Raw genomic sequence first — 114725 nt, 5'->3', positions numbered from 1 at the left:
CCCAGCTGAGGTGGTCCTTCTCCCGCTTACGGGCCAGATCGTCCTGCCGGGCCTGCTCTTGGGCCTCCAGCTCACGAATCGTCGCCTCGGCCTCCGCCTGGACGCGCCGCGCCTCGGCCTCGGCCTGCGCGCGGCGGACCTGAAGGTCGGCTTCAGACTGCTGAACCGCCACTGAAGCCGCCGCCTCGGCCTCCGCCCTGGCCTTGGCCAGATCGCCCTGGGCGCGGACCTTGGCGGCTTCCGCCTGAAGCTCGGCCGCCTTGATCTGAGCCTCCGCTTCAATCCTCTGAAGCTCTGCCCGGGCCTGCTGAAGGCTGCGCTTCTGCTCCCGAAGGTTCTGCGCGGCCTCCTGACGGTCGGGCTCTTCGAGGGCCTGCTCGACCGTCATGCCGTAGGCGGCGAGCCGCAGCGGCTGAAGCCGTTCCTCACTCGACCTGAAGCGCCACCGCCGGCCGTACTCGTTGCGGAGTCCGGAGCGGTAGACCATGAGCTGCCGGTCGCGCTCCAGCGCTTCCTCGTAGGAGGTGATCTCCCACGACTTCATCAGCCGGTTGACCCGGGCTGAACTGACCGGCTGGTAGAACCAGCGGGAGAAGCGGATCCGTTCCATCTGGCGCCGGTTGCGCAGCCGGCCGATGTGCGCGGCGTACAGGTGGGCGGCGATCTCGGAGAGCACCACCCACAGCGCGGCGAGCGCGGCGTGCCCGAGCTTGCCCTCCGTCGTCGCACCGGTGTTCCAGTTCAGGACGATGGTGACGACGGTAAGGGCACGCGGCACCCACTTGACCCAGGCCAGCGGCTTCTCCGCCTTGACCAGGAGCAGGTTGACGATGGAGAACGTCAGGATGCCCAGGTCGATGCCGACCGGAAGCATCCAGGCGTACTCGCCCCAGCCCCAGCCGCCCTCGGCGGCCGTCCTGGCGGCCTTCTCCTCCAGGGCCTTGTAGGAGGAGGCCAGGCCGAGGGTTCCGACGCCGACGCCGGAGGCGATGCCCGAGCGCAGCAGCCACTTCTCGCCCCGGGACCACGACAGGGAGGGTCCCGCCGGGGCCGTCTCGTCGGTCGTGTCGGGGGAGTGGGGGCGGTGACCGCCGGGGATCTCGGTGACCGGTTCGGGAGCGGGGCGGGGGAGGGGGTAGTGGTCCGGTGCCGCCTCGGCGGAGCGGACCGGGTCCGTGTGAGTCGTCATCAGGTGTGCTCCGTAAGCAGTCGTGCCGACGATCCGGCAAGAGGGGAGTGGTCAGAGCGGCGTGGTCCCGAGGTCGCCGGCGAGCACGTGGGCCAACCGGTGCCTGGTGCTCCCGGAGAGGGGGCAGGGAGGGTAGTCAGCTCGTATGGAGCTGGGCGCCGTGGCGGCGGAGGTCGTCAGTGGTGATGCCGTAGATCCGGCACTTGTCGATCAGCGGCTTGAGCGCGGTGCCGGCAGTGCGCGCCTCGGGCGATCCCTCGCCGAACAGCTTCTGCGAGTTCAGCAGGTCGTTGATCGCGGTCGCGGTGCGGACGGCGTGCCGCTCGACACGGCCCTCGCCCTCCCACTCCTCCGCGATGATGTGGAGGGTGGTGCGCCAGCTGCCGTCGTAGTCGTCGGGGCCGATCGGCGGAATGTCGCTGCCGAAGATCGCGAAGACGCACGCCTGGGCGGTGGTCTCCGTGCCGGGCTGGAGCGGGGGCATCGTCGTGGCCATGAAGGCCTCCCTTTGACTGTTCGGTCCGGGCTGTCCGGCTCCCCTTCGCTGCCCGTCCCGGCCACCGTGTTCCAGCGGCCGGGACGAGCAGATCAGGCAGCCGCCAGAACGGTTCAGGCGGCGCTCGTGTGGGCGGTGCGGCGCTTGAGGGACCGGCGCTCCCTCTCCGACATGCCGCCCCACACCCCGGCGGTCTCGCCCCGGTCCAGCGCGCCCTGAAGGCAGGGGGCCTGGAGCGGGCAGCGACGGCAGACCGCCTTGGCCTCTTGCTCCTGGAGCAGGGTCGGTCCGTTGTCGCCGGTCGGGAAGAACAGCTCCGGGTCGACGTCGGCGCAGGCCGCTCGGGGGCGCTCGGGCGTGGTCGCGGTGGAGACCGCGCCGTAGTAGACGGTGCGTACGATGGACGTGCGATTCATCAGGGCCTCCCAAAAGGTCCGGTGCAGAAGACAGCCCCGGGGCGGCCACCCCGGGGCTGCTGCATTTCGCTGCGTGCGGTCGAACGGTCAGAGCGAGCGGGGGACGTCGTTCAGTCGGCGTGCTGCGCCTGGGGGGCGTTGGGCCCGTAGGTGCGGGCGAAGCGGGCGCCGGCGGTCAGCAGGGCGCTGACGTCCTGGTGGGTGCGGTGCTGGCGCTCCGTCCAGGGCGTGGCCGCGGCCTGGTCGTGCCGGGTGAGGGCGCGGATCAGCAGGGTCAGGACCTCGGAGGCGACGTAGCGGGTGTCGCTGTCGCCGTCTTCGCCGTGCGCAACGTGCTCCAGCGCCATGGGCAGGGTGCGCGGGGCGCCGGCGGTGGTGATCTCGTCGCGGACCACGATGAGCATCTCGCTGAGCATGTCCTTGATGCTCATCGTCTGGATCGCGGGCAGCGCCGTGCTCACGGGCGTGGGGGAGGGGTAGGTCCGGGCCCAGCCGGTGGTCGCCAGCAGGATGTTGGCCGCGTCGAGGTGGCGGGCGATCGACTCGCCGGTCGTCTCCTCACCCGAGCCGCCGGTCCACACCGGGCGGTAGGAGTCGCGCGCCAGGTCGGCGGCCCGGGCGAGGATCTCGTTGGTGAACACGGCGGCGGTGCTGGTGGTGGTCATGGGGTTCCTCTCTGGGGAACGGAGCCGCCCCCGCCGGGCGGCGGGGGCGGAGCGGGCTCACTTCTGGTTGAGCTGGTTGAGGTACCTGGTCTGAAGAGTCGAGAACGACTCATACAGACGCGCCCCGTCGCGGCAGGCCGCGCCGGGGGCGGTGGCCGTGCAGGCCGCGCAGTTGGAGGCGTGCTGGCGGTAGGCGGTGTCCGCGGCCATGTACCGGCGGTACAGGTCGCTCGTCTGGCGTCCGGTCACCGGCAGACCGGGCACTGCGGGCTCTCGAACCAGCCGCTGCACGTGCTGCACTGCCACAGGTGCCGCAGAGGCGCGGCCAAGACGGCCAGGAGCGTCTTCATGCCTCCGCCTCCCTTCGGGCACGTGCCTGGTTGCGTGCGGCGCGTCGTCCGCGACAGATCCAGTCCACGACAGTCACTTCCCCTGCCGGACGCGGCGCAGGGCCTCGTCCATGTCGGCGTCGGAGTCGGTCGGGCGCTGTGCGAAGCTGTTCTTCATAGGTCCTCCGCGTAGGTCCTGGACAGCCTCGGGGGCGCAATCCCCGGGGCTGTCGCTCGTTTTGGCGGGTCGTACGACCAGCCACGACCAGCGGCCACCCTCGGTGCAGAAGGGGGTGGCCGCTGATCGTGGGCGTCGTCCGGGGCCGTCTGGTCAGGCGGCGGCGTACTCGGGGCGGCATTCGGAGCGGATCGACCGGCGCAGGCGGTCGGCATAGGGGAGCAGGACGTCGACCAGGCGCTCGCGGACGCGGGCGGTGATGGTCGGGTCGGCGGCGAGGATGTCGCGGCCGGCGTCGACGCGGGCGGTGATCTCCACGCCGTGCGCGAGGGCGAGCTCGTGGCGGCGGTCGGGCGGGACGGTCAGGACCGCGGCCGCGTACCGGCGCATCTCCCGGGCGGTGCCCGCGGGCTCGTACATCGTCAGCGGCGTACCCCAGACGGCGTCGCGGTCGACCTCGGCGTCGGTGAGGTCGACGGGGAGCGGGACGTCGAGCTCGTCCAGGAGCGCGAGCGTCTCGGCGTCGAACACCTCGCCGCCGCTGGGCCGGTGGGACGTCAGGGTCAGGGTGGCGGGCATCAGGACCTCGGGGGTGCGGTGAGCGGGCGGGGACGGGAGCAGACGGCCCCGGCCTCGGCCCCCGCGCGGTGCGGGAGCCGAGGCCGGGGCCTGGGCGGTTGGTGGGTCAGGCCGCGAGAGCGGGCTTGCGGCGGCGGGCGCCGAAGGCGGGCTTGCGGCAGCGGTCGGTGTACGCCGCGGCGGTCTCGCCCGGGGCCGGCGAGGGCAGCTCGGCCCGGACCGCAGCCACCAGCTTCGTGTGCTCGGGCTGGTCGGCCAGGGTCAGGGGGCGGCGCCAGAGCGTGGCCAGGTGCGTGTAGGCGACGCGGGCGAGGTGCTCCTCGAGGGCGTCGCTCGCGGAACGGTCCGGGGCGGCGTCGGCCAGGACGCGGAAGGTGCCGGCGGCCAGGGCGCGGACGGAGCGGTCGTCCCCGGCGTCCTGCCCGATCATGGCCGGCAGGGCGCCGGCGGGTCCGTCGACGGCCCGGCCGCGCGTGGTGGGGATCGCGTCGGTGGGAACCGTACGGGCGGCGTCGGCTTGGCGAGCGGCGGGAACCGCACGCTCCCACTGGGCTCGCCGGTCGGCGGGGCGCTCCTGCGGCCGGGCGACCTTGAGGGTCTGGACGGTGGCGCGCCGGTGGCGGGTGACGTCGACGGCGAGGCGCTCCTCGCGCGCCCACTCGTCGTACTGGTGGTTCCAGGCGTCCGGGGTGATGTCGACCTCGACGAGCCGGTTGCTGGAGTTGCAGCGGATCGCGTCGGCGGCGCCGGCCTTGCCGGTGTGGTGCGGGACGAGCTTGAGCAGGTAGGTGCCGCGGTGGGGGGTGACGGCCACCCAGGTCTTGCAGGCCGGGCAGACCAGCGAGATGCGGCGCTTCTCGGTGGACTCGACCCGCCGCATGTCGATGTGACCAGGGGACAGGGTCGAGAGGACGATCGCGTCGAGGGGACTGACTCGGGAGGTACGGGTGCGGCCCCGGCGCTTGGCGGCCTTGGGCATGGCGAGCTCGGGCATGGCGACTCCTCGGCAGGAAGAGGGAGGGGGTTCGCAGGGGCGGATGCTCTCTCCACCCACCAGGTCCACGAGCCAACGGCCCGAATCCCGGCGGACAGACAGCGCATCAGCGCTGAGGTCGTTTCCAGTCCTGCCAGCCGGGGGGTTTGATCGTGCTACCGCCTCCGACCACCTGCCCGCCTCCAAAGAGACAAGCTGCAGAAACTGTGGTGGTGCTGACTCGGTGCTCCCGAAGGACCACGAGCTTTACGTACAAGGTGCACTATGTGTATAAGGTTGTCAAGGAGGTGTTCCCATGACGACCCAGACCCTGCACCGACTGCCCACCGAGCTCATGTGCTGCACTATGAGCAGCTCAAGCAAGCGGCTATATGAGGAAGGAGCAGTGGTGGGGAACGGTCAGCCGGAGTATCAGCGCGTCATGGAGGACCTCCGCCAACGGATCGCCGACGGCCGTCTTGCAGTCGGAGACACGATCCCTTCGACCGCCAAGCTGGGGTCGCAGTACGACGTCTCCAGCACCGTGGTACGGCGCGCCGTCACGGAACTGACCGCCGAGGGCCTTCTCTACGGACAGGCAGGGAAGGGCGTATTCGTTCGCGCCCGACCGACGCCTGTCGCAACGCAGCCTTCCACGGCTGAGCTTGCTGCCACCGTCCAGAGGCTTGAGGCCAGGCTTGACGCGATGGCTACCCGACTCGAAGAACTTGAGCGAGAGCGGAAGACCTGATCGCGCCACGCCAAACGAAGCAAGTCGACTGTGCACCGGACACCTCCTCATCCACCATCCGGCTGCGCTGCTGGAGCAATCACACCGCGAGTGCTTCGGCAAAGACATCACAGCGCGCTGTCGAAGCACGTACATGAGCTCGTTCACGGGTTTTCAACATCCGTGTACACATGGGATTTCAGGCCCGAGCTCTAGGCTCGCAGGCATGACGATGACGGAGGGGCAGAGGGTGGGGAAGCAGCGAGCGGGGTGGCGGCCGGACCGGCTGCGTGAGCAGCGTGAGGCTCACGGCCTGACCCTGGAGAAGGCGGGCGAGCGGCTGCGGGAGGTCGCTGAGCAGGCCAAGCTGAAGGGGATCCCGGCCGCGAATCCACAGACGTTGTGGCAGCACGAGCAGGGCGAGGTCTACCCAGGTCCGCACTATCGGCGCGCTTACTGCCTCCTGTACCGCGCGACCGAGCCCGACCTGGGGTTTCGTGCCGCACTGCCGGGGGAGGAGACGTCGTCCTTCAGGCTCACGCCGGCGGATGACCGCATCAACGGGTCCCACGTTCTGGCGGTCGAGCGTGCGATCCACCGGATCACGCCCGGTTCGAAAGAGGCTGACCACCTCGGTCTGCAGCAGCGGATCATCGACGCGTGGAAGCGCCGTCACACCGGCGGCGATCCGCACCGTCCCTCACTCATCTTGGTCGGCGGATTCGCCGGGTCCGGGAAGACGGAGTTGGCGCGCTTCTTCGTCCAGCTCACGGGCTGGCCACTGCTCGACAAGGATCCCCTGACCCGTCCGTTGGTGGAGCGCCTGCTCGTCGCGCTCGGCGGTGACCCACACGACCGGCACAGTGAGCTCTACCGAGAGCAGGTGCGGCCGGTGGAGTACGACTGCCTGATGCAGTCAGCGCTCGCGAACATGCGGTGCGGGATCTCCAGCGTGCTCTCGGCGCCGTTCATCGCGGAGATGACGGACGCGAACTGGATGCAGCGCCTGGTCAACCGTGCGGGCTCGCTAGGTGTCGATGTGTTCCCGGTATGGGTGCGCTGCGACGAGGAGTCGATGCGGGAGTACATCACGTTCCGCTCGGCGGCCCGCGACGCGTGGAAACTTCAGCGGTGGGACGAGTACATGGCCACGGTCGATCTGGACCTGCGCCCGGCAGTGCCTCACCTTGTGGTCGACAACCGGTTGGGCACGGCAATCTCGCTCGCGGATCAGGCCCGTCAGGCAATCGGGGCGATGTACTCGTGACCGGGCTTCAGGGGGTAGTCCTGTACGGCCCGCCGGCGGCAGGTAAGGACACCATCACGACCGCGCTCGCCGAGCTGCACCCGCAGTACGTGCAGTTCACACGGCTCAAGGTCGGGACCGGCAAGTCCGCCAGCTACCGGATGGGCACGGCGGAGCAGCTGCGCGAGCTGGAGGCCGCAGGCGACGTCGTGTACGCGAACTCGCGGTATGGCAACACGTATGCGGTCGACCGGCCGGGAGTTGATGCCGCGTTCGCGGCCGGTGTGCCAGTGGTGCACCTCGGGCAGGTCGATGGCATCCAGTCCCTGGTCAGCGGTTACCCGGCCCAGTGGTTGGTGGTGCTGCTGTGGTGCCCGCGTGAGGTGACCGCTCGGCGGTCCGCCGAACGCGGCGACGGCGACACCGTTGCGCGGCTGGCGGCGTGGGACGCGACCCGCGAGGATCTGAACGCGCACCCGAACCTGGCTTGGGACCTGACCGTGGACACCACTACCGCCTCGCCGCAGGACGCGGCGCAGCTCATCGACCAGCTGCTGGTGCAGCGGGCGGGAGCGGCGACGGCATGAGCGCGGGCTACGGCTGGGCGAGTCGGTTCAGGGCGTCGGTGAGCGTGAGCTCGCCGTCGTCCTTGACGTCGTTCCACCGTGCCAGCGTGGTCGCGGCCGCGCGCAGCATCTCCGGTGGGAGGCCGACGGCCTCGAGGGCGTCGGCGGCTTCCTCCAGTTCCGGGCCCCAGCGCCAGGCGCGCGCGGCGGTCTTGGCGACGTACTGTGGCTCGGAGAGGTACGAGTCGGTGCGTCGGGAGGCGATCTCGATGAGCTCCTGGTCGACGCCGTGCTCGTGCGCCATGCCGACCGCGAGCGCCACCAGCACCCGGCTGGTCTTCTGGAACGAGGCGTACGCCAGCTTCAGCGCGGACGCCTTCCCGACCTCCGTGCCCAGCACCGCCGTCTGGACGGCGGTGCCCATGAACAGCGCCTCGATGCGCTCGGTCGCCAAGGCCGGGCCGGACAGGTACAGAGTCGGCGTCTTACCCCCGATCGGCGGAGAGCCGACGACACCGCCGTCCACGACGGTCGCGTCCGGTGTGAGCAGCGCAGCGATCCGCTGGGTCCGCTCGGGGTTGACGGCGTTCGCCTCCACGTACACCCCGGTGAAGCGATGCGCGGCGACGTCGCGTGCCAGGTCCTCGGCTACGGCCGGCGGGCAGAGACTGATGACGATGTCGCTGCGGTCCAGCAGGTCAGACAGCGTGGCCACGGGCGTCAGGCCGAACTGGGCGGCGCGCTCTTGGGACGCGGTGCTGCGCCCAGTCTCGCACCACAGGACCGCGGCCGCGTTGGTCGCGGCGCAGGCGGCAATGGCGGCGCCCATGCTGCCGGGGTGGAGAATGCCGACGGTCGGCTGGTCCACGGTGTCACTCCGTCTCGGTGAGCAGGATGGTGATGGCGTCGGTGACGTCGTCGACGACGTGCTGTGCGGCGGGGAGACCGTCGGGCCAGGGGCGACCGCGCAGCCAGATGGTGCGCAGGCCAGCCTGGTGGCCGCCGCCGATGTCCCCGGCCGCGTTGTCGCCGACCATCCAACCGCCATCCGCGAGGCTCACTCCGCAGCGGGAGGCCGCGAGTTCGAAGAGGCGCAGGTCTGGCTTGCGGATCTCCAGGTCGCCCGAGACGGCGACGCTGTCGACCAGGTCGGCGAGGCCGGTCGCGGCCAGTTTGGCGCGCTGAATGTCGCCAGCCCCGTTGGTAACGATGCCGATCGTCCATCTGGCCGTGCGCAGGCGGGCCAGGCCCTCGAGGACGTCAGGGCGGCAGGTGACAGTGGTCGCCATGAGGTCGACGTACTCCTGCCACAGGTCCGCCGCCGACGCCTCCAGTCCGAAGGTGTCCCGCAGCCGTACGAAGTCGTTGACGGTCGCGCGGTCGGCCAGCTCGTTGCGCAGCCACTGATCGGCGTCTGGGGAGAGCCCGCGGGAGCAGCACAGGGCGGTCAGGGCGTCGCCAAGTGCCGACCGTCGGTCGACCAACGTGTTGTCCAGGTCGAAAAACGCGAGGCGGGTCACGGGCACGGACCCTACCCGGCTTGTGGCAGAGCTGGGTTCGCGCTGCGGACGCCTCCCGAAACGAGATCACCTGGTGTATGTTTTCGGAGAACATCAAGTGAGATGGAGGGTGCTATGTCGGATCCGCTGCGTCGAGACGATGCCCTAGTGGATGCTGACACGCTGCCCCCGCCGCACATTCGTCGGCAGCTACGCATCGCCGCGAACCTCACCCAGGCGGAAGTCGCCGAGGTCATCGGCGTCAAGCGCCTCGCCATCGTCGGATGGGAAGCTGGGCACACCCAGCCCCACCGCAGCAATCGCCTGAAGTATGCGGAGTTCCTCCGCGGCTTGGCCAAGGAGCACCCGACCGTCGCCCAGGGAGGGCCGCGTGAGGACTGATCTTGCTCCCGGTTTCGGGTACGCCGACTCCGCCTTCGGTATCGAGGGGGTCGGGGTGACGTAGCCGCCACCGGCCGCGCGCGCCAAGTGAGTGGACTGAAATCCACTCCGGCCTCGCGCGGCCCTTCGCGCCGACCATCAGGTCGGCCGCCCAGTCCCCGGTTGGCCCCGGTTCTGGGCTCCAGCTCATTGAGCTGGATCTTTCACTCATTGCATTACCCCGCTTTGGCAAGCGGGTTGCTCCACCCGGTCGTCCCTTGGCAAGGCGACCACCCCGGCTTTCCAGGAGCCCCTTTGGCAGGGGGCCTCTGTTGAGCCACCAACGTCACCCCGGGTTCGGCGGTCTTGGCAGGCCGTCGGGCTCGGAGCTTCAGCTGTCCGGTTGTCCGGTGGTTGGGGTGTCCCTCACACAAACCGCTCGGCCGTGGTCGGGTCCCTTGGCAGGGGCCCGGTCGCGGTCAGGGCGATGCATATGAAGGTTGGTGTCTTCGCCATAGTGCCCGATCTGGTGTCCCCTGAAAAGTCGAGCACTGCCCGTTTCGGTGCGGTTCGCACCTTTAGCGATTTTCATGTGACGGAACAGGCGTCCCCGATCCGACACTTCGCGGCTTTTGGACAGGAAGCGGCTCTTCCTGTAGGAAGCCACAACTCGGCCAGGTCTGTCCGGTCGGTGTCCGCCCGCGTCCGCAACGACTCCGTCGGCGGCATCGAGAGGCTCGTCCCGTGTGGCGGGACTCGTCCCAATGTTTCTGCCCGCAGTGCGGCAGCGCTGAGGGCAATCGGAGCTTCGTGGCCTCTGTCCACAGGCCCGGTCACCGAGCCTGTCCGAATGATCTTCACGACCTACTGCGGTGGACCGGGCCGGCGAGCGCTCTCGATGTCAGTGGGCAGCGGCAAGTTCCGGCGGCGCGTCCATCTTCTTTTCGACAAAGGACCACTGGCCGTTCGGCGCGGAGAGGGGGGTTCCGGGCGGGACTGTCAGCCAGAGGGAGCCGTCGTCGGCGATGAGCAGCAGGCCCTGCGCGTGGAGGGAGTGCAGAGTGTCGCGGATCTCGGTCCGTGCGGTGCCCATGGACTCGGCCAGGACAGTGGTCAGGGTGGTGTCCTCGAGGATCAGGTCGAGATGCCCTGCGGCGCCCAGCGGGATGTACGGCCCGTAGATGCTGCGGTAGTCCAGAAGGAGCTGCATGGTGCGGGCTTCGCCCGACTTGGGCCCGAATGCTGCGGCGATTGCGCTCATCACGTCGTTGTCGGAGCCGACGGGGCGCTCCCAGTCCTCGTAGAAGACGCCGGGCGGCTTCATGTCGTACAGGCTCTTGGGCTGTCGGGGGCGGGGAGCCCGAGCCGGGCGGGGGCCGATCCGCTGTGCGGCCGCCGTCCTCCGGGCGGACTCTCGGGCACGGCGGGCTGCGGGTCCTTCTTCTTGGCTGCCATGTCCCGCACAACGATTTGTTCGGCAGCAGGTTCCCCTGCGCGCCGGTGTGCTGCGTAGACGGGGGTGTGTCCCTGTGATGTCGAGGGCGACGCTCGTCGCGCTGCGGCCGGCCCCGGCAGACGACTCCGTAGACAGCCCTATGGTCATCCCGCGGCAGCGGGCCGCGCTGCGGTCGGTGTCGGCCTCTGGACAGCCGGGTGACGGAGGCCTGGAGGACCCGTTGCGCCTCGGTCGTGCAATGCGGCTGCGGCTGCGCGCTGCGGTGATGGCGCTGCTGACGGACCCGTCGATTGCCAGGTTGAAGGACGCGCCAAAGTTGGCGGCGGTGGTGCTGTACGCGAAGTCGCGGGCTCCGAAGGGCGCGAAGAGCGACAACCAGACGTCGATCTGGGTCGCGGAGCTGGGCCGCTGGCTGGGGGTGGGCGAGTCGACGGTCCACCGCAATGTGCTGGGTCCGATGCGTGCGACGGACGGGCTGCACACCAAGGTGGTGACGGACGCGCAGGGTCACCCGACCGGCCTGGACTGCCTGGTCATGCCCCTGTGGCGTGCCCGTAACGAGGGCGGGGTCGCGCATCCTCTGGCGCTGTCGAAGGCGGAGCTGGCGACGCTGCTGCGCCTCATCGAGGCGTTGTTCGGGCCGGGCTGGTCGCCGGAGGGTAAGGAGCCGACGCCGCCGGGGCTGCTGGCTGGCCGCCGGGGCAAGGGGGCTGCGACGGACCGGCTCGGGCTGCTGCTGATGGTGCTGAACACCCGGGCGTCGGGCTGGCTGCAGCTGTGCGGCGGGTCGGTGAAGGTGCGGGAGGGGCGTGTGGCGGCGACGCTGGCCCGGCTGCTGGGCTGCTCGCCGGCCGGGGCTCGGAAGGTACTGGCGCGGCTAGCTGAGGCCGGGGTCGTGGCGCGGGAGCACAGGGACACGGCGACGCGTATGCGCGGCAAGGGCAGGGTCATGCTCCTGCCGGTCGCCCACGCCTATGGCCGCCGCTCACGCTTCCTGGAGGCTGTTCAGGAGCCCAAGCCCTCATTTTCGGTGCGTCCCGTTAGTGCAGTCGGAGATCATGGTCAGGCCGATGATGCTGCTGCCCTTGGTACGTCTGGGATCGGGGGTGCTGAGGGGGCCGGGGATGCGGCGGTTCAGGAGCGTCCCGATAGTGCAGAGCTCCACGCAGACCACGCTTCTGGGGTTACTCCTGTAGTTCCTCCGCGGCTCTCTGGTGGCTTTTCCGGCGAAGGCCGTGGGGGTGAAGGCCGTCGGCCGGAGCGCGCGTGCGCAGTGGAGGACCAGACCGTCGACGGCGAGACCGCCATGGCCGGGTCCGGGAGCCCGACGGCCGACGCTGACCCGCTTCGCGGTGAGAAGCCGAAGAAGTCACCGGTCGACGAGCAGGAGCAGGCAGGCGCCGTTGCCGCTGGTGCTGGTGCCCGGCTGACGGTCGTGGGTGGTCGAAAGACGCAGCAGAGGCGGTCGGAGCTTCCTGCCGATCTTGACCTGCGAGTGGCTCTGACGCCGGTGGCCTGGCTGTGGCAGGGGCTGAACCGCTGGCAGCAGCATCGCGTCGTGGAGGCGGCGAAACTGGAGCTGGCGCAGCTGCGGAACGTGTTGGAGTGGCCGGCGCAGGCCCCCTCACTGCTTGCCGCCCGGCTGAAGTCCCGGCTGGAGGAGACTGGCGGCGAGGCCCTGGTCACCCGCGCGTTCGGCTGGATCACCCACCGGGGGCTGGTGCGCCGGCCGTCGTGCTCGGACGTGCGGTGCGACGACGGTGCCCGGCTCGACACCGGCGCCGACTGCGACAACTGTGCCAACATCCTGCACTCGCGCCGGGCGTGGCGGGTGCGGATCGCGGCCGAGGTCGACCAGGAGTCGCCCGGCCTGGAGGCGGACGCTCGGTACCAGGAGATCGAGGCCCGGATGCGCCGTCACGCCGAGGCTGAGGCAGCCGACTTCGTGGCCCGTCAGGCCGAGGCCCGGCAGCGGGCGGAGCGGCGTGCGGCGGCTCGTGCCGAGGCCGAGGCGCAGGCCGCAGTCGAGCGGGAGCGGGCGGCGGCCGAGGCGGCGGTCCGGCAGGCCGTGGCGTGCGAGGACTGCGGCCGGCAGCAGTCGGCCGGGCTGTGCGAGGCGTGCGACCACCGGCGGAAGGCCGAGGTCCTGATCGGCGAGGCCGGTCTCCTCGCAGCCACCTGGTCGGCCGACCCGAGCGACCCGGTCGCCGTCGCGGCCGTCGCCGCCGAGGTCCGGACGGCCATCGAGGCCGCCATCGCCGCCTCGTGGGTGGAGTTCCAGCAGATCACCGACCCGGCCGCCCTGGAGGCAGCTGGCCCGGGCGCCGTCGAGGACGCCGCGGCGCACACCGCCATGCTGACCGCCGAGAGCGCGGCCGCGGAGTACCGGCACGAGGCCCTGGTGATGCTCGGCCGCAGCGAGGACGCCCAGGCGGAGGCCCGCAAGGCGTACGCGACCGAGCTCGCCAAGCCCTGGCACCAGGCCCTGCCCGACAGCGACGACGCCCTGCGCGCCGCGACCGAGGCCGCCGCGCGGGCGCAGACCCGCACCGCCGAGCACCTGCTCGCCGTGCGGCTGGAGCAGCTGCACACCCAGGCCCGCCCCACCCCGGTCCGGCCCGCTCCGTGGTCGCAGCGCCTGCCCGAGCTCGCCGTCCGACCGCTGCATGGAGAGGCCTTGGAGATGATCGCGTGAACGCCGTACCGGAGCTCTCCGGCGTGGACCTCGCCCGCCAGGCCCTGCTCGCCGCCCGCGAGGCGGCGAAGGCGCAAAAGGGCAAGGTTCGGCAGAAGCCGCAGCGGCCGGACCGCTACCGTCGTCCGCGACGGCCGCGCCCCGCTCTCCTTCGGCACGGCCATCGGCATGATGATGACCGAGCGCGGCCTGGTCTCCCCGGCCGCCGGCGGCGGCGTTCTGGCCCAGTGGGACACCATCCTCACCGCGGCCGCGCCCGAACTCGCCGGGCACGTCCGGGCCGTCGCGGTCGACGAGAAGTCCGGCCGCCTGGACGTCGTCCCAGACGCCCCCGCGTACGGCACGAAGACCCGCTGGATCGCGCCGAAGCTCATCGAGGCCGCCAACAGCACGGTGCCCGAAGCGGGCATTCGGACGATCACCGTCCTGCCCCCCGCCGTCCGCACCGCCACCACGGGGACGTCCTCGGCCGCCGCCGGTTCGGCCCCGGGTCCGGTCGTTCCGGCCGGTCCGGTGAAGACGCGGGAGACTGCGTCGGCCGGCTACCGCCGGGCCCTCGAAGCCCACCGTGCGGTCGCCCCGCCGCGCCAGGAGGACTCGGCCCTGGCCGCCGCCGTCGAACGCCAAGAGCACGTCCGGCGGGAGCTCGCCGCCACCGTCTTCCCTGACGCCGAGCAGGATCTGGAGGGCGAGGTGCCGCCATCTCTCGAAGATGTCCGCGCCCAGCAACGCCAGAGCGCCGAAGCCGTACGCACCGCCGCGATCCAGCGGGCTCGCACCGAGCGCGCCGGACGTACGGTGCCGCCCGCCGTGCCCGTGCTGCGGCAGGCCGGGTGAGCGGTTTCCGCTGCCCGAATCCGGCGGGCTGCACGCCTGTTGTCCGGGACCGTTTGACGAGGCGGCCGTTGTATCGACCCGGTTCGATCAAAGGGGCTAGCTTCCTTAGATGGGTCGCGTAGCTGGCGGACGCGGTCTCGGTGCTGGCGAGACTGCACGTCCTCCGACCTGTCGAGCGTCCCTGATTCGGGGACCTCTAACACGATTCTGACTGCCGCGCTACGCGGACTGGACGTGCCCCGAGTGGAGGTTCTCTTAGCTCTCAGGCACTGGGCGTTCAGTCCCTGAAGCTTCAGTCCCTTTGAGAAACCGCAGGTCAGAAGCTTCTTTGCAGGCTTGCAGGGACTGAAGGGACTCAAAATCGATGTTTCTAGTCTTTACGTGTGTGCGTGTATGTGCGGGCGTATAAAAGGACTTGAAGCGTGAGCGGCTCATAACTAGAGATTTGAGTCCCTTCAGTCCCTGGTTTCCTCGCGTCGGCGCCCTGACCTGCGGGTTAATGCAGTGACCGAAGCGATAGGGACCGAAGTGGGCAGTACTGCATCAGCCCCTCAGGAGGGGCAGGCGCCCCCGGGGGAGGGGCTTCCATTTCCCGGACGTCCACGCCGGACGCCCTCTGCAGGCCAGTGGAGCCGGGGAGCGGACAGAGATCAAAGGGACCGAAGGGACCCAGTTTTGAAAGAACAGTGGCGTCATGTGCGAGCTGCCTGTGACGCTGCGCTAGCATCCCGGATAGGGAATCTTCAGTCCCTTCAGTCCCTTTGAACACCCCCTGTGCCCTCGAGGAAGAGCCTGTGCCCGTCCGTCCCCAAGATGTCGCGGCCTGGATGGCCCGGCGCGGGTTCGCCGTGCACCCTTTGGCTCCTGGCGTTAAGACACCAGCCCCCAACTGCGGAGCGTGCAGGCCCGGAACACACCAGGCACAGCACTGTCCCTGCCATGCCCGGCGCGGCTGGTGCCACGGGTTCCACGCCGCCACCACCGACCTGGCCATCGTCCAGCAGTGGTGGACCGCTCAGCCCAACTTCGGCATCGGTGTCGCCTGCGGACCCTCACGTCTGGTCGTCATCGACGTAGACGCCCACTCCACTCTTGTGCCCGAGCGGTCGCGTCTTCTGCCCGGAATCCCTGTCCACGACGCTGTCGACCTGACCGGGCTCAGCAGCGGGTTCGACACCCTCGCCTTGCTGGCTGCTTACCAACGCAGGCCCAACCCCTGCACGGACACCACAACCCTGCGCGTACAGACACCTTCCGGCGGCATGCACATCTGGTACCGCGTCCCCCGAAACGGGCCCACGTTCAAATCCTCCAGCGGATCCGGAAGCCGGACCGCCCTCGCGTGGCAGGTCGACATCCGCGCCACCAATGGATACATCGTCGCGCCCGGTACCCGCACGACAGCAGGCATCTACCAAGCCCTGCCCGGACCCAGGACGCCCGCCCCGCTGCCCCTGTGGCTCGTGGCCGAGCTCACCCGCACCGGACACCACGAAGGACCACCACCAGCTACGAGACCCACCCCGTCACCTCCTCGATTCCGAGGCGGTCCGCATGTTCTCGCGAACCTCCTCAAGGAGGTACAAGCCTGCGGCGCCATCCCAGAAGGGGCGGCCTTCAGCGAGAAACTCAACCGAGCAGCCTTCACCGCCGGCGGACTCGTCCAGGGCGGATATCTCGCCGACGCCGAGACCCGGCAACTACTCCTCGAAACTGCTACACGAGCCCGACCCCATCAGCCCCGCAGGAACGCCCACATCATCGAGACTGGCATGCGGGCCGGCACCGCCCGCCCCATCCGACCCGAGGAACGCACATGAGCAGCGCCGGAAGCACCGGGTTCAACGCCCAAGCGGCTGCCGAACAGCTCGCGGCGTTCGGCAACGAGCCCGCAGCTGAACACCCCAGGCGACTTCCTGCCCAGCAGAAGACCAGCGCGGCGACCCCCCTGGACCCCTCAGATTTCGTTCAGTCCGGGCTACTCGCCAACCTCAGCGACCGCGGCAACGCCAAGCTCTTCGCCCACCTCTACCACGACCGCTTCCGGCACGTAGAAGGGCTGGGCTGGTACGTCTGGGACGAGTACCGATGGAAGCGCACCGGCGGAGAAAAGGCCGCCATCTGGGCCGCAGGAGACATGGCCGAGGAACTCCCCACCCACGACCCCCGCGGCATCTTCACCGACCGGGAACTCGCCCAGCACCGCAAGCGGGCCATGTCCACCTCAGGTGTGAAGGCCATGCTGACGCAGGCCAAAGCCTCGCCCGAACTCGCCCTCGACCCGGACAGCCTCGACGGCGACAAGTACGCCCTGTGCACCCCCGCCGGTGTCGTGGACCTGCGCACCGGCGAACTCCACAAACCCGACCCCACCCGGGACCTGCACTCACGAGCCACCTACCTCGCACCCGAAGCCATCCCCACGCCCCGGTTCCACAGCTTCCTCGACCAGACCTTCGGCGAGGACGACCGCGGCAAGGAAATGATCAACTTCCTGCATCTCCTGCTCGGCTACTCCATCACCGGCGACGTCGGCGGCCAGGTCCTGCCCTTCCTCTACGGAGTCGGCGCTAACGGCAAGTCAGCGCTCCTCGACGTCGTCATCAAGATCCTCGGCAACTACGCCGACGTCGCACCCCCCGGCTTCCTCATGGAACGCGGAAAATTCAACGAGCACTCCACAGAGCTCACCGAGCTCCACGGCCGCCGGCTGTTCGTCTGCAGCGAGCTGAAGCCCCACGACAAGTTCGACGAGGCCCGCGTCAAACTCCTCACCGGCGGCGACCGCCTCAAAGCCCGCCGCATGCGCCAGGACTTCTTCAGCTTCGAACCCACACACAAACTGTGGCTGCTCGGCAACCACCGCCCCGAGGTCGGCACCGGCGGACACGCCTTCTGGCGACGAATCCGCCTCATCCCCTTCGACCGAGTCGTCCCCGACCACCGCAAGATCGACAACCTCGCCGAAATCCTCGTACGCGACGAAGGCCCCGGCATCCTCCACTGGATGATCCAAGGAGCCAAGGCCTACCTGGCCACCAAGCCCGCCCTGACCGGCCCCAACGTGGTCCGCACCGCCACCCAGGCCTACGCCACCACCGAAGACCACATCGGACGCTTCCTCTCCGAATGCTGCACCACCGGCAGCGACCTGGAAGAACCCCGAGACCTGAAAGTCGAACAAGGCGCCCTCTACCGCGCCTACAGCACCTGGTGCCAGGACGGCGAAGGACTACGCCCTGCCACCACCCGCGCCTTCGCCACACGCATCCGAGCCGAGGTAGGCGTCGCCTCACCCAGCGAGATGCTCCGCTCCAACGGACAGAAGTTCTACCCCGGCCTCGCCCTCCTGGCCGACGACGAACCGGCCCGGCGCGCAGCAGACGGGTAAGCCTCAAGGCGAAGCCAGAACGCGTGCTCCCCGAAGACGACCGAGACACATACCATGGACGAGGAATGATCCGATCCATCCAAGCGCCCGGCTCTGTGACGGCTGGCCGTATAACGACACCAGCGCCGAGCTCGGCGTGGAGGAAATCGGGCTCCTCGCGAGCCGATATGACCGAGAAGGGATCCAGGCCATGAGTTCGCTACTGACAGCAGGCGACCTCACCCACGAGGACAAAGTGGTGTGGCTGGAAGATCCCGAAGAGCTTGACTACGTACGCCAGGCCCTGGACAAGACCCCCCGCCGCCGAGGAAAGCCCAGGTACCACCGCGACGGCCGCATGATCGGCTTCGCCGAACTCGGCGACAGCGCCGAGGCCGACCCAGACAGCGGGCTGCAGAAACGGCGGGTCTTCTACCTACTGCCCCACGACCGGGACGCCGAGCCCGACGGGCTGTACCGCGCAGGGGCCCCCGGCGAGGCGGTGGACCCGCGCACCATCCGGCCAGGCCAGGTCGGCAGCAAGACGGCCCGTTCACAGATGGGAGCCGAGGCAACGGTCGCGTGAATCGGCTTCTTCAGTCCCTTCGGTCCCTGCCGATCGTCAGGCTGGAAGCAACAAGAGGCAACCGTTCCGCTATCCCGCGTTGAAGGCAGCTATCGACTGCAGTCAAACGTCTATCGTGACTGTCGCCTTGGGCGACCATGCACCCCCGAACTAGAGGCCTGTTGCGAAAGTGCAGGCAGTGGCGGTTGTGGTGCTGAGAGTGCTGTGGACAGCGGTCCTAAGGGGCCGGTCAGTTCCCAAGTTGGTGAGGGATCGGGTTTCCTGGTTGGTGAGGGACCCTCGCGAATGAGGAATCACCTAGGACTGACTCACAGGAGGACGGGCGAGCGCTCTTCTCATCCGCCGACGGCGAAGAAGAACGGCGCCGCCCAGCAGGACAAGCTCAGGCGCCGCACCCGGATCGTGCCGCGCGACGGCAGAGGCGCTCGGCCTGGGCGCGGCGATCAGCATGATGATGACCGAGCGCGGCCTGGTGCCGCCGGCGGCAACGGGCCGCTTCGGCCGGAGTCAGCGCGCCGGATCCCAGATCTCGCTCCCGGCCCAGTGGGAGACCATGCAGCCGCAGCCGCAGCCGCAGCCGGGCTCGTCAGTCACGTCCGAGCCATCGCGTACGACGAGGAGTCCGGTCGTCTGGACGTCGTCCCCGACGCCCCCGCGTGCGCCACCAAGGCCGTCTAGGCGGCCCGAAGTTGAGCGCGGCTCCCAACCGCACTGCGCCCGGAGCGAACGTGCGGACGGTGAACGTCCTGGCGCCCGTCGCCCGTACGGCGGATACGGCGACGTCCTCGACAGCTGCCGACGAACCAGCCCCGCAGCCGGTCGGTCCGGACAGGCCGGTGAAGGCAAGGGAGAGCGCGTCAGCCGGCTACCACCGCGCTCTCCCCGCCCGCCGCGCGGTCGCCACCGAGCGCGGCTCCGAAGCGGATCACCACACGTCACGGGCCCTGTCAGTGGGGCCTGCACCGTCCTGCCGAGCTGATGGGCAGCCAGGCCGACGTGCGAGGATGTGCGTTCATGGAGCTAGAGGTGCTCAGCTGCTCGCCCTGGACCCGAACCCAGCGCAGACCGAGGCCTTCGCCCGGCGCACCGGAGCGGCAAGGTGGGCGTTCAACTACACGCTCTCCGTGAAAGTGTCCGCGCACCGGCTATGGCGGATGGAGGTCGCCAGGCTGGTCGCTCAAGGGGTGGAGCAAGCGGAAGCGCGGCGGCGAGTGAAGGTGCCCGTGCCGTCGAAGCCACAAATCCAGAACTGCGGTCTCGGGCAGCGCGGACTCCGAGGAGCCGTTGATGCTCCCGCTGGAAGCTATCGAGCTGGACGTTTTCGCCAGCAGCACGACCTCTGGATCGCATGAACTCAACGCCGAGGAGCTCGTGCTCCCTGCCCGCCGTCAGTTCGTTCGGACCCTCGAGTCCCTCAAATGCCCTCACCACTTCTCTGTGAGGACGTCGCTTCGGTCACTCCAGTCTCTCTAGGTCTTCAGTCGCTGGGCTCTCAGTTTGCCCCTGAGAGCCCAGCGACTGAACGGAAGACCCCTCGCTTGGTCAGTCGCTGAGGAGAAACTGCAGGTCAAAGCCCATAACTCCATCAGGAGCAGCGACTGAAGCGACTCGAGCTCCACATATCAGCCGTACAGATCGCGTGTATGCGCCTGATATATGGGTTCCTACAGTCGCTTCAGTCGCTGCATTGATGACTGGGCACTCCTTGACCTGCGGTTTCCTCAGCGACTCACTGTAGCTACCAAGAGCGACTCAGTAGCTTCACCGACCGCCCAGTCGCTGGCTCACCCGGCATGGGCAACGCGCCCTTCTCCAAGTGGCATGGCTGAGCGTGTGTCTTCGCTAAGGGCTGTCCCGCAATGCTCGGTGGGGTGCCACAAGGCGGACAACCTGCTGTCGGCGGAGGCTGGGGCGAGGATGAGCGGACCCGCCTATGCTTCCGCCATGCAGCAGCCTGGATCCATAGCGATGACCGACGACCTGGTTGCGGCGTTCCCACACCAGCTTGCCAGTGACGTTCGGGCGGTATCGGCGGTCATGCCGGCGGCCCGGATCGCACCCGTGTCACCGTTCTCGGTGTACGTGGGCGATGAAGCCGTCGCCATTCCGTATCGGATCTATCAGGATGAGCTGCCCGACGACGTGGTGCGCGACCTGACGGGGGTGCAGCAGGCGATTCACCACTGCCTGTACTCGCGGCACAGCGACGGGCTGGTCCGCCAGCGTCACCTGGAACAAATCGCTAGTTTTGACGAGCCGTGGGCGGTGCCGTTCGTGGTGCAGTTGGCCGGCGAGTACGTCTTGGAGATCCTGGAGTCCATCCAACACGGCCTTTCCGACCTGCCCTTTAAGGGGTCTGCCCAGCGGCTGGCATACGGAGACTTCATCGCGCGCAATCCGGCGTTCTTCGCGCGGACCGAGCGCCGGGTGGTGAGCTACTGGTCCTGCTACTCCGGTGGAAGTTCCCCGTGTTCGGCACATACCCGGGCTGCCATCTGCTGGAGCTGCTGAGGGCCGCCGCAATCGACCGCGCGGGCAGGGCATGGCCCCGTCACACCCCGCTGGCCTAACGGCCAGACGGACCCGTGAGATCAACACCGTCGCCGTCACCCGGTGAGTGCGAGGTTGTGCAGGTGGTCGATGCCGAGCACCGCGCGGTGGACGCCGTCGCCTTTCAGTCGGCAGTCGCGAAGGATCTTCCACCCTTTCATGCGGGCGAAGACCTGCTCGGCACGGGCCCGGACCTGCTTGCGGGACTTGTTGTGCGCCTGCTTCCAGGCGGGTAGTTCCTCGTTGTTCGCGTGGCGGCGATGCGGGATGACCAGCCCTGTTCCCCGGTAGCCGCCATCGGGCAGCTCCTTCGCGTTGCCAGGCATCTGTGGCGAGCACCCGCTGCGCGGGCCCGTCGAGACCCTGCACAACCCGGTGAGCGACGCCGCACTCCAACTCATACGTTACGGCCAGCTTGCTCGTCCGCCGAGGTTGTCGGGCAGAACCCGCAGGACGAACGTACCGAAGCCCAGGCCGACAGCTCCGCAGAATATGTCCGTTCCGCCTACGCAGGCGGCCACGATTCCCCTGCATGACGGCACCGCGCTGATGGACCTGGCGTTCGACACCCTGGCACCTGAACAGCGCGGTGCGTTCATCCAGCAGTACTTCAAGCGCAGCACGGGAGTGGGTGCTGTCATGACAGATCTGAGGTCCGGCCTCGGACGACCTGCGCGTGCCTCACTCGCGGCTATCCTCCAAGAGGCCGCCACCGGGCTCATCCGAGACGCCTAACCCCGAAATACGAGGTCCTCGCCCTGCCCTCACTCACGTTCGAGAGCCAGGGCCTGCCGGGGTGGGGTTCCGACCGCCACGTAAGTCTCGGGCCCGAGCACGTTCGGGACGTCCGCCCCCCTGGGCGGGGAGAGGGAGAGGTCAGATGAGCGGCTCAGCCGGGGAGGGGACCGTCGCTCGGAGCGCGGGCAGGTCGGTCGGCCGCCCGTTGAGCGACGTGCGGGTGTGGGCCCTGCGGGTACCGGACGGCTCCTCGGCATCGCTCGACCTGTCAGTGCTCGACCGGGAGGAGCGCCGTCGGATGGACATCTTCGTCCGGGACGCCGACCGGTTGCGGTACGGGTTCGCCCACGCCTCGCTTCGTACGATCCTGTCCGGTCTCACCGGAACGGCGCCCGACGCGCTCCGCTTCGCCCGCTCCTCGTGCCCCGGCTGCGGCGGCCCGCACGGGCGTCCCGTGCTCAGCACGCAGGCAACCGAGTTCTCACTGTCCTACAGCCGCGACATGGTGCTCGTCGCCGTGGCGTCCGAGCCGATCGGCGTCGACGTGGAACCCACGCCGGAGCCCGAGGTGGCGGAGGAACTCGCGAGAATTCTGCACCCGGCGGAACGAGCGGAGATCGAGGCCGCTCCGCCCCACGGCCGGCCGGTCGCCTTCGCCCGGCTGTGGGCGCGCAAGGAGGCCTATCTCAAGGGCCTGGGCACCGGGCTCGGCCGGGAGGTCGCCGCGGACGACGTCCGCGGCGACCTCCCGGGCTGGCGCCTGACCGATCTCCCTGTGGGCACCGGTTACGCCGCCGCCCTCGCGGTCGCCTGCCCGGTCCCTCGCCTCATCCGCGTACACCGGTCTGTCCCGGTGTGATCGACCGTGCGTGCCGCATAGCCGTACGCGAAGTCCGCACGTATGGAGTGGCCTGAGGGGAACCCGGGTCCATAGCGTGGCCGAAGCTTCACTCAGGACCGATCGACCGAGACCCGGACAAGGAGTCCACCCATGGACCTTGCGCAGATGGCGCACGAAGGACATGGAGCGCACGGTGGCCACGACATGGGAGGGGCGGTCTCGTCCCTCGACTCCGTGGGTGCCGTCCTCTTCATCGGATGGGCCGTGGCCATGTGGGCGGCCGTCATCGTCCTCGCCTACGCGAACCGGGGCGCGGTGCGCCCCTGGCTGTACAAGACCGCGGTCGCTGTCATCGGTCTCGGAGTGATCGGACAGATCGGCCACTTCCAGGAGCACGTGACGCAGGCCGGGTACTGGGTGGCGCACCCCTACTCCCCGGCCTGGATGACCCCCTGGGCGACCAGCCTCGCCCGGGGCATGGGTCAGGTCGACCCGACCAAGCCCGCTCTGGGCATGGAGATCCTGCACCTGACCGGCAATTTCATCTTCCTCGCGGGTCTCGTAGGCATCGTGCAGATCACCCGGCGAGCGACGGGGCAGCTCAAGTCCCGGAAGTGGGCCAAGATGGGCGTCTGGATGCAGGGCATCCACGGTGTCGAGCACATCGTCCTGACCCTGTCCGTGGCGCTGGGCGCGAGCCGCGCGATCGGCCTGTCCACCTGGTTCGGCTTGATCGAGCCGGGGCCGGCGCTGGTGACCTACCGGGTGTGGTGGCACTTCGTCGCCAACCTGATCGGCACCGCCATCCTCGCCGTGTCGCTCTACCACCTGCGGAAGGAGAAGCGCGCGGTCAAGGCCGGCTACCAGGAGACCGAGTCGGAGAAGCCCACCCAGCCCGAGACGTGCTCGCTGTTCCCCGTATCCGAGGACGGCGTCGTACGCGAGCCGGCCGGAGTGAGCCGCTCTTAGCCGGACGTCGACCGAGAGGTGGGCTGCCTGCCTCCGTGCGGCCCGTGTTCCTCTCAAGCCTCGGCACCGTTTCTCCCCGTCGTGACGAGCGTCGGGGACGAGGCGGTGCCGCTTCCGTTCCGAGCGAGGCCACGCAGAGCGGACAGGAGCACGTCGCCCAGTGCGGCGCCCACGACCGTGCTCTCGGCACGGTCCCCGTCGCAGGTCCGCAGGATCTCCTCGTCGATCGCCGCCGCGCACTGCGCCACCTCAGCGTAGTCGTCGAGGCGGTCCGTGAAACGGTCCTGGCCGAGTTCCCTGAGGGTGTCCAGCACCTCGACGATCGTGGCGAACTGCGGGCCACCGGCGGGAGCAGTCCAGCCCCGCCGTTCCGCGAGGGTTCGGACCATCGCGACGGTCCGGGGATCCGCCAGCGTGGTGGCGAGCGGGCCCGCGTGCGGTCCCCTCGCCACCATCGCCCCCAGGTCGATCGATCCGGCAGGGCTGTCCAGCGCCGACACGACGTCCCTGGCCCTGGAGATCGTCAGGCCGCCGAGCTCGAGTAGCGCCCGGAGCAGGCGGAGGCGGTGCACATGATCCTCGGTGTAGTGGGCCTGGTTACTGCGGGTGAGCCTGCCGGACGGGAGCAGTCCCTCCCGGATGTAGTACTTGATCGTGGCGGTGGAAACACCGCCGACGCGGCTGAGTTCCGCGATGCGCATGCGAGCTCCTGGTCGGTGGGGGTCACGACGTGCGGGCCGGGCCGCGCTCGTCCTTCGGCAGGCCGTCTCCTGTGGACTCGAGGCGGCAGCGCCAGCACAGGCCGCGGGGGGCAGGGCGACCGCAGGCTCCTTCGCGGCCCCGGCAGCCGATCCCGGTCGCCGCGTCAGGGACGGGAACCGCAGCGAGGTCGGTGCGACACCGACACTCGGCGCACAGACCGGAGTTGCCGGGAAGGTGGGGTCGCTCGCAGTCCGGGCAGGACTCCACGACCCGTAGAGGGGTGGCTGCTGGTCGAAGCTCCGAGGGGTCGTGCCGGCTGCCTTCCGTGCACGGTGTGGCCGAGGATTTCGAGACGTCCTCCCGGCGGCTGGCCGCTCGTTCGGCGATCGCCTCCCGGCAGGCACGGCATTCCGCGCCGGTCGACCAGAGAGTGCCCGTCTCGCAGTCCGGGTCGGAGCAGCCCCAGCGGGGGAGTGCCACGCCTAGCAGCCAGCGCCCGGGGTCCCTGATGTCGGCGAGCAGGGTCCGCGCCAGGCGCTGGGTCAGCCGGGCGCGCAGGCGGTGGACCCCGGTGCCGTCGTCGAGTTGCCGGGCGATCTCCTGGCCGATGCGGCGTTGCACGTACGCGTTGATGCCGGTGAGGAGGAAGCGGACCGGCTCCAGGACTTCGTGGAGTCTGGAGCTGAACGTCAGCTGGGGTCCCTGGTAGGTGCTCTTGCCGCTGCCGCGTGTGGTGGGGGAGGGGCTGGGGTTCTCGCCGCCCGCGCGGAGCGCGCGATCACCTTCAGTCCCGACGGGGAGTGTGGTTCCGGGACGATTGTCCACAGGCTTGACCACCTGTACCTCGCCTACGGCGGATGAGGCAGACGGTGCTTCGTTCTCGGGTCGGTCAATCCTCAGGTCTTCCTTGTACGCGAGCGATCGGGCGCCAGGGTCCTGACCTGATTGGTCATCAAGAGCGGGAGCGGCCTTCTCCTGTGGGCCGTGGACGAGGAAGGTGTGGCGCCCCTGGACTCCGGCCCGTCGCTGGACGGTGATCCAGCCCGACGCCGCCAGCTCGTCGACGATGCGGCCGGCCGCCTCGGTGGTGATCGCGCATCCGACACGTGGGCCGGAGTGGTGGCGCAGGAAGCCGGCGAGGGTTCCCTCGGTCAGGGGGATGTTCCGCATGACGGCGTACGCGATGACGGCGTAGGCGCGCAGCAGACGGGGCCGCAGATGTTCGCTCGCGGCGACGGGCAGCCAGATGAACCGCTCGGTGGACCGCAGGGGACGGACCCGACGGCGCGCGGTCGTTCCGCGCCCGCCGGGCAGGGACCGTCGGCGGCTGTCAGGCAGCTCGATGACACCGTCGGGTGCGGGGGTGCGCAGCTGCGCGAGGCCTCGCTGCACGGTGGAGGCGGAAAGGCCGAGGTACGACGCGAGAGTGGCGATGCCCGCGGTACAGCCCTCCGGACGCAGGCCGAGCGCCTTGACCTTGATGTAGACGCTCACGGCGGCATCGGTGTAATGGGGGGACTCCACGAGCCGCATCGGCACCTTCACCCGGCTGCGGGGAAGAGTGCTGGGAGCCACAGGAGCGTTTTCAGCACCATTCTGGCTGGAATCTATGGGTGAAAAATGGCCATTAAAGACACTATCGGTCGTGAAAAGGTGCGCAGAGGGCTGGAGAATCGCGGAACTTTGGTTCATCATGAGGGAGTCTCCGTACAGGGAGGCATGGCAAAGCCGCTGTGCGGCGGCTGAGTGGTTCTGGCAGAACCTGTCTGCGCGCGTCTCTGGGGTGGCACCCAGAACGGGCCTTCGCCCGTCGAGTTGGCAGCTCGGCGGGCGGTGTGAAACGACCTCGGACCTCAGTGGTGGCTCACTGGGGGGTAGGTCTGGTTCTCGCAGTCCCTAACATCACCTCCTCTCCGTGCTCCTTCCGCCTATCGAGGCGGCCGACCGCAGATCGGTCTCGACGATCCGGCATCGCAACCACTCACAGAGCGGCGATGTCCATGACCTCGACCGTTCCGTTGAACGCGAACGCGCCTCCCTGGAGCGCGTTGACGCGGAGGGTCCGCCGCTCGGCGGAGGGTCCGGCGGTGTCCACCGGCTCCGCTTCGATCCAGCACGGCTCGTCGAACTCGACGTACCGGTTGAACGATATGTCCATGGACGTCGGCATCGCGGGTCTTCCCAACGGTTGCGTGGCGTTTGACGCCTGCCGGACGGCCTCGAGGAGTACCATGCCCGGCACGTGGTCCACGGCGTGATCGAAGAGGACCGGGTGGCTGGTGTCGACACGGAGCTGCCAACGGCGGTGTTCCTCGGTGGGCGACAGGACGATGTCCTGCTTCCGCAGCCGGCCGACGCTGCTGCGTGAGACGGGCTCCGGCGGCTGTGGGGCGCCGGCGAAGATCTCGGCGACGTCGCTGCGACCGGCGCGCATCCGCTGGTAGACGGCGGGGGAGTGACAGCCGAAACGGGTGGTCACCATGGCGACCAGGGAGTCGTTCCGCACCACTTCGAGGTGCATGGTCATCATGGCCGGCAGCTGCTTGTGGTAGCGGATGTCCGAGAACACCGCGTGTATCTGCAGATCTGCCGGGGTGCGCTCCATCCGCAGCGCCTGCGGGTTGACCGCGAACTGGAAGCGGGACCAGCTGAGCTGGTGGCCGAAGGGGACGCTGTACGCGACGTGCGTCAGCAACGGGAACGTCTGCCGCACCGTCTCGCACAGCAGGAGCGGGTCGTACATGTCGTACTCGGAAACGTAGAAACTGTGGCTGCGGGGCCACTGAGCGCTGACGGTGAAGGTGTCAGGTCCGACCTTGTTCCACCCCGTCAGAAAGACCTCCGACAGGGCTGCTCGGTGCACGTACTCCTTGGCGACCGTGGTGGTCAGCGTCGGGTGTGCCACGGCAGGACGTTCCGATGTGATGAGCATGCCTCTCCCCTGGGGCGTGCGTATGTGGAGGCCTTGTGCCGGGCTACCGATCGCCAAGGCCAGTCTGTAAAATAAGGGCGTTCGTTTTTTTTGTCGAGAGAGGCAGGTCTGGTCCTATGGACGAGCCGAAGCAGGAACGGGCGGTGAAGACACGGGAGGCGATCCTGTACGCGGCAGCGGAGGTCTTCGACTCTTACGGGTACAGCGGCGCCAGCATCAGCAAGATCATGGACCGCGCCCAGGTCACTCAGGGAGGCATGTACTTCCACTTCAAGTCCAAGCTGGGACTCGCAAAGGCGGTGCTGGCACACCAGCAGGAGTTCGTACACTTCCCGCCACAGGGCCATGACGGGCTGCAACTGCTCATCGACCTGCACTTCTTCCTCGCTCGCGAGCTGCAGACCAACGTGCTGTTCCGGGCCAGCGTCCGGCTCGCCGTGGAGCAGGGCGACTTCGGGATGCGGGACGACACGGCGTACCAGGAGTGGGTCGAGCAGTTCCACGGGCTGCTCTGCGCAGCGCGTGACAGGGGCGAACTGCTGCCGAGCGTCGACGTGCGGGAGTTCGCGAACGTTCTGGTGGGGGCCTACAGCGGCATCCAGGTGTTCTCCAACGTCGCCTCCGGGCGGGCCGACCTCCAGTCGCGGATCGCTTCCATGTGGCGCTACTTCCTGCCGGCGATCGCCACTCCTCAGGCCATCGCCGATCTGCGTTTCCCGCAGGACGCCGAGGAGTTCGCGGCGTGAGACCCACGCGTCTGGTGGTGACGGGGGCCACCGGGTTCATCGGATCGGCTGTCCTGCGGGAGCTGGGACGGCTGCGGGACGAGGAGGCGCACGACCTCGTCGTGCGCGCGGTGGGGCGCCGGCTACCTGACGGCCTGTCGGAAGCAGACGAGTGGACCGAAGCCGATCTGGCGGATCCCCGCAGTCTCGCGGGGGTCTGCGAGGGAGCTGACGCGTTGCTGCACCTGGCCGCACTCGTCGATGCCGCCGAGTCGCCGTGCGTCACCGTCAACGAACGAGGCACCGCCGCCCTGATGGGCGAAGCCATGCGCTCCAAGGTGAGCCGGGTGGTGCACCTCTCCACGGCGGCGGTCTACGGTGTCGGGCCACACCGAGGGATCGCCGTGGACGAGGTAGCGCCGGTGCCTGTGTCGGCCGCGAGCCGGACCCGCCTCGCCGGCGAGGCCCATGCCCTGGCAGCTGGAGCGACCGTCCTTCGACCCGGCCTCGTGATCGGGGCGGGTGACCGATGGGCCGTGCCCGCGCTCATCGAACTCATCGACGCGGTCCCGGCCCTGTGGGACGGGGGACAGGCCACGCTGTCCCTCGTGGCCGTCGAGGACCTCGCCCGGCTGATAGCCCGTCTCGGGTCGGCCGATGCTCTGCCCGGCGGGCGGATCTGGCATGCCGGGCACCCCGAGCCCGTGCGCCTGGCCGAGTTCGTCGGCTCTCTGGCCCGCCACGGAATCATGCCGTCCCCGACGCGGGAACTGCCGCTGGACGCCTGTCTGGATCAGCTGCGGGCGGCGGACACCCACCTGAGCGAGCGACAGTTCTTGCTCTTCGCGCAGGACTTCTGGTTCGACAGTCGTGATCTCTGGCGCGTCGCCGACTGTCCCGCAGGTCCTGGGCCGCTGGACCGGCTGGCCTCGGCGACGGCGTGGTACCGGTCCCTGCCGATGGACCGGACGGCCTGACCGGCGCCGTCTGGTCCATCGGACTTCAGCCCGTCTGCGCGGGGCTCTCCGGTGAGCCCGTCTGCCGAGGCAACGTCGACGTCTCGGCGGAGACGCCGACGAGCGCCAGATGCCACACGCGCTTCAGCTGCGCGACAGCGCTCTCGAATGCCGGGTCAGAACCCATTCTCCTCCGCAGGTAGTCCTCGGCTCCGCTCGTCAGATGTTCCACGAGCGTCGTCACGTCCGCGGGCAGTGCGTCCGTGCGCAGTTGACCGCTTTCGTACGCCCGGTCGAGCAGCCCCCGTACGGTCGGCAACCAGGCGTCGGACCAGGCCTCGGTGCCGGGGCGTTCCCGACCCAGGCGGATCGTGGCGCGCACCGACGGCTCCTGTTCCATCAGCCGGGTCAGTTCGAGGGTCAGATCGATCACCATGCGCAGCGGTGTCATCGTCTCGGCCGACAGGCGCTCCAGGGCGGCCAGTGTGACCGCACGTCCCTCCTCCTGGACCGCGTCCGCCAAGTGCACCTTGGTCGGGAAGTGGAAGGTGACGGCTCCTATGGACATACCCGCCACCGAACTGATCCGGGACAGCGACGTCCCGTCGTACCCGTAGAGGTCGAACTCCTCGGATGCTGCCTTGATCAGGGCCTGGCGCGTACGCAGAGCCCTCTCCTGTTTCACCACACCGTCTCCCGAGGAGGGTTCGTCGCCGCCGGACTTGTAAGGACGCTGACTCTGGCCCGGCGGCGCACCGTCGGGGTGTCCCGTGAGGAACAGACCTTCACCCTCCGGTCCAACGCTGTCCGTCCTTCCTCTTGGTGGCAAGGGCGAGTTGCCCAAGATGTCGTCGATTGCTGCAGGTCACAGCGATGGGCCGGGCTTCGACGCGTAACGCGGCGGAGGCCGACTTGGCGAAGTGCATACGGCAACTCTCCTGAGTCGCAAAAAAAAGAGGGTGTTCGCTATTATTTTAGCTCGGACGGCCGCCAGGGCCGAGAGCAGGGGGAGGGAACAAGCCATGGTCGCGTACGCTCTGACGGCCACTCGCACCTCGGTGCCGGTGTTCGCCGAAGGGATCTTCGAGGACCTTTCACGCGCCGACCAGCGTCGTTGGGCCCAGGCCTACATGCAGGGCCTGCTGACGACCCCAGGGAAGAAGTCGGTGCGCCGGCTCGCGGCCGCCATCTCGCCCGAGCCGGCGGTCTCGCAGTCGCTGCACCAGTTCGTCAACGCCAGCCCGTGGGACTGGATGCCGGTGCGGGCGGAACTCACCCGGTGGGTCGAGCGCGAGCTGACGCCGCGTGCCTGGGTGATCGGCCAGGCCGTCCTCCGGAAGCGGGGTGAGCACTCCTGCGGGGTGCACCGCCGCTTCCTGGCCTCCACCGGCCGCTCGGTGACCTGCCAGGTCGGTACGGGCCTGTTCCTCTCGTCGTACGACCAGGCCGTACCCGTCGACTGGCGCCTGATGCTGCCCGGCTCCTGGGCGAAGGACCCTGAGCGCCGCGCCCGCACCCGCATCCCGGCCGACGTCGGCCCCCGCTCCGTCGAGCAGCACGTCCTCGACCTCGTCGACACGGTGGCCGGAGCCAGCCGGACCGCGGCTCTGCCGGTCGTCGCCGACCTGGAGGCGCTCGGCGGTACCAGCGCGACGGCCCTGGTGAACGGACTGGCCCTGCGCGGGCGCGACTTCGTGGCCGCGGTCCCGGACAGCCTCCAGGTGGCCGTCGGACGTCACCTGCGACTGCAGCGCCCCCAGGGAGGCGAGGGTCAGAACCTGGTGCTGGCGGCGCGCAGCCTCTTCGAGTTCGATGCCGGCACGCTGACCCGCGTGGAGAGCGTCGGCCCCTGGGACGGCCGCGGTCGGCCCAGCACCGTCATGTCCAGCTTCGTGCGCCTGCCCCATGCCGGACGGGGAGGCGAGCGGATCCACCGCACCTACCGGCTCTTCGCGGTCCGCCCCGACAACGGGCGGCGGCCCGTCCAGCTGTGGCTGACCAGCCTCACCCACGCCCGCATGGAGTCCGTGCTCGCCCTGACCCGGACGCTCGAGCACGCGGGGGAGTCGGTGCGGGAGCTGTCCGACGACTTCGGCCTGCAGGACTTCGAAGGGCGCTCCTACCCGGGCTGGCACCACCACATGACCCTGGTGTCCGCCGCGTACGCCTACAGCCGTTTCAACCGGCGCCCCGCCCCCACCGGTGGCGGAGAGCGGCTGCTGGTCGCCGCCTGAACACACCAGGCCGATCCCGGAACGACTTCGCCAACTCGGGTTCCTTCACGCAACCCGCTCCGTCCTAGAGTGAACGCATGCTGAAGCACACGTACGAGGGACAGGACTGCAACCTCGCCCGGTCCCTGGAGGTGATCGGCGAGCGCTGGACCCTGCTGATCGTTCGTTCGGCGCTGCTCGGCAGCACCCGTTTCGACGGTTTCCTGTCCCACCTGGACATCGCACGCAACGTGCTCTCCACCCGCCTGACCCGGCTGGTCGAGCACGGGATCATGGAGCGCGTGGCCTACCAGGACAAGCCCGTCCGGTACGAGTACCGGCTCACCCCCGTGGGCCGGGACCTGACGCGGGCCGTCGTCGCCCTGATGCAGTGGGGGGACCGCAACCTTCCTCAGGAGCTGGGGCCGCCGCGCCGCGCCGACCACATCGGCTGCGACGGGGCGGTCCACGTCGAGCTGCGGTGCACGCACTGCGGGCGTGCCGTCCACGACGAGGAAGTGGACGTCCGCCGCATCCGCTGAACACCGCACGGGAGCGCAACGGGGAAGATGCCCCGCCGCGCCGGGCTTGCCCACCATGGCAGCCCCCGCCGCCCATGACCATGGCGGCCGTACGAGGAGGCGACCGTGCCCGCACTGGGAACGCTGCGCAGGCTGATCATGGCCCCGTCCCTGGACGAGGTGAGTTTCGCCGGCCGAGGGTTCCGGGTGGAACCGACGGAGCGCACCCGGCAGCTGGAGGCCGTGCCGCAGGCCGTCGTGACCGGCTTCGAGTGGGGCATCGAGGACAAGGACCTGGCCACCACCGAGCGCCGACTCGCGCTCGTCGACCCGCTCAACCGGGGCTTCGCCTACGAGGGCGCGACCATGGCCTGCGCGATCCGCGACACGATGGGCCCGAAGGGCCACCGCACCAGTGACCTGCTGCGTGGCGGCGGTAGGCCGCACATCTTCCTCAACTACATCGGCATCGGTTTCGCCATGGCCAAGCTGCCCAGGCCGCTGTGGAAGAAGCTCGTCCCCGACCTGGCCGAGCCGGAGCTCTACCCGGCGATGAGCTGGCTGTGCGTGGATGGCTACGGCTTCGACCGCGCCTACTTCGACACCGACACCTGGGTCGGTGGACAGCGACTGGACACCCCGTACGACTGGGACGGAGACGCGTCCTACTGGCAGCGGGCCTTCGACCAGGGTGTCGGCCGCGCGCTGTGGTTCATCCACGGCGGTCACGTCGGCAACGTCTCCGCGGCCGTCCGGGCCTTCGCCGGCGACCGCGGGGCGGACCTGTGGAGCGGCGTCGGTCTGGCCGCCACCTTCGCCGGCGGCACCACCGCCACAGACCTGGCCGCGCTGCGGGAGGAGGCGGGGGAGCTCGCACCCCACCTGGCACAGGGAGCGGTCTTCGCCGCCAAGGCCCGGCACCACGCCGGCTTCGTCCCGGAGCACAGCAGCGCCGCCGTGCACGCGTTCACCGGGCGCACCGTCGAAGCCGTGGCCCGCCTCGCCGACGACTGCGCGGCGTCCGCTCCCGAAGCCGGTGTCGGACCCGCCTACGAGGTCTGGCGTGCCAAAGTGCGCACGCAGTTGAGCACCGTCGTCGTTTGAGCACATCTGGAGTAGACGCCCCTCCCGGGCCCCTGGCTAGATTCGCTGGAGGATTTCAGGGATTCGAGAGGGGCGGTTTACCGCTGTGTCCAGTGCTTTCGGTGCACTCCGCCGCAAAATTCTTACGCCTCCGGTTTCCGAGACGACCATGGAAGTACGTGGATTCCATGTGAAGAACGCGGAAGCCAAGGCGCGGCTTGAATACATCGGGGAGGTGTTCCTCCAGGGGTACGCGTACGCCGTGGAGGCGGGATCGCCCGCCGAGGCGGAGGACCTGCTGGAGACCGTCCCGAGAGACATGCGAGGCTTCGCCTACGAGGGCGCCGGCATGGGCGCGGCGGTGTACGACTCGCTGCCCGGTCACAGTGGCCGTCTGGAGGGGCTGCTCGCCGGCAAGGGCCGCGACCACGACTACATGATCTACGTCGGCGTGGGCTGGGCGATGGCCCGCCTGCCCAAGCTCCTGTGGCCGGACATCCGCGCCACGGACCCGATGCTGCGCTGGCTCGCGCTGGACGGCTACGGCTTCCACCAGGCGTACTTCAAGACCGGCGCGTACGTGCGCACCCCGGAGATCCAGCACCCCTTCCGCTGGAACGGTGGGCACAACCCCTACACGCTCAACGCGGTGGACCAGGGGATCGGCCGCGCGCTCTGGTTCGTCGGCGGCACCGACCCCGACGTCGTCACCCGTCTGATCCGTGCCTACCCCGAGCGCCGGCACAGCGACCTGTACGCGGGCGCCGGGCTCGCCTGCGCCTACGCGGGCGGCGTGACCGAGGACGAGCTCGCGCGCTTCGTCGAAGGCGCCGGCGAACACCGCTGGGCGCTCGCCCAGGGATCCGCCTTCGCCACCGAGGCCCGCGTCAAGGCGGGCACGGTCATCGACCACACCCACCTCGCGGCCCGTGTCGTGTGCGGCACGACGGCCGAGCGGGCCTCTCAGGTGTGCCGGGACACCCGGCCCCAGGCGTCCACCGAGGGCGCGTCCCCGGCCTACGAGACATGGCGGCACGACATCGCCGCAGAACTCGCTTCTCTCTCGCTCATCTCGAAAGGTGCCGACCAGTGACGGTCACAAAGAACTGGCTCCGCAGGAATTCACCGGGAATCGTCGCGCTCGCCCTGATGGTGAGCACGTTCTACGCCGTCCGGCTTCCCGAGTCCTCGGCCGCCGAGATCGACAAGCTGGCGAAGAATTTCGCATTCGAGCCGATGTCCATCGCCATGCCCGCCGGATTCGAGAAGCAGGAGGTCCGGAAGGTCAACAAGGCGTACCAGCACATCGAGGCCTGGATCTCCTCGGTCGGCGCCGGTATCGCCGTCAATGACCTCGACGGCGACGGGCTGGACAACGACCTCTGTGTGAACGACGTCCGGATCGACCAGGCCGTCGTCACCCCGGCACCGACACGTCAGGACAAGTACGCCCCGTTCGCGCTGAACCCGGCGCCGCTCGGCACCAGCAAGACGATGGCACCGATGGGCTGCATGCCCGGCGACTACAACGAGGACGGCCGCATGGACCTCCTCGTCTACTACTGGGGCCGCACGCCCGTCATCTTCGTGAACAAGGGCGAGAAGGGGAAGCCGCTGACCGCCGCCTCCTTCACGCCCACCGAGCTGCTGCCCGGCAAGCCCGGCAAGACCTACACCGGTCCGCTGTGGAACTCCAACGCGGCAGCCGTCGCCGACTTCGACGGCGACGGCCACGACGACATCTACATCGGCAACTACTTCCCGGACAGCCCGGTCCTCGACCCGTCCAAGGACGGCGACGTCACCATGAACGCGTCGCTGTCGCACGCCCAGAACGGCGGCGGCGGCCACATCTTCCGGTGGACGAAGGACGGCTACGAGAAGACCGAGTCCGCCCTCCCGCAGAACCTGAACAAGGGCTGGTCGCTGGGCGTCTCGGCGGCCGACCTCGACGGAGACCGGCTGCCCGAGCTGTTCCTCGCGCACGACTTCGGCACCTCGGCGCTGCTGCACAACACCTCGACACCCGGCAAGATCCGGTTCTCCGAGGTCAAGGCCTTGCACAGCGGCACCGTGCCGAAGTCCAAGGAGCTGGGCCGCAGCTCCTTCAAGGGCATGGGTGTGGACTTCGGCGACCTGAACCACGACGGCATCTACGACATGTTCGTCAGCAACATCACCACGTCGTTCGGCATCCAGGAGTCGAACTTCGCCTTCATGAGCGAGGCCGACAGCAAGGAGGAACTCGCCGGCAGGTTCAAGAAGGGCGAGGCTCCGTACAAGGACGAGTCCGCCGACCTCGGTCTGGCCTGGTCCGGCTGGGGCTGGGACGTGAAGATGGGCGACTTCGACAACAACGGCGACCTCGAGATCACCCAGGCCCTCGGATTCGTCAAGGGCAAGAACAACCGCTGGCCGCAGCTCCAGGAGCTCGCCACGGCCAACGACTCCCTCGTCCCCAACCCGCTGTGGTGGCCGAACGTCAAGCACGGTGACGACCTCGCCGGCAGCCAGCGCATGCGCTTCTTTGCCAAGGACTCCGACACCGGCAGGTACCACAACCTCTCCGTCGCCCTCGGCATCGGTGAGCCCACCCCGACCCGCGGGCTCGCGACCGGTGACGCCGACGGCGACGGCCGTCTCGACCTGGCGGTCGCCCGCCAGTGGGGCGAGCCGATCTTCCTGCACAACGTCAGCAAGAACCCCGGCTCCTACCTCGGCCTGAAGCTCACCCACCCGGACGGTTCCCCGGTGGTCGGCGCCGAAGTCTGCGTCGAACTGCCCGACGGCACCAAGCGCGTCGCCCGCCTCGACGGCGGCGGCGGCCACTCGGGCAAGCGCAGCACCGATGTGCACATCGGTCTGGGCAAGGGCGTGAGCGGACCGCTCGACGCCATGGTCACCTGGCGTGACCGCGCCGGTGAGGTCCACGAGCAGAAGCTGAAGCTCACGACGGGCTGGCACAGCCTCGAGCTGGGCACCCAGGCTAAGGAGAAGTGACGATGTCCGCAACGAAGACCGCCGCCCCACGGCACAACCCGAAGGTCACGACGGCCCTGCGCCGCTTCGCGATCTCCATCTCCGTACTCAACGTCTTCGGCTACAGCGTCCTCGGCTTCGAGCAGCCCTGGACCTGGCCGCTCATCGCCCTGGCGACCGCCTACACCCTTGAGATCGTCCTGGAGGTCCTCGGCGCCCGCTCAGAGGGCCGCGCGCCGCGCTTCCTGGGCGGCGGGCCCAAGGGCGTGATGGAGTTCCTCTTCCCGGCCCACATCACCGCGCTCGCCGTGAACATGCTGTCGTACGTCAACGACAAGGTGTGGGTGATGGTGTTCGGCGTCATCGTCGCCGTCGGCACCAAGTGGGTCCTGCGCGCGCCGGTCAAGGGCCGCATGCGGCACTTCATGAACCCGTCGAACTTCGGCATCGCCGTCATCCTGGTCCTCTTCCCGTGGGCCTCGATCGCGCCGCCGTACCAGTTCACCGAATACCTCGACGGCGGCTTCGACTGGCTGGTGCCGGCGATCATCATCAGCCTCGGCACGATGCTCAACGCCAAGCTCACCGAGCGCATGTGGCTGATCCTCGCCTGGGTCGGCGGATTCGCCCTCCAGGCCGTCGTGCGCGGCCTGCTGTTCGACACGTCCATCCCCGCGGGCCTCGCGATGATGACCGGCGTGGCGTTCGTGCTCTTCACGAACTACATGATCACGGACCCCGGCACGACCCCGTCCTCGAAGTGGGGCCAGATCGCCTTCGGCGGCGGTGTCGCCGCCATGTACGGCGTGCTGACCGCGATGAGCATCGCCTACGGCCTGTTCTTCGCCACCGCGCTGGTCTGCGCCATCCGCGGAGCGTTCCTGTGGACCGCCGACATCGTGTCCAAGAAGCGTGCCGAGGAGGCCCTCGCGCTCGCCGCCGTCACCCGGTCCGTCGTACAGGCCGACGCCGCCCTGGCCGACGCAGCCGCGTGCGCCTGCCCCGAGGGCGCCTGCGCCTGCTCCGCCCCGGCCACCGCCGAGGCCCAGACCCCGGCCTGCGCCTGCCCCGAGGGCGCCTGCGCCTGCCCCGCCCCGGCGACCGCCGAGGCCCAGACCCAGAAGATTCCGGTGGCCGCATGACCAGGATCGCCATCGTCGGCATGGCCTGCCGCTATCCCGATGCCACGAACCCGAGCGAGCTGTGGGACAACGCCGTCGCCGGACGGCGCGCGTTCCGCCGCCTGCCCGACGTCCGGATGAACCTGGACGACTACTGGGACGCCGACCCGGCCACCCCCGACACCTTCTACGCCCGCAACGCCGCCGTCATCGAGGGCTACGAGTTCGACCGTATCGCCCACAAGATCGCGGGCAGCACGTTCCGCTCGACCGACCTCACGCACTGGCTCGCCCTGGACACCGCGGGCCGCGCGCTCGCCGACGCCGGATTCCCCGGCGGCGAGGGCCTGCCCCGCGAGCGCACCGGCGTCGTCGTCGGCAACACCCTCACCGGCGAGTTCGCCCGCGCCAACGTGATGCGCCTGCGCTGGCCCTACGTACGACGCGTGATGGCCTCCGCCCTCAAGACCGAGGACGGCTGGGACGAAGACCGGATCGCCGAGTTCCTGGCCGACGTCGAGACCTCCTACAAGGAGCCGTTCCCGGCGATCGACGAGGACACCCTCGCCGGCGGCCTCGCCAACACCATCGCCGGCCGGATCTGCAACCACTTCGACCTCAACGGCGGCGGCTACACCGTCGACGGCGCCTGCTCCTCCTCGCTGCTGTCGGTCACCACCGCCGGCACCGCCCTGATCAACGGCGACATCGACGTCGCCGTCGCGGGCGGGGTCGACCTGTCGATCGATCCGTTCGAGATCATCGGCTTCGCCAAGACCGGCGCCCTCGCCAAGGGGGAGATGAAGCTCTACGACCGCGGCTCCAACGGCTTCTGGCCGGGCGAGGGCTGCGGCATGATCGTCATGATGCGCGAGGAGGACGCCCTCGCGGCGGGCCACCGCATCTACGCGACCGTCGCCGGCTGGGGCGTGTCCTCCGACGGCCAGGGCGGCATCACCCGCCCTGAGGTGAGCGGCTACCAGCTCGCCCTCAGGCGGGCGTACGAGCGGGCCGGCTTCGGCATCGAGACCGTCGGGCTCTTCGAGGGCCACGGCACCGGCACCGCCGTCGGCGACGCCACCGAGCTCAGCGCCCTCATGGGCGCCCGCAAGGAGGCCGACCCCGACGCCCCCGTCGCCGCCATCACGTCCATCAAGGGCATGATCGGGCACACCAAGGCCGCCGCCGGCGTCGCCGGTCTGATCAAGGCGGCCCTGGCCGTCGACAACCAGACCCTTCCGCCGGCCATCGGCACCACCGACCCGCACGAGCTGCTCGCCGACGAGCACGCCAACCTCAAGGCCCTGCGCAAGGCCGAGGCCTGGCCCGAGGGAACACCCCGCCGGGCCGGCGTCACCGCCATGGGCTTCGGCGGCATCAACACCCACGTCGTCCTCGACGAGCCGGCCTCCCGGCGGCGCGCGGCCCCCAGCCGCCGCTCCGCCACCCTGGCCCACTCGCTCCAGGACGCCGAACTGCTCGTCGTCGACGCCGACTCCCCGAAGGCGCTGCGCGCCCGACTCGCGGAGGTCGCCGCGTTCGTCGCGACCGTCTCCTACGGGCAGGTCGCCGACCTCGCCGCCACCCTCCAGCGCGAACTGCGCGGACTGGCGCACCGCGCGGCCGTCGTCGTCACCTCCCCGGAGGACGCGGAGCGCCGCCTGACGCACCTCGCCGACCTCCTGGAGGCCGGCGAGGGCACCTACACCGCCGCTGACGGCCGCAGCTTCCTCGGCCGCGCCGCCGGCCGCGCCCGCGTCGGCTTCCTCTTCCCCGGCCAGGGCTCCGGCCAGGGCACCGGGGGAGGGGCGCTGCGCCGCCGCTTCCCCGAGGTCGCCGAACTCTTCGACCGGGCCGCGCTGCCCGCCACCGGCGACATGGTCGCCACCGACGTGGCACAGCCGCGCATCGCCACCGGCTCCGCCGCCGGTCTGCGAGTCCTCGACTCGCTGCGCCTGGAGGCGTCCGTCGCCGTCGGACACAGCCTCGGCGAACTGTCCGCCCTGCACTGGGCGGGCGCCCTCGACGAGGAGACCCTCCTGGAGGCCGCGCGCGTGCGGGGCCGTGCCATGGCCGAGCACAGCTCCTCCGGCACCATGGCCTCGCTCGGCGTCAAGGCCGAGCGGGCCGAGGAACTCGTCTCGGGCCTCGGCGTCGTCATCGCCGGATACAACGGCCCCGAGCAGACCGTCGTCGCCGGACCCGTCGAGGACATCGAGGAGGTGCGGCGCCGGGCCGAGAGGTCCGAGGTCGCCTGCATCCCGCTGAAGGTGTCGCACGCCTTCCACTCGCCGCTGGTCGCCGCCTCCGCCGCCTCCTTCGGCGCCTGGCTCGGCAGTGCCCGCCTCGGCTCCGCCGCCGGCCGGGTCTTCTCCACCGTCACCGGTGAGGAACTCACCCCCGGCGCGGACCTGGCGGCCCTGCTGCGCGACCAGATCACCGGCCCCGTCCGCTTCACCCAGGCGGTGAGCGAGGCGGCCCGCCACGTCGACCTGTTCGTCGAGGTCGGTCCCGGCCGGGTGCTCAGCGGCCTCGCGCGGGCCAGCACCAGCGTCCCCGTCGTCGCGCTCAACACCGACGACGAGTCGCTGCGCAGTCTCCTGCAGGTCGCCGGGGCCGCGTTCGTCGCGGGAGCCCCGGTCGCCCTCGAACGGCTCTTCCAGGACCGGCTCATCCGGCCCCTGGAGGTCGGCCAGGAGTTCTCCTTCTTCGCCAGCCCCTGCGAGCAGGCGCCGCGCGACGTGGCCCCGGCCGACAAGCGGCCCCGGCCCGTCCGCGCCGCCGCCCCCGCACCGGCGGCCGCCGCTCCCGTCTCCGCCGCTCCGCGCGCGGAGCGGACGCGGCAGCCCGAGGAGGCCCCGGCCGCCCCGGGCTCCGGCGACGACGCCCCCGCCGCGCTCGACGTGCTGCGCACCCTCGTCGCCGAGCGCGCCGAGCTGCCCGCCGAGCTCGTCGACCCGGACAGCCGGCTCCTCGACGACCTGCACATGAGCTCGATCACCGTCGGACAGATCGTCAACCAGGCTGCCTCCCGCCTCGGGATCGCCGCGGCACAGGTGCCGACCAACTTCGCCACCGCCAACCTCGCCGAACTGGCCGAGGCTCTGGACACCCTCGTCAGCACCGGAGGCGTCGAGGAGGCCGCCGCCCCCGTCGTCGCGGGCGCGGCCCCCTGGGCCCGGCCGTTCGCCGTGGACCTCGACGAGGTCGCCCGGCCGTACGCGGTGCCCGACGGCGCCGACGGGGCCTGGGAGCTGTTCGGCTCCGATAACCACCCGTACGCCGAGGCCCTCCGCGGGGAGCTGGCGACAGCCGGTCTCGGCGGGGGCGTCCTGGCCGTCCTGGCCAAGGGCTGCCCGCGGCAGGAGGTGGAGCTGGTGCTGGCCGCCGCCAAGAACGCCCTCGCCGGCGACCGTACGCGGCGCTTCGTTCTCGTCCAGGACGGCCGCGGCGCGGCAGGTCTGGCCAAGACCCTCCATCTGGAGGCCCCGCACCTGCGCACCACCGTCGTCCACACCCCGTCGTCCGAGGACGTGGTGGAGCGTGTCGTGGCCGAGGTCGCAGCGACCACCCGCTTCGCCGAGGTCCACTACGACGAGGCAGGGGTGCGCCGTGTACCGACGCTGCGGGCCCTGCCCGTGGCGCCCGAGCGGACCGACGTCCCCCTGGACTCCTCCGACGTCCTCTTGGTCACGGGCGGCGGCAAGGGAATCTCCGCGGAGTGCGCCCTGGCCGTCGCCCAAAAGACCGGGGCGAAGCTGGCCGTGCTCGGCCGCTCGGACCCGGCCCGGGACCGCGAACTCACCGACAACCTCGATCGCATGCGCGACAGCGGCGTACGCGTGCACTACGCGCGCGCCGACGTCACCGTCCCCGAGCAGGTCGCGGAGGCCGTCACGGAACTGCGCGAGGCACTCGGCCCGATCACCGGCCTCCTGCACGGCGCCGGACGCAACGAGCCCGGCCCGCTGACGGCGCTGACTCCCGAGGACTTCGAGCGGACCTTCGACCCCAAGGTCGAGGGGCTGCGCACGGTCCTCGACGCCGTGGGCGCCGGCGACCTCAAGCTGCTCGTCACCTTCGGCAGCATCATCGGCCGCGCGGGACTGCGAGGCGAGGCCCACTACGCCACCGCCAACGAGTGGCTGGCGGACCTCACCGAGGACGTCGCCCGCACCCATCCGGCCGTGCGCGCCCGCTGCATGGAGTGGTCGGTGTGGTCCGGGGTCGGCATGGGCGAGAAGCTCTCGGTCGTCGAGTCGCTCTCCCGCGAGGGAATCACCCCGGTCTCCCCGGACCAGGGCGTGGAGATCCTGCTGCGCCTCATCGAGGACCCGGACGCCCCTGTGGTCACGGTCATCAGTGGCCGCACCGAGGGCATCGACACCGTCCGCCGCGACCTGCCCGCGCTGCCGCTGCTCCGCTTCACCGGCAACCCGCTGGTGCGCTACCACGATGTCGAACTCGTCACCGAGGTCGAGCTGAACGCCGGCACCGACCCGTACCTGGCCGACCACCTGCTCGACGGCAACCTGCTGCTCCCCGCCGTCATCGGCATGGAGGCGATGACCCAGGTCGCCGCCGCGGTCACCGGCCGTACCGGGACCGCCCCGGTCATCGAGGGCGCGAAGTTCCTGCGGCCCATCGTCGTGCCGCCGAACGGCAGCACGACGATCCGAATCGCGGCGACCGTCACCGCCACCGACACCGTCGACGTGGCCATCCACGCCGAGGACACCGGATTCGTCGCCGAGCACTTCCGGGCGCGGCTCTTCTTCTCCGACGTTCCGGCACCGGCCGGCCCGCCCCTCCAGGTACCGGACGACACCCCTGTCGTCCCGCTGGACCCGGCCACCGACTTGTACGGCAGCGTCCTGTTCCAGGGTGCCCGCTTCCAGCGGCTGCGCCGCTTCCACCGGGCCGCGGCCCGGCACGTGGACGCCGAGGTCGCCGTCCAGCGACAGCCGGAGGGCTGGTTCGCCGGCTTCCTGCCCTGTGAACTGCTGCTCGCCGACCCGGGCATGCGCGACGCGCTCATGCACGGCAACCAGGTGTGCGTTCCGGACGCCACGCTCCTGCCCTCGGGCGTGGAGCGGATACACACCCTCGGATCCGGCGACGACGTCCCCGAGCGGCTGCGGTACACCGCGGTCGAGCGCAGCCGCGACGGCGACACGTACGTGTACGACATCGCGGTCCGCGACGAGCACGGCACCGTCGTCGAGCGTTGGGACGGTCTGACACTGCACGCCGTGCGGAAGACCGACGGGTCCGGCCCCTGGGTCGCCCCGCTGCTCGGTCCGTACCTGGAGCGCTCGCTGGAGGAGGTCGTCCGCAGCCGCATCGCGGTCGCCGTCGAACCGCACGGCGACGCACCGGCGGGCTCGGTCGCCCAGCGGCGCGGCTTCACGGCCGACGCGGCCGCCCGGGCTCTCGGCAGTCCGGTCGCGGTCCGGCACCGCCCGGACGGACGACCCGAGTTGGAACCCGGCCGGCACATGTCGATGTCGGCGGCGCACGGCCTGGGGGTCACCCTCAGCGCCGTCTCCGACACCGAGGTGGCCTGCGACATCGAGGCGGTCAGCATGCGCTCGGCCCATGAGTGGCGCGGGCTGCTGGGGGACCACGCGCCCGTCGCGGAACTGGTCGCCACGGAGACGGGGGAGGCGCCGGACACCGCCGCCACCCGGGTGTGGGGTGCCGTGGAGTGCCTCCGGAAGGCCGGCATCATGGCCGGCGCACCGCTGACGGTGCTGCCGCGCCGCAAGGACGCGTGGGTGGTGTTCGCCGCCGGCGACCTGCGGATCGCGACCTTCGTCACCGCACTGCGCGACGCCCTGGAGCCCGCCGTCTTCGCTTTCCTCACCCATGAAACGCCTCTCGTCGAAGGGCAGTCCTAGGCCATGGCGGACGACTATTTCGAGTACCGGCACACGGTCGGCTTCGAGGAGACCAACCTCGTCGGCAACGTCTACTACGTGAACTATCTGCGCTGGCAGGGCCGGTGCCGGGAGCTGTTCCTCCAGCAGAAGGCGCCGGACGTGCTGGCGGAGGTGCAGGCCGACCTCAAGCTGTTCACACTGAAGGTGGACTGCGAGTTCTTCTCGGAGATCACCGCGTTCGACGAGCTGTCCATCCGGATGCGCCTGTCCGAGCTGGGGCAGACGCAGCTGGAGTTCACCTTCGACTACGTGAAGGTGACGGGCGGGGTCGAGGTGTTGATCGCCCGGGGCCGCCAGCGGATCGCGTGCATGCGCGGCCCGAACACCAACACCGTTCCCTCCCGCATCCCCGAGGGCCTGGCACGCGCTCTTGAGCCGTACGCCACCCACGGGCCGGCGCTGGCCGGGCGGACGGCATGAGCACCCTGGCCGCCGCGCCGCCGCGGGAAGCCGTCACCGGCGACCCCGCGGCGTTGCGGCGGGCCTTCGGGTCCTTCACCACCGGCGTGACGGTCGTGACCGTCGGCGGACCATCGCCGCGGGGCATGACCGCCAACTCCTTCACCTCGGTCTCCCTGGACCCGGCTCTCGTACTCCTGTGCGTCGGCAAGGACGCGGTCATGAACCGCGTCCTCTCCGAGGCCGGCACCTTCGCGGTGTCGGTTCTCGGCGCCGGCCAGGAGGACGTGGCCCGGCACTTCGCCGACCGCTCGCGGCCGCCGGGCGCCGCCCAGTTCGACGCCGTCGACTGGCTGCCCGGCGCCGCCGCCGCGGCGCCCCTGATCGCAGGGGCGGTGGCCCACTTCGAGTGCGCCCGGTGGCATGCCTACGACGTCGGCGACCACACGATCCACGTCGGTCGTGTGCTCGCCCTGGAGGCCCTGCCGGACCGCGAGCCGCTGGTGTTCCACGGTGGCCGCTTCCGCTGGCTGGCTCCTGAGCCGAGAGGAGACCGACCATGAGCGTCCACCCGCCCGGTCCACCCGTCTGGGCCCTGCCCGGTCTACTACGCAAGCTGGCGGTCGACCGGCTCGGCATGATGCGGGACGCCGCCGACCTCTCCGACGCCGTACGCGTCTCCATGGGCCCGAAGAAGCTGTACATCTTCAACCGGCCCGACTACGCCAAGCACGTGCTGGCCGACAACGCCGCCAACTACCACAAGGGCATCGGCCTGGTGGAGTCCCGCAAGGTCCTCGGCGACGGACTGCTGACCAGCGAGGGCGACCTGTGGCGAGACCAGCGCCGCAACGTGCAGCCGGCGTTCAAGCCGGGCCGGATCGCCGCCCAGGCGGGGGCCGTCGCGGAGGAGTCCGGCCGGCTGGTGGACCTGCTGCGCCGGCGCGTCGGGGACACGCCCGTCGACGTCCTGCAGCAGGTCACCGGACTCACCCTCGGTGTACTGGGCCGAACCCTCATGGACACGTCCCTGGAGGGACACGGCGGCATCGAGCACGCCTTCGAGGCCGTCCAGGACCAGGCCATGTTCGACATGGTCTCGCAGGGCCTGGTGCCGACCTGGGTGCCCTTCGGCACCCAGCGGCGGTTCCGTGCGGCACGCCGGGAGCTGACCCGGATCGTCGACGCGCTGGTGGCTGACCGCAGCGAGCGCATGCGCGACGGGGACGGAGCCGACGACGCGTTCGCCCGGATGATCCTCGCCTCCCGCGAGCGCGAGGATCCGGCACTCGGGCGCCGCCTTCTCCAGGAGGAGCTCGTCACGCTGCTGCTGGCCGGGCACGAGACCACGGCGAGTACGCTCGGCTGGACCCTGCTGCTGCTCGCCCGGCACCCGCACGTCCGTGACCTGGTCCGCGAGGAGAGCCGCGTCGTGCTGGCCGGGGGCCGCCTCCCGGAGGCCGACGACCTGCACAAGCTCACGTACACGACCCAGGTCGTCCAGGAGGCCATGCGCCTGTATCCACCCGTGTGGATCCTGCCCCGGATCGCCCAGGGACCGGACGAGGTCGGTGGGTTCACCGTGCCGGCCAAGGCCGACGTGCTGGTGTGCCCGTACACCCTGCACCGCCATCCCCAGCTCTGGGACGACCCGGAGCGGTTCGACCCGGGTCGCTTCGAACCGTCGCGGGTCGCGAACCGGCCCCGGTACGCGTACATCCCCTTCGGCGCTGGACCGCGGTTCTGCGTCGGCAGCAACCTCGGGATGATGGAGGCGGTCTTCGTCACCGCGCTCGTCACCCGCGATCTCGACCTGACCCTGGTGCCAGGGCACCAGGCGATCGCCGAGCCGATGATGTCGCTGCGGATGCGGGGAGGACTGCCGATGACGATCAGGTCCGTGGACTGAGCGGACAGGGACACGAAGAGGGCCGGCCACGGCGGATGTCGTGGCCGGCCCTCTTCGTGAGGCGGCGGATCAGCCGGCGAGGCGGTCCAGGGCATCGGCCCGCAGATCGAGCAGGGCCATCAGGATCGGCGGGTCCAGGGCGTTCAGCGGACGCAGCGTGATCTCGGCCGGCATCAGCAGCGTGTCCTCGTGCGCGGTCACCGGTCCGTAGGAGCCGACCGACACGATGTCCTCGGCGCCTGTGCCGGAGGGCACGTGTTCGTGTCCGTAGGGGACGGAGTGCACGAGCACATGCCAGGTGCCGGCCGGGACGTCACGGAACTCGAAGGAGCCCGGGCCGTCCAGGACGGCGCAGCGCACCGGCTGCCCCTGCGGGACGGGCGTGGGGAAGAGGCCCACGAAGCAGTGGCCGGGCATGCGGTTCTCGGGCAGGTGCACCCGGCCGCGCAGGATTCCACGCGTATTCTCGACAGGAACGCCCGGGCTCTGGGCCGGGCTGATGTGCGGGGTGAATCCGTCCAGCTCGCGGAACATGCTGGGTGAGACGCCGACGCACGATTTGAAGCGGGAACTGAAGGTTCCGACGCTGCTGTATCCAACCTGGCTGCTGATGTCCGCCACGCTGAAATCGGTTTCGATCAGAAGACGCTTGGCCTCCTGAAGGCGAAGTGCGGAGAGAAAGCGTCCGGGTGAGGTCCCCATCACGTCCCGGAACACCCGGGTGAAGTGGAACTTGCTGAACATGGCGGTGCGCGCCATGTCGTCGATGGTCAGTTCCTGGCCGAGATTCGCATGCATTTCGTCGATCACTCGAAGGACGGCGGCTTCGATGGGGGTGGTGGTCACCGTTTCTCCCTGTCGTTGGATCATGCTGCCGGCCGAGATGCGGAGGCCGTCTGCGGGAACGGAGCGTTGGTCGTGTCGGTCAGCCGTCGCCGGCCGAGGTCCTCGGCGAACCTCTTCCAGGCCTGGGAGCACTGGAGGGCCAGTTCGGCGACGGTGTCCGTGCAGTGCGCGGGCACCGCGTCGGCCTGCCGGCGCCAGGCCTCGTCGACCACGTAGTGGGTGTGGAGCCAGCGCAGGAACTGGCGGCCCGAGTCCGAGTGCCTCAGCGACGGGTCCCCGGCGAGTCGGCGCAGGGTCTCCAGCGAGCCGCGCGAGCGGTTCGAGCCGGAGGGTGCGGCCGGGGCGCGAAGGGCCGGCAGCGGGATGGCCACGTCAGGGGCGGCCTCCGGGGCCGGAGGGCGCAGTCCGGTGGAGGGCCGGCGGCCCTGGGGCACCGGCGCCTCACCACGACGGAGTCGCTGACGCACGTCGTGGGCGGTCCCGAGGGACAGACCGGTCTCCTGCACGATCGCGCGCAGAGGCAGGTCGGGGCGCTTGGTCATGAGTTCCGCGGCGCGGAGCCGCTCAGCCGTGCGGTCGAGCGGGTGCACCCGGCCGTCGGCTCCCATCCGGATGTTCGCGTGCGGAGAATCCGCGGTCGAACGCGGACGGATCGAGGCGACCGTCTTCGCGTCGAGGCCGGTGTAGGTGGCGACCGACCGGTCCGAGAGTTCGGGACGGGAACGCAGGACGCGTTCGGCGGCCGCCTTGCGGTCCGTGACCGACAACGGAAGACCGTGGGCGATGTTGGCCGTCACTGACCGGAGAAACGCTTCTTCGTCCGCGCCGTCGAAGTACTGGACCTCCACGGAGGGCAGGCCCATCGAGACGGCGGCCGCGACGCGGTGCATTCCGTCGATCACGCGCATGGTCGTGCGGTGGACGAGGACCGGGGGCAGAGAGCCGTAGATGTCGGCGAGACGCCGCACGTGCTCCTCGTCCACGCCGTTCAGGCGAGGTGAGTCGGCGGGCAGAAGTGCCTCGATCCGTACCTGGTGGGTGAAGTTGGCCGGCAGCGTCAGAGATCTGTCGTTGCTTTCCACCTCTCCCCTTCCCCCTGGCGAGATCGAGGCCTTTCCTGCTTGCCCCCTGAGAATCCCGTGGAAAGAGGCCGCCCCACCACGGACTTCGTTCATCCGGGACGAGCATAGTGAACGACCTGTTTTTTTCTGAGGCCCTCGCGGGGAGATGAGGCGACTCCGGTTAGTTGCATGAAGGGACTCGCGTTCGGGTGAACGGTCCCGGGGTTGGTTGTTTGAAAAGACTCAACACTTCTAGCTTTCTTCTCACGCCAACAGAAACCCCCACCCGACCGGGAGGACGAGTTGCAGACAGTACGGAGAATCCCCGAGCGGAGGGTCGACATCGGGGAAGAGGCGACCATCACCCTCGAGGCCTACGCGGACACCATCGTCCCGGGCGAGAAGCGCTGGCCCGGAGACCGGGCGATCGCCGGCGTCAGCACCGGCGGCGGCTCGGTCACCGCCGGCGCCCTGGACCTCCTGCGCTGGGACGCCACCGGCATCCACGACGGCCTGGAGGACCTGGCGAAGCTGGTCAACGGCCACGCCACGGCCTACGCCGCGAAGACCGGCCTCGCGCTCGACACCGACGTGCCGCCCTTCGTCGCCCTCGACTACGACGACCGCGTCGCCCTCATCGTGGAGCTCACCACCCCTGGCCACGAGGAGAAGGACTTCTGGGTCCTGCTCTCCCTCTTCTGCAACATGGCGTACGACTCCGCCGCCCACCTGCACACCGCCGAGGCCCTCGCGGCCGGCCACCCGGGCCTGGAAGCCATGGGTATCACCCAGCCGGACGCCGACGGACTCTGGCGGTTCCAGGACTTCGGCTACGGCAGGCAGCTCGCCGCCCACCACCCCGACACCACTCTCTCCGGGAGCCCAGCATGAGCGACACGATCGAGAAGACCGACGTCCTGGTCATCGGGAGCGGCTTCGGCGGAGCCATCACCGCCTACCACCTGGCCGCCGGCGGTGCGAAGGTCACCGTCCTGGAGCGGGGTCCCTGGCTGAAGAGCGACGAGTTCGAGCACGACTACAAGCTCGGCTCCTCCTACACGCGGATCTTCGACTTCGTCGTGGGCGACGGCATGAGCGTGCTGGGCGGCAACTGCGTCGGCGGCGGCAGCGTCGTGTACTTCGCGGCCATGCCCCGGGCCCCCAAGTTCGTCTTCGAGCGCAACGGCAGCATCGGCCGCAGGATGTGGCCGGAGTCCATCAGCCGCGAGAGCCTCGACCCCTGGTACGAGCGCGTCGAGGAAGCCCTCTCGGTCAGCAGGCAGGACTGGGACGACGCCTCCTACGCCGGTGGGCTCTGGGCCGCCGCCTGTGATCACGCCGGGCGCACCGCGAACCCGCTCGCCGCCGCCATCGACAACTCCAAGTGCGTCAACTGCAACTTCATGATGGCCGGCTGCCGCTTCGAGGCGAAGCAGTCGCTCACCGTCAACTACCTGCCCGGCGCGCTCGCCCACGGCGCGGAGATCCGCCCGCTGCATGAGGTGCAGTACGTGTCGCGGACCCCCGAGGGCGACTATCGCGTCCACTACAACATCGTCGACGACGAGGACTACCGTCTGCAGCACGGGTCCGGCGTCATCGAGGCCAAGATCGTCGTGATGGCGGCGGGCGCCGGCGCGACCCCCGTCATCCTCCAGCGCAGCGAGGCCCACCTCGGCACCATGCCGCACGCCGTCGGCCGCTACTTCTCCGGCAACGGCGAGCGCCTCAACACGGCCGTCATCAACGAGGACAAGGCCGCCGAGATCCTCGGCCTCAGCCGCGGCGAGGGCCGGCTGCCCTACGGCGCCAACGCCATCGGCAAGGGCCCGACCGTGGCGAGCTGGGACAAGCTCGACGCCTCCCTGCCGGAGTACTCCCGCTACTCCCTGGAGCAGCTCTACTTCCCGCCCGGCCTCGGCACCATCCTCGCCCAGGTGCCGGACGCTTCCGGGCCGACCTGGTTCGGCAAGGAGAAGAAGGAGATCCTCAAGAACTGGAAGTCCTGGCTGACCATCTTCTGCATGACGGAGGACGACAACGAGGGCGTCTTCGGCCCGCCGCCGGCCACCGGCAACTCCCACCGCATCTCGCAGCAGATGCTCGGCCGCGGCAACCTGTCGTACAAGCCGACGAAGAACACGTGGCACGGCTGGAACCAGGCCGACGCCGACGTGAAGGAGATCCTGGAGAAGGACGGCCTCGCCAAGGTGATGCCGTGGACCAACGACCTGGTCGGCGCCTATACCGTCCACCCGCTGGCCTCCTGCCGCATGGGTGACGACCCGGAGACCTCGGCGCTCGACGACACCAACGAACTGCGTGGCCACTCCGGCATCTTCGTCACTGACGGCTCCGCCGTCCCCGGTGCCCTGACCGTCAACCCGGCGATGACCATCGCCGCGCTCGCCGAGCGGGCCGTGCCGCACATCGTGGCCGCCGCCCAGGCCAGGGGAGTCGCGGTCACCTACGGCGCCCCGGCCCCCACGGGCTACAAGGACGGACGCAAGGGCGTGCTGCCCCTCCTGAGGCAGAAGAGCCTCGCCACCGTGTGACACCCCTGACCGGCTTTTCGCCGACCAGTGAGTTGCATCAAGAAACCTTCCCATGACCAGTGAGTTGCTTCACGCGACTCGAAGCCGAACCAGGAGGCGGCGGTGCGACCGCTCGTAAGAATCATGCTGAGGGACTCCCTCCGGCAGATCCGGCACATCGCGGCCGTCCCGCTCACGGAGGCCCGCGGCCCGGTGGCCGAGGTCTACGCCCAGGCCCGGCGCGAGTTCGGCGTCGTCGCCCCGCCCCTGGCACTCCACTCGCCGGCCCCCGAGGCGCTGGCTGCCTCCTGGCTCCTGCTGCGCGAGACGCTCCTCGCGCAGGGCCGGGTGAGCCGGGCCGCCAAGGAGGCGGTAGCCACTGCGGTCTCGCGGGCCAACGACTGCCCGTATTGCGTCGAGGTCCACGAGGCCAAGCTCGCGACCCTCACCTGCGCGGACGCCCACGGGCCGCTCGCCGACTGGGCCGGCCGCAACGCCCTGGGCCCGGTCCGGGAGGACGACCCGCGTCCCTTCGACGCCGACGACGCCCCCGAGATCCTCGGCACCGCCGTCACCTTCCACTACCTCAACCGGATGGTCCGGCTCTTCCTGCCGGACTCGCCCGTCCCCGACGCGGCTCCGGCCAGGGGCCGCGGACCGGTGATGCGGATGGTCGCCCGGGCCATGCGCCCCGACGCCGGCACGACCGTCACCCCCGGGACGGCGCTCGGTCTGCTGCCCGCGGCCCCGCTGCCGGCCGGACTCGACTGGGCGAGGCCCAACCCGGCCGTCGCCGGCGCCCTCGCCCGGGCGGTCGCCTCCGTCGACGCGGCGGCCGAGCGCTGGATCCCCGAGCCCGTACGCGACCTCCTGCACACCGAACTCGCCGTCCACGACGGCCCCACCCCCGGCCCCACCCGGACCTGGCTCGGGGAGGCGACCGAAGGCCTCGACGCAAGACATGTGCCCGCGGCCCGCCTCGCGCTCCTCGTGGCCCTCAATCCCCACCAGATCACCGACGCGGACCTCGACGAGTTCCGCGCCCTCCACCCCGAAGACCGGGAACTCGTGGAGCTCGCCTCCTGGGCGGCGCTCACCGCGGCCGTCCGCATCGGAGCCCGCTTCACCGAGCCCGCCCGGCCCCTGACATCAGCCGCCGGTTGACCGACGGCCCTCCCCCCCACCCCCACCCACCGCTTCGCCTTCGAGGAGACAACGATCATGACCACGCTGAACGACGTGCTGAAGGACCTCGCCACCGAGATCGAGGAGACCGCCCGCCTCGTCGAGGGCCTCGACGAGCAGGCCTGGCACACCGCGACCCCCGCCCCCGGCTGGAGCGTCGCCGACCAGATCGCCCACCTCACCTTCATCTTCCACCTGGCCGGCACCGCGGCCTCCGACGCCGAGGGCTTCGCCCAGCTCGCCGCCGGCGCCGCCGGTGACTTCGACGGTGCCGTCAACGCCGCCCTGAAGCAGTTCAACCCGTTCCCGCCGGCCGAACTCCTGGGCCGCTTCCGCGCCCTGGGCCGCAGGTCCGTCGACGCGCTCGCCGCCGTCCCCGAGGGGCAGGTCGTGCCCTGGCTCGTCAACCCGCTGCCGCCGACCGTCCTCGCCTCCGCCGGAATCATGGAGATCTTCGGCCACGGCCAGGACATCGCCGACGCGCTGGGCGTGCGTCGCGAGCCCACCGAGCGCCTGCGCCACCTCGTCTTCTTCACCTTCCTCACCCGGGACTTCGGTTACCTCTCCCACGACCTGACCCCCCCGGCCGAGCCCTTCCGCTTCGAGGTGACCGCCCCGAACGGCGAGATCTGGGCGTACGGCCCCGAGGACGCCGCGAACCGGATCACGGGACCCGCCGAGGACCTCTGCCTCCTGGTCACCCGTCGCCGCCACCGCGACGACCTCGCCGTCGTCGCCACCGGTGACGAGGCCGAGCGCTGGCTCGACATCGCCCAGGCCTACCGCGGTCCCGCCGGCGAGGGCCGCACGCCGGGCCAGTTCGCCCACGCCCACTGCGAGCACTGACCGGCCGTGACCGCCCGCCCGGCGGCCGAGCGCCGCACCCCGACCGCGTCACCCGGCCCGCTCACGCGGGCCCGGAGCCCACCAACCCCGCCCGACCGGACCGCAGCCCCCGCCAGGAGCCCCCCATGACCACCACCCCCCTGCGCACAGCCGTCGTCATCGGCTGCGGCACCACCGGCACCTCCGTCGCCCTCGCCCTCACCGCCGCCGGCGTCGACGTCGCCCTCATCGACGAGGACCCGCGGGCGACCGCCGAGGCCGTGGCCCTCGGCGCCGGAGCCGCCTGGACGGAGCGGCGCCCGCCCGCCGACCTCGTCGTCGTCGCCACCCCGCCGTCCGAGGTCGTCGACACCCTCTACAGCGCCCAGAGCAGGGGCCTGGGACACGTCTACACCGACACGGCCGGTACCAAGGAGATCGTGTCCGCCGAGGCCGAGCTGCGCGGCTGCGACCTCAAGGGCTACGTGCCCGGCCACCCGCTGGCCGGGTCCGACGGGCCCGGCCGGGACGCCGTCGACGCCGGCCGCTTCACCGGGCGGCCCTGGATCCTCTGCCCGTACGACACCACGCCCGGCTGGGCCCTGGAGACGGCGGCCGCGCTGATCGCGCTGTGCGGGGCGGACCGGCTGGACCTCGCTCCCCACGTGCACGACCGGATCGTCGCCGAGCTGTCCCACGCACCGCACCTGGTCGCCGCGGCCCTGTCCACCCGGTTCGCCGACAGCTCCTCGGCGTTCCTGGGTCTCGCCGACGAGGAGCTGCGCGACGCGGTCCGCACCGCGGGCGGCGACCCGTGGCTCTGGAGCGACCTCCTGGCGCACAACGCGGGCCCGGTGGCCGACGTGCTGGAACGGGTCGCCGACCAGCTCGCCGGGGCGGCCGCCATCCTGCGCGAGGGCGACGACTCGGCGCCGCTGGAGCTCGCCCTCACTCTGGAGGAGGGGCGGCGGGGCGAGGCGGCGCTGCGGCAGGCCGGTGACCAGCGCACGACGCGAGATGCGCGCACCGGCGGGCGGGTGTGACGGTCGCGTGATGACCTCTCCCTCACCCCTCTCCCCCTACGACGCCGGGAACCGATGGCCCGCCTCCGCCCTCCGGGTGGCCAGGACGCTGTTCCGTTCCGCCTACTGGACCGTGTCCGACTTCGGGTGGGTCTGGCTCGGGATGACGACGCTGACGGTCCCGCTCGTCGACGAGCCCGCGCCCGACGGTCCGCCCCCCGGCCACCCCGAGCGGCTGAGCGGGCTTCCCCTGACCGAGGTGGAGCGCGATCTGGAGCGGCGGCTGGAGGGCTGACCCGACGGGGCCGGTCGTTCCCCGTGTGGGGCGCACCGGACGGGCGTCGCGCGGGGCTGAGCAACGTCAGAGATGCTCGGCACCGCGCCTGCTTGAAGCATGAGGGACGAAGGGTGACCACCCGTGAACCGGCCCGAGGACGAGGTGCTGAGAGCAGTGACGGTTGACATCGCACAGGGCAACGCACGCGGCATTGCCTCCATCTACAACTCCGCCGTAGCGGCCTGGGCGATCGCCGCCGCCTGGGAGATCGGCGCGCTCGACGAGCTGCACCGGGCGAGGACGCTGGACACCGCGGAGTTCGCCGGGCGCAACGGCCTGGACCCGCAGTCGACCACCGGCCTGTTCCGCGCCCTGTCGGCGGTCGGCCTCGTGGCGCGCGACGGCGCGGTGGTCCACACCCTCGACGGCTTCGACGACATGTACCGCAACAAGTCGTTCTTCCACTGGCTGACCCGCGGCAGCGCCGAGCTGTTCCGCCAGATTCCCTCCGTGCTGCGCACTGAGAACCGCACCGGGGATGACCACCTCCGCGACCCCGCGGCCATCGCCTACGCCTGCCGCGAGATCGACCAGGTCACGTACGCGCCGACCTTCTGGGCCGCCGTGGACCGGGTCGACTTCCCCTTCACCCGCGTCGCCGACCTCGGCTGCGGCAGCGGCGCCCGGCTGATGCAGGTCCTCGACCGCCACCCGGGCACGACCGGCGTCGGTGTCGACATCGCCCAGCCGTCCATCGACGTGGCTCGCAAGGAGGCGACGGAGGCCGGGTTCGCCGACCGGGCCGACTTCGTCCAGGGCGACGTGCTGCGCCTGGAGCCCCGCCCCGAGTACGCCGACATCGAACTGCTCACCTGCTTCATGATGGGACACGACTTCTGGCCCCGCGAGAACTGCGTGGCCACCCTGCGCCGGCTGCGCGAGGTGTTCCCCGCGGCCAAGCGACTGCTGATCGGCGACGCCACCCGTACGGCGCTGCCCGACACGGAACTGCCCGTCTTCACCCTCGGTTTCGAGCTCGGTCACGACCTGATGGGCACCTTCCTGCCCACCATCGACGACTGGGAGTCGGTCTTCGAGGAGGGCGGCTGGAAGCTCGTGCGCACCAACCGGATCGAGATGACCGTCGGAGAGGTCATCTTCGAACTCGCCTGATCCGCCCGGACGCGTGCGCCGCTCAGGCGGCGCCCTCGTCCGGGACCGGTAAGTTGCTTCACACCACCCAGGGAGTCATGTACATGTCCACACTCGCGGAAGTCGTCGGACGGACCCTCGCCGACAGCGGCATCCGGCACGCGTTCGGGGTCGTGGGCGGTGGGAACATCCTGGCGACGGCCGCGCTCACCGCGTCCGGCGTGCACTACACTGCGGCCCGCCACGAAGGCGGCGCACTGGCCATGGCCGACGCCTACTTCCGGGCGACCGGCGACGTCGCGCTCTGCACGACCACCCACGGGCCCGGCGTCACCAACACCATCACCGCCCTCGCGGACGCCGCCAAGAACCGCAGCGGGCTCGTCCTGCTCTGCGGCGACGCGCCTGTGAGCGGCCCGCGGCCGCACGACATCGACCAGAGCGCGCTCATGGCCGCCGTCGGCGTCCGGATCGTCCGGCTCACCGACCCCCGGACGGCCCGCGAGCACACCGCCGCCGCGGTACGGACCGCCCGCGACGGTCACTGCCCCGTCGCCCTGTTCCTGCCCGGCGACCTGATCGACCGGCCAGCCCCCGACGGCGGTTCCCCGACGACGGCCGGGGCGTACACCCCGAGCGCCCCGGAAGGCCGGGACCTGGAACCGGTCCTCGCGGCCCTGGCCGGCGCCCGCCGCCCGCTGCTCCTGGCCGGCCTCGGCGCCTGGCACGCGGGAGCCGGGAAGGTCCTCCGCGAGCTCGGCGACCGCCTCGGGGCGCTGTTCGCCACCACCGTCATGGCGAGCGGCCTGTTCCGCGAGAGCCCCTGGTCACTGGGGGTCTGCGGCGGATTCGCCGCACCGCCGGCCGCCGCGCTGATGGGGGAGGCCGACGTGGTCCTCGTGTTCGGGGCGAGCCTGGACACCTTCACCCTGCACGGCGGCCGGATCCTCGACCCCGCGGCCACCGTCGTCCGGATCGACCTCGCGGAGGAGGACCGGTCGGGGCGCGCCGACCTCACCGTGCGCGGCGACGCCCACGCCGTGGCCGTCCGGCTCCTCGACGCGGTGGGGGAGAGGGAGCTGCCCGCCTCGTCCTGGCGCGGGAACCGCGCACCGGCCGTCGCCGGAGCGCGCGCCGGATGGGCGGCCCTCGCCGCCGAGGACGCCTCCGGCGGCGGCCGCATCGACCCGCGGACCCTGACCCGCACCCTGGCCGGGATGCTCCCCGCGGAGCGCACGGTCGTCCTGGACGGCGGGCACTTCATCGCCTGGCCGGCGATGTACTGGCCCGTGCCCGACCCCGCCGCCTTCGTGTTCACCGGCGCCGCCTTCCAGAGCATCGGCCTGGGCCTCGCCGGGGCGGTCGGCGCCGCCGTCGGACGCCCCGACCGGCTGACCGTGGCGGCGGCGGGCGACGGCGGCGCACTGATGGGCCTCCCCGAACTGGACACGCTGGTCCGCTCGGGGCGGCCGGCGCTCGTCGTCGTCTACGACGACGCGGCGTACGGCTTCGAGGAGCACATGTACCTGCCTCGGGGCGCCGACCCGGCGACGACGTCCTTCGCGGACACCGACTTCGCGACGGTGGCCCGCGGCCTCGGCGCGGCCGCGGTCACCGTGCGCCGCACCGGCGACCTGGACGCCGTCCTCGCGTGGCGCGAGGCGGGCTGCCCGGGCACGCTCGTCCTGGACTGCAAGGTGGTGCCGGGCGTCGTCGCCCCGTTCCTCGCCGACCTGCTGGCCCGCGCCTGACGGCCGACCGCCTGCCGGGCCGTTCCTGACGGCCCGGCAGGCGCGTCAGCCGCCGAGCAGGCCGGTGCGGGCGTCGCGCAGGTCCTTGAAGGAGTCGAGGTCGGGGACCGTCCAGCCGTCCAGGTCATACTCGGACAGGCACTGGTCGACGAACGCCTTGTAGTCGTCGATCTGCCCGCTCGCCGTCTGCGCGAACAGGAGCTCGGCGCGGACGGCCTCGTGGTTACCCGAGTAGTTGCGCTCGTACAGCTCGTGGCGCCCGCCGAACTCCGTCCCCACCGCGTCCCAGAGCAGCTTCAGGACCTTGACCCGCTCGACGGCCTCGATGCCGTTCGACCCCCGCACGTACTTGTCCAGGTACGGACGGATCGCCGGGTTCTTGAAGTCCTCCGCGCTGGAGTTCAGGTAGATCAGGCCGCTCGCGACGTCCTGCTGGATGATCTCCTTGATCCGCGGATAGCCGATCTGCATGAACCAGCGATAGGCCATCCCGTACTCCGGGTTGGGCAGGACCGCACCGTTGCGCCACTTCACCGGATTGCGCGCGGCCGCGTCGGACAGACCCCAGAACAGGTTCCGCCAGGCGAGGACCTCGCCGAGCCGCGTCTGCACGCCCCGGAAGTCCTGCGTGCCGGTGATCTCCAGGGCCTTGGCCAGCGCCCCGGCGATGAACTCCAGCTTCACCGCGAGGCGGATGCACCCGTGGAAGGTGAAGCGCTCCAGGAACCCGGACTGGCCCGAGAACATCTGGATCTTGGCCATGTCCCCGTAGACGAACACGTCCTCCCACGGGATCAGGACCTTGTCCATCACCAGGATCGTGTCGTTCTCGTCCAGCCGGGACGACAGCGGATAGTCGAACGGGCTGCCCATCACGGCGGACGTCGCGGTGTAGGACGGCCGGCAGATCAGCTTCACGCCCGGCGCGCCCGTCGGCACCGTGGCGACCAGGGCGAACTCCTTCTTCCTGACCGGAAGCCCGTAGTGCGCGATGAAGTTGTGGTGCGTCAGCGCCGAGCCGGTCGCGACCACCTTGGCGCCGCTGACGACCAGACCCGCGTCCGTCTCCTTCTCCACGTGGACGAAGACGTCGGAGACCTCGTCCGCGGGAAGGCTCCGGTCGACCGGCGGGTGCACGATCGCGTGGTTCCAGTACAGGACCTTCTCCTGCGACTCGCGGTACCAGCGGCGCGCGTTGTCGGAGAACGGCGCGTAGAAGTCGGCGTTGGCGCCGAGCGTGCCGAGGAAGGCGGCCTTGTAGTCGGGGCTGCGCCCCATCCAGCCGTAGCTCATCCGGGACCAGGCGGCGATGGCCTTCTGGTCGGCCACCAGGTCCTCGGCGCTGTGCGGCGTGGTGAAGAAGCGGTGCGTGTAGCCGCCGCTGCCGGTGTCCGTCGTGGTCGTGAGGACGCTCTGGTGGGCCGGGTCGTGCAGCGCGTCGTACAGGCGGGCCGTCATCCGCACCGGATTGCGGAAGGCGGGATGCCTGGTGACGTCCTTGACGCGCTCCCCGTAGATGTAGACCTCGCGGTCGTCCCGCAGGCTCTCCACGTACTCGTCACCCGTCAGGGGGCGCGAGCGGGGCGCCCCCTCCTGGCCTGCCGCGGCGTGCTGCTGATCGGTCATGCGCCTCATCGTGGCAGCCCCGGGACCACGAGGCTTCTTGCTGCGTGCGGCAGCCGGGGCCGCCTCCGCGCGGACGTGCCGAAGTCGCGTCGACGGGCCGATTGCGCAATCCGGGAGGTGTCCCGGAGGCGCTCGCGATGTGAGCGTCGGGGTCGGAAACTGTCCCGCTTCGACGACCGACACCTCAGTCACCTCCCGGGAGGACCCCACGATGCTCACCGCCGACATCCCCACGCGCACGGACCTGGTGCAGCGCGCCGGCGAGCTCGCGCCGCTGCTGAAGAAGAACGCCGCGCAGGCGGAGGAGGACCGGCGGCTGACGGACGAGACGATCGAGGCACTGGCCGGAGCGGGCCTGTTCAAGCTGCGCGTGCCCAAGCGCTACGGCGGCTACGAGGCGGACACCCGCACGCTCGTCGAGGTCGCCGCCGAACTCGGCCGCGCCGACGGCGCGACCGCCTGGACGACGTCCGTCTACTGGATCCCCACCTTCATGGCCTGCCTCTTCCCCGACAGCGTCCAGGACGAGGTGTTCGCCACCACCGACGTGCGCATCTGCGGCACGCTCAGCCCGTCGGCGTTCGCAGCCCCGGCCGAGGGCGGCATCGTCGTCAACGGCAAGTGGAGCTTCGTCAGCGGCGCCCGGCACGCCCACTGGCAGGAGATCATCGCCGTCCAGCCGACGCCCGACGGCCAGCACCTGCCCGTCATGGCCCTCGTGCCGATGTCGGACCTCCAGATCATCGACGACTGGGACACCTCGGGCCTGCGCGGCACGGGCAGCGTCAGCACCGTCGCCCAGGACGTCTTCGTCCCGCAGGAGCGGGTCATCCCCCTGCCGGCGATCCTCCAGGGCCAGTACGCCTCCGAGCTGAACGCCACGAGCCCCGTCTACCGCGTCCCGCTGCTGCCGGTCGCCGCCGCCTCCTCGGTCGGCACCGCCCTCGGCCTCGCCCGCGCCGCGCGCGACGTCTTCTTCGACCGGCTGCCGGGCCGCACCCTCACGTACACCGCGTACGAGACGCAGGCCGAGGCGCCGATCACCCACCACCAGGTCGCCGAGGCCACCCTCAAGATCGACCAGGCCGAGTTCCACGCCTACCGCCTCGCCGACCTCGTCGACTCCAAGGGCGTCGCCGGCGAGGAGTTCACCCTGGAGGAGCGGGCCCGTGCCCGCGCCGACATGGGAGCCGTCGTCCGCCTCGCCAAGGAGGCCGTCGACATCCTCGTCTCCGCCTCGGGCGGCTCCTCGATCTACCGCGACGTCCCGATCCAGCGGATCAGCCGCGACATCCAGGCCATCGGCCTGCACGCGCTGATGAACCCCCAGACCAACAACGAGCTGTACGGCCGGGTCCTGTGCGGCCTCGAGCCCAACACCTTCTACATCTGAGCCACCAGGCCGACCGAAACCAGGAGCAGCAGACATGACCACGCAGACCCTCGAGCACACCGTCACCGTGACCGACGAGGACAAGGCCGCCATCGCCGCCCTGCCCCAGCGCATCGTCGAGGCCTGGGCCGCCCACGACGCCGACGCCTTCGCCGAGCTCTTCACCCCGGACGGCTCGATGATCATCCCGGGCTTCTTCCAGAAGGGCCGCGAGGCCATCCGCGGCTTCATGGCGCAGGCCTTCGAGGGCCCCTTCAAGGGCACCCGCGTCACCGGCACCCCGGTCGACCTCCGCTTCGCGAACAGCGAGTCCGGCATCCTGATCACCCAGGGCGGCATCCTCGCCCCCGGCGAGACCGAGCCGAGCGCCGAGCGCGCGGTCAACGCCTCCTGGATCGTCGTCAAGCGCGAGGGCCAGTGGTTCCTCGCCGCCTACCAGAACAGCCCGCGCAACGCCGCCTGACGGCACCCCAATCCGCGAGAGAGGTGGAAGGTCCATGACCAACAGGGTGGGCGAGCGCGCGGTGGTGCTCGGTGCCAGCATGGCCGGTCTCCTGGCCGCGCGCGTCCTCGCCGACGCCTACGACGAGGTCGTCGTCGTGGAACGCGACGCGATCACCGGGACGACCACGGCCCGCAAGGGCGTGGGGCAGGGACGTCACGTCCACGGGCTCCTCGCCCGAGGGCAGCAGATCCTCGACGAGCTGTTCCCGGGGTTCACCCAGGAGGCCGTCGAGGCCGGCATCCCCACCGGCGACCTGGGCGAGCTGCGCTGGTTCTTCAACGGGCGCCGACTGAACCCGGGCACGACCGGTCTGATCTGCGTCTCCGCCACACGCCCGGTGCTCGAGAGCCGAGTCCGCGACCGGGTCGCGGCGCTGCCCGGCGTGACCCTGCTGGAGCGGCACGACATCGTCGGCCTCGTCACCGACGAGGGCCGGGACAACGTCACCGGCGTCCGCGTCCAGTCGCAGGAACAGGGCTCCGAGGAGCGGACGATCGACGCCGATCTCGTCGTCGACGCGACCGGCCGCGGCTCGCGCACCCCGGTGTGGCTGGAGGAGTTCGGCTACGAGCGCCCCGCCGAGGAGCGCATCCGCATCGACCTCAGCTACACGACGCGCAGGTTCCGGCTGCGCGACGAGACGGTGCTGAACGGCGACCTGTCGATCAACCCCGTCTCCTCGCCGAGCCACCGCCGCGGCGCGTTCCTCTCCCGGATCGAGGACGGTCTCGTCGTCGTCTCCCTCACGGGCGTACTGGGCGACAGCGCCCCGGCCGACCTGGAGGGCTTCCTGGAGTGGACCCGGACGCTTCCGGTGTCCGACATCCACGACGTCATCCACGACGCCGAGCCCGTCGACGACGGCGCGGTGTTCCGTTACCCGGCCAGCCAGCGCCGCCGTTACGAGCGGCTGTCCCGCTTCCCCGGCAACTTCCTCGTCGTGGGCGACGCCGCCTGCAGCTTCAACCCGGTGTACGGACAGGGCATGACCGTCTCCGCGCTGGAGGCGCTCGTGCTGCGCGAGCACCTGGGCCGGGGCGCGGTGGACCCGAAGGCGTTCCTCGCGGACATCGCCGGGACCATCGAACTGCCGTGGCAGCTCTCCGCGAGCGCCGACCTCGGCTACCCCGAGGTCGAGGGCGAGCGCACCCCCGAGTGGGAGGCGGCCGGCGGCTACATGGCCGCGCTGCACGCCGCGGCCACCGTCGACGGCGAGGTCACCGCCACGTTCATGCGCGTCATGGGCCTGGTCGCCACACCGGACGCGCTGATGAGTCCGGACATGCTGCGCCGGGTCGAGGAAGGTGCGCAGAAGGCCGCCGCAGGCCTCGTCGCCGCGTAACGGGCCCACCGGCCGTGCCGCGACGGAACCCGCCCCGCGTCCCGCGCGGGGCGGGTTCGCGCGTTCAAGATCACGGCTGTCTACACTGCTGCGACCTACAGGGAGGCGACACGACAATGGGGACCGGTGTGAGCGCGATGGCAGCGGTGGGGGAAACCGGGGAAGCCACGGCGGTGACGGAGCCGCGCTGGCTCGACGCGAAGGAACAGGAGGTCTGGCGCGCGTACCGACAGGCCGTCGACCTGTTCGAGGACGCCCTGGACCGGCAGCTCCAGGGCGACGCGGGCATCCCGCACCTGTACTACGCGCTCCTCGCCCGGCTGTCGGAGGCACCACGCTGCCGGATGCGGATGACCGATCTGGCGGTCCATGCCAACATCACCCGCTCCCGGCTCTCCCATGCCGTCACGCGCATGGAGAAGAGCGGATGGATCCGCCGCGACACGTGTCCCTCCGACCGCCGGGGCCAGTTCGCCGTGCTCACCGACGAGGGCTCCCTGCTGGTGCGCCGCGCAGCACCCGGCCATGTCGACGCCGTGCGCCGCGGGATCTTCGACCGGCTCACGCCCGAGCAGGCCGCGCGGTTCGGTGAGCTGTGCGGGCTCATCGCCGGGGGCTTTCGGGACGAGGACGGCGACCTGCCCTGGCGGCGCTGAACATCCCCACGACGTCGAAGGGCCGCCGGGACGGGTGTCCCGGCGGCCCTTCGAGAGCTGCGGGCCGTCAGCGGGCGCCCGCGCCCGCCGGCACCCTCGCGTTCAGCCGGACCGGCAGGCTGCGGTGACCGTTCATGATGAAGGTCGGCAGCGGCTGCAGCTCGTCGCGCTCGACGGCCAGCTCAAGATCCGGGAAGCGCTCGAACAGACGCGACAGACCGGTCGTCGCCACCAGGCGGGCGATGCCCGCGCCGAGGCAGAAGTGCGGACCGAAGCCGAACGACAGGTGCGACTTGTCGGTCCGCGTCAGGTCGAAGGTGTCCGGGGCGTCCGCGTGGAGCTCGGGGTCGCGGCCGACACCGGCGTAGTTGACGAGGATCGGGTCGCCCTTGGGGATCGTCACCCCGTCCAGGTCGATGTCCTCCGCCGCGTACCGCAGCGGCAGATGGGCGAGCGGCGACTCCACGCGCAGCGTCTCGTCGATGACGTCGTCCCAGGTGGCGCGGCCGGAACGGACCAGCTCCAGCTGCGAGGGGTCGCTCAGCAACGCGGTGATCGCGTTGTCGAAGAAGTTGATCGTGGTCTCCGAGCCGGCGCCGAGGATCGCGAAGATCGTGTCAGCGAGCTCGTCCTCGGTCAGGCGCGAACCGTCCTCGTCGCGCGCGGCGACCAGGTCGCTGGTGATGTCCTCGCCCGGTTCGCGACGCTTCTCGGCGATGAGCTCGGCCATCGCGCCGCGCCAGCCCGCGAGCACGGCCTGGGCCTGCTGCGGCGTGATGGTGGTGTCCACCATCGCGTCGATGACCTTCGCCGTCTTGGCGCGGGCCTCCTCCTCCATGCCGATCAGGTCGGCGACCAGACGGGCCGGCAGCGGGTAGGCGAACTGCTCGCGCAGATCCACCGTCTCGCCGGGCTCCGCCCGCTCCAGCGCGTCGAGCAGCTGGTCGGTGAGCTCCTCCACACGCGGACGGAAGGCCTCGGTGCGGCGCGGGGTGAACGCCTTGCCGACGAGCTTGCGCAGCCGCACGTGGTTCTTGCCGTACGCCGTCACCATGTTGTCCATCGCGACCCAGCTGATCAGCTCCCAGTCCGGCGGCACCTCACCGCTGACGAAGGCCGGCCAGTGGTTGCGGGCACTCTTGGTGACGCGCGGGTCGGCGAGCACACGCTTGATCACGTCGTGGCCGTTCAGCGACCAGGCGAGCACACCGCCCGGCAGCTCCACCTGGGTCGCCGGGCCCTGGGCCCGCAGGACCGAGGCCTCGGCGTGGATGTCGCGGCCGGTGGTGTCGAGGGCGAAGGGGCAGCCATGTGCCATGGGTTCTTCCCGATCTGTACGGAGTGAGGTCTGGGGGCCGCCGTGCGGCCAGGGGACGACGGCGCCGCTCATCGGCCGGCCCCCCCGAAGTGCGCCTGCGCGAGCTCGCGGTTGGCGAGCGTCGACAGGAAGACGCCGTTGCCTGCGTGGCTGTGCAGCGTGGAGAGGTCGCGCCACACGCGTTCCACGCGCTCACCGGCACGGACCGAGCTGGAACCCGCGGTCGGGAACAGCTGGCCCTCGACCGCCCGCCAGGCGAGGCGCACGGCCTCGCGGCTGATGGTCGCGAGGCGCAGCTCCTCCTCGCGGGTGAAGGCGTCGGCGTCCCGCAGACACAGCGCCTGCCACTGCTGCGTGGCGTGCAGCACCGCCGCCTCGGCCGCCGCGATCTGGCCAGTGGCCTCGCCGTAGCGGAACTGGAAGTCGGGGTCCTCGGTGCGCGGTGTGATCGGGAAGAACGCCGTCGTGCGCGTGAGCATCAGCTCCTCGTACGCGTCCAGGGCGCCCTTGGCCATGCCCACGGCGAGGACACCGAGTTCCAGCAGCATGAAGCTGAGCGGGCCGCCGCCGTACTCCGGACCATGCAGGGTCCGGCCCGGCGTCTCCTCGGTGATCGCCATCTGGCTGAGGTGCCCGCCGAGGGCGAAGCGGCCGGGGATCCGGCCGTCCTCGATACGGATGCTGTGCGATCCGCTGCCCTTGAGACCGAGCTGGGCACCCCAGTCGTCCAGGCGCTCGAACCGGTCGCGGGGGGCGATGAACAGCATCGGCGCGGGCGGCTGCTCCTCGCCCTGGGAGACCAGGGTGTGGCCGATGAAGTGGGTCGCGTACGGGGCGCCGGAGCAGTAGTTCCAGGTGCCGTCGACGATCCAGCCGCCCTCGCCGTCGGGCCGGGCCGAACCGGCCGGGGCCACCGTCGCGGGGCAGATGAAGTCGCCGTCCGCGAACAGCTCGGCCTGGGTGGCCTCGTCGAACAGGGTGCCTACGACCAGCGCGTGCGCCGCACCGAAGAGGTACATCCAGCCCGTCGAGGGGCATCCCCGCGCCAGAGCCATGGAGACCTTCATGAAGGTCTCGGGGCCGAACTCGTACCCGCCGTACGCGCGCGGCACGAGGATGCGGTAGAAGCCGGCGCGGGCGAAGGCCTCGTGGGTGTCCTCGGCGTAGAAGCCGCGGCGCTCGGTCTCGGCCTGCCGATCGACCAGGGTCGCGGCGAGGGCCTCGGCCCGGGCGACGATGTCTTCGGGGGTCAGGTCGGGCTCCGGGGGAGCCACGGGAGCGAAGGGAGCCAGGGTTGTCATCGTCGATCGGATCCTCTTGCGTCGGAAGGCCCTGCGGCCCGCGGTCAGGACAGCTGGGTCTGCGGCGCGTGGACCAGCGAGCCCAGGAGCTCGCGGAACCGGTCCACCAGCTCCACGGCGGTGGATTCGTCGAACCGGTTGTGGTCGAACTTCAGGCTGCCCGCGAGCTCTCCGCTCGGCAGCACGTCCATCGCCCACAGGCCGCCGTCCGGGATGGCCGAGCTGACCTTCTGCGACAGGTGACGGTCGCGGATCTCGGCGAACTCCAGCCCGCCGACCTGGCTCCCCTCCATGGGGAAGGCGGTCTGTAGCACCTCGAACGCGACGACGGCGAGGAACCCGTCGGCGAACGGGGCGAGCAGCGCGGGGCTGTCCTCGGCGATCCGGGCGAACGGGATCTCGTACTGGTAGGCGCCGACGCACGCGGTACGGGCCTGGTCCAGGACGTCTCCCAGGGTGGCGCACCCGGTGGTGTCGATGTGGATCGGAACGAAGTTGAAGAACGGTCCGACCGAGTCCGTGAACCGCTCCTCGTAGCGGCCGGAGGAGAAGGTCGGGAAGACGATGTCGGTGGCACCGGTGCGCTCGCGCAGCAGCGCGCTGTAGGCCGCCGCCATCACCATGAACGGCGTGGAGCGGGTCGCCTTGGCGAACTCGACGACGTTCGAGGACAGCTCGGCGTCGAAGACGAAGCGGTGCACGCCGTAGGCGCTCACCAGGTTCTCTTCGCGCGGCCGGTCGGAGGTGATGCCGGTGATCTCGGCGCCCGCGAGCCGCTCGCGCCAGTACGCGCGGGCGGTGTCCACCCGTCCGCTTCCGGCGGTGTCCTGCTGCCAGCGCGCGAACTCCTGGTACTGGACGGTCTCGGCCGTCTCCGCCGTCCGGCCCTCGACCCGGGCCGCGTACGCGGCGGCGAGGTCGCGCATGATGACCTGGAGCGACCACGCGTCGGTGGAGGTGTGGTGGGTGGCGAGCACCAGGACCGCGTCGGTCGCGTCGAAGCGGCCCAGGGCGGCGCGCAGGTGCGGGAGCTCGCGCACGTTGAACGGGCGGGCGTCCTGCTCGTTCAGGAAATCCTCGGCCCGTACGTCCCGCGACGCCTCGCCGTCGGCGTCCAGGTCACGGATCTCCAGAGTGACCGGCGACGCCGCCCGGATGACCTGGTGGCCGCCCTCCTCGTCGTTCAGCAGCGCGGTCCGCAGCACCTCGTGGCGGGCCACGACGTCGTCGAGGGCCAGCTGGAGGGCGGTGAGGTCGACCGCGCCGGACACCCGCCAGCCGCAGACCAGGGTGTGACGGTGGCCGAAGGCACCGTCCGTCTCGCCCTTGTCGAACGCGCGCAGGAATTCCTGGTTGTACGAGAGCGGAATCCGCTGGTCTCGTCCGCTCGTCTCGGGCGGCGCGGCGGTGATGCTCACAGTGACGGGTCCTTTCGGTGATGGCTGAGGGGGTCAGGCCGCGGAGGCCGGAAGGGGAGCGAAACGGCCCGGGCTGGGGGACCGGCGGATGAAGTCCAGGCACTCGCTGCGCACGGCGGGGCCGTGCGCGATGGGCCAGCCCACCGGGGTGTCGTAGACCCCGGGCCACAGGGTGTGCGTGCCCAGCTGGTTGACGAGGACGAGATAGGGGCGTGGCGGAGCTCCGTAGTTGCCCGCGTCGTCCGGGTTCATCGGGCCGCTCCCGCCGGCGCGAGCTCCTGGAGGCGGCCGTCGAGCTCGGCGACCGTCGGATGGTTCAGCACGTCGCCGACCGAGATGTCGAACCCGAGCTCGGCCTCGATGCGGGAGGCGAGACGCATGGCTTGCAGCGACTGCCCGCCGAGTGCGAAGAAGCTGTCGTCGACGCCCACACCGGGGACGCCGAGCACCCGGGCGAACAGCGCGCACAGGGTGTCCTGGCGCCCGGTGCGGGAAGGGGCACCGGCCCCGGAGCCGGACGCGGCGGGATCGGGCAGCGCCACCCGGTCCAGCTTCCCGTTCGCGGTCAGCGGCAGCTCGGAGAGCTCCACGAACGCCGCGGGCACCATGTAGTCGGGCAGCACCGCCAGGACGGCCGCCCGCAGCTCCGCCGGGTCCGGAGCGGGCGTCTTGGGCACGATGTAGGCGAGGAGGCGCTTCTCGCCGCCCTCCTGCTCCCGCGCCACGACGGCGGCGTGGGCCACGCCCGGCTGACGCGCCAGCACGTGTTCCACCTCGCCGGGCTCCACCCGGTAGCCGCGGATCTTCACCTGGTCACCGACGCGGCCGGCGAACTCGAGGAGTCCTCCGGTGCCGCGGCGCATGAGGTCTCCGGTGCGGTACAGCCGGGAACCGGGCACGCCCGGCTCCTCGACGAAGCGCTCGGCGGTCAGGTCGGGCCGGCCGTGGTAGCCGAGCGCGAGCCGCTCGCCCGCGATGTACAGCTCACCCACCTCGCCGTCCGGCACCGGCCGCAGGTCCTCGTCGAGCAGCCGCGCGTCGACGGTGTCCATCGGGCGGCCGACCGGGATCGCTCCGGCCGGTTCGAAGGGCGCGGTGAGCGTGGCGTACGCGGCGAAGGACGACAGCTCGGTGGCGCCGTACATCGCTCGGACGGTCAGGCCGGGGCAGGCGTCGAGGACGCGCCGCACGGCCGTCGGGGAGATCACGTCACCGCCGGTGAGGACCTCCCGGACCGTCGCGAAGCTGTCCGGCGCCTCCTCGGCGAAGAGGCGGAACAGGCCGGCGGTCACGTGCAGGCCGGTGATGCCCTCCCGCACGATCAGCTCGCGCACGGTGCGCACGTCCAGGTCACCGGCGGGCGGCAGTACGATCCGGCCGCCGCGCAGCAGCGGCACCCAGACCTCGTACGTGGAGACGCCGAAGGCGTACGGCGCGAGGGCCAGGACCCTGCTGTGCGCGTCCCCGTCCCAGCAGGAGTCGTCGGCCAGGCCCAGGATGCCGCGGTGCGAGACCGCGACGCCCTTCGGCTCGCCGGTCGAACCTGAGGTGTACATGACGTATGCCGTCGCGTCGGGTCCGGTCGTCACGCCGACGTCCGCGGTGCGGGCCACCGCCGTACCCCGGCCGATGGCGGGGAAGCGGACGGCGCTCGTGCGGGGCAGGCCGCGCTGGTGCATCGCCGGATCCGCGAGCAGCAGCGGGGACCCGGCGCGGTCCAGGATCTGCTGCATCCGCTCCAGCGGGTAGGCGTCGTGCAGCGGCAGGTAGAAGGCACCGGCCTTGAGCGCGGCCAGCATCGAGACCACGACGTCGGGAGACCGCTCCATGAGGATCGCGACCGGGTCCCCGGGCCGCACACCGGCCTGCAGCAGGCCGCGCGCGAACCGGTTGGCCCGCTGGTCCAGCTGACGGTAGGTCAGGGTGACGTCGCCCGACGACACCGCCACCGCGTCCGGCGTCCGGCGCGCCTGCTCGGCGAAGCGCGCGTGAATCGAGGTGGAGACCAAGGTGTTGTCCAATCGCTCGTCCCTGCCGACTCGCAGCCCGCACGGAACGGTCAGGTCTGCCGGAACGCTCACACAGCCCGCTCGGGCCCTGCATCTCTTGGATTGCCGTCGTGCCGCCGCCCCGTCCCGGACCCGTACCCGCCCCACGGGCGCGTTCCCGAACACCGCACGGCAGGAGATGGCGCGGGATTTGAGCCACGCCCATCCTGAACGAGCCACCGAGACGTAGAGGAGCTCTCCGCAGTGAATTCCAAGCGGGCCGCGGCACCGGCCCACCAGACCCAGAGAGTCGGGGGACTCGACGGTGTCCGCGCACTGTGCGCCCTCGGGGTGGCGGGCGTGCACACGTCCTTCGCCGCCGGCGTCATGGGCGCCTACGTCATGCCGCCGGGCAACGAGGCACTCGCCACCCTGCTGGCCGGCCTGAGGCCGCTCGCCCTCGGCCCGTTCTTCGTCCTGTCCGGGATGCTGCTCTACAAGCCGTTCGCCCGCTGGACCCTCAGCGGCAGCAAGCGCCCGCAGATCGGACCCTTCCTCGCCAAGCGCCTCGCCCGGCTGTGGCCGGCCTACGTCCTGCTCGCCCTCGTCTGCGTCTTCCTGCTCAACTTCGACGCCGTCGACGGACCCTGGTACGTGCTGCGGCCGATCCTGATGCTCCAGGTCTACGACTACACGTGGATCGCCGGCATGGACCCGGCCTGGACCGTACCGGCCGAGATGCAGTACTACCTCGCCCTACCGCTGCTCGCCGCGCTGATGCACTGGCTGGCCAAGGGCGTCAGCGACCCGGTGCGCAAGGCCCGCCGCATGATGATCCCCCTCGTGCTCATCACGGTGGGCTCCGCGGTGTGGACGTACTACATCCACCGCCCGGCGATGGGCATGTACCCGCAGGAGTACTGGTGGCCGCTGGCCGTGGGCGGCGCCTTCGCCCTCGGCATGGCGATGGCCGTCCTCCACGTCCTCGCGGAGATCAGGCCGGACCACAAGCCCGCGCTGTACCGGATCGCCGGTGACCACCCGCTCCTGTTCTGGATCGGCGCCCTGGCCATCTACGCATTCAACTGCTCCCAGCCGTTCGGCCGCCCCGGCTACGGCGACTACGAGGGCGTCGGCCTGGCCCTGACCCAGTACTTCCTGCTGCTGGCCTTCTCCTACCTGACGGTCATGCCGCTGTCGATTCCCGGCTCCAAGTCCCGGGTCGTCGACGCGATCGTCGCCAACCCGGTCTCGCGCTACCTCGGCCGGATCTCCTACGGCATCTACCTCTGGCACTTCGCGATCATGTACTTCTGGTTCGAGACGGGCAGCGTGTTCGGCACCCAGCCGGCCCTGATGAACCAGCTCCGCGGCACGATCGGCTTCCCCGAGCTGATGACGGCGGTGCTCGTCGGCAGCATCCTCGCGGCGACCGCCAGCCACTACCTCGTCGAGCGTCCGATCGTGAACGCCGTCGGCCGGTGGGCCACCCGCAAGGAGCGTGCCGCTGCCGCGGCCGGTACTCCGTCGCAGGACTCCTACACGGTCGCCGGACCGCGCTGACCTGCGCGACCTCCCGGTGACGGAGCCCGAAGGCCCTGGCGGCCTTCGGGCTCTTCGTGCGTGCGCCGCCCGGACGGAGCAATTCCGAAGATGCGCCCGCCGTCCCGCCGTCCGCAGGCTGGACCCGGCACACCCCACACCCCATCGGATCTCCGCCCGACCGCGGACCCGAATCCCAGGAGAACAATGAACACGGTTCAGTCCGCCGACGGCACCACGATCGCCTACGACCGCTCCGGTGAGGGGGAGCCGCTCATCCTCATCGGCGGTTCCTTCAGCGAGCGCGCCCACCCGGTCATGACGCAGCTGGCCGGAGAACTCGCCCCCCACTTCACGGTCTACAACTACGACCGGCGCGGCCGCGGCGACAGCGGCGACACCGCCGAGTACGCGGTGGAGAACGAGATCGAGGACCTCGCCGCGCTGATCGCCGAGGCCGGTGGCTCCGCGAAGGTGTTCGGCATGTCGGTCGGCGGCGCCCTGGCGCTGAAGGCCGCGGCCGCCGGCCTGAACATCACGCAGATCGCCCTCTACGACCCGCCGTACGTCGTCGACGAGACCGGCCCGCGCCCGCCGGCCGACTTCACCGAGAAGCTCGCCGAGCTCAGCGCGACGGACAAGCGCGGTGAGGCCGTCGAGTTCTTCATGGTCGAGGGCATGGGCGCGCCGGCCGAGGCCGTCGCCGGCATGAGGTTCGCCCCCTTCTGGGCGGGTCTGGAGGCCCTGGCGCACACGCTGCCGTACGACACCACCATCCTGGGCAAGGACTTCGCGCTCCCGTCCGAGGAACTGAACTCGGTCACGATCCCGGTGCACGTCGTCCACGCCGGTGAAGCCGAAGCGTGGCTGCACGCCTCGGCCAAGGCGGTCGAGGAGACCGTCCCGGGCGCCTCGCGCCACACGCTGGCCGGTCAGGGCATCGCCGTCGACCCGGCCGTCCTCGCGCCCGAACTGAAGGACTTCTTCGCCAACTGAGGCACCAAGCCCGGTACGGGGCCCGGCCCAGGGCCGGGAACACATCCGGACAGCGCCCGTGGAGCACGGCTCCACGGGCGCTCACGCGCGCGCCGAAGTGCGCAATCCCGAAGATGCCCGCGCGGTTGAACACCCGCCACGATGGACCGTCCCCCGCCGCGCGGCCGCTCCGCGTGAGGCAGCGGAACGTCCCCCCCCGAAGGAGATCCCCCATGCGAGCATGGCTCGAGCGAGGCGCCGCCGTGCCCGGCGGACGCCGCGGAAAATGGCTCGTCCTCGCGATCTGGCTGGTCGCGGTCATGGCGCTCGGCGCACTGGCCGGAAAGCTAGGCGAGGTCCAGGACACCAGTGCCAACGCGTTCCTGCCGCGCGGTGCCGAATCCGCCCGCGTCAACACGGAGCTGGAGAAGTTCCGCACCGACGAACTGATGCCGGCCGTCGTCGTCTACAGCGGTCAGGAGGCCCTCGGCGACGCCGCCCGCGCGAAGGTCGAGGCCGACCGCACCGCCTTCGCCAAGCTCGCTGCCCACGGCGAGCAGGTGTCGCCCGCGATCGCCTCCGAGGACCGCAAGGCCCTCATGGTCGTCGTGCCGCTGCTCGGCGAGGAGCAGGCCGACGTCGCCGACACGATCGACAGGATGCGCGACGTCGCGGACGCGAACGCGCCCCCGGGGCTCGACACCCAGGTCGGCGGCCCCGCCGCCTCCATCGCCGACGCCTTCACCGTCTTCGGCACCCTCGACGGCACCCTGATGATGGCCACCGGACTGATCGTCGTCGTCCTGCTGCTGCTCACCTACCGCAGCCCCGTCCTGTGGCTGTTCCCCACGCTCGCCGTCGCCTTCGCCTCGGTGCTGACCCAGGCCGGCACCTACCTGTTCGCGAAGTACGCGGGCCTCCCGGTCGATCCGCAGAGCTCCGGCGTCCTGATGGTGCTCGTCTTCGGCGTGGGAACGGACTACGCGCTGCTGCTCATCGCGCGCTACCGCGAGGAACTGCACCGCCACGAGGACCGCCACGAGGCCATGAAGGCCGCCCTGCGCCGCTCCGGCCCGGCGATCCTCGCCTCCGCCGGCACCGTCGCCGTCGGCCTCGCCTGCCTCGGCTTCGCCACCATCAACTCCTCCCGGTCCATGGGTCTGGTCGGCGTCATCGGCGTTCTCTGCGGCTTCCTCGCGATGATCACGGTCCTGCCGGCGCTGCTCGTCATCGCGGGGCGCTGGGTCTTCTGGCCGCTCGTGCCGCGCCACGGCGCCGCCGTTCGTGCCTCCCGCCCGTTCTGGGAGCGCGTCGGCAAGTCTGTCGCCGCCCGCCCCCGCCGTTCGTGGATCGCGTCCCTGGCCGTCACCGGCGCTCTCGCGCTGTGCTCCTTCGGCCTCGACATGGGCCTGAGCCAGGGCGACTGGTTCCAGACCAAGCCGGAGTCGGTCGTCGCCCAGGAGAAGCTCTCGGCACACTTCCCGTCGGGCGCCGCCGACCCGGCGACGATCATCGTGAAGACCGTGGACGCGGACGAGACCGCCCGGGCCGCCAAGGCCACGAAGGGCGTCGTCGACGTCAAGACCGCCGGCACGACTCCGAACGGCGAACTCACCCGGCTCTCCGCCGTCCTGGAGGGGACCCCCGACAGCGACGCGGCCAAGCACACGGTCGAGGCCCTGCGCGAGAAGACCGACGCGCTCGTCGGCGGCACCGCGGCCCAGGCCCTGGACAAGGAGACCGCCACCGCCCGGGACCTCAAGGTCGTGGTCCCGCTCGTCCTGCTCGTCGTCCTGCTGGTCCTCATCTGGCTGCTGCGGTCGCTCGTCGCCCCGCTCGTCCTGCTGGCCACGGTCGTCGTGTCGTACTTCGCGGCGCTCGGCACCTCGAACCTCATCTTCGAGAACCTCATGGACTACCCCGGCGTCGACTGGTCGATCCCGCTCCTGGGCTTCGTCTTCCTCGTCGCGCTCGGCATCGACTACAACATCTTCCTCATGCACCGCGTGAAGGAGGAGGCGGCGGTCCACGGCCACGCCAAGGGTGTCCTGAGCGGTCTCGTCAGCACCGGCGGTGTGATCACCTCCGCCGGTCTGGTGCTGGCCGCGACCTTCGCCGTCTTCGCCGCGCTGCCCCTGGTCGCCATGGCGCAGATGGGCTTCGTCGTCTGCATCGGCGTCCTCATCGACACGTTCCTGGTCCGCACGGTCATGGTGCCGGCCCTCGCCCTCGAACTCGGCCCGCGCTTCTGGGCGCCGGGCCCGCTGTCCAGGGCCGGCGCGTCCGGCCCGGCCGCGGAGCCGTCCGAAGCCGTGAAGGAGCGCGCCCTCGAGAACGCGTGACGCCCCGTCGCCCGTCCGGCGCCGCCGTCGTCCCCCGCCCGGGGACGACGGCGGCGCCGTCTCGTCGCCGAAGCAGGCCAGCAGCGCAACGAGGGAGATGGGACGCACGGGCCCATACGCCACGATGAAGGACGCGGGCTCGCCAGGAGCCCCCTGACGAGGGAGTACACGCCGTGCTGGGTGACGAGGACGGTTCGGCCGCCAAGCTGTGGACCATGGCGGGCCTGGGCACGCCGATGGCGATACGGACGGCGGCGACGCTGCGCGTCGCCGACCACATCGCCGGGGGCCGCCGCACCGCGGAGGAGCTCGCGGAGACCGTCGGCGCACACGCCGGAGCACTCGACAGGCTGCTGCGGTACCTCGCCGTCCGGGGCGTGCTCGACGTCGACGACGCCGGACGCTACGCGCTGACACCGCTGGGCGAACCGCTGCGCGAGGACCACCCCGCCGGGATCCGTGCCTGGTTCGACACCGAGGGCGCCGGCCGCGGAGAGCTGTCCTTCGTCGAACTGCCGCACAGCGTCCGCACCGGCGAGGCCGCCTTCCCGGTCCGCTACGGACGCGAGTACTGGGAGGACCTGACCGCGGACGCCGACCGCGCGGCCTCCTTCAACCAGCTCCTCGGCGCAGACGTGGCCGTGCGCGCCCCCGGGGTGGTGTCCGGGTTCGACTGGGCCTCCCTGGGCCACGTCGTCGACGTCGGCGGCGGCAACGGCTCCCTGCTGGCCGAGCTGCTGAAGGCGAACCCGGCGCTGCGCGGCACCGTCGTGGACCTCCCCGACGCCGTGCGGGCCGCCAAGGAGCGGTTCGCCGACGAGGAGCTCGGTGACCGGGCCGACGCCGTGGCCGGAAGCTTCTTCGACGCGCTGCCCGCGGGCGCGGGCGGGTACGTCCTCTCGCTGGTCCTGCACGACTGGGACGACGAGGCCGCCACCGCCATCCTGAGGCGCTGCGCCGAGGCCGCCGGGGACGGCGGCTCGGTCCTCGTCATCGAGTCGATCGGCGCGGGCGGCGAGGCGCCGCACACCGGGATGGACCTGCGCATGCTCTGCGTCTACGGGGCCAAGGAGCGCGGCGTCGCCGAGTTCTCCGCGCTGGCCGCCTCGGCGGAACTCCGGGTCGCGGCGGTGCACCCCGCCGGGCCCTCGGCGATCATCGAGCTCACCGCCGCCCGATGAGCCGTCCCGCCGCCACCGGCACGATGACCGTGCGGGAGGCGTTCGCCGGGCTGGGCACGGCCCAAGGACGCCAGGACCCGTATCCGCTGTACGAGGCGATCCGGTCCCACGGCGGCGCGGCCTGGCTGAAGCCGGGCCGGCTCGTCGTCACCGGCTACGAGGAGTGCGACCGCGCGCTGCGGGACACCCGGCTGCACGTCCAGGACGCCGCGGGCTACGACGCGACCTCGCCCGGCTGGCGGGACCACTCCTCGCTGCGCGCCTTCACCAGCTCGATGCTCTACAGCAATCCGCCGGACCACACCCGGCTGCGAGCGGTGGCCGGATTCGCCTTCACCCCGCCGAAGATCCGCCGGCTCCGCGCGGTCGTCGAGGAGATGGCCGACCGGCTCCTGGACCGCATGGCCCGTCTCGGCGCCGACGGATCGCCCGTGGACCTCATCGCCGAGTACGCCTCCCGCCTCCCGGTCGCTGTCATCAGCACCATGCTCGGCTTCCCGGAGGAGGACCAGGTCTGGTTCCGGGACATGGCCTCGACCGTCGCCGTCTCCACGGACGGCTTCGGCGACCCCGCCGCCCTGGAACGGGCCGACCGGGCGATGGACGACATGACGGCGTACTTCACCGACCTCGTCGACCGGCGCCGCCGCGACCCGCGCGACGACCTCGTCACCCTGCTCACCCGGACCCACGACGACGACCCGCGCCGTCTCGGCCACGACGAGCTGATGGGCACGCTGATGGTGCTGCTCACCGCCGGCTTCGAGACGACGAGCTTCCTCATCGGCCACGGCGCGATGCTCGCCATGGAGCAGACCTCCCTCGCCGGACGGCTCCGCATCGAGCCGGACTTCGCTCCGGCCTACGTCGAGGAGATCCTCCGCTTCGAGCCGCCCGTCCACGTCACCAGCCGCTGGGCCGCCGCCGACACCGAGCTGCTCGGCACCCCGGTCCCCGCCGGCAGCAGGCTGACCCTGGTCCTCGCCGCCGCCAACCGCGATCCGCGGCGCTTCGCCGACCCCGCCCGCTTCGACCCGGACCGCCCCGACAACCGGCCCCTGAGCTTCGGCGCCGGCGGCCACTTCTGCCTGGGCGCTCCCCTGGCCCGTCTGGAGGCCTCGCTCGCGCTGCCCCGGCTGTTCGCCCGGTTCCCGGGCCTGACCGCGACCGAGCCGCCCGTCTACCGCGACCGCTGGGTCGTCCGGGGCCTCGACACTTTCCCCGTCGCGGTCGCCGCCTGAGGAGGGGACGCCAGTACCAGGTTCCGGCCCGCAGATCCATCAAGCACTTACGAAGATGCTTCGATCGGCGGCGAGACATGACGATTTAGGGGAGTCAACGGGCCGAGAGAGCGGCTGGGGAACGCGCCGCGCCGGCCCCGGTGGCGTCGGCCGGATCCTTCCCTAAGGAGACACCTCGTGACAGCACGTCTGAAGATCCTCGCCATCAACGGGTCGGAACGCGAAGGCAACACCGCCGACGTCCTCCGGCACGCCGCCGAGACCGCCGAGCAGCGCGGTGTCGAGTTCGAGGTCGTCGACCTGCGCAACACCTGGATGGAGCGCTGCGGGCCCTGCGGCGACTGCAACGACCGCACGATCGCCTGCGAGCTCGGCGACGGAGTGGCCGGCGTCGTGCAGAAGATGATCGAGGCGGACGGCATAGTCTTCGCCGCCCCCGTGCACGGCTTCGGCGCCGCGAGCCTCATGCAGACGTTCATCGAACGCGCCGGCGTCGGCTACCTGCGCTTCGACCGGCCGCTGAGCAACAAGGTCGCCGGGATCATCTCCGTCGCCCGCCGCTACAGCGCCGGCGAGGTGTGGGCCCAGCTCACCGTCAACGCCCTGCTCAACCGGATGATCGTGGTCGGCAGCGGGTTCCCCGCCACGGTGCACGCGCTGCACCGGGGCGACGCGCTCAAGGACGACGAGGGCATCAAGAACGTCACGCGCATGATCGACCGCATGGTCGACATGATCCAGCTGCTCGACGAGCACCGTCGGCTCACCGGCCGGGACGACCTGCTGCCCTCCGGAGACGTCAACGAGCGCGTCGGGCTCGCCCTCAACGAGACGACGGTGCCGGCGTGACCACGGCACCGGTCGCCCCCGCCCGCGACCGTCGGGCTCCGCACGACGACTTCATCGGCGCGTACGAGGAGGTCAGCCACGCCTTCTACGACTCCACCCTGACCGACGCCGAACTGGCCCGCTGGCGCGGCGAGACGCTGACCGGCGTCCTTCGCCACGTCACCGAACGCTCGCCGTTCTACCGCCGCCACCTGGCGGGAGCGGACATCGAGGCCGTCACCCCCGGGGACCTGTCGTCGCTGCCGTTCACCACCAAGGACGACCTGCGCCGCGAGATGTACGACGTCCTGTCGGGCCCGCTGTCCGAGGCGAGCATCTACTACGAGACCAACGGGACTACGGGCGCCGCCACGCCCTGCCCGCGCGGCGCCAAGGACATCGTGACCTCCAACGCCGCCGTCGAGGAGTCCTGGCGGCGCATGTTCCACGCCCACTTCGGCGACCGGATGCCGGTCGTCGGCCTCATGGGTCCCTCGGAGCTGTACGCCTTCGGCGACGTGTTCACCGCCGTCGCCGGCTCCCTGGGCGCCTGCCACGTCAAGATCTGGCCCGAGTCGCCCCGGGTGGGCTTCCGCAAGGCGCTGCGTCTGATCGAGGAGCTCGGCGTCGAGGTCGTCGTGTGCGCGCCCGCGCTGTGCCTGAGCCTGGCCAAGGCCGCGCTGCACTACGGCTACGACCTCGCCGAACTGCCCTTGAAGCTGTTCCTCGTGCTCGGCGAGATCTGCACCCCGGAGTTCGCCGCCAACGTCTCGACCGTGTGGCCGCACGCCGTGGTCCGACCCGCGCTGTACGGCTCCCAGGAGGCGCTGTGCATCGCCACTGGCGCCGACAACGGCCGCCTCCACCTCTCGGTGCCCAACTACCTGGCCGAGGTGATCGACCCTGAGACCGGAGCCGTCCTCGGTGACACCGGCGAGGGCGAACTCGCCCTGACCATGCTGGTCGACGGCATCAAGCCGCTGATCCGCTACCGCACCGGCGACCTGGTCCGCATCACCCCCGCGCCGCCGGGCTCGCCGCTGCCCGGACCGGTCGTTGACGTCGTCGGCCGGGTCGCCGACCGGATACCGCTGGGCGGAGCGCTGCTCTACCCCGGAGAGCTGGAGGCCGCGATCCTCGACGGCGTACACGGCTGCCTCGGCTACCAGGTCGTCGTCGACCGGTCCGCCGACGGCGCCGACGAGATCACCGTCCGCATGGACCTGCTGCCCGGCTCCGCCGACCCCGACGCCACCGGCACGGCCGTGGCCGCGCGCCTGAGCGCGCTCACCGGAGCCGTCGTCCGTGTCGTCGTCGACAGCGCACTCGACCCGGTGACCCACACCGGCTCCTTCGTGAGCTGGAAGGCGGCCCGCGTGCTCGACCTGCGCTCGGGCCCCGACAGCGCGGTCGAGACCGCCCGGCAGGTCGCGCACCGCTACGCGATCACCACCTGAGCCCGAAGGACCCCCGATGACCGACCCGCGCCCGGCACCGGCCGCGATCCGAGTGACCACCCGGACGCACGCGCTGCCCCCGGTGGCGATGCTGCCCGCCTACCGCGCCCTGACCGCACGCTTCGGACCCGACGAGGTCTACCTGCTCGAATCCGCCGGCGGACCGGTCCGCGACCGCCGCTACCAGGTCGTGGGCTTCGGCGCCCTGCTGTCCGTGGCGGTCACCGACGGCGTCGTCCGCGTCGACGGCGTCCCCGCGCTGCGCGCACCCCTGCTGGAACGGATCCGCCCGCTGCTCACCGAGGATGCCGACGGCACCCTCCGGCTGCGGACCTTCACGGACCTCTGGCCGCTGCTGCGCGCCACCCGCGGACTGTTCGACGCCGAGGGATCGCCGACCCACTTCCGGTTCGGGTTCCTCGGCTACTTCGGCTACGACACCGTCCGCTACGTGGAGGAACTGCCGTACCTCATCGAGCAGCGGCCCGACCTGCCCGACGTGCAGCTCGTCCTCCACCAGGGCTGCGTCGTCCGCGACCTCGCCGACGGAAGCACCGAACTCCTGCTCCACGAGTCCGAAGCATGGCCCGCCCTGACGGCACCGGAGATCACGGCCGTCCTGGAGCGCGCCGAGGAGACCCACCCCGAGTCCCGCGCGGACGCCATCCCCGAGTCGGCCGTCAGCGACGACACCGACCCCGAGGCCTTCGGCCGCGACGTCGAACGCTGCCTGGAGCACATCGCGGTCGGCGACATCTACCAGGTGCAGATCGGCCACGAGCTGACCATGCGTTCCGCCGCCGACCCCGTCGACGTCTACCAGCGGCTGCGCCGCCGCAACGCCTCCCCGTACATGTACCTGGCGAGCGTCGGCGGCCAGTGCGTCATCGGCGCGAGCCCGGAGCTGTTCGTCCGCATCGAGGAGGGAGCCGTCACCATGCGGCCCATCGCCGGGACGCTGCCGCGCACCGGCGACGACGAGGAAGCGGCCCGGCGGCTGAGCTCCGACCCCAAGGAGATCGCCGAGCACACCATGCTCGTGGACCTGTGCCGCAACGACATCGGCCGGATCGCGCGCGCGGACACCCTCGCCGTGCCGGACGAGTTCGTCGTCGAGCGGTACTCGCACGTCCTGCACCTCGTCTCGACCGTCACCGGCGAGGCGGAACCCGGCAAGGACGCGTTCGACGCCGTCGCCGCGCTGTTCCCCGCCGGCACCATGACCGGCACGCCCAAGATCCGGGCCATGGAGATCATCGAGTCCCTGGAGCACAGCCGCCGCGGCCTGTACGCCGGCGCGCTGGGTCTGATCGACGTCGGCGGCTACACCAACCTCGCCCTGTGCATCCGCACCCTCTTCCACCACGACGGCGTCTACCGCACCCGCGCCTCCGCCGGAATCGTCGCCGACTCCGAACCGGCGAGCGAGTGGCGCGAGACGCTGGCCAAGATGAGTGCCGCTCACTGGGCGGTCACCGGTAAGGAGCTGTTGTGACGCCCTTCCCCGCCGACGCGGCCGCCGCGCGGCCCCGCGTCCTGGTGGTCGACGCCTTCGACAGCTTCGTCGACATCCTCCGGCAGTACCTCATGTCGGCGGGGGCCGATCCGGTGATGGTGCGCTCCAACGCCCTGCGGCCGGCGGACATCCCCTCCTCAGGCGCCGACGCGATCCTGCTCGGTCCCGGCCCCGGCCACCCGGACGAGTCCGGCCACGTCGAGATCGTGCGGGCCTTCGCCGGCCTCCTCCCGCTGCTCGGGGTCTGCCTCGGCCACCAGGCCATCGGCCGCGCGTACGGGGCTCAGGTCGTCCCCGCGCGCCGGCTGATGCACGGCAAGGCCAGCCCGATCGACCACGACGGACGCGGCCTGTTCACCGGGCTGCCCGCCGGCTTCTCCGCGACCCGCTACCACTCCCTGATCGTGCCGGAGACCACGGTCCCGGACTGCCTGGAGATCACGGCGCGGTCCGCCGACGACGGCTACGTGATGGGCCTGCGCCACCGGACCCTGCCCGTCGAGGCCGTCCAGTTCCACCCGGAGAGCTTCCGCACCGACCACGGGATGCGCATCGTCTCCAACTTCCTCGAAGGCGTCAGGCTGTTCTCCGCCGCGGCCCCTCCCGCCCGGGCGGCCTGACCGGCGGGCGAAAGACCGCACGCGCCGAGATGCGCCGCCGGCGCCGACCGTGATGGGCTCGTCGGCGTCGGCGTCGCGCACCACGGAGGCGTAGTGGAGTACTGGAACGGCACAGCGGAGACCATGCCCCGGGAGGAGCTGGAGCGGTGGCAGTGGCGCAGGCTGAGCCGCGCCATGGACCACGCCCGGCAGCACTCGCCCTTCTGGGCGGAGCGGATCCCGGACGGCATCACCTCGATGGCCGCGTACACGGAACGGATGCCGCTGCTGTACAAGGCGGACCTGCTCGCCTCGCAGCAAGCGGCACCGCCGTACGGGACGTGGCCCTCGCTCGACCCGGCGTACGGCGTGCGCCACCACCAGACCAGCGGCACCAGCGGCAACCCCCCGGTCCGCACGTTCGACACCGAACGCGACTGGAAGTGGATCACCGACACCTTCTGCACGGCCCTGTACGCCAACGGCGTGCGCGCACACCACAAGGCCCTGGTGTCCTTCGGCTACAGCCTGTTCGCCGGGTTCTGGGGCATGCACTACGCCCTGGAGCGCATGGGGTGCACCGTCGTCCCCGCGGGCAGCCTCGACTCCAGGACGGTGGTCCGGCTGCTCGTCGACCTCCGCATCGAGGTCCTCGGCCTCACCCCGAGCTATGCCATGCGGCTCATCGAGACCGCCGGTGAGATGGGTGTCGACCTCGCCCGCGACGCCAACGTCAAGGTCATGCTGGCCGGCGCGGAACCGCGCTCCGACTTCACGACCCGCACCATCGAACAGGCCTTCGGCGCGCGCGTCTTCAACGCCGCGGGGACCACCGAGTTCGGCGGGGTCTTCATGTTCGAATGCCCCACGCGGCGCGGTGCCTGCCACATCAACGAGCCGACGGTCATCGAGGAGGTGCTCCACCCCGAGACCAAGGAGCCGGTCGGCTACGGCGAGGAGGGCGTCCGCGTCACCACCGGCCTGTACCGCGAGGGCATGCAGCTCTTCCGCCACTGGACCGAGGACATCGTCGTCAAGCGGCCGCACACCGACTGCGAGTGCGGCCGGACCTGGGACTTCCTAGACGGCGGCATCCTGCGCCGCTACGACGACATGCGGAAGATCCGCGGAGTGTCCGTCACCCCGGTGATGATCGAGGACGTGCTGCGCGGATTCGCCGAGGTCGCCGAGTTCCGCTCGTCCATCCGCACGGTCCGCGGACTCGACACCATCCACGTCCAGGCTGAGGCTGCCGGCGTCACCGGCGAGGCCGCGACGGCGCTGTGCGCGCGCGTCACCGAGGAGTTCAAGCGCGAGATCGGCATCCGGCCCCAGGTCGAACTCGTCCCCACGGGCAGCCTGCCCCGAACGAAATGGAAGGCGGCACGGCTTCATGACGAACGACAGCTCGCTCACGCCTGAGCAGCGCGACCGGCTCCTGGGGGGCTACCGCGCCCTGCTTGACCTGGCCGGGGACTGCCGTGTCCCGGCGGTCTCCGCCGCCCTGCGCGGCGCCCTCGCCGAACTGCGCGTCGCCCTCGACGGGCAGGCGGTGGAGCTGGAGGACTACTACCGGCCGGTCGGCACGAGGACCTGAGCCGCGGGCGGCGCACGGCGAAGGGGGGCGGGACCGATCGGTCCCGCCCCCCTTCCGTACGCCGTCGGCTACTCCTTCGAGGCGCCCTTGACCGCGTCCTCCAGCTGGGCGCCGGTGTAGGCCTCCGCGTCGCGGAAGTACTCCACCCGCAGGCTCTCGGGCCTGCGCACGCCGTTTTCGACGCGGTCCTTCTCGTACGCGTCGAGCAGCGCCTGGGCCTCGGCCGTGGCCTCGGCGAACCGCTCCGCGGGCACGTCGCCGCGGCTCAGCACGTCGTCCATGGCCCGGGTCATGACGTCCTGGGCGCCGGCGAAGTCGCCGAACAGCGCTCCGCGGCACGGCGGCACGCCTTCGCCCTGACCCTCGTCGAACGAGCCGAGCTGGGCGCTCGCCAGACGGTGGTACGGGTTGGCCTCGAACCAGCCCTCGTCCTCCAGCAGACGGTAGGACGAGCGGGTGACCGGGACGAAGCTGCTGGCGATGTGCCGGTCGGCGGCGTTCCGCGGGTTGTTGAGGAACTGCATGAAGGCCAGCGCGCCGTCCTGCGTGACCTCGTCGAGGCCGTCGGCCAGCCACAACGAGGTGCCCGCGACGATGTTGCCGCCGTAGGGCACGCCCTCGCGCGGCGGGAAGCGGCCGACGGACAACTCGAAGCCGGCGTTCTCGGCCGCCATCGCCATGTAGTTGAGGTCGTTGGACGAGGTGACGCGGATCGCCACGTCCTGGTCGGCGAAGGCCTTGATGTTGCCCTCCCAGTCCGGGATCTTCCCTGTGTAGAGGTAGTGGCCCTTGCGGTGCAGCTCGCGCCACCACTCCGCCCAGGTCAGCATCGCCTCCGAGGACAGGTCCAGGCGGGTCGCCCGGCCCTCACGGCCGTTGGCGTTGTCGGCCAGCTCACCGCCCTGCACCGCGAGCGCCTGCTGGAAGAACAGGCCGTGGTTGGCCCAGGTGACACCGTGCGACGGGCCGCCCTCCGTGGCGGCGACGGCCTCGCAGGCCGCCTCGATCTCGGCCCAGGTCGTGGGCAGGGAGGTGACCCCGGCCTTGTCCAGCGCCGTCTTGTTGCCGTAGACCAGCATGGCGGTGACCACCGCCGGCATCGAGGCGAGGTCGCCGTCCACCGAGTAGTACTCGCGCACCGACGGGATGAGGTCGTCGAGGACGACCGGCTCGCCGAGGATCTCGGTACGGTCCCCGATCGCCTTCTGCACCGAGGTGAATAGCGGCTTCCCGTCGCGGGTGCGGGAGTCCCGCGCCGCCTGGGTGACCGCGAAGTAGTACTCCGCGACGGCCGGCGGACGGCCCGCGTCGGCGGCCTCGGCGATCTGCTGCGACAGCAGCCGGAAGTCACGGCCCTCGATGTTGATCTCGTACTCGGGGTGCGCCTTCTCGAACTCCGCCCCCAGCCGGTGGAGCCGGTCCATGTAGCCGGGGAACGTCAGGTCGGCCACCCAGACGTCGATCACGGTCTTGGCCGTCATGCCATGCCTCATCTCTCTCGTGAAGTGCGAACGGTTCGGCGACGCGCGTCAGGCGGCGACGGCGACGGGACGGAGCGTCCGCGCGAAGGCGCGGATGTCCCCGGTCAGCGCGGCCGGCTGCTCCAGGGCGGCGAAGTGACCGCCCCGCTCGAACTCGGTCCAGTGCGTGATGTTCGGGTGGTCGCGGTCGGCGAAGCGGCGGATCGGCACGAAGATGTCGTCCGGGAACACCGCGACGCCGACGGGCACCGTCACCGGCGGCGGCACGGCGCCGCTCGCGGCGGCCCGGACGCCGGCGGCACCCTCGTAGTAGAACTGTGCCGACGAACCGGCGGTCGCCGTCAGCCAGTAGATCGTGACGTTGGTGAGGAGCCGGTCGCGGTCGACCGCGTCCTCCGGCAGGTCCGTCGCGCCGGTCCAGTCGAGGAACTTCTCGACGATCCAGGCGAGCTGGCCGACAGGGGAGTCGGTGAGCCCGTACGCGAGGGTCTGCGGGCGGGTCTGCTGGAGCTTCATGTAGCCGGAGAGCTCCGCGTCGAACCGGGCGAGCTTGCCCAGGCGCGCCTGGTCGCGCTCGTCCAGGCCCTCGAACTCGGCGGGGTCCCCGGACGGGAAGGTCATCAGCATGTTCACGTGCACGCCCAGGACGTGCTCGGGGTCGATGCGGCCGAGCTCCAGGGAGATCACCGCGCCGGCGTCGCCGCCCTGCGCGACGTACTTCCCGTAGCCCAGGCGCGCCATGAGCTCGGCCCAGGCACGGGCGATCCGCGCGGTGTCCCAGCCGGTCTCGGTCAGCGTGGAGAAGCCGTAGCCAGGGATCGACGGGATCACCAGGTGGAAGGCCTCGGACGGATCGCCGCCGTGCGCGCGCGGGTCCGTCAGCGGCCCGATGACGTCCAGGAACTCGGCGACCGAGCCCGGCCAGCCGTGCGTGAGCAGGAGCGGGGTCGCGTCGGGCTCGGGGGAGGTGACGTGCAGGAAGTGCACCTGGGCGCCGTCGATCTCCTCGACGAACTGCGGGTGCGCGTTCAGCTGGGCCTCGGCCGCCCGCCAGTCGAAGGAGGTGCGCCAGTACGCGGCGAGCTCCTTGAGGTAGCCGACCGGAACACCCCGGTCCCAGCCGACGCCGGGCAGCTCGTCCGGCCAGCGCGTCGCGTCGAGGCGGCGGTGCAGGTCGTCGAGCTGGGCCTGCGGGATGTCGATGCGGAAGGGGTGCATGAGGCGCTCCGGAGAAGGCTGACCGCCGTGGCGGGTCATCGGTCGAAGGGGGGCGGGCTCGCGGAGGCCGGGACCCGTCCCGGAACACCCGGAGCGCCCAGCCGTATCGTCCGCCGCCGCCGAAACCGCACGCATCTTGCGGATTGCTCCACCTGCGCCCCGGACGCCGGGCGGGCCAGAAGGGCAGTCAGGAAGATGCGTCGGTCTCCCGGCCGCTGGCAGCGTGACGGTCGCGCGTGGCGCCGGCGACCGCCGCACAGAACCTGGAAGGACACGGAGATGAACGTTTCCACCGCCCCTGCTGCCGTCGGCCTCGCCGACGCCTTCGTCGGGGCCGCGCCCGACGGCGTGGCCGGGGAGTTCCGCGCGCTGGTGGACGCCCTGTGGGAGGACGGCACGGCGAACGGGCAGGCCCTCGCCGCCGTCCCCGCGCTCGTCGCGGCCCTGGAGCGGGCCGGTACCGACCGCAAGGGCCACCTGGCCGTCCTCCTCGGCCTGCTGGCCGAGACGGAGTACCCCGACCTCGACGGCCCGCTCGCCGGAGCCGTCCGCGGACACCTCGACACCTACCTCGAGCTGCTCGGCATCCCCGGCATCGGTACGCCGCTCACCCTCGCCCTGCTCTACCTGCTCGCGCACTTCCCCGGCGAGCGCGAGCGGATCCTCGGCGCGGTCACCGGGCTGGACCTGGAAGCCGAGGACCTCTCCCGCCTGGACCGAGCGCTGAGCACGCTCGACCCGGAGCGCCCCGACCTCGGCCGGGTGTGGCCCTCTCCCTCGGCGTGGACCCTGAACGAGGACGAGCGCGCCTTCGACCAGGCATGGATCAAGGAGCTGGCGCCCGAACAACTCGTGGCGAACTGGGAGAACGACACCCGTACCGTCCTCGGCTGCACCGGCGCCCGCGCCTATTGGGCGGTCTGCAACGGCGACCCCCGCAACCTGCCCGCCGCTCCGGTACCCGAGCGGCGCGAGGTCAGCGCCCCGGTCGCCGACGCCGCCCTGTTCGCCCCGCACCTCGGCGCACTGCGCTGCCCTTCCTGCCGGGGGCAGCTGGAGTCCCACGACGGTGTCGCGCGGTGCGGCGGCTGCCAGGCCCGCTACCCCGTCGCCGGCGGCATCCTCGACCTGACCGCCACGGCGGCCGAAGGGGACGACGCCGCGGCCGACTTCCTGGAGAAGCTGTCCCGCGTACCCAGCATGGGCCTCTTCTACGAAGCCGTGGCCCGCCCCGCCTTCCTGCGCGTCTCCGGTTCCGACTGGGGCGGCGCGGTGTCCCCCGAGGACGAGGACCGGTACATCGCCGAGCACGTACGGCCCGTCGACGGACCCGTCCTCGACCTGGGCGCCGGGGCCGGCCGATGGACCGCCGTCATCGCCGAGACGGTCGGCGCCGAGCGGCTCATCGCCCTCGACGCGGCGCTCCCCATGCTCAACGTGCTGCGCGGGCGGCTGCCCGAGGTGCCCTCCGTCCTCGCCTCCGCCGCCGAACTGCCCTTCGAGGACGCCTCGCTGGGCGCTGTCGTCTGCTGGAACGCGCTCCAGGCCTTCTACGCCGACGCCGGCGCGGCGATCGCTGAGGTCGGCCGGGTCCTGCGGCCCGGCGGCACCTTCACGACGATGACGTTCCGCCGCTCCGACGACCCCGTATACCGCTACTTCCAGTCCGCCCACCGCTTCCCGCAGCACCAGGGCGGCCTCCAGCTCTTCGACCTCGACGACCTGAAGCGCTGGCTCGCGGACGCCGGTCTGACGATCCGCGAGGAGAGCGGCCCGGGGACCTTCGTGTTCCTGACGGCCGTGCGCGCGCACTGACCACAGACAAGGAAGAACCGCTGACATGAACCAGCACGACGTCCTCCAGGAGGCCTTCGCGGCGCCCGGCTCTCCGGAGTACGACGAGGCCACGGCCGTCTTCAACCTCGCCGCGCCGACGCGCCCCGACGAGGCCGTGACCGTCCGCACCGTCGACGAGGTCCGTGCCGCCGTGCGGGAGGCCGGCGTCCGGGACATGCCCGTACGTGTCCACACCACCGGTCACGCCTCCGGCGCGCGACCGCCCGTCGACCGCGGCCTGCTCATCCGCACCCGACTCGACGGCGGCGTCGAGATCGACGCCGGACGCCGCCTCGCCCGCGTTCCCGCCGGCACCACATGGGGAGAGGTCGTCGCAGCGGCAGCGCCGCACGGCCTGGCCGCCCCGCACGGATCGGCGGCCCACGTCGGCGTCGTCGGCTACCTGCTCGGCGGCGGCGTCAGCTTCTACGGCCGGTACACCGGACTCGCCGCCAACAGTGTGCGCGCGATCGAGCTCGTCACCGCCGACGGCGAGCCGGTCCGCACCGACGCCGAGAACGACCCCGAGCTCTTCCGGGCGCTGCGCGGCGGCGGCGGGGGCTTCGGCGTCGTCACCGCCGTCGAGATCGAGCTCTTCCCCGTCGCGAAGGTGATCACCGGCGCCACGTACTGGTCCGCGGACCACGCCGGTCCGCTGCTCGCCGCCTGGCGCGACTGGGCCCGCGACGCGCCGCGCACGGCGACGACCTCGCTGCGCGTGATGAACCTGCCGCCCGTCCCGGGAGTGCCGCCCGCCCTGGCGGCCGGCCCGGTGCTGTGCGTCGACGGCGCGGTGTTCGCGGCGACGCCCGACGAGGTGGTCGCGGCCGAACGCGCCGCCGAGGAACTGCTCGGACCGCTGCGCGCGCTCGCCGAACCGCTCCTCGACACCTGGGCGCTCACGGACGCCGCCGGCGTGCTCGACGCCCACATGGACCCGGCCGAACCCGTCCCGTTCATCGGCGACCACCTGCTGCTCGCGGAGCTCTCCGACGAGGCTGCGGAGGCGTTCCTCTCGGCCGTCGGCGAGGGCTCCGGATCGCCGCTGGTCGTCGCCACCCTCCGTCAGCTCGGCGGGGCGTTCGCGGACCCGGACCCGCGGGGCGGTGTGCTGAACCAGGTGGACGCGGCCTTCGCGTACATGGGGTCCGGCCCGCCCTTCGGGCCGGTCAGCGTCGAAGACCTCGAAACCCACTGCGCCACGGTGCGCGCCGCCCTTGAACCCTGGAACCCGGGAACCACCGTGCCCTCCCTGGTCGAAGGCGCCGACCGGCCGCAGCGCCATCTCGACGCGGACGCGGTGGCCGTCGTGGGCCGGGTCCGGGCGCGGATCGACCCGGGCGGCCGGTTCGCCGGGGACATCGCTCCCGGCGCGACCGCGGCGGGCTGAGTCCGGTCCCACCACGTCGCCGGACGGCGCGGCCCTCCCGGGGCCGCGCCGTCCGGCGTTTCCGTTCCCGGTGCCCGGCTCGGCGCCCTTCCGCTCCGGTCCGCGGCGGAACACGCCCGAGCCCCCGGCAGTCGGCTGGCGGCCGACGTACCGGGGGCTCCGGAGGGGTGACGTCCTCGCGGGACGGGCTTACTTGAAGGTGACCAGCTGGCCGCCGCCCTCGCCGGCGTCGCTGCCCAGGCCCACCTGGGTCTGGGTGGCCTTGGCGTCGACGGTGCCCCAGACGGTGCGGTCGGCGCCGACGACGGCCTGGAAGGAGCTGTGCACGACGATGGTCGTGTTGATCTTGCCCGACGCGTCGGACACGACGTCCTTCGCGGTGGCCGCGTCACAGCCGTACTTGCCCGGCTCCACGAACGCGCACTGACCCAGGTGGAAGACCGTGTTCGGGGTCAGACCCGAGGCGGTGACCGCGACCTGCTGACCGTCCGTGAGGGACGACGCCGGGGAGACCGACACGACCGGCGCGGTGGCGGCGGCCATCGCGGCGGAGGGCTGCAGGGTCAGGGCCAGACCGGCCGCGACGGCGGTGGCGGCGGCGACGCGGGTGGCGAGGGCGAGCTTGTTCTTGACGATCATTTCTTGACTCCATGTCAGGTGTGAGGGGAACTGCGGACGTCGGGGATCCGGCGTGCTTCCGTGGGGCCGTTTCCCCCTGTCCGACAACGACATTAGAAGTCGAAGATCATCGTCCGCATCTTCCAGGTTGCTTCATGAAACTCACTCCGGCGCCCCGTCAGGACGGCATTCTGCGAGATGCGTCTCCGGTTCCGGCCGGGAGACCCTCGGGGGTGGGCGCGCGCGGCCATGGGCAGAGGCGCGGAAGGCCCCTCCACACACGACGACGGGAAGAACAAGCACATGACTGCAGGCGGTGCTCCCAAGGCCGGGCGGAAGGAGTGGATCGGGCTTGGAATCCTCGCCCTTCCCACTCTGCTCGTGGCCCTTGACGTATTCGTACTCCTCCTCGCGCTGCCGCACCTGAGTGCGGACCTCGGCGCGAACAGCAACCAGCAGCTGTGGATCATGGACATCTACGGCTTCCTCGTCGCCGGATTCCTGGTCCCCATGGGAACCCTCGGCGACCGCATCGGCCGCCGCAAGCTGCTCCTGATCGGTGGCGCTGCCTTCGGAGCCGCCTCGCTGCTCGCCGCATTCGCCACCAGCCCGGGCATGCTGATCGCCGCCCGCGTGCTGCTGGGCATCGCCGGAGCGGCCATCAGCCCCTCCACCCTGGCCCTGATCTCCACGATGTTCCAGGACGCCAAGCAGCGCGCCGCCGCCATCGGCATGTGGGCCAGCTGCTTCACCCTCGGCGCCATCATCGGCCCGATGCTCGGCGGCGTCATGCTCGAGCACTTCTGGTGGGGCTCGCTCTTCCTCCTCGGCGTCCCGGTCATGGTCCTGCTCCTGATCGCCGGCCCCAAGGTGCTCCCCGAGTCCGCCAACCCCGAGGCCGGCCGCATCGACCTGCCGAGCGTCGCCCTCAACCTGGGCACCACCCTCCCGGTCATCTACGGGATCAAGGAGACCGCCCGCAACGGCTGGAGCCCGCTGTCCGCCGCCGCCATCGTCGTCGGCCTCGTCCTCGGCGTGCTCTTCGTCCGCCGCCAGCGCGCCCTGACGGCCCCGCTGCTCGACGTGACGCTCTTCCGGCACGGACGCTTCAGCGCCTCGCTGCTCGGCCTGCTCGCCTACAGCCTCATCGGCGGCACGGTCATGCTCCTCATGACCCAGTACTTCCAGGCCGCCCAGGGCATGACCCCGATCGAGGCCGGCCTCGGCCTGCTCCCGGGCATGGCCGCCGCGACCGTCTCCTTCATGGTCTGCCCGATCATCGCCCGCAAGATCCGCCCCGCGTACGTCATCGGCGCGGGCATCGCCGGCGTGGTCGCCGTCCTGCTCGTCTTCTCGCAGCTGAGCGCCGACAGCGGAACCGCCACCCTGATCGCCGGCTTCGCCGTCTTCTCCTTCTGCGGCGCACCGGTCGTCGCCCTCGGCACCAACATGGTCGTCGGCAGCGTCCCGCCGGAGAAGGCCGGTTCCGCCGGCGCGCTCTCCCAGATCAGCAACGAGTTCGGTTCCGCCCTCGGCGTCGCCACGCTCGGCACCCTGGGCCTGGCCGTCTACCGCGACCAGGTCGAGGGCACCGTCCCGGCGGACGTCCCGGCCGGCGCGGCCGAGGCCGCCCGTGACAGCGTCTCCGGCGCCGCCTCCGCCGCGCAGGGCCTGCCCCAGCAGCTCGCCGACACGCTGATGGAACCGGTCCGCGTCGCGTTCACCGGCGGCATCCACACCGTCGCCACGGTCAGCGCGATCCTGATCGCGGTCGCGGGCGCCTTCTTCGTCGCCCTGATGCGCCACGTCCCGCCGATCGGCCAGGAGGAGGCCCCCGCCGAGGCCGGGTCCTCCGACGACCAGGCCCTCGCGGCCTGACCCCGGCCCTGTACGCGGAGGAGCCCCCACCCGGCCGGGTGGGGGCTCCTCCGCGTACAGGGCCAGGGACTCAGCGCAGCTCGACGTCCGTGTACTTGGCGAGAGCGGTGAGGAACTCACCCCGCGACAGCGCCGCCGCGACGAGCTCGATGTCGTCGGCCATGTAGCGGTCGACGCCCAGGGCCGGCACCAAGGAGCGGACGGCGTCGTACGTCGCCTGGGAGGCGGGGCTCAGGTCCTCGTAGCGGCGCGACACGTCCACGGCCTGGGCGGCGGCGAGGAACTCCACGGCGAGGATGCGGTTGTTGTTCCCGAGCACCCGCCGAGCGTTGCGGCCGGCGATCAGGCCCATGCTGACGACGTCCTGGTTGTCCCCGTTGGACGGGACCGACTGGGTGGAGGCGGGGCCGATGGTGCGGTTCTCCGCGACCAGCGCCGTGGCCGGGTACTGGGCTCCGGCGAAACCGCAGTTCAGACCGGGGTCCGAGGCGACGAGGAACTCCGGGAGGCCGTAGCTGAGGTGCCGGTTCAGCATGCGGTTCAGCTGCCGCTCGGCGAGGACGCCGAGCTGGGTCAGGGCGATCGTCACGAAGTCCAGGACGAAGGCGATCGGCTGGCCGTGGAAGTTCGCGCCGTGGAAGATCTCCTTGCCCTCGAAGAACAGCGGGTTGTCGTTGGCGGAGTTGAGTTCGATCTCCAGCTTGTCCTGGGCGTGGTACAGGGTGTCGCGCACCGCGCCGAGGATCTGCGGGACGGCGCGCAGCGTGTAGGCCTTCTGGAGGTAGGTCTCGGTCCGCTGGACCTCCTTGCCCTCCTCCTTCACGTCCTGCACCTGACGGCGCAGCTCCGCGTGCTCGGCGATCAGGTTGCTGCCGGCCAGGAGCGCCCGCATGTTGGCGGCCGAGTCGATCTGGCCCCGGTGCGGCCGCGCCACGTCGTGGCCCTCGGCCCCGAAGGGACTGGCGGAGCCGCGCATCACGTCGTTGAGTAGGGCGGAGACCAGCTCGGCCTGCCGGGTCTGGGCCAGGGCGCGCTCCACGACGAGCGCACCGAGACCGGTCATCGCCGACGTGCCGTTGATGAGCGCGAGACCCTCCTTGAACCGCAGCTGGAGCGGCTCTATGCCGTGCTCGCGCAGGACCGTGGCCGTCTCCACCGGCCGGCCGTCGCGCAGCACGTAGCCCTCGCCGATCAGCGTGCTCGCGATGTGCGAGAGCGGGACGAGGTCGCCGCTCGCGCCCAGGGAGCCGATCTCGGGGATCGCCGGGATGATGCCCAGGTTCAGGTAGAGGGCGAGGCGCTCCAGGATCTCCGGGCGTACCGCGGAGTGACCCTTGGCGAGGGTGTTGAGGCGCGCCGCCACGATGGCCCTCGCCTCGTCCTCGGCGAACAGCGGCCCGACGCCGGAGCTGTGGCTGCGCACCAGGTTGGTCTGCAGCTCGACTTCCTTGGACTTGTCGACCTGCATGTAGATCATCTCGCCGTAACCGGTGGTCACGCCGTAGATCGGGACGTTCTGCTCCGCCAGGTCCTCCAGCATCGCCCGGCTGCGCAGCGTCTTGGCGACCGACTCGGGGGCCACGTCGGCGTGGGCCCCCTCCTCGGCGATGCGCCGGACGGCGTCGAGGGTGAGGGTCTGGCCGTCGAAGGAGACGGGGGCGGTGGCGGTCTCGACTGAGGTCAACGCTTTCACTCCAGGGCGTAGGTGCGAGGTGGGGCGGAGACGAGCGGGCGAAGGGGCGGCGGGCACCGTCCCGGTTCAGCGCAGGGCGTCGTCGGCGGCGAGCGCGCGGATGGTGCGGCGCAGCAGCTTGCCTGTCGGATTGCGAGGCAGCCGGGCGACGAAGGTGATGTCTTCCGGCACCTTGTACCAGGTCAGGGACGAGCGGCAGGAGTCGAGCAGCTCGTCGCGCAGCGCCTGGGCGGTGGCTTCGTCCACAGGATGGCGCAGGACCGCGTAGGCGCGCAGCACGGAGATGCCCGAGTCGCGTCGCACTGCGCACACCACCGCCTCCTCGACGGCGGAATGCGCCATGAGGCGGTCCTCGATCTCCGTCGGGTGGACGTTGATGCCCGCCACGATCTCGACGTCGTCGAGGCGTCCGTGGACGCGGACGAACCCGTCGGCGTCCATGACCGCGGCATCGCTCGTGGCGTACCACTCGTCGGGGGTCAGCCTGATCGGCGCCGCGTCGCCGCTCGGGACGCCGAGACCGATGGTCGGACCCGACACCTCCAGACGCCCCTCCACGCCGGCCGGGACCGGCTCGCCGCTGTCGCCGACGACCCGCAGGCGATAGGGCGCGAGCACCCGACCGAGGGTGAACTCCCGGATCGTGTCCGGTCCGTTGGCGAGCAGGGCGTGCCCGATCTCCGTCGTCCCGTACACGTTCAGGAGCCGCTTCCCGAGGACGCCCCGCAGCTGACGCTCCAGTGAATCGGGCAGGACCTCGCCGGCCACGACGGCCACCCGCAGCCGGTCCAGCACCCGTCCGGCGTCCGGGTGGCCGAGCATGTGGGCGAAGAAGGTCGGCTGGCTGTAGAAGACGGTGACGCCGTACTTCTCCAGCACGGCCAGCGAGTCGCCCGGCGCGAGCCGCCGCGGCGTGAGCACCGTGGATCCGCCGGTCAGCAGCGGGAAGAAGAGGGAGTTGCCGAGGCCGTACGCGAAGTTCATGCGCGGCACGGAATAGCTCACGTCGTCGGCGGTGACGCCGACGGCCGCACCGGCCGCCCGGGTGAGGATCTCCGGATCGCCGTGCGTGTGGAAGCAGAGCTTCGGACCGCCGGTCGTGCCGGAGGTGAACGCCGCGAACGCGGGGCTGCTCTCCGTCACGGAGGCGTACGGAGGGACGAGGGCGTGGTCGCCGCGCAGCGCGTCCGGCGTGAGGACGGGCGCCGTGAAGCGGTCCGCGAAGCCGGGGTCCGCCACCACGGCCGCGGGCCGGGCGATGGCCGCGGCCCGGACCATCTCGTCCGGGTGGAACATCGAGTTCACCGGAACGGCCACGGCCCCGATGCGCAGGGCGCCCAGGAAGGCCCAGACGAATTCGATGCCGTCGGGAAGGGCGATCAGGATGCGCGCGCCCCGCCCCAGGCCGTGCGAGGCGAACGCGGCCGCCGCGCGGTCCGCGCCCGCGAACACGTCCTCGAAGCGGTAGACGCTCTCGTCCACGAAGTACGCGGGGCGTTCCAGCCAGCCACGGGACAGGGCCGTCTCCGCCAGACGGCGTACGAAGTTGGTCATCTGCAGATCCCCTCGATCTCGACCAGCAGGTCGGGACGGCAGACGTCCACGTGGAAGAAGGCGAGGTCCGTCCCGGGCCGGAACGCCTCGGCGCACCGGGCGCGGACCGCCGGCAGGTGTACGGCGTCACGGACGTAGACCTTGACGCAGTCGAGGTCCGCCAGGCCGAAGCCGCCCGTGAGCCCGTGGCGTCGCAGGTTCTCCGGAGCGATCAGCGCCTCGATGTTGGCGAGGGTGACGTCGCACTGCCGCTCGACGTCGTCGTGGTGGACCGTGTCGTCGCCGATGATGCTGGCCGTTCCCGAGACGTACAGGGCCGGCCGGACGTCCGCGCCCCGCTCCAGGACCGTGGCACGCGCGAAGCTCGGCGACTTGGGGCCGTACTGCGTCGGGTACTGGTGCGCCGGAGTCTGGCGCGGGTTCTCCAGGTGCCGGGCGCGACCGGGGCGGCAGGCCAGGAAGTACAGGTCGATGCCGGGCCGCAGCGAGCCGATGCCCGTCGCGGCCGGCATCCCGTCCACCCGGCCGGACCAGGACTCGAACGCCTCGGCGCGGCCCACGCAGAAGTCCCGGTAGTTCTCCATGCCGTCGGCGTTGGCCTCCGTGATGGCGCCGACCATGTTCCACATGCGGAGCAGCTCGGTGTAGCCGAGCCGCCACATCAGCGTGAAGGCGTTCTCGTAGACCGAGCGCACGGTGTCGCGGTAGACGCCGCGCTCGTCGATCCGGACCGCGCAGAAGAAGTGCTCGCCGTCCTCGGCGTACACGAGGTCGCCTTCGCGGCCGGACCGCACCGGGCGGTCGCTGGTCCACACCTCGGTGATCCGCTCGGCGCCTTCACCGGCCATGGCGATCCGTACCAGAGGGGCGCCGTCGTGCAGAACGGGCGGCCGGCCGCCATGGCCGTAGGTCACCCGGCCGAGCACGTGCCGCCCGGTCGTGCGGGCCCGTTCGTCGTCGCCGGGCCTCATGAAGAAGCAGTCCAGGGCGGCCGTCAGGGTCGGCGCGCCGGGGTGCGTGACTGTCACGATGTCCTTCCCGCCGCGCCGGGCGCGGCATGGCGAGGGTGGTCAAGGAGCGGGTGGTCACGCGGCGGGCGTCGGCCAGGGCAGGTCCCGGCCGGCGAATCCGTCCGCGTCCACCCACAGCGCCCGCAGTCCGCGCAGCGCGGCGGCGGGACGGTAGGACGGGCTGCCGAGGGCGAAGCGTGGTCCGCGGACGCGCTGGGCGAAGCGCACGAGTACGGTCCCGGCGATGAGCCGGGCCAGGGGAGCGCCGGGGCAGTGGTGCCCGCCCGCCCCGAAGGCCAGGTGTGGCGAGGTGCCGTCGGGGGCGAAGAGGTCCGGGCTGGTGGTGAGGGCCGGGTCGCGGTGGGCCGCGGCGAGCAGCAGCACCATCACCGTGCCCCTCGGGACCGGCGTCCCGCAGAGGTCGAGGTCGGCGTCGGCCCGGCGCTGGACGACCTGGACCGGCGGGTCGAGACGGAGGGTCTCCTCCACCACGTGGTGTGCGTGGCCCGGGTCCTTCCGGACGGTGTCGATCTCGTGCGGTGCCCGCAGCAGGGCCAGGACGCTGCCCGAGACGAGGGCGGCCGTGGTCGCGTGTCCGGTACCCAGCAGGAAGCGGCCGAGCGAGGAGACCTCGGCATCGGTGAGCCGCTCTCCGCCGTCGTCTCCGCGGATCGCCCGGGACAGCAGGTCGTCGCCGTCGGCCTGCCGCCGCCGCTCGACGACGGCGGCGGCGAAGTACGTCTCCAGTTCGGTCTCCGCCTGCCGGAAGCTAGCCGCTGCCGCCGGCTCGGCCGTCCCGGTGTCCGCGAGACGGAGATCCAGGGCGGGGGAGAGCGCCATGGCCCGCCGGTGCAGCCACGGCGCGTCGGAGGACGGCAGCCCCAGCAGGTGGGACAGGACGGCCATCGGGAGCGGATGGGCGAGGTCACTGACGGCCTCGAGCCGGCCGCGGGCGGCCACCGAGTCCAGCCGGTCGTCGACGAGACGGCGGACGAGCGGGGCGAGGTCCGTCACGGCATCGGCGGACAGGGCCCGGACCGCCGCACGGCGCAGCCGGCCGGCGGACACCGGACAGGCGCTCGCGGAGGACGAGGTGGTGTCCGTCGCCCGCAGCGCGGCCTCGCACTGGGCCCGGGAGGAGAGGACGACCAGATCGTCGCGGATCCAGACAGGCCCCGCCTGCCGGATGCGGTTCAGCACGGGGTACGGGTCGGAACCGGCGCCGCCGTCGAGGAACCGCAGCACGAGGCCGCGAGCCTCGTCGTGGCCGAGGCCGCTCCTGGGGAGGAGGTGCACCGTCGAAGGACCGCTTTCCATCGCACAGCCTTTCCGCGTCTGGTTGCGTGGGCAGCATGTGCGGCCCGCTCCCGTGACGTCCACACCGAGTTGCGCAAGCCTTCCGCGGCTTCCTCAGCCCGCGAAGACTCAGCCAAGTCCGCTTGCCCCGGTGCCCGTTCGTTCCTGGAATGGCGGCAGGACACGTGTGAGGGGAATGCGACACATGGCGGAAGAACTCGTCGGCGAGAAGCCCGGGGTGCGGCTCGGGAACCGGCCCGCGAGTGGCGGGCCGAGCACGGCTCCGCCTCCGCCGAACCCACGGCGCAGGCAAGCCTTGGCCCTGCTCCTGGTCGGCCCGTTCCTCTCGCTGTTCGACCAGTTCTGCGTCAATCTCGCGGCGCCGTCGATCAACCAGTCCTTCCGCCTCACCCCGTTCGAGTTCCAGGCTGTCGTCGGGGGATACGGACTGGTCTACGGCCTGGGCCTGATCACGGGTGGGCGGCTCGGCGACCTGTTCGGCCGACGCCGCATGTACCAGGCGGGCATCGCGGTCTTCGCGGTGACCTCGCTCGCGTGCGCGCTCGCCTGGTCCCCGAGCTCGCTCATCGCGGCCCGGCTGGCGCAGGGCGCGGCCGCGGCCGTGCTCCAGCCGCAGGTCCTGGCCCTGATCCGGACCCAGTTCCCGCCCGCGGAGCAGCAGAAGGCCCTGTCCTGGTTCGCCTTGTCGATGAGCCTGGGCATGGTCCTCGGCCAGGTCCTCGGCGGCGCTCTGCCGACCTGGGACCTGTTCGGGCTCGGTTGGCGCCCGGTCTTCCTCGTCGCCGTACCGCTGTGCCTGGCCGTCTTCCTGCTCCTGCCGGCCACGCTGGACGCCGACCGGCCGGCCCTCGCGGGAGCGAGGGTCGACGTCACCGGCGCCGTCCTCAGCGCCGTGTCGATGGCCTGCGTGCTGCTGCCGCTCGCCGCGGTCCGGGAGTGGTCGTTCCTCCCCGGCGGTCTGATGGTGTGCCTCGTCGGCTGCCTGCTCGCCGCCGTGTTCGTCCGGAACCAGCGGACCCGGGTCCGCCGGGGCCGGTCCGCGGTGCTCCCCACGAACCTGTTCGCCGTGCCCGTCTTCGTCCACGGCGTCCTGCTCAATTTCCTGCTCTACATGGCCAGCGTGCCCTTCGCGGTGGTCCTCGCGCTGTACCTCCAGGACGAGGCGGGCCTGAGCTCCGCCGAGGCGGGCCTGGTGTTCACGCCCGCCGCCGCCGCCATCGCCGTGGGATCGAGGTTGGCCGTACCGCTTCGGGCGCGCTTCGGCGGGGGCGTGCTCGTGGCCTCCGCCGCCCTGATCGCACTCGGTCTCGCCGCGGCGCCGGCCGCCGCCGCGCTGGACGGCGACGGTGCTTCGCTCGCGTTGCTGCTGGTCGGCATGGCCGTCTACGGGTGGGGCAACGGCATGATCGTGCCTCTGCTGACGGGCACCGTGATGAGCCGGGTGCCGCCGCAGGACGCGGGAGCCGGGGCCGGCGTGCTCGCGACCACCCAGCAGCTCGCGGCAGCCCTGGGTATCGCGGCCGTAGGCGTCGTCCTCTATCCGTCCGAGCCGGCGGCGGCGCTGCGCTACACGCCGGCGATGATCGCCGAGGTCGCCGTCGCGGGTCTCGCCGTCGTTCTCGCCGCCCGCTTGGCCGCCGTCGTGAGGCGCGGAGTCACGGCGTAGTCCGGGGCCCCGCCGACGGGGCGTCAGCCGATGTCGAGCCCCGCCCGGAACCACTCCTCCGCGACCCGGATGCGCTTCTCCGTCTCTGCCCGGTCCGCGCCCTCGATCACGAACGCGACCAGGAAGTCCCCGGAGTGAGAGGCGTCCTGGACGGTCTGGCCGACCTCCGCGTACGTCGTGTACTTCACGACGCCGGGCGGCAGGTCCGAGGGGTCAGGCAGGGACCGCAGCACGCCGGGGCGCTTGGTGAAGAGCAGCTGGCCGGCGATCCGGTCGGGGTCCCTGCGGACCCCGGCGTCGACGGGCAGTCCGAGCTGCCGGCGGACGGGGTACTCCATCGGGTCGAAGCCGAACAGCACCCGCTGCACGTCCCGCACCCCGGCCCCGCCGGCCCGGGAGGCCGCCTCGCACAGCACCAGCTCGCCGTCGTCGGTGTGGAACACCTCGATGTGGAAGGCGAAGTGCTCCGGCCCCCCAAAGGCCTCCAGCACCCGCTCGCCGAAGTCGACGAGCCGCCGCGCCAGCGGATCCGCGGTGTCGAGCGCGATGTCGACCCGGCCCTTGCGGTCCCGGAAGTCGGCCAACGCGTACTGGTACTGGGAGGGCCACAGGGTCGCGATCCGGCCGTCCAGGACGTTGCCGTCGATGTGGCACATCGAGCCCTGGACGAACGCCTCGGCCAGCCACTGCGGCTCACCGTCGGGGGCGAGCAGCTCCGCGTCCCGCGCCCACGCGTCCAGCTCCTCGCGGCCGCGCAGGACGGACACGCCGACGGACAGCACTCCCTTGCGGGGCTTGACCACGACCGGCAGCCCGTGGCACTCGGCGAAGCGGTCGAGGTCCTCGCGGGTCCGCAGCAGCACGTGGTCGGCGACGGGGATGCCGGCCGCCTTCGCGACCTGCTTCATCTCCCACTTGTCGCGGTACACCCGGGCGGACCCGGGACGCTGCCCCGGCAGGCCGAAGCGCTCGCGCAGCTCGGCCGCCCGCTCGATGTCGAACTCCTGGCAGGCGACGACGTCGGTGACGCCGAACTCCTCGACCAGGGTGGCGGCCCGCTCGGCCACGTGCGGCCCGGTGTCGTAGTCCGCCAGTACCTCGGCGTGCAGGAAGGGCGCTCCGGTGGGCAGCTCCTCGCCGAACAGGGCGAGCTGCTCGGCCGAGCCCAGCAGGACGATCTTCTCGCCGTGGTCGGCCAGCCACCGCTCGTAGGGGTTGGCGCGCAGCGAGCCGCGGTGCAGGACGAGCGTGGTCATGAGGAGGTCCCTTCGTTCCAGATGCTGACGTAGCGTTCCCCGGTGTCCGGCAGGATCGTCACGATCGTCCTGCCCGCGTACGCGGGATCGCGGGCGAGCAGGGCCGCGCCGTACACCGCGGCACCGGAGGACAGCCCGGCGAAGAGAGCCTGCTCGCGGGTGAGCGCGCGGGCCGTGTCCAGCGCCGCGTCGTCTGAGCAGGTGATCACCCGGTCGATGAGCGCGACGTCCGTGGTGGGCGACACGAAGCCGCCGTTCAGACCGGGGATGCGGTGGGTCCCGGCGTGACCGAGGGAGAGGACCGGCGAGCCCTCCGGCTCGACCGCCACGATCTCGACCGCCGGGTTGCGTTCCCGGAGGAAATGGCCCGCGCCGGTCAGGGTCCCTCCGGTGCCGACCCCGGCGACGAGGACGTCGACCCGGCCTCCCGTGTCCGCCCAGATCTCGGGGCCGGTGGTCGCGTAGTGGGCCTGGACGTTGTCGGGGTTCTCGTGCTGGCGCACGTACCAGGAACCGGGTGTGGCCGCCTGGATCTCCTCGGCCTTCGCGATGGCGCCGGCGAACCGTTCGGCGCTCGGCGTCTGCACGATCTCCGCGCCCAGGGCGGTCAGCAGACCGATCCGCTCGGGCGTCGCGCTGTCGGGCAGGACGACCACGCAGCGGTAGTTCCGCAGGGCGCACAGCGCGGCCAGCGCGATGCCCGTGTTGCCGGAGGTGGACTCCACCACGGTGCCGCCGGGGACGAGTTCGCCCCGCCGCTCGGCACCGCGCAGCATCGCGAGGGCGGCCCGGTCCTTGCTGCTGGCGAAGGGGTTGGCGGCCTCGATCTTGGCGAGGACCTCGGTACCCGGGGCGGCGTCCGCGACGGCGAGGCGGACCAGGGGGGTGTTGCCGATGAGTTCTTCGAGACCGGCGGCGACGCGCCGCCGGGAGGGTGCGGTGAGGAGGTCGGTGGTCACCAGAGGACTCCAGGGGTCGTGGGGAGGTCGGGGGAGGCGGGGGAGCGGGTCACCAGGAACCCGCCGAGGCGAGCAGCCGTACGGCGTCGGGCGCGGACACGGGCGGCGGGTCCTGGTCCTGGTCCTGTCCGGCACCGGCACCGGCACCGGCATCGGCACCGGCGTCGGGGACGGGCCGCAGCGCGGCCGCGGGCCGGACGACGGAACGCGCCGCGTACACCCGGGCGCCGGGCGGCAGGTCCTCGGTGACGGTGGCCATGGCGCCGATCAGGGCGCGGGCACCGATCGTCACCGGCCCGAGGACGGTCGCGTTGGCGCCGAGGATCACGCCGTCGCCGACGACCGGATGCCGCCGGGCACCGGGCGGCCGGTGGTTGTCGGTCCACCAGCCCACCGCTCCGAGCGTCACCTGCTGGTAGATCGTCACGTCGTCGCCGACGACGGCGGTCTGGCCGATCACCACCGACGCGCCGTGGTCGATGAAGACACGGCGGCCGAGGACCGTGCCGGGGTGGATCTCGACGCCGGTGCGCCGACGGGCGACACGCGCGACGGTCCGCGCCGCCCAGCGCAGCCGCCGGTGGTGCAGCCGGTGCGCCACGCGGTGGGCCCACACGGCGGAGAGACCGGTGTGCCCGACGGCTTCCCAGCGGCCGCCGAGGGACGGGTCGCGGGTGACGACGACGTCCAGGTCCTCGATCAGGGTGCGCAGCAGACCGGGCATGCCGTCGGCTCCTTTCGGCGGGGCCATCGGTCAGGCGGCCAGGGCCGGCGTGACGGCGGCCGCCGGCTCGACGTCGATGCGGATCTCGTCGCGCACGAGACGCTCGCACAGGTCCACCGCGCTGTCGGTGTCGGCGGCCGTGGCGACGACGCTGCCGAGGCGGTCCCAGTTGTCGTTCAGGGGACGCACGGTGTCGCCCGCGCGGACGGAGACCTGGGCGGCCAGCACGTCCGGCCGGGCGCGGACGTCCTCCACCCCCGACACCGCGGTGACGGTGCCCGGCTCCCGCAGCACGACACGCATCACGGCGGCGCCCTTCGGCGCCGGTGCCGCGTCGAGCGGCTCGGTGAGGCCGAGCGGCCAGGCGGCTCCGTAGGCGATCATGTCGACGCCGTACGCGGCCTCGACGAGCTCCACGATGTTGTCCCCGCCCAGCCGGTTGTGGGACTCGATGACGACCGGCCCGCGCGAGGAGAGCCGGATCTCGGTGTGGCTGGGGCCGTCCGTGACGCCCATGGCGGTCAAGAACTCCTCGACCGCGCCGGTCAGCCGCTCCCGGTCGGGACGGGACAACCGGGCGGGCACGGCGTGCCCGAGCTCGACGAAGTGCTCCTCCGACGTCAGCTTCTCGGTGACGGCGACGACGACGTGGCGGCCGGCGAAGCTCAGGGCCTCGACGCTGAACTCCGGTCCGTCGATGTAGGACTCCATGAGGAACCCGTCGACGGTGAACATGGTCGAGCCGCGGTCCGTCCGCCCGCCGTCCAGCTCCCGGACGCGCGCCCACACCCGGTCCAGGTCCTCCGGCCCCTCCGCGCGCAGCAGACCGAAGCCGGCGGTCGTGGAGACGGGCTTGAGGATGAACGGGTAGCCGGCCCGCTCGCCGAAGGCGTCCAAGGACGCCCGGTCCTCCACGAGGGCGGCGTGCGGCACCGGAAGACCCCGCTCGGCGAGGTGGCGGCGCATCAGCCACTTGTCGCGCATGCGGCGGCTCACCTCGTAGCGGCGGCCGTCGGTCAGGCCGAACAGGTCGCCCAGCCGGCTCGCCGGGTTCAGACCCGGCTCGGTGAGCGAGACGACGGCATCCACGCCGTAGACCGCGCGGGCGGCCTCGGCGAACGGGCGCACGACCTCCCACTCGGTGTAGTCGACGACGAGGAGCACGTCGGCGGTGCGCGTCTGGTACTCGGTGACCTTGTCGGGGTGCTGGATCAGGACGATCCTGACGCCGAGCGCGCTGAAGCGCTCCACATGGGCGTCGACGCCGCCGATCAGAAGGACGGTCTTGGCGTTGCTCACGAGAGGGATCCCTTCGGGGCGGCGAGCACGGCGTCGCGGACGTTCGCGCGTATCAGTCCGCGGACGCGGGCGATGCGGTCGGCGGCCTCGTCGGGCGACTGAGCGTCGACGACCGCGTAGCCGTGGCGAGTGAACGAGCTGGTGGCGGCAGGCAGTTCGTCCCCGGGGGAGAAGGGGAAGTGCACCGCCTGGACGTAGGGCAGCGCGCCGACGGCGTCGAGGCCCTGGAGGGACTCGAGCCGGCCGGCGGGGAAGAAGAAGAAACCGACGGAGGCGGTGTGCCGGGGAGTGGGCGGCTCCACGGGCTCCCCGGCGAGGGTGCGGAAGATCGCCGCCTCGATGTCGTAGTCGGAGGCGGTCTCGATGAGCAGCGGGATCCGGTCCCCGCCCAGCCGGGTCTGGGACTCGACGACGCGCGGGCCGCGCGGGGTGAGGATGACCTCGGTGTGCGCGGGGCCGAAGCGGTAGCCGGCCAGGTCGAGCAGCCCGATGACGACCGCGTGGATCGCGCCCCGTTCGTCCTGCCCGAGCGGTGCCGGGTGGACGTGCGCGGTCTCGACGAAGTACGGGGCTCCGGTGGTGTGCTTGGCGGTGATCCCGATGACGTGGTGCACGCCGTCGGCGGACAGGGTCTCCACGCTGAACTCGGGTCCCTGGAGGTACTCCTCGACCAGGTACGGGCCCGCGAGTTCGGCCTCCGTGACGCGCTCCGTCCACTCCGCGAGGTCCGCCGCGTCGCGGATCAGGGCGACGCCGCGGCTGCCGGAGGCCCGGGCGGGCTTGACGACGACGGGCAGCGGCAGCCGGTCCGTGGCGGCCGCTACCTCCTCGACGGTCGCGGCGGACTCCGCGCGGACGACCGAGAGGCCGTGCTCGGCGAGGAGGTCGCGCATCGCTGCCTTGTCGTTGAGCACGGTCACGGCCGAGAGCGGGTTCGGCGAGACGCCGAGCGCCTCGGCCTCGGCGACGGCCGGGGGCATCGACTCCTCGGCACCCAGGTGGAGGACCGTGTCGATGTCGTGGGCGCGCACCGTCTCGGCGATCAGTGCCCGCAGGCCGGCCTCGTCGGAGAAGTCCGTCAGCAGCATCTCCTGGGCGTGCTCGGCGACCTCGTCGAGGTACTCCTGCTCGCGCAGCGCCGGGTCCCAGATCGCCCAGACCTCGAAGCCCGCCTCGGCGGCCTTGCGGACGAACTGGCTGTAGGGCATCACCATCAGCAGTCGCCTGGGCGCGCCGTTGGGGGTCATGTCGGGGGCTCCGTTCTGGTGGGCATCGGGTCCGGTTCGGCGCGGTGCGCACGGCCGGGGGAGGGCGCCGGGGACGGCGACTTCCCGAAGAAGCGCCGAGGCCCGCCGATCGTTATCCGGTGAGGGGGCCGGTCGGTATCGTTGCGTCAGAAGTCGGGACGGAGCTCGGTCGGGAGCGCTGTCCCCGTCGGGTGTGGATCCGGCAGGTGTCCGTCGGGGGGCGGGCAGCTGCCGGGTTTCCGCTGGGCGACGGATCAGCCGTCGGCCCGGTCGAAACGCGTGAGGACGCGGGCTCCCTGAACGGCGAGGACGCGTGCCAGTGCCTCGTACTCGCTCGGATCGCCGGTGTCCAGGGTGACCAGGGCACGTGCGGCGCCGAGCTCGCGCAGGTCGGCGAGGACGGCGGTGAGCAGCGCCAGGCCGATGCCGAGGCCCCGGAAGGCCGGTGCCACGCACAGGTCCAGGACGCGGCCTTCCGCGCCGGAGGCCTGGGCCAGGATGTAGCCGGCGGGGCGACCTTCCACTTCGAGGAGTAGCGCCACCCCGCCCCTGTCGCGCAGCCGGTTCCGGCTCGCGCGGAACACCGCCGCGTCCTGGGTCTTGGGCCCCTTGGACAGGCTGCGCACATGCAGCGCGTGCAGGGTGTCGTCGTCGTCCGGACCGGCCGGCCGCAGCCTCCCGCCGTCGGGCAGCAGCGGCGGCAGCACGGGAACCTTCAGATCGATGTCGTACTGGCCCGAGGACGCGCCGGGTACGAACCCCGCCTCCTTCAGCACCGACGGGACCACCGTGTCGCCGCGCAGGACGCCGCCGACGGTGACGGCGTACGGCCTGCCGTGCTCCGCCTCCAGCTCGTCGACCCGGTCGAGGACGAGGCACAGCAGCGTACGGGCCGCGCTCTGGCCGTGCGGGCCCGGCAGGGCCGTCAGCGCGGCGTCGACCGTGCCGCCACGCGGGGACAGGGCCGCCCAGGCGATCACCTCGTCACCGGGGCCGGTCAGGCACCAGCTGTTCTCCTCGTATCCGGGGTGACCGGTCTCCAGGAGGATGTCCTCCCGGGTGCAGGTGGCCACCCCCGTGATGTTCTCCTCGTAGGACCGCACCAGGCGGACCAGGCTGTCGAGCGGGACGTCGGCCGGTCGCCTGACGCCGCGCTGTCCGTGCGGGGCCATGGATCGTGCCCCCCTTCCTGGGGGTCGGGTCCGGCGGTCGGGCCGGAGTGTCGGGGGCCGGCGGTCGGGCCGGAATGTCGGGGGCCGGCGCCGGGTCGGCGGCACCGGGTTCGGCCGGGGTCAGCTGAGCGCGGGCAGGACCTCCACGCCGACGGGGGAGGTGTCCCGGAACCAGCCGACGGTCCGGGCCAGGCCCTCCGCCAGCGGTGTCCTCGCCGCCCAGCCCAGCTCTCCCCGCGCGGTCGAGACGTCGGGGCGGCGCTGACGCGGGTCGTCCTCGGGACGGGGGACGAAGGCCAGGGGGCTCGCCGACCCGCACACCTCGCGTACGGCCAGTGCCAGTTCGCGGACCGTCACCTCCTCGGGGTTGCCGAGGTTGACCGGCCCGGGGATGCCCGCCTCCAGAGCCGTGACGAGCCCTTCGACGAGATCGTCGACGTAGCACAGCGAACGGGTCTGGCTGCCGTCGCCGGTGACCGTCAGCGGCAGTCCTGCCAGGGCCTGGGTGACGAAGGCGGGGACGGCGCGGCCGTCGTCGGCGCGCATCCGCGGGCCGTACGTGTTGAAGATCCGCACGATGGTGGTGCGCACGCCGTGGGCGCGCCGGTAGGCCGCGGTGAGGGCCTCTCCGAACCGCTTGGCCTCGTCGTAGACCGAACGCGGACCGACCGGGTTGACGTTGCCCCAGTAGCTCTCGGGCTGCGGGTGCACCAGCGGATCGCCGTACACCTCCGAGGTCGAGGTCAAAAGGAACGCGGCGCCGTCGCGGCGGGCCAGCTCCAGCGCGTTGCGCGTCCCGTACGAGCCGACGAGCAGGGTCTCCACCGGCAGCCGCAGGTAGTCCAGCGGAGAGGCCGGTGACGCCAGGTGGTAGACCGCGTCCACCCGGCCCGGTATGTCCAGGCCCTCCGTGACGTCCTGGTGCACGAACCGGAAGCGTGCGTGGTCGAGCAGGTGCGCGATGTTCTCGGCTCGGCCGGTGGACAGGTCGTCCACGCAGACGACCTCGTCCCCCCGCGCCAGGAGTCGTTCGCACAGGTGCGACCCGACGAAGCCGGCGCCTCCGGTCACTACTGCTCGCACGCTGGTTCCCTTCTGATGAGTGCCTTGGTCCGCTGCTGCCCGTCCTCGGCCCGGGGAATCCCCTGGTCGGCGGCCGTCCCCAGGACGACGCCCACGGGCAGGGTGGACAGGTCCGGCAGCCGTCCGGGATCGGTCAGCACGTGCCGGCCCCCGTCGCCGTCCTCGGTGAATCCGGCGTTCGGGAACAGCTCGCGCGCCGGTGTGTTGCGGTCCGTGAAGGCCGTCCGGCCCACGAGCCCGGCCAGTAGGGCCGGGTCGCCACCGGCCCCGTCCCGCACCGCGGCGACCAGGAACGGCACCGCGACGTCCAGACCGATGACACGGCAACTCAGCGCGAAGGCCGTGACCTCCCCGCCGCGCACCAGACAGGCACCAGTCATGCCGTAGTCGGCGAACCGGTCGGAGACGTGCGCGGTGTACAGGCGCGTGCCCGGCTCGGCGAGGACGCGCCGGAGTTCCTCCGGCGTGGTGCGCCAGGCCGTCGTCGTGAACTGATTGGTCCGGTTGAACAGCTCCGCCACCCGGTCCAGGTGCTCCTCGGCGGCCCGCGCCACGCGGACCTCCACGCCGAGCGAGCGCAGGAACGCGTCCCGGTCCACGTCGGCGGCCAGTTCCTCGCGGCGCAGCATCGCCCGGGTCGTCTCTGTTCGCCGCGCGGCCTCCCAGGTGCGGCGGCCGCCCTCCAGGGCGGGGTGGGACAGCAACAGTTCACGGAAGCCGTGCACCGGCCCGCCGGCGATGTGCAGACCGGGCAGCGCGGCAGCCACCTCAGCCCGTTCGACCGGGTTGTCGTCCAGGAAGAGCACCTGCTCGGGCGCGAAGCCCAGCCGGGCGCAGATGTCGGCGATCGCGGCGGACTTCGCCTCCCAGGTGATGCGGTGCAGAACGAAGTCGTCCGGGGTGAGCAGCAGCCGGCTGCCCGCCTCCTCCCACACACCGAGCGTCGCGTGGGCGTCGCCCTTGCTGGAGGTGGCGAGGAGCACGCCGCGACTCTTGAGGACGGACAGGGCCTGGTGCAGCCCGACGTGCACCCAGCGGCTCGTGGCGTCCGAGTCGAGCCAGCCGAAGCCTTCGTCGGCGGCGATGCCCGGCCACAACGTCCCGTCGAGGTCGGTCACGACCAGCTTGATCCGTCCCGCCGAGCGGTGGGCACGCAGGCAGGCCAGGTACTCGCCGGCCAGAGCGCGGCCGAGCGCCGGCAGCTGGTGCGGCCGCTCGTCGAGCGGGTCGACGGAGCCGCCGTGGTGCCCGAAGGGGAAGACCAGGTCGTCGAAGAGCGCGGGCGCGCCGTGCCGGGCGACCAGCCGCTCCTCGTCGACGACCATCAGATGCGGGTACCGCCGCACGCAGCGGTCCACGTGTGCGTTCAGCTCGGCGACGACGCGGCGCAGGCCGAACTCCTCGGCGAAGTCGAAGCGGCCGAACGGCGACAGGGCCGGGGGCCCGAAGTTGTGGACGAGGCCCAGCGAGCCGTCGAGCGCGTCCGCGAGGGCGCGGACGGCGACCGTCAGGGCGCTCTTCATCAGTGCCAGCGTCCGGGCCCGCTCCTCGTCCCCGAGGGTGTGTGCGCCGTCGAACAGGGCCGTGAGGAAGGGCTGGACCCCCGGTTGGTAGACCGTCACGTCGGGCCGGGACCGGGCGACCGCGCGGGCAAGCTCGGCGGAGGGGCCGGGCCACAGGTGTTCGGTCCGCACGTCGAGGCCGAGTTCGCGGCCGAGAGCGTGCAGCGGCTCCTCGGTGAACTGGGTGACACAGCCGCCGATCAGCAGCACGCGGACCGGTTCGCCCGGGCCGCCGTCGGCCGCGGCCGACGAGGTCAGCCGCGGGGGCAGTCCGTAGTGGGTGACCGGCCAGGAGCCGGCGGACGTCCCAGCCGGGGCCTGGCCGGAGCTCTCGGGGCGGTCCGCGAACGCGGCGCGCAGCCCCTCCCTCTCGTCCGTCCCGTCCGGCACGATCAGCTGCCGGTCCGTCAGCGCCCGGAAGACGCCCGGGGCGGCGGCCTGGTCCGGCGCCAGCGCCGCGAACGCCTCGCGGTCGAACGGCCGGCCGGCCAGCGCGCGCACCAGGGGCTCCCAGGCTGCCTCCAGCACGATCCGCTGCTGGTGCGGGCCGTGGGAAAGAAGAATTCCGGAATCCAGAACGACCGTGGAAAGGAATGCGCTGAAACGGAATGTACGGGGATCCACAGCGATTCTCCCTTCGCGTCGACCGTCTGGATTCCGGCGTCGGCGCGGGGGACGTGCCGACGTATTCCGGATGCTACTGGCCCGCTCGGCGACCGCGTTCTCCGAGAATGCGGAGTGAGATCGGCCCGCTCCGAAGAGAGCACGAACCGAGATGCGCGGGGCTGCCCGCGCGCGAGACGCTTCCTGATCGAGCCCGAAGGTCACGGGCAGGTGCAAGGGGGTACGCGCATGCGCAGCGGTGTCATCGAGGCAGGGCCTGGGACGAAATTCCCGGGCGGTCCGACGGACCGGCCGGCGTACCCGACGAGACACCTGCCCGCCGCCACCGAAACGATCGTCCCGGGTATTGTCGACGCGCTTCTGCGGAACCGTGACGCATTGCACTCCGTGCTCACCCGCGTCGCCACCTCGGAGGCCGCCACGGACGAATTGTTCCGGTCGATGCGTGCCCTCTCCGGCGCCCCGTGGGAACTTCTGCGCAATTCCCCCGACCGGCTCGGCCGCCTGGCGACGTTCCTGCCGTCGAACAACCTGCTCTACTCGTACGTCCTCTTCGGCGTGATCCCCTCGCTGTACACCGATGAGGTTCGCATCCGGCCCTCGGCACGGGTCGCGCCCGCGGCCATGGCCGTGCACGAGATCCTCGGACCGCAGCTGCGCGGTCTGGGCGCCGGACGGATCATCATGGCGCCCACCTCGCAGCGGGAGTTCCTCGCCGACTGCGCTCGCTCCGACGCCGTCGTCTTCACCGGACAACCGGACAACGGCGAGGCCGTCGCCGCGCACCTCCCCGAGGACTCCCTCCTGCTCACCTTCGGCTCCGGCCCCAACCCGCTGGTCGTCGGACCCGGGGCCGACCCCGAGGCCGTCACCCCCACCGTGCTGGACGCCCGGCTCTACAACTCGGGGCAGGACTGCCTCTGCACCGACATCGTCCTGGTCCACCGCTCGCTCGTGGGCGAGGTCGTGCCCCGGCTCGCCGACGCGCTCTCCGGAATCCGCGTCGGCGACCGCCGCGACCCCGGCACCCGGGTCGCACCTCTCGTCTACCCCGACGCCGTGGAGGACGCGGCCGGGTTCCTCGCGGAGCACCGCGCGTTCACCGTCCGGGGCGGATCCGTCGACGCGGCACGGCACGTCGTCGAACCCACCCTGCTGCACCTGCCCTGGCAGGACGCGTTCCACCCGCCGGAGTTCTTCTCCCCCGTCGTCTGCGTCATGGAGTACGACGACCCCGGGCAGCTCACCGGCTGGCTGACCTCCCCCGAGGAGACCGCCCGAGGCATGTACGTCCAGGTCTTCGGGGAGCCCGCCTTCGCCGGAGCCGCGCGCATCGGGACCAGCGTCGTCTGCCACGAGCGCATCACCTTCGACGCCGAGGACGGCAACCGGCCGTTCGGCGGCTACGGCCCTCGGGCCGGCAGCGTTCGCCGCCGCGGCACGGCCACCGGCCGCCCCCTGCTGCTGTCCGCCGAGGCCGGCACCCGGACAGGATCGTGAGGGCCGTCCTGGGCACCCCCGTCGTCCGTGGGCGTTCCCCCGGTGATCCGCCGCCCCCGCCCGCCACCGGCTCCCGCCGCCTCCTCGCCGAACCGGAGGCCGTCGACGCGGTGGGCGAGGCCCTCGCCGCGCTCCACTGGAACGCCTCCTCCCCCGGCGCCGTGCCGGTCGTCCTCGCCGCCACCGACTACTGCGTACGGGCCGCCGACGCGTTCGCGGCCCGCTGCGACGACCCCACCCGCCGGCTGCGCCCCTCGGACTCCGTCGCCCTCGAAGCCTCCGGTCTCCTCCAGCGGTTCACCGCCCTCACCGGCTGGCAGGGCCCCGGATACGCGATCGCCGAACCCGACGGCGACGGCTCCGCGGCCCTCCGCTTCGCCCGTGGCCTCGTCGAATCGGGCCGGGCCCCCTCCGTCTACCTGTGCGAGGTCCTCCGGCGCGCCGACACCGGCGCCTTCTGGGCCGTCGCAACCCGCGTCCACCGGGAGCCGGCGGACCAAACCGGCCACCGGTCCACCGAGGCCGGGGGCCACCCGCCGGCCCCGGCCGACGGTCCCTCCCACGGGCTCGATCCCGACACCAGCCGCCGCAGCGCAGTCATGCGCGCGACCGTCCGCCCGTCGTCCCCCGAACCCGCCGAGGAGCAGCTGCCGTGAGCGCGACCACCGAGACCCACCCCTGGCACGTCGCCGCCGCGACCCTCGCGGACGCCGGATGCGACGTCGTCGTCGGGCTGCCCTCCGACGAGCCGGGCCTGATGGACGCCGCCCGCGCGGTGCCGGGGCTGCGAGTGCTCGGGGTCCGCGACCAGCGGGCGGGCGCCTGCGCGGCCGTCGGGCACGCGGCCGTCTCCGGCCGACCCGCCGTCCTCGCCGTCAACTCCGGCCCCAGCTTCGCCAACTCCCTCACCGGTCTGCTGGAAGCCTCCTCGCTGGGCGCTCCCGTCGTCGTCGTCACCACCCGCGTACCGGCCCTCGGTATCGGACGGGGCGGCTTCCAGCACACCGATCAGGCGGCCATGGCCGGGCCGCTCACCAAGTGGAACTTCCTGGTGGAGGATCCGCGCCAGCTGACCTGGGCGCTGCGACGGGCCGTCCACCTCGCGGTCAACGGCGCCCCGGGTGTGGTCCTCGTGGAGATCGCCGACGAGGTGCTGCGGGCCCCGGCCCCCGAGCCTCGGCCCGCCCCGCCGGTACGCCGCCTGCGCTTCGCCGCCGACGCCGAGGAGGTGCGCCGCGCCGCGGCCCTGCTGGCGGAGGCCCGGCTGCCGGTCGTCGTCGCCGGCGGCGGCTGCAAGCCCGCGGGCGCCGGCGCCGCCGTGCGCCGCCTGGCCGAACTCCTGGGGGCGCCCGTCTTCACCACGGCTGCGGGACGCGGCGTCCTCGACGAGGAACACCCGCTGGCCTGCGGCCTGGTCGGCCTCTACACCACGCCCCCGGCGGACCGCCTGCTCGCCGACGCCGACGTCGTGCTCGCGATCGGCTCCCGTCTGGAGGAGACCGCCCGCATGGGCTGGGACGGCCTCGACGAGAAGCGGCTCGTGCACGTCGACGTCGACCCGGCCGTCTTCCTCACCGCCCTGGAGCCGGAGGTCGCGCTGCTCGGCGACGCCGCCCTCGTGGCCGGCCAGCTCGCCGCGGCCCTGGAGGGCGACCCGCCGGCCGCGACCGTGGCCGGCGCCGCCCGCCGCGCCGCGATCGCCGACGTACGCGAGGAGATGCGCGCCCGCCACGCCCCCGCCGCCGCGGACGGACCGGAACTGACCGTCCCCGAGGCGCTGCGGCTGCTCCAACGCTCGGTGACCCGCGACGCCACCCTCGTCCAGGAGAACGGGCTCCACGACATGTGGGGATACCACCATCCGGTGGTGTCCGTCGGCGCCCGGGCCCGCGTCATCACCCCCGGCGAGCAGACCATGGTCGGGTTCGGCCTCCCCGCGGCCGTCGGCGCGGCCCTGGCCGACCGCTCCCGCAGGACCGTTCTCGTCTGCGGCGACGGCGCCTTCGAGATGGGCCTCGCCGCCCTGCCCACCGCCGCCGAGCTGAACCTGGGTCTGACCGTCCTGGTCCTGGACAACCGCGGCTACGGCTGGCCCCGGTTCGTCCGGGCAGAGGAGGAGGCGCCGGACGAGCTCACTCACTTCACCGCCCCCTCGCACACCGACGCCGTCGTCCGCGCGCTCGGCGGCCACACCGCGCGCTGCACCACCGCAGCCGAACTCGCCGCCGCCCTCGACGCCGCCGCCGAGGCCCACGCCGAGGGCCGTACCACCGTCATCACCGTGCCGGTCCGTGACGACGACGTCCCCGTGGGCGTGCGCCGCGTCTTCGACACCGCCCCGGCCAACGGGACCGACGCGTGAGCCCCCGCTCCGGGCCCACCGGGCCGCCCCCGCTGGCCGTCGACGGGGAGCACGTCCCGCCCGGCCACCTGGCCCGCCTCGTGGACCGCGCCGCGCGCGCACTCGACGCGGCCGGAGCCGGACCCGGGCGCGCCGCCGCCCTCGCCTGCGACCACCCCCTGACCGCCGTCGTCGCCGCGCTCGCCGCCGAGCGGACCGGGGCTCCGCTGCTGCTCGACGGCGCCGCGCCCGCCCGCCGTGTCGCCCCGGCCGCCGTCGTCCACGCCACCGGCACCGGGGAACCCGTCGTCACACGTGCCGCCGGCCGCCCGCTCGTCCTCCCCGAGGAGACCGCCGCCGTCTTCTGGACCTCCGGCAGCTCCGGCGACCCGAAGGCGGTCGCCGTCTCCGCCGCCGCCCTCGCCCACCAGGGCCGCGCCACCGCCGCCCGCATGCGGGTCACGGCTGAGGACCGGCTGCTCCTCCCGCTGCCCCTGCGGCACGCCTACGGATACAGCGTGCTGAGCGTGTGGCGCACCACCGGCGCCCGCCTGTACGCCGAATCGGGCTTCCACCCGCGCGGCACGCTCGCCCGGCTCGCCACCGAGGGCATCACCTCCCTGGACGGCGTGCCCACCATGTACCGGCTGCTCGCCACCGAGGCCGCGCGCGACCCCGGTGCGGCCCGGCTCCTCGCGTCCCTGCGCATCCGGGGCTGCGGCGGCGACGTCCTCACCCCCGCGCTCTACGACGACTTCCTCGAAGTCACCGGAGCACCCCTGCACGACGGGTACGGCCTGAGCGAGGCCGGGCCGAACGTCGCGCTCAACGCCCCCGGCGACGTGCGGCCCGGCACGGTCGGCAGACTCCTCGACGGGGTCCGGGCCCGGCTCGCCGGACCGGAGCGCGAGATACAGATCGCGAGCCCGAGCCTGATGCTCGGCTACCTCGACCCGGCCACCGGCGGCCTCGACCGCGGGGCGTTCACCGCCGACGGATGGCTGCGCACCGGGGACACCGGCACGATCACCCCCGACGGCCGCCTCACCGTCGGCGGACGCATCAAGGAGGTGCTCGTCGTCCACGGCGAGACCGTCGCCCCCACCGTCGTCGAGGACGCCGTGCGGGCCGCCGACGGCGTCACGGACGTCGCCGTCGTCGGCGTCCGGCGCGGCGACCGGGGCGACACCGTATGGGCCTTCGTGGAGAGCCCGGACAGCGACGGGACGGCGCTGGCCGGCCGGGTGGCCGAGGCCTGCCGCCGCCGCCTTCCCCCGCACGCCCGCCCCCGCGCGGTCAGGGTGGTGCCCGAGCTCCCCCGCACCGGCAGCGGGAAGTACGACCGGGTCCGGCTGCGCGCCTGGGCCTCGGACGCGACGGCGGCCGCCGCGTGACCGCCGTCGCCCTCGCCGGCACCGGACTCGTCAGCCCCCTCGGCGCCACCCCGGCCGCGTTCTGGCGGGGGCTCCTGGACGGCCGCCGGTCCTTCGGAGAACTGTGCCGACTCGAAGGGGAGTTCCGCAGCCGCGTGGTGGCCGCCGTGCCCACCGGCGCCTGCCCCACCCCGGCCGGCCGGCGCAAGGAGACGCTCGCGACCACCGCCGCCCGCCAGGCGCTCGGCGCGGCCGACCTGCCCGGCCTCCCCGACGGCTCCCTGCTCGTCGTCGTCTCGCAGACCCCCGCGCTGACCGACCCGGAGGCCGACCGCACCGGTGACTTCGCCGGTCCGCGCCCGGAGGCCCTGCTCGCCGCCTGCCGGGCCGGCGCCCGCAGCACGACCGTCGTCCACCTCTCCCACGCCTGCGCCTCAGCGGCCTTCGCCGCCTCGTTCGCCCGCGACTGGCTGCTGTCCGGCCTGAGCACCACCGCGCTCGTCGTCGGGGCCGCCGCGCTCAACCGATACGAGTACGCCAGCATGGACGTCGTCAAGACGCTCAGCCCGCACGGCGCCCGGCCCTTCGACGCCGACCGGGACGGCATCACCGTCGGCGAGGGCGGCGGCGCGTTCGTCCTGGAGACCGCCCCGGCCGCCCTCGCCCGGGGCCACCGGCCCGAGGCCTGGCTCTCCGGCGCCGCCTGCCTGGTCGACACCTCCCAGGCGGTCGCCTCTTCCCCCGCAGCCATCCGGGACTGCATGCGTGCCGCGCTCGACGACGCCGGTGTCCATCGCGTCGACTACGTCCACGCGCACGCCACCGGAACCGTGCAGGGCGACGCCGCCGAGGCCGAGGCCGTCTCCGAGATCGCCCGCGGACTCGGCGCGACCACGCCCCTGCCCATGAGCTCCCACAAGGGCGCCGTCGGACACCTGCTGCATGCCTCGGCCTTCCCCGGCCTCGTGGCGGCGGCCGGCTTCCTGCGCGAGGCGTGGATCCCCGGGACCCCCGGGCTGCGCCACCCGGCGCCCCTGCCCGACGGCGTCACGGCGGTCGCCAGGCCGCGCCGGGCCGTCACGGCCGAACACGTCCTGGTCAACAGCTTCGGCTTCAGCGGGAACAACGCCTCGCTGGTGCTGTCCGCCGCCCACGGCTGAACCGCGCGTCCCACGAGGAGAGAACCCATGACCGTCACCGTCGTCACCCCCACCAAGGGACGGCCCGCTCTGCTGGAGCGGGCCCTGCGCTCGGTCGCCGCCCAGGAGGGCGTGACCGCCGCCCACGTCGTGGTCGGCGACGACTGCCCGTTCCTCGGGGACGAGGTCATCCGCCGGACCCTGGAGGTCGAGTTCCCGCGCGCCCGGTTCGTCAACGTCGAGCCGGCCGACCACCCGCTGATGCCCCGCGACTACCTGCCGGCCCGGCTCGCCTACCTGCGCAACCTCGGCGTCTCCCTCGCTGTGACCCCGTACGTCGCCCACCTCGACGACGACAACGCCTACGCCCCCGACCACCTGAGCTCCCTCGTGGAGCTGCTGCGGCGCACCCCCGGCGCCGAGGTGGCCCACAGCTGGCGCCGCCTGCTCACCCACGCCGGCGCCGACTTCGTGCCGGACGGCGAGGACCCGTGGCACCCGATCGCCCGTCAGCGGGCCGCGTCCTACCGGTCACTCGCCGCCCAGGGCGTCTTCGTGCCCGGCTCCTCCGTCGTCCGCGACGCGATGCGCGTGGTCGACGGGAAGATCCTGAGCCGGGTCGACACCAACGAACTGCTCGTGCGCCGCGAGACCCACGGACGGATCCCCTTCCCCACCGAGTACACCGCGTGGCAGCGCATCCTGGAGACCACCGAGGACATGGCCCTCTGCCAGGAACTCCTGCGGCAAGGCGTCACCACGGTCTGCAGCGAACGGCCCACCGTCGACTACTACATGGGCGGTTTCTCGAACGCGGCCGCCCTGGCCTGAGCGGTCCCGCTCACAGGAGGGCGACGAGGCGCTCCACGGCCCGAGCGTCCAGATCGTGGAGTCGCCCCGCGCGCTCGCGGCACAGCCCGAGCGTCTCGGCGGACCAGGAGCGGCCGAGCAGGAAGACCAGCCGGGCCAGCTCCACGAAGCCGTCGGAGGAGGCCCTCAGCAGCTCCGCCGCCTCCCGGGCACCCGGGGCGGCGTCCCCGTCGAGGACCGCCGCCAGCAGCTGGCGGTCTCCGGCGACCTGCCGCTGCAGCGGTCCCGACACCCGCATGCGCAGGACCGACGACCGGTTCGGGTGGTCCTCCAGCCCCGCGAGGACCTCGGGCAGCGTGCCCAGCCCCGCCAGACCCTCGTCCGGCGACTCCGGTTCGGTCATGTACCGCACCGACCGGGACAGCAGCGCGTGCCGTTCCTCCGCCCAGTCCACGATGGGCGCCCCGGTGTCCCACACCAGCACCGGTGCCCCCGCGAGGCCCCGGCGCAGCTCCTCGGCGGGAACGACGCCCCGGTTGTCCGTGAAGCCGGCGCTCCTGCGGGTGTTGCGGTCGGCGGCGCGCACCGTGTCCGGGCCGAGGCCGTGGACGAGGAAGGTGTGCGGGTAGCCGAACCACGGCACCCGGTAGAACTCGGAGTGGCGCATCCCGGAGAGGTCCGGAGAGACGGGGACGGCATGGCCTCGGGCCAGTTCACGCGCCACGAGGTCGAGGGACTCCCCGGGGGAGTCCGGGGAGGTCTCCCAGCGCGCGGTGACGCCCCGCTGGAAGCGGGGCTCGTGGTACTCGGTGTCCAGGCCGCCGTACAGGGTGAGGAGTTCCCCGTCGGCGGTGCGCTCGACGGCGAAGTTGACCGGCTGGGCGAGCGCCCGGGCGGTGTCCCGGAACCCCACGGCGTACAGGCTGTCGCGCAGGCAGTGCACCCAGCAGGAGATCCGCGCGTGGGCGATGCCCTCGACGGCGTCGAGCGAGGGGCTCAGGTAGGGGAAGTCGCCGTCAGTCACGCCGGAGTCCGCTCGGCGTCCCGGAGCTCTCCGGCGCAGGGGGCGGTCCCGCCGGAGGAAGGCTCCTCGCCCCGGTCCGTCGTTCCGGCGGTCCGGAGCGCCTCCTGCTCCAGGCTCGGACCGGTGGCCCGGGGATCCTCCTTCTCCTCCGGTGCCTCTGCCTCCGGCGCCTCCACGGAGGCGGCGGTCGGCCGCTCCGGCACGAGACGGGTGACCAGAACCAGGACCGGCACGGCCATTGCGAGGCCCACCAGGGCAGCGCTCCAGGAGACGCCCGCCCGGGCGACGAGGACACCGCCGAGGACGGTGCCCGCGACCAGGAAGACGTCGGAGAGCGGCACGAGCGTGGCGTAGTACCTGCCCTGGAGGCCGGCCGGCAGTCGCTTCTGCACCTCGGCGAAGTACACGACGGAGGCGATCGACTCGAAGACGCCCGCCGCGAACAGCAGGCCGAGCGCGAGGTACCACTCACCGGTCGCGACCAGCGCGATCCAGCACAGTCCCTCCAGGGCGTTGCCCAGGATGTACACCCAGCCCTGGTTCCAGCGGCGGAACGCGGCGGCGGCCAGCGCGCCGGCCGCGCCGCCGAGCCCCATCGCCGCGAGCAGGTAGCCGAGCATCGCGGGGACCGAGGCGAAGTCCCGCAGCGAGTACGCCGCGAGGAAGGTACGGCCGAGCCCCAGCGCCACCATGTACGTGAAC

At 71.7% G+C, this 114725-nt stretch carries 97 protein-coding genes and 1 pseudogene (2 of these 98 cut by a window edge); 58 read left to right on the top strand and 40 right to left on the bottom strand.

Features of this window, described 5'->3' with window-relative positions; translation table 11 throughout:
* From ACFYXU_RS36420 to ACFYXU_RS36390, 7 genes are all read right to left on the bottom strand, one after another.
* A protein-coding gene (locus ACFYXU_RS36420; protein WP_389461999.1) for a DUF2637 domain-containing protein crosses the window boundary here: on the bottom strand, positions 1 to 1189 show its 5' portion. Its footprint begins 551 nt before the window's first position; 1189 of the gene's 1740 nt are visible here — the first part of the coding sequence; the start codon lies at positions 1187 to 1189; its stop codon lies off the left edge, out of view.
* A gap of 136 nt (positions 1190 to 1325) precedes the next feature.
* A complete protein-coding gene (locus ACFYXU_RS36415) occupies positions 1326 to 1685 on the bottom strand; it encodes a hypothetical protein (protein ID WP_389461997.1) in 360 nt (119 codons plus the stop codon).
* Between the two features lie 113 nt (positions 1686 to 1798).
* Positions 1799 to 2101 carry a WhiB family transcriptional regulator gene (locus tag ACFYXU_RS36410; protein ID WP_389461995.1) on the bottom strand — a complete coding sequence of 101 codons (303 nt, stop codon included), beginning with the start codon at positions 2099 to 2101 and terminating at the stop codon, positions 1799 to 1801.
* A 110-nt stretch (positions 2102 to 2211) separates the two neighbouring features.
* Positions 2212 to 2766 (bottom strand): hypothetical protein, encoded by a 555-nt coding sequence (locus tag ACFYXU_RS36405; RefSeq protein ID WP_389461993.1) that lies wholly within the window; start codon positions 2764 to 2766, stop codon positions 2212 to 2214.
* Between the two features lie 57 nt (positions 2767 to 2823).
* Positions 2824 to 3015, bottom strand: coding sequence for a hypothetical protein (locus tag ACFYXU_RS36400; protein WP_389461991.1), 192 nt, complete (start codon positions 3013 to 3015; stop codon positions 2824 to 2826).
* A gap of 411 nt (positions 3016 to 3426) precedes the next feature.
* Positions 3427 to 3852, bottom strand: a complete 426-nt coding sequence (locus ACFYXU_RS36395; protein ID WP_389461989.1) for a hypothetical protein — start codon at positions 3850 to 3852, stop codon at positions 3427 to 3429.
* A 106-nt stretch (positions 3853 to 3958) separates the two neighbouring features.
* A complete protein-coding gene (locus ACFYXU_RS36390) occupies positions 3959 to 4846 on the bottom strand; it encodes a hypothetical protein (RefSeq protein WP_389461987.1) in 888 nt (295 codons plus the stop codon).
* Positions 4847 to 5141: 295 nt separating this feature from the next.
* On the opposite strand from ACFYXU_RS36390, the gene ACFYXU_RS36385 reads away from it, so the two are divergent.
* The 3 genes from ACFYXU_RS36385 (at position 5142) to ACFYXU_RS36375 (ending at position 7388) form a co-directional block, all read left to right on the top strand.
* Entirely contained in the window at positions 5142 to 5576 is a 435-nt protein-coding gene (locus tag ACFYXU_RS36385; protein WP_389461985.1) for a GntR family transcriptional regulator, read from the top strand.
* Positions 5577 to 5781: 205 nt separating this feature from the next.
* On the top strand, positions 5782 to 6822 hold the full coding sequence (locus ACFYXU_RS36380) for an AAA family ATPase (RefSeq protein WP_389461983.1): 1041 nt from the start codon (positions 5782 to 5784) through the stop codon (positions 6820 to 6822).
* A complete protein-coding gene (locus ACFYXU_RS36375) occupies positions 6819 to 7388 on the top strand; it encodes a guanylate kinase (RefSeq protein WP_389461981.1) in 570 nt (189 codons plus the stop codon). The genes ACFYXU_RS36380 and ACFYXU_RS36375 overlap by 4 nt, the downstream gene beginning before the upstream one ends.
* Before the next feature lie 7 nt (positions 7389 to 7395).
* On the opposite strand, the gene ACFYXU_RS36370 is transcribed toward ACFYXU_RS36375, so the two are convergent.
* Entirely contained in the window at positions 7396 to 8235 is an 840-nt protein-coding gene (locus ACFYXU_RS36370; protein WP_389461979.1) for a DUF1932 domain-containing protein, read from the bottom strand.
* Between the two features lie 4 nt (positions 8236 to 8239).
* On the bottom strand, positions 8240 to 8887 hold the full coding sequence (locus tag ACFYXU_RS36365; protein WP_389461977.1) for an HAD family hydrolase: 648 nt from the start codon (positions 8885 to 8887) through the stop codon (positions 8240 to 8242).
* A gap of 114 nt (positions 8888 to 9001) precedes the next feature.
* Here ACFYXU_RS36365 and ACFYXU_RS36360 point away from each other — a divergent pair, with 114 nt between their 5' ends.
* Entirely contained in the window at positions 9002 to 9268 is a 267-nt protein-coding gene (locus ACFYXU_RS36360) for a helix-turn-helix transcriptional regulator (protein ID WP_389461975.1), read from the top strand.
* An 880-nt stretch (positions 9269 to 10148) separates the two neighbouring features.
* Here ACFYXU_RS36360 and ACFYXU_RS36355 read toward each other — a convergent pair.
* Positions 10149 to 10571, bottom strand: coding sequence for a hypothetical protein (locus ACFYXU_RS36355; RefSeq protein ID WP_389461973.1), 423 nt, complete (start codon positions 10569 to 10571; stop codon positions 10149 to 10151).
* Positions 10572 to 10941: 370 nt separating this feature from the next.
* Between ACFYXU_RS36355 and ACFYXU_RS36350 the strand changes: the two genes are divergently transcribed.
* The 7 genes from ACFYXU_RS36350 (at position 10942) to ACFYXU_RS36320 (ending at position 20702) form a co-directional block, all read left to right on the top strand.
* Positions 10942 to 13398: a hypothetical protein gene (locus ACFYXU_RS36350; RefSeq protein ID WP_389461971.1), complete on the top strand. Its 2457-nt coding sequence runs from the start codon at positions 10942 to 10944 to the stop codon at positions 13396 to 13398.
* 168 nt (positions 13399 to 13566) lie between these two features.
* Positions 13567 to 14235, top strand: coding sequence for a DUF721 domain-containing protein (locus ACFYXU_RS36345; protein WP_389461969.1), 669 nt, complete (start codon positions 13567 to 13569; stop codon positions 14233 to 14235).
* 827 nt (positions 14236 to 15062) lie between these two features.
* Positions 15063 to 16055, top strand: a complete 993-nt coding sequence (locus ACFYXU_RS36340) for a bifunctional DNA primase/polymerase (RefSeq protein ID WP_389462072.1) — start codon at positions 15063 to 15065, stop codon at positions 16053 to 16055.
* A complete protein-coding gene (locus tag ACFYXU_RS36335) occupies positions 16052 to 17626 on the top strand; it encodes a phage/plasmid primase, P4 family (protein ID WP_389461967.1) in 1575 nt (524 codons plus the stop codon). Before ACFYXU_RS36340 ends, ACFYXU_RS36335 begins: the two co-directional genes overlap by 4 nt.
* A gap of 190 nt (positions 17627 to 17816) precedes the next feature.
* On the top strand, positions 17817 to 18191 hold the full coding sequence (locus ACFYXU_RS36330; RefSeq protein ID WP_389461965.1) for a DUF6009 family protein: 375 nt from the start codon (positions 17817 to 17819) through the stop codon (positions 18189 to 18191).
* A 1004-nt stretch (positions 18192 to 19195) separates the two neighbouring features.
* Positions 19196 to 19543, top strand: a complete 348-nt coding sequence (locus tag ACFYXU_RS36325) for a helix-turn-helix domain-containing protein (protein ID WP_389461962.1) — start codon at positions 19196 to 19198, stop codon at positions 19541 to 19543.
* 616 nt (positions 19544 to 20159) lie between these two features.
* The gene (locus ACFYXU_RS36320) at positions 20160 to 20702 is read left to right on the top strand and encodes a hypothetical protein (protein ID WP_389461959.1); all 543 of its coding nucleotides are present in this window, start codon (positions 20160 to 20162) and stop codon (positions 20700 to 20702) included.
* A 95-nt stretch (positions 20703 to 20797) separates the two neighbouring features.
* Here ACFYXU_RS36320 and ACFYXU_RS36315 read toward each other — a convergent pair.
* A pseudogene (locus ACFYXU_RS36315) lies at positions 20798 to 21043 on the bottom strand (transposase); the annotation flags it as partial.
* A gap of 734 nt (positions 21044 to 21777) precedes the next feature.
* Between ACFYXU_RS36315 and ACFYXU_RS36310 the strand changes: the two are divergent.
* Positions 21778 to 22338, top strand: a complete 561-nt coding sequence (locus ACFYXU_RS36310) for a 4'-phosphopantetheinyl transferase family protein (protein ID WP_389461957.1) — start codon at positions 21778 to 21780, stop codon at positions 22336 to 22338.
* Positions 22339 to 22524: 186 nt separating this feature from the next.
* Positions 22525 to 23289, top strand: a complete 765-nt coding sequence (locus ACFYXU_RS36305; protein ID WP_389462070.1) for a DUF6008 family protein — start codon at positions 22525 to 22527, stop codon at positions 23287 to 23289.
* 53 nt (positions 23290 to 23342) lie between these two features.
* Here ACFYXU_RS36305 and ACFYXU_RS36300 read toward each other — a convergent pair whose 3' ends face one another.
* The 3 genes from ACFYXU_RS36300 to ACFYXU_RS36290 all read right to left on the bottom strand — a co-directional run bounded on the left by ACFYXU_RS36300 (position 23343) and on the right by ACFYXU_RS36290 (position 26896).
* Entirely contained in the window at positions 23343 to 23990 is a 648-nt protein-coding gene (locus tag ACFYXU_RS36300; RefSeq protein WP_389461955.1) for a MerR family transcriptional regulator, read from the bottom strand.
* Between the two features lie 22 nt (positions 23991 to 24012).
* Positions 24013 to 25524 (bottom strand): hypothetical protein, encoded by a 1512-nt coding sequence (locus tag ACFYXU_RS36295; protein ID WP_389461953.1) that lies wholly within the window; start codon positions 25522 to 25524, stop codon positions 24013 to 24015.
* A gap of 448 nt (positions 25525 to 25972) precedes the next feature.
* Complete coding sequence (locus tag ACFYXU_RS36290; RefSeq protein WP_389461950.1) at positions 25973 to 26896, bottom strand: ScbA/BarX family gamma-butyrolactone biosynthesis protein; 924 nt, start codon at positions 26894 to 26896, stop codon at positions 25973 to 25975.
* Between the two features lie 170 nt (positions 26897 to 27066).
* Here ACFYXU_RS36290 and ACFYXU_RS36285 point away from each other — a divergent pair, with 170 nt between their 5' ends.
* Together ACFYXU_RS36285 and ACFYXU_RS36280 are read left to right on the top strand one after the other, a co-directional pair.
* Positions 27067 to 27669: a ScbR family autoregulator-binding transcription factor gene (locus tag ACFYXU_RS36285; protein ID WP_389461947.1), complete on the top strand. Its 603-nt coding sequence runs from the start codon at positions 27067 to 27069 to the stop codon at positions 27667 to 27669.
* Positions 27666 to 28625, top strand: coding sequence for an NAD-dependent epimerase/dehydratase family protein (locus tag ACFYXU_RS36280; protein WP_389461945.1), 960 nt, complete (start codon positions 27666 to 27668; stop codon positions 28623 to 28625). Before ACFYXU_RS36285 ends, ACFYXU_RS36280 begins: the two co-directional genes overlap by 4 nt.
* Positions 28626 to 28650: 25 nt before the next feature.
* On the opposite strand, the gene ACFYXU_RS36275 is transcribed toward ACFYXU_RS36280, so the two are convergent.
* On the bottom strand, positions 28651 to 29271 hold the full coding sequence (locus ACFYXU_RS36275) for a TetR family transcriptional regulator (protein WP_389462068.1): 621 nt from the start codon (positions 29269 to 29271) through the stop codon (positions 28651 to 28653).
* A gap of 355 nt (positions 29272 to 29626) precedes the next feature.
* On the opposite strand from ACFYXU_RS36275, the gene ACFYXU_RS36270 reads away from it, so the two are divergent.
* The 10 genes from ACFYXU_RS36270 to ACFYXU_RS36225 all read left to right on the top strand — a co-directional run bounded on the left by ACFYXU_RS36270 (position 29627) and on the right by ACFYXU_RS36225 (position 44771).
* Positions 29627 to 30838 carry an IS701 family transposase gene (locus tag ACFYXU_RS36270; protein WP_389461943.1) on the top strand — a complete coding sequence of 404 codons (1212 nt, stop codon included), beginning with the start codon at positions 29627 to 29629 and terminating at the stop codon, positions 30836 to 30838.
* A gap of 77 nt (positions 30839 to 30915) precedes the next feature.
* Positions 30916 to 31359, top strand: coding sequence for a helix-turn-helix domain-containing protein (locus ACFYXU_RS36265; RefSeq protein ID WP_361404698.1), 444 nt, complete (start codon positions 30916 to 30918; stop codon positions 31357 to 31359).
* Between the two features lie 105 nt (positions 31360 to 31464).
* Complete coding sequence (locus ACFYXU_RS36260) at positions 31465 to 32442, top strand: DUF1702 family protein (protein ID WP_389461941.1); 978 nt, start codon at positions 31465 to 31467, stop codon at positions 32440 to 32442.
* Between the two features lie 85 nt (positions 32443 to 32527).
* Positions 32528 to 33514 (top strand): DUF1702 family protein, encoded by a 987-nt coding sequence (locus tag ACFYXU_RS36255; protein WP_361404704.1) that lies wholly within the window; start codon positions 32528 to 32530, stop codon positions 33512 to 33514.
* A gap of 56 nt (positions 33515 to 33570) precedes the next feature.
* On the top strand, positions 33571 to 35421 hold the full coding sequence (locus tag ACFYXU_RS36250; RefSeq protein ID WP_389462066.1) for a CRTAC1 family protein: 1851 nt from the start codon (positions 33571 to 33573) through the stop codon (positions 35419 to 35421).
* 2 nt (positions 35422 to 35423) lie between these two features.
* Complete coding sequence (locus ACFYXU_RS36245) at positions 35424 to 36542, top strand: enediyne biosynthesis protein (RefSeq protein ID WP_389461938.1); 1119 nt, start codon at positions 35424 to 35426, stop codon at positions 36540 to 36542.
* The gene (locus ACFYXU_RS36240) at positions 36539 to 42421 is read left to right on the top strand and encodes an SDR family NAD(P)-dependent oxidoreductase (protein WP_389461936.1); all 5883 of its coding nucleotides are present in this window, start codon (positions 36539 to 36541) and stop codon (positions 42419 to 42421) included. The genes ACFYXU_RS36245 and ACFYXU_RS36240 overlap by 4 nt, the downstream gene beginning before the upstream one ends.
* A gap of 3 nt (positions 42422 to 42424) precedes the next feature.
* On the top strand, positions 42425 to 42883 hold the full coding sequence (locus tag ACFYXU_RS36235; RefSeq protein WP_389461934.1) for an acyl-CoA thioesterase: 459 nt from the start codon (positions 42425 to 42427) through the stop codon (positions 42881 to 42883).
* Positions 42880 to 43425, top strand: a complete 546-nt coding sequence (locus ACFYXU_RS36230; protein WP_389461932.1) for a flavin reductase family protein — start codon at positions 42880 to 42882, stop codon at positions 43423 to 43425. The genes ACFYXU_RS36235 and ACFYXU_RS36230 overlap by 4 nt, the downstream gene beginning before the upstream one ends.
* Positions 43422 to 44771, top strand: a complete 1350-nt coding sequence (locus tag ACFYXU_RS36225) for a cytochrome P450 (protein ID WP_389461930.1) — start codon at positions 43422 to 43424, stop codon at positions 44769 to 44771. Before ACFYXU_RS36230 ends, ACFYXU_RS36225 begins: the two co-directional genes overlap by 4 nt.
* 69 nt (positions 44772 to 44840) lie before the next feature.
* Here ACFYXU_RS36225 and ACFYXU_RS36220 read toward each other — a convergent pair whose 3' ends face one another.
* Entirely contained in the window at positions 44841 to 45617 is a 777-nt protein-coding gene (locus tag ACFYXU_RS36220) for a helix-turn-helix domain-containing protein (RefSeq protein WP_389461928.1), read from the bottom strand.
* 20 nt (positions 45618 to 45637) lie between these two features.
* Positions 45638 to 46699, bottom strand: coding sequence for a ParB/RepB/Spo0J family partition protein (locus tag ACFYXU_RS36215; protein ID WP_389461926.1), 1062 nt, complete (start codon positions 46697 to 46699; stop codon positions 45638 to 45640).
* A gap of 282 nt (positions 46700 to 46981) precedes the next feature.
* On the opposite strand from ACFYXU_RS36215, the gene ACFYXU_RS36210 reads away from it, so the two are divergent.
* The 8 genes from ACFYXU_RS36210 to ACFYXU_RS36175 all read left to right on the top strand — a co-directional run bounded on the left by ACFYXU_RS36210 (position 46982) and on the right by ACFYXU_RS36175 (position 55424).
* Positions 46982 to 47569 carry a DUF5987 family protein gene (locus ACFYXU_RS36210; protein ID WP_389461924.1) on the top strand — a complete coding sequence of 196 codons (588 nt, stop codon included), beginning with the start codon at positions 46982 to 46984 and terminating at the stop codon, positions 47567 to 47569.
* Entirely contained in the window at positions 47566 to 49233 is a 1668-nt protein-coding gene (locus tag ACFYXU_RS36205; RefSeq protein ID WP_361404728.1) for a GMC family oxidoreductase, read from the top strand. Before ACFYXU_RS36210 ends, ACFYXU_RS36205 begins: the two co-directional genes overlap by 4 nt.
* A 102-nt stretch (positions 49234 to 49335) precedes the next feature.
* Positions 49336 to 50376 (top strand): carboxymuconolactone decarboxylase family protein, encoded by a 1041-nt coding sequence (locus ACFYXU_RS36200; protein WP_389461921.1) that lies wholly within the window; start codon positions 49336 to 49338, stop codon positions 50374 to 50376.
* A gap of 57 nt (positions 50377 to 50433) precedes the next feature.
* The gene (locus tag ACFYXU_RS36195) at positions 50434 to 51243 is read left to right on the top strand and encodes a TIGR03084 family metal-binding protein (protein WP_389461919.1); all 810 of its coding nucleotides are present in this window, start codon (positions 50434 to 50436) and stop codon (positions 51241 to 51243) included.
* Positions 51244 to 51368: 125 nt separating this feature from the next.
* A complete protein-coding gene (locus ACFYXU_RS36190) occupies positions 51369 to 52265 on the top strand; it encodes a prephenate dehydrogenase/arogenate dehydrogenase family protein (RefSeq protein ID WP_389461917.1) in 897 nt (298 codons plus the stop codon).
* Positions 52266 to 52275: 10 nt separating this feature from the next.
* A complete protein-coding gene (locus ACFYXU_RS36185; RefSeq protein WP_389461915.1) occupies positions 52276 to 52539 on the top strand; it encodes a DUF6059 family protein in 264 nt (87 codons plus the stop codon).
* A 123-nt stretch (positions 52540 to 52662) separates the two neighbouring features.
* On the top strand, positions 52663 to 53694 hold the full coding sequence (locus ACFYXU_RS36180; protein WP_361404743.1) for a class I SAM-dependent methyltransferase: 1032 nt from the start codon (positions 52663 to 52665) through the stop codon (positions 53692 to 53694).
* 83 nt (positions 53695 to 53777) lie between these two features.
* Positions 53778 to 55424 carry a thiamine pyrophosphate-binding protein gene (locus ACFYXU_RS36175; protein ID WP_389461912.1) on the top strand — a complete coding sequence of 549 codons (1647 nt, stop codon included), beginning with the start codon at positions 53778 to 53780 and terminating at the stop codon, positions 55422 to 55424.
* Between the two features lie 45 nt (positions 55425 to 55469).
* Here ACFYXU_RS36175 and ACFYXU_RS36170 read toward each other — a convergent pair whose 3' ends face one another.
* Positions 55470 to 57050 (bottom strand): 4-hydroxyphenylacetate 3-hydroxylase family protein, encoded by a 1581-nt coding sequence (locus ACFYXU_RS36170; RefSeq protein WP_389461910.1) that lies wholly within the window; start codon positions 57048 to 57050, stop codon positions 55470 to 55472.
* A gap of 211 nt (positions 57051 to 57261) precedes the next feature.
* On the opposite strand from ACFYXU_RS36170, the gene ACFYXU_RS36165 reads away from it, so the two are divergent.
* The 4 genes from ACFYXU_RS36165 to ACFYXU_RS36150 all read left to right on the top strand — a co-directional run bounded on the left by ACFYXU_RS36165 (position 57262) and on the right by ACFYXU_RS36150 (position 60946).
* Entirely contained in the window at positions 57262 to 58443 is a 1182-nt protein-coding gene (locus ACFYXU_RS36165; RefSeq protein ID WP_389461908.1) for an acyl-CoA dehydrogenase family protein, read from the top strand.
* 34 nt (positions 58444 to 58477) lie between these two features.
* Entirely contained in the window at positions 58478 to 58906 is a 429-nt protein-coding gene (locus ACFYXU_RS36160; RefSeq protein WP_361404755.1) for an SgcJ/EcaC family oxidoreductase, read from the top strand.
* Positions 58907 to 58940: 34 nt separating this feature from the next.
* Positions 58941 to 60290 carry an FAD-dependent oxidoreductase gene (locus ACFYXU_RS36155; protein ID WP_389461905.1) on the top strand — a complete coding sequence of 450 codons (1350 nt, stop codon included), beginning with the start codon at positions 58941 to 58943 and terminating at the stop codon, positions 60288 to 60290.
* Positions 60291 to 60427: 137 nt separating this feature from the next.
* Positions 60428 to 60946 (top strand): MarR family winged helix-turn-helix transcriptional regulator, encoded by a 519-nt coding sequence (locus ACFYXU_RS36150; protein WP_389462064.1) that lies wholly within the window; start codon positions 60428 to 60430, stop codon positions 60944 to 60946.
* A gap of 67 nt (positions 60947 to 61013) precedes the next feature.
* On the opposite strand, the gene ACFYXU_RS36145 is transcribed toward ACFYXU_RS36150, so the two are convergent.
* The 5 genes from ACFYXU_RS36145 to ACFYXU_RS36125 form a co-directional block, all read right to left on the bottom strand.
* Complete coding sequence (locus ACFYXU_RS36145) at positions 61014 to 62264, bottom strand: cytochrome P450 (RefSeq protein WP_389461903.1); 1251 nt, start codon at positions 62262 to 62264, stop codon at positions 61014 to 61016.
* Positions 62265 to 62332: 68 nt separating this feature from the next.
* The gene (locus tag ACFYXU_RS36140) at positions 62333 to 63565 is read right to left on the bottom strand and encodes an acyl-CoA dehydrogenase family protein (protein WP_389461901.1); all 1233 of its coding nucleotides are present in this window, start codon (positions 63563 to 63565) and stop codon (positions 62333 to 62335) included.
* Between the two features lie 44 nt (positions 63566 to 63609).
* Positions 63610 to 64983 (bottom strand): condensation domain-containing protein, encoded by a 1374-nt coding sequence (locus tag ACFYXU_RS36135; RefSeq protein WP_389461899.1) that lies wholly within the window; start codon positions 64981 to 64983, stop codon positions 63610 to 63612.
* 33 nt (positions 64984 to 65016) lie between these two features.
* The gene (locus ACFYXU_RS36130) at positions 65017 to 65235 is read right to left on the bottom strand and encodes an MbtH family NRPS accessory protein (protein ID WP_361404770.1); all 219 of its coding nucleotides are present in this window, start codon (positions 65233 to 65235) and stop codon (positions 65017 to 65019) included.
* Positions 65232 to 67004: a non-ribosomal peptide synthetase gene (locus tag ACFYXU_RS36125; RefSeq protein WP_389461896.1), complete on the bottom strand. Its 1773-nt coding sequence runs from the start codon at positions 67002 to 67004 to the stop codon at positions 65232 to 65234. The genes ACFYXU_RS36130 and ACFYXU_RS36125 overlap by 4 nt, the downstream gene beginning before the upstream one ends.
* A 231-nt stretch (positions 67005 to 67235) precedes the next feature.
* Here ACFYXU_RS36125 and ACFYXU_RS36120 point away from each other — a divergent pair, with 231 nt between their 5' ends.
* The 11 genes from ACFYXU_RS36120 to ACFYXU_RS36070 all read left to right on the top strand — a co-directional run bounded on the left by ACFYXU_RS36120 (position 67236) and on the right by ACFYXU_RS36070 (position 80249).
* Positions 67236 to 68534 (top strand): acyltransferase family protein, encoded by a 1299-nt coding sequence (locus ACFYXU_RS36120; protein WP_389461894.1) that lies wholly within the window; start codon positions 67236 to 67238, stop codon positions 68532 to 68534.
* 186 nt (positions 68535 to 68720) lie between these two features.
* Positions 68721 to 69509 (top strand): alpha/beta hydrolase, encoded by a 789-nt coding sequence (locus tag ACFYXU_RS36115; RefSeq protein WP_361404779.1) that lies wholly within the window; start codon positions 68721 to 68723, stop codon positions 69507 to 69509.
* Between the two features lie 212 nt (positions 69510 to 69721).
* Positions 69722 to 71830, top strand: coding sequence for an MMPL family transporter (locus tag ACFYXU_RS36110; protein WP_389461892.1), 2109 nt, complete (start codon positions 69722 to 69724; stop codon positions 71828 to 71830).
* Positions 71831 to 72006: 176 nt separating this feature from the next.
* Positions 72007 to 73011, top strand: coding sequence for a methyltransferase (locus tag ACFYXU_RS36105; protein WP_389462062.1), 1005 nt, complete (start codon positions 72007 to 72009; stop codon positions 73009 to 73011).
* Positions 73008 to 74252 (top strand): cytochrome P450, encoded by a 1245-nt coding sequence (locus ACFYXU_RS36100; RefSeq protein ID WP_389461890.1) that lies wholly within the window; start codon positions 73008 to 73010, stop codon positions 74250 to 74252. The genes ACFYXU_RS36105 and ACFYXU_RS36100 overlap by 4 nt, the downstream gene beginning before the upstream one ends.
* 177 nt (positions 74253 to 74429) lie before the next feature.
* Complete coding sequence (locus tag ACFYXU_RS36095; RefSeq protein ID WP_361404787.1) at positions 74430 to 75101, top strand: flavodoxin family protein; 672 nt, start codon at positions 74430 to 74432, stop codon at positions 75099 to 75101.
* On the top strand, positions 75098 to 76537 hold the full coding sequence (locus tag ACFYXU_RS36090; RefSeq protein ID WP_389461888.1) for a phenylacetate--CoA ligase family protein: 1440 nt from the start codon (positions 75098 to 75100) through the stop codon (positions 76535 to 76537). The genes ACFYXU_RS36095 and ACFYXU_RS36090 overlap by 4 nt, the downstream gene beginning before the upstream one ends.
* 16 nt (positions 76538 to 76553) lie before the next feature.
* A complete protein-coding gene (locus tag ACFYXU_RS36085; protein WP_389461886.1) occupies positions 76554 to 78032 on the top strand; it encodes an anthranilate synthase component I family protein in 1479 nt (492 codons plus the stop codon).
* Positions 78029 to 78673, top strand: coding sequence for an anthranilate synthase component II (locus ACFYXU_RS36080; RefSeq protein WP_389461883.1), 645 nt, complete (start codon positions 78029 to 78031; stop codon positions 78671 to 78673). The genes ACFYXU_RS36085 and ACFYXU_RS36080 overlap by 4 nt, the downstream gene beginning before the upstream one ends.
* Before the next feature lie 93 nt (positions 78674 to 78766).
* Complete coding sequence (locus tag ACFYXU_RS36075; protein ID WP_389461881.1) at positions 78767 to 80074, top strand: phenylacetate--CoA ligase family protein; 1308 nt, start codon at positions 78767 to 78769, stop codon at positions 80072 to 80074.
* Positions 80046 to 80249 (top strand): DUF6052 family protein, encoded by a 204-nt coding sequence (locus tag ACFYXU_RS36070; RefSeq protein WP_361404801.1) that lies wholly within the window; start codon positions 80046 to 80048, stop codon positions 80247 to 80249. Before ACFYXU_RS36075 ends, ACFYXU_RS36070 begins: the two co-directional genes overlap by 29 nt.
* A 68-nt stretch (positions 80250 to 80317) precedes the next feature.
* Here the strand turns inward: ACFYXU_RS36070 and ACFYXU_RS36065 are convergent, their stop codons facing one another.
* Positions 80318 to 81730, bottom strand: coding sequence for an extracellular solute-binding protein (locus tag ACFYXU_RS36065; protein ID WP_389461879.1), 1413 nt, complete (start codon positions 81728 to 81730; stop codon positions 80318 to 80320).
* Positions 81731 to 81778: 48 nt separating this feature from the next.
* Positions 81779 to 82948, bottom strand: coding sequence for an epoxide hydrolase family protein (locus tag ACFYXU_RS36060; RefSeq protein ID WP_361404807.1), 1170 nt, complete (start codon positions 82946 to 82948; stop codon positions 81779 to 81781).
* 279 nt (positions 82949 to 83227) lie between these two features.
* Between ACFYXU_RS36060 and ACFYXU_RS36055 the strand changes: the two genes are divergently transcribed.
* Together ACFYXU_RS36055 and ACFYXU_RS36050 are read left to right on the top strand one after the other, a co-directional pair.
* Positions 83228 to 84763, top strand: coding sequence for a methyltransferase domain-containing protein (locus ACFYXU_RS36055; protein ID WP_389461876.1), 1536 nt, complete (start codon positions 83228 to 83230; stop codon positions 84761 to 84763).
* A gap of 25 nt (positions 84764 to 84788) precedes the next feature.
* Positions 84789 to 86174, top strand: a complete 1386-nt coding sequence (locus tag ACFYXU_RS36050; protein ID WP_389461874.1) for an FAD-binding oxidoreductase — start codon at positions 84789 to 84791, stop codon at positions 86172 to 86174.
* 189 nt (positions 86175 to 86363) lie between these two features.
* On the opposite strand, the gene ACFYXU_RS36045 is transcribed toward ACFYXU_RS36050, so the two are convergent.
* On the bottom strand, positions 86364 to 86813 hold the full coding sequence (locus tag ACFYXU_RS36045) for an enediyne antibiotic chromoprotein (RefSeq protein WP_389461872.1): 450 nt from the start codon (positions 86811 to 86813) through the stop codon (positions 86364 to 86366).
* Positions 86814 to 87095: 282 nt separating this feature from the next.
* Between ACFYXU_RS36045 and ACFYXU_RS36040 the strand changes: the two genes are divergently transcribed.
* Entirely contained in the window at positions 87096 to 88670 is a 1575-nt protein-coding gene (locus tag ACFYXU_RS36040; RefSeq protein ID WP_389461870.1) for an MFS transporter, read from the top strand.
* A 70-nt stretch (positions 88671 to 88740) separates the two neighbouring features.
* Here ACFYXU_RS36040 and cmdF read toward each other — a convergent pair whose 3' ends face one another.
* From cmdF to ACFYXU_RS36020, 4 genes are all read right to left on the bottom strand, one after another.
* On the bottom strand, positions 88741 to 90354 hold the full coding sequence (gene cmdF, locus ACFYXU_RS36035) for a tyrosine 2,3-aminomutase (RefSeq protein WP_389461868.1): 1614 nt from the start codon (positions 90352 to 90354) through the stop codon (positions 88741 to 88743).
* Positions 90355 to 90429: 75 nt separating this feature from the next.
* Positions 90430 to 91917, bottom strand: a complete 1488-nt coding sequence (locus ACFYXU_RS36030; RefSeq protein ID WP_389461866.1) for a class I adenylate-forming enzyme family protein — start codon at positions 91915 to 91917, stop codon at positions 90430 to 90432.
* Positions 91914 to 92945 (bottom strand): FkbO/Hyg5 family chorismatase, encoded by a 1032-nt coding sequence (locus tag ACFYXU_RS36025; protein WP_389461864.1) that lies wholly within the window; start codon positions 92943 to 92945, stop codon positions 91914 to 91916. The genes ACFYXU_RS36030 and ACFYXU_RS36025 overlap by 4 nt, the downstream gene beginning before the upstream one ends.
* A 57-nt stretch (positions 92946 to 93002) precedes the next feature.
* Complete coding sequence (locus tag ACFYXU_RS36020) at positions 93003 to 94244, bottom strand: cytochrome P450 (RefSeq protein WP_389461862.1); 1242 nt, start codon at positions 94242 to 94244, stop codon at positions 93003 to 93005.
* Positions 94245 to 94539: 295 nt separating this feature from the next.
* Here ACFYXU_RS36020 and ACFYXU_RS36015 point away from each other — a divergent pair, with 295 nt between their 5' ends.
* Positions 94540 to 95910, top strand: coding sequence for an MFS transporter (locus ACFYXU_RS36015; protein ID WP_389461859.1), 1371 nt, complete (start codon positions 94540 to 94542; stop codon positions 95908 to 95910).
* Positions 95911 to 95933: 23 nt separating this feature from the next.
* Here the strand turns inward: ACFYXU_RS36015 and ACFYXU_RS36010 are convergent, their stop codons facing one another.
* From ACFYXU_RS36010 to ACFYXU_RS35975, 8 genes are all read right to left on the bottom strand, one after another.
* Entirely contained in the window at positions 95934 to 97166 is a 1233-nt protein-coding gene (locus tag ACFYXU_RS36010) for a NikS protein (RefSeq protein WP_389461857.1), read from the bottom strand.
* Positions 97163 to 98125 carry a PLP-dependent cysteine synthase family protein gene (locus ACFYXU_RS36005; RefSeq protein WP_389461855.1) on the bottom strand — a complete coding sequence of 321 codons (963 nt, stop codon included), beginning with the start codon at positions 98123 to 98125 and terminating at the stop codon, positions 97163 to 97165. Before ACFYXU_RS36005 ends, ACFYXU_RS36010 begins: the two co-directional genes overlap by 4 nt.
* Positions 98126 to 98174: 49 nt before the next feature.
* The gene (locus tag ACFYXU_RS36000) at positions 98175 to 98849 is read right to left on the bottom strand and encodes a serine O-acetyltransferase (RefSeq protein ID WP_389461853.1); all 675 of its coding nucleotides are present in this window, start codon (positions 98847 to 98849) and stop codon (positions 98175 to 98177) included.
* A 30-nt stretch (positions 98850 to 98879) separates the two neighbouring features.
* The gene (locus ACFYXU_RS35995; protein ID WP_389461851.1) at positions 98880 to 100148 is read right to left on the bottom strand and encodes an ATP-grasp domain-containing protein; all 1269 of its coding nucleotides are present in this window, start codon (positions 100146 to 100148) and stop codon (positions 98880 to 98882) included.
* A complete protein-coding gene (locus ACFYXU_RS35990; RefSeq protein WP_389461849.1) occupies positions 100145 to 101395 on the bottom strand; it encodes an ATP-grasp domain-containing protein in 1251 nt (416 codons plus the stop codon). Before ACFYXU_RS35990 ends, ACFYXU_RS35995 begins: the two co-directional genes overlap by 4 nt.
* 254 nt (positions 101396 to 101649) lie before the next feature.
* A complete protein-coding gene (locus tag ACFYXU_RS35985; protein ID WP_389461847.1) occupies positions 101650 to 102567 on the bottom strand; it encodes a GNAT family N-acetyltransferase in 918 nt (305 codons plus the stop codon).
* A gap of 120 nt (positions 102568 to 102687) precedes the next feature.
* A complete protein-coding gene (locus tag ACFYXU_RS35980) occupies positions 102688 to 103650 on the bottom strand; it encodes a UDP-glucuronic acid decarboxylase family protein (RefSeq protein WP_389461844.1) in 963 nt (320 codons plus the stop codon).
* Positions 103638 to 105740, bottom strand: coding sequence for an HAD-IIIC family phosphatase (locus tag ACFYXU_RS35975; protein ID WP_389461842.1), 2103 nt, complete (start codon positions 105738 to 105740; stop codon positions 103638 to 103640). The genes ACFYXU_RS35980 and ACFYXU_RS35975 overlap by 13 nt, the downstream gene beginning before the upstream one ends.
* 483 nt (positions 105741 to 106223) lie before the next feature.
* Here ACFYXU_RS35975 and ACFYXU_RS35970 point away from each other — a divergent pair, with 483 nt between their 5' ends.
* The 6 genes from ACFYXU_RS35970 to ACFYXU_RS35945 are packed head-to-tail and all read left to right on the top strand — an operon-like array spanning position 106224 to position 113020.
* Entirely contained in the window at positions 106224 to 107336 is a 1113-nt protein-coding gene (locus tag ACFYXU_RS35970; protein WP_389462060.1) for an aldehyde dehydrogenase family protein, read from the top strand.
* On the top strand, positions 107333 to 107992 hold the full coding sequence (locus ACFYXU_RS35965; protein WP_389461840.1) for a hypothetical protein: 660 nt from the start codon (positions 107333 to 107335) through the stop codon (positions 107990 to 107992). Before ACFYXU_RS35970 ends, ACFYXU_RS35965 begins: the two co-directional genes overlap by 4 nt.
* Positions 107989 to 109698, top strand: coding sequence for a thiamine pyrophosphate-binding protein (locus tag ACFYXU_RS35960; protein ID WP_389461838.1), 1710 nt, complete (start codon positions 107989 to 107991; stop codon positions 109696 to 109698). Before ACFYXU_RS35965 ends, ACFYXU_RS35960 begins: the two co-directional genes overlap by 4 nt.
* Positions 109695 to 111071: a class I adenylate-forming enzyme family protein gene (locus ACFYXU_RS35955; protein WP_389461836.1), complete on the top strand. Its 1377-nt coding sequence runs from the start codon at positions 109695 to 109697 to the stop codon at positions 111069 to 111071. Before ACFYXU_RS35960 ends, ACFYXU_RS35955 begins: the two co-directional genes overlap by 4 nt.
* Positions 111068 to 112210 carry a beta-ketoacyl synthase N-terminal-like domain-containing protein gene (locus ACFYXU_RS35950; RefSeq protein WP_389461834.1) on the top strand — a complete coding sequence of 381 codons (1143 nt, stop codon included), beginning with the start codon at positions 111068 to 111070 and terminating at the stop codon, positions 112208 to 112210. The genes ACFYXU_RS35955 and ACFYXU_RS35950 overlap by 4 nt, the downstream gene beginning before the upstream one ends.
* Positions 112211 to 112237: 27 nt before the next feature.
* Positions 112238 to 113020: a glycosyltransferase family A protein gene (locus ACFYXU_RS35945; RefSeq protein ID WP_389461832.1), complete on the top strand. Its 783-nt coding sequence runs from the start codon at positions 112238 to 112240 to the stop codon at positions 113018 to 113020.
* Positions 113021 to 113030: 10 nt separating this feature from the next.
* Here the strand turns inward: ACFYXU_RS35945 and ACFYXU_RS35940 are convergent, their stop codons facing one another.
* Both ACFYXU_RS35940 and ACFYXU_RS35935 read right to left on the bottom strand, forming a co-directional pair.
* Positions 113031 to 114023, bottom strand: coding sequence for a hypothetical protein (locus ACFYXU_RS35940; protein ID WP_389461830.1), 993 nt, complete (start codon positions 114021 to 114023; stop codon positions 113031 to 113033).
* Positions 114020 to 114725, bottom strand: the 3' portion of a protein-coding gene (locus tag ACFYXU_RS35935; RefSeq protein ID WP_389461828.1) for an MFS transporter. Its footprint extends 785 nt past the window's final position; 706 of the gene's 1491 nt are visible here — the last part of the coding sequence; the start codon falls outside the window, past its right edge; the stop codon is at positions 114020 to 114022. Before ACFYXU_RS35935 ends, ACFYXU_RS35940 begins: the two co-directional genes overlap by 4 nt.

This window comes from Streptomyces sp. NPDC002232, from assembly GCF_042890295.1.
GTDB lineage: Bacteria > Actinomycetota > Actinomycetes > Streptomycetales > Streptomycetaceae > Streptomyces.
The sequence above is the reverse complement of the archived record's forward strand: the minus strand, read 5'-3'. Positions and strand labels throughout refer to the sequence as shown.

What these genes read in the sequence shown, in the direction of transcription:
- ACFYXU_RS36325 (WP_389461962.1), top strand. Translation starts at nt 19,196, where the DNA reads ATGTGCGTTCATGGAGCTAGAGGTGCTCAGCTGCTCGCCCTGGACCCG.
- ACFYXU_RS35945 (WP_389461832.1), top strand. Translation starts at nt 112,238, where the DNA reads ATGACCGTCACCGTCGTCACCCCCACCAAGGGACGGCCCGCTCTGCTG.
- ACFYXU_RS36320 (WP_389461959.1), top strand. Translation starts at nt 20,160, where the DNA reads ATGACCGACGACCTGGTTGCGGCGTTCCCACACCAGCTTGCCAGTGAC.
- ACFYXU_RS36170 (WP_389461910.1), bottom strand. Translation starts at nt 57,050, where the DNA reads ATGACCGATCAGCAGCACGCCGCGGCAGGCCAGGAGGGGGCGCCCCGC.
- ACFYXU_RS36395 (WP_389461989.1), bottom strand. Translation starts at nt 3,852, where the DNA reads ATGCCCGCCACCCTGACCCTGACGTCCCACCGGCCCAGCGGCGGCGAG.
- ACFYXU_RS36300 (WP_389461955.1), bottom strand. Translation starts at nt 23,990, where the DNA reads ATGCGCATCGCGGAACTCAGCCGCGTCGGCGGTGTTTCCACCGCCACG.
- ACFYXU_RS36160 (WP_361404755.1), top strand. Translation starts at nt 58,478, where the DNA reads ATGACCACGCAGACCCTCGAGCACACCGTCACCGTGACCGACGAGGAC.
- ACFYXU_RS36000 (WP_389461853.1), bottom strand. Translation starts at nt 98,849, where the DNA reads ATGCCCGGTCTGCTGCGCACCCTGATCGAGGACCTGGACGTCGTCGTC.
- ACFYXU_RS36145 (WP_389461903.1), bottom strand. Translation starts at nt 62,264, where the DNA reads ATGGCACATGGCTGCCCCTTCGCCCTCGACACCACCGGCCGCGACATC.
- ACFYXU_RS36130 (WP_361404770.1), bottom strand. Translation starts at nt 65,235, where the DNA reads ATGAACCCGGACGACGCGGGCAACTACGGAGCTCCGCCACGCCCCTAT.
- ACFYXU_RS36390 (WP_389461987.1), bottom strand. Translation starts at nt 4,846, where the DNA reads ATGCCCGAGCTCGCCATGCCCAAGGCCGCCAAGCGCCGGGGCCGCACC.
- ACFYXU_RS36265 (WP_361404698.1), top strand. Translation starts at nt 30,916, where the DNA reads ATGCTGAAGCACACGTACGAGGGACAGGACTGCAACCTCGCCCGGTCC.
- ACFYXU_RS36305 (WP_389462070.1), top strand. Translation starts at nt 22,525, where the DNA reads ATGGGAGGGGCGGTCTCGTCCCTCGACTCCGTGGGTGCCGTCCTCTTC.
- ACFYXU_RS36175 (WP_389461912.1), top strand. Translation starts at nt 53,778, where the DNA reads ATGTCCACACTCGCGGAAGTCGTCGGACGGACCCTCGCCGACAGCGGC.
- ACFYXU_RS36385 (WP_389461985.1), top strand. Translation starts at nt 5,142, where the DNA reads ATGACGACCCAGACCCTGCACCGACTGCCCACCGAGCTCATGTGCTGC.
- ACFYXU_RS35985 (WP_389461847.1), bottom strand. Translation starts at nt 102,567, where the DNA reads ATGGCCCCGCACGGACAGCGCGGCGTCAGGCGACCGGCCGACGTCCCG.
- ACFYXU_RS36310 (WP_389461957.1), top strand. Translation starts at nt 21,778, where the DNA reads ATGGACATCTTCGTCCGGGACGCCGACCGGTTGCGGTACGGGTTCGCC.
- ACFYXU_RS36355 (WP_389461973.1), bottom strand. Translation starts at nt 10,571, where the DNA reads ATGAAGCCGCCCGGCGTCTTCTACGAGGACTGGGAGCGCCCCGTCGGC.
- ACFYXU_RS36270 (WP_389461943.1), top strand. Translation starts at nt 29,627, where the DNA reads ATGGTCGCGTACGCTCTGACGGCCACTCGCACCTCGGTGCCGGTGTTC.
- ACFYXU_RS36405 (WP_389461993.1), bottom strand. Translation starts at nt 2,766, where the DNA reads ATGACCACCACCAGCACCGCCGCCGTGTTCACCAACGAGATCCTCGCC.
- ACFYXU_RS36250 (WP_389462066.1), top strand. Translation starts at nt 33,571, where the DNA reads ATGGTGAGCACGTTCTACGCCGTCCGGCTTCCCGAGTCCTCGGCCGCC.
- ACFYXU_RS36045 (WP_389461872.1), bottom strand. Translation starts at nt 86,813, where the DNA reads ATGATCGTCAAGAACAAGCTCGCCCTCGCCACCCGCGTCGCCGCCGCC.
- ACFYXU_RS36085 (WP_389461886.1), top strand. Translation starts at nt 76,554, where the DNA reads ATGACCGACCCGCGCCCGGCACCGGCCGCGATCCGAGTGACCACCCGG.
- ACFYXU_RS36205 (WP_361404728.1), top strand. Translation starts at nt 47,566, where the DNA reads ATGAGCGACACGATCGAGAAGACCGACGTCCTGGTCATCGGGAGCGGC.
- ACFYXU_RS36190 (WP_389461917.1), top strand. Translation starts at nt 51,369, where the DNA reads ATGACCACCACCCCCCTGCGCACAGCCGTCGTCATCGGCTGCGGCACC.
- ACFYXU_RS36110 (WP_389461892.1), top strand. Translation starts at nt 69,722, where the DNA reads ATGCGAGCATGGCTCGAGCGAGGCGCCGCCGTGCCCGGCGGACGCCGC.
- ACFYXU_RS36295 (WP_389461953.1), bottom strand. Translation starts at nt 25,524, where the DNA reads ATGCGGCTCGTGGAGTCCCCCCATTACACCGATGCCGCCGTGAGCGTC.
- ACFYXU_RS36150 (WP_389462064.1), top strand. Translation starts at nt 60,428, where the DNA reads ATGGCAGCGGTGGGGGAAACCGGGGAAGCCACGGCGGTGACGGAGCCG.
- ACFYXU_RS36225 (WP_389461930.1), top strand. Translation starts at nt 43,422, where the DNA reads ATGAGCGTCCACCCGCCCGGTCCACCCGTCTGGGCCCTGCCCGGTCTA.
- ACFYXU_RS36140 (WP_389461901.1), bottom strand. Translation starts at nt 63,565, where the DNA reads ATGACAACCCTGGCTCCCTTCGCTCCCGTGGCTCCCCCGGAGCCCGAC.
- ACFYXU_RS36245 (WP_389461938.1), top strand. Translation starts at nt 35,424, where the DNA reads ATGTCCGCAACGAAGACCGCCGCCCCACGGCACAACCCGAAGGTCACG.
- ACFYXU_RS35990 (WP_389461849.1), bottom strand. Translation starts at nt 101,395, where the DNA reads ATGACCCCCAACGGCGCGCCCAGGCGACTGCTGATGGTGATGCCCTAC.
- ACFYXU_RS36055 (WP_389461876.1), top strand. Translation starts at nt 83,228, where the DNA reads ATGAACGTTTCCACCGCCCCTGCTGCCGTCGGCCTCGCCGACGCCTTC.
- ACFYXU_RS36030 (WP_389461866.1), bottom strand. Translation starts at nt 91,917, where the DNA reads ATGACCAACTTCGTACGCCGTCTGGCGGAGACGGCCCTGTCCCGTGGC.
- ACFYXU_RS36380 (WP_389461983.1), top strand. Translation starts at nt 5,782, where the DNA reads ATGACGATGACGGAGGGGCAGAGGGTGGGGAAGCAGCGAGCGGGGTGG.
- ACFYXU_RS36020 (WP_389461862.1), bottom strand. Translation starts at nt 94,244, where the DNA reads ATGGAAAGCGGTCCTTCGACGGTGCACCTCCTCCCCAGGAGCGGCCTC.
- ACFYXU_RS36230 (WP_389461932.1), top strand. Translation starts at nt 42,880, where the DNA reads ATGAGCACCCTGGCCGCCGCGCCGCCGCGGGAAGCCGTCACCGGCGAC.
- ACFYXU_RS36340 (WP_389462072.1), top strand. Translation starts at nt 15,063, where the DNA reads ATGGCCCGGCGCGGGTTCGCCGTGCACCCTTTGGCTCCTGGCGTTAAG.
- ACFYXU_RS36335 (WP_389461967.1), top strand. Translation starts at nt 16,052, where the DNA reads ATGAGCAGCGCCGGAAGCACCGGGTTCAACGCCCAAGCGGCTGCCGAA.
- ACFYXU_RS36360 (WP_389461975.1), top strand. Translation starts at nt 9,002, where the DNA reads ATGTCGGATCCGCTGCGTCGAGACGATGCCCTAGTGGATGCTGACACG.
- ACFYXU_RS36155 (WP_389461905.1), top strand. Translation starts at nt 58,941, where the DNA reads ATGACCAACAGGGTGGGCGAGCGCGCGGTGGTGCTCGGTGCCAGCATG.
- ACFYXU_RS36165 (WP_389461908.1), top strand. Translation starts at nt 57,262, where the DNA reads ATGCTCACCGCCGACATCCCCACGCGCACGGACCTGGTGCAGCGCGCC.
- ACFYXU_RS36065 (WP_389461879.1), bottom strand. Translation starts at nt 81,730, where the DNA reads ATGACGGCCAAGACCGTGATCGACGTCTGGGTGGCCGACCTGACGTTC.
- ACFYXU_RS36115 (WP_361404779.1), top strand. Translation starts at nt 68,721, where the DNA reads ATGAACACGGTTCAGTCCGCCGACGGCACCACGATCGCCTACGACCGC.
- ACFYXU_RS36185 (WP_389461915.1), top strand. Translation starts at nt 52,276, where the DNA reads ATGACCTCTCCCTCACCCCTCTCCCCCTACGACGCCGGGAACCGATGG.
- ACFYXU_RS36070 (WP_361404801.1), top strand. Translation starts at nt 80,046, where the DNA reads ATGACGAACGACAGCTCGCTCACGCCTGAGCAGCGCGACCGGCTCCTG.
- ACFYXU_RS36410 (WP_389461995.1), bottom strand. Translation starts at nt 2,101, where the DNA reads ATGAATCGCACGTCCATCGTACGCACCGTCTACTACGGCGCGGTCTCC.
- ACFYXU_RS36010 (WP_389461857.1), bottom strand. Translation starts at nt 97,166, where the DNA reads ATGACCACGCTCGTCCTGCACCGCGGCTCGCTGCGCGCCAACCCCTAC.
- ACFYXU_RS36050 (WP_389461874.1), top strand. Translation starts at nt 84,789, where the DNA reads ATGAACCAGCACGACGTCCTCCAGGAGGCCTTCGCGGCGCCCGGCTCT.
- ACFYXU_RS36330 (WP_389461965.1), top strand. Translation starts at nt 17,817, where the DNA reads ATGAGTTCGCTACTGACAGCAGGCGACCTCACCCACGAGGACAAAGTG.
- ACFYXU_RS36100 (WP_389461890.1), top strand. Translation starts at nt 73,008, where the DNA reads ATGAGCCGTCCCGCCGCCACCGGCACGATGACCGTGCGGGAGGCGTTC.
- ACFYXU_RS36040 (WP_389461870.1), top strand. Translation starts at nt 87,096, where the DNA reads ATGACTGCAGGCGGTGCTCCCAAGGCCGGGCGGAAGGAGTGGATCGGG.
- ACFYXU_RS36345 (WP_389461969.1), top strand. Translation starts at nt 13,567, where the DNA reads ATGATGATGACCGAGCGCGGCCTGGTCTCCCCGGCCGCCGGCGGCGGC.
- ACFYXU_RS36350 (WP_389461971.1), top strand. Translation starts at nt 10,942, where the DNA reads ATGCGGCTGCGGCTGCGCGCTGCGGTGATGGCGCTGCTGACGGACCCG.
- ACFYXU_RS36415 (WP_389461997.1), bottom strand. Translation starts at nt 1,685, where the DNA reads ATGGCCACGACGATGCCCCCGCTCCAGCCCGGCACGGAGACCACCGCC.
- ACFYXU_RS36240 (WP_389461936.1), top strand. Translation starts at nt 36,539, where the DNA reads ATGACCAGGATCGCCATCGTCGGCATGGCCTGCCGCTATCCCGATGCC.
- ACFYXU_RS36060 (WP_361404807.1), bottom strand. Translation starts at nt 82,948, where the DNA reads ATGCACCCCTTCCGCATCGACATCCCGCAGGCCCAGCTCGACGACCTG.
- ACFYXU_RS36195 (WP_389461919.1), top strand. Translation starts at nt 50,434, where the DNA reads ATGACCACGCTGAACGACGTGCTGAAGGACCTCGCCACCGAGATCGAG.
- ACFYXU_RS36235 (WP_389461934.1), top strand. Translation starts at nt 42,425, where the DNA reads ATGGCGGACGACTATTTCGAGTACCGGCACACGGTCGGCTTCGAGGAG.